Origin of the sequence: Leptospira limi, assembly GCF_026151395.1 — a bacterium.
Taxonomy (GTDB): domain Bacteria; phylum Spirochaetota; class Leptospiria; order Leptospirales; family Leptospiraceae; genus Leptospira_A; species Leptospira_A limi.
The window spans coordinates 2323871-2439213 of the sequence record NZ_JAMQPV010000001.1 but is presented as its reverse complement, the minus strand read 5'-3'; the positions used below and the strand labels follow the sequence as shown (position 1 = coordinate 2439213).

Here is a 115343-nt window from a genome sequence, read left to right as displayed (position 1 = left end):
AAAAGAGAAAATTAAGTTCGTTGATTTTGAAGAAATAGAAAATGCGTTTTTAAATTTAAACACCTAACGATAGAGGAAAGAGTATGTTCCAATGGATTTACGAAACATTTGGCAATGATTATGGTTTTTTAAGAGTTTTTAGTTATGTAACTCTGCGAGCAATGATGGCTGGGCTTACGTCTATGTTTATCACTTTTATCTTTGGAAAATCACTCATTTCTTTTTTATTGTCCTTAAAATTTCGTGAGTCCGTGAGAAATGATGGGCCGCAGTCCCATGCAACCAAATCAGGAACACCTACAATGGGTGGATTGATTATGATATTATCATTAACCATCTCAACATTGTTATGGGGAAATTTGTCCAATTTAAACGTTATTTTACTTTTAATCTCTGCCATACTATTTGCTGGACTTGGGTTTACAGATGATTATATGAAGTCTGTAAAAAAAATCAAAGGTGGGATGAGAGCAAGAACCAAATTTGTTGTGACTATCCTTTTTGCAGTTACAATCACTACTTTATACTTTTATTATACTGGTAAATCGAATACAAACCCACAAAGAGGAATCATTTTCACAATCACTGATATATTTTTACCTTTTGTTAAGGGTCCAGTATGGAATTTGGGTCTTTTAGCTGTTCCTTTCGCAATACTGGTGTTAATTGGTAGTTCTCATGCGGTAAATTTGACAGATGGTTTAGATGGATTGGCTTCTGGAACAGTTGTCATTTCAACTGCCACTTTTGCCTTGATTTCGTACGTATCAGGCACTCCTTCTGCTGCCAATTATTTGCACATACCTTATTTACCAGGTTCTCACGAATACTCTGTTTTCCTTGCTGGACTCTCAGGTGCTTTACTTGGTTTTTTATGGTTCAATTGCCATCCCGCACAGGTGTTTATGGGTGATACAGGATCTTTGTTTTTAGGTTCAACCCTCGGTCTTGTGGCCATTATGTTAAAGAAGGAAATTTTACTTGTGATCCTTGGCGGAATTTTTGTGGCTGAAGCGGTCAGTGTGATTCTACAAGTAGGATCATTTAAGTTAACTGGAAAACGAATTTTTAAAATGGCTCCTCTCCACCATCATTTTGAACTCTCCGGTTGGTCAGAAGAGAAAGTGGTCATCCGATTTTGGATCATTGGGATCATTCTTGCCATCATCACACTCTCAACTTTAAAAATTCAATAATGGAAATATTTCGTTCCATACGAAATTTATTGCGATTTGGTTCGTCTCGTTTTGATGGGCCAATGTTATTTTTCATGTTTTTACTATTTGGAATGGGAATCATTGTGATGTTCAGTGCTTCTGTGATTCCAGCCGAAAGAGAGTTTTCTGATTCCTATTATTACTTAAGAAAACAATTGTTATGGGGTGCAGTAGGATTATTCTTATTTCTAATTTTCTGCCAAATTCCATACCAGTTTTTAGTTAAGTGGTCTTTTGTTTTTTCTCTAATTAGTTTACTATTGCTGGTAGCCGTTTTCATACCTGGATTGGGTAAGTCTGTAGGAACCAGTTATGGACGTAGTTTTAACCGTTGGATACAAATCGCCGGATTCCAAATCCAACCTTCTGAATTTGCGAAGATTAGTATTTTACTGTTTGCATCTTATTTCTTTTACAATTTTGATTTTAAAAAAATCAAATGGGATCAAAAAAAGATCACTTCCTTGGTTGTTATCTTTTTAACTTTACTCCTAATAGTCATTGAACCTGCATTTGGTACGACAGTTGAGCTGTTACTTGTTCTTTTTTTCTTTGTATTGTTAGCTGGTTTCCCAATGAAACGTTTGTTTATTTTAGGTGCATCAGTGATTCCACTTTTAGTTGTACTTGTAACACAAGTGGGTTATCGTAAAAAACGACTCGAGATATGGCTCGATCCTTATAAATTTCGGTTTGATGAAGGGCACCAATTGGTCACCAGTTTTCGTGCATTTTTTGATGGTGGAACCAGCGGAAAAGCGATTGGTACAGGGTATGCTCATCGGTATTTAGCATACAGTCATACAGATTTTGTATTGTCTTCTTATGTGGAAGATTTTGGTTTTGTTGGATTTTGTTTTTTCCTATTCGTTGTTTTGTTTTTGACGGTTCGAGTTTTTTTACTCTTACAAAAGACCAAAGATAAATTGGGCTATTTCTTAGGTGCAGGCATTCTCATTTTATTTGGATTCCAAACCATTTTAAATTTATTTGTGATCACTGGAATTGTTCCTGTGACGGGAATTTCTCTTCCTTTCTTAAGTTATGGTGGTTCTTCCTTACTTACAATTTTTATCCTCTTCGGAATTCTTGCCAACATTACGTGTAAAGAGAATTTGGTCGTATGAATGGATCGATATTGATTGCAGCAGGTGGAACCGGTGGGCATATCTCACCTGGAGTAGCACTCGCGGAGATACTAAGTGAAAAAATAAATGTGATTGGTTTTGAATCTGTTTACATCCATTCACTTGTCCGAAACCAAAACAATCCAGACCTTCTAAATCCCCCTTGTGAAGTAATTTGGCATAATATCCCCCAATTGGGTGGAATCAAAACAATTGTTTATCCAATTTTATTCATTATACCCTTTATCAAAACCACCTTTGTATTCAGAAGGTTACAGATAAATGCAGTCATCGGTATGGGTGGGTATTCCAGTTTACCAGCGATTCTATATGCCATCCTTTTTAGAAAACCTTTGTATCTTTGTGAGCAAAATTGTGTTCCCGGAAAAATCACTCGTGTATTTGCAAAATTTGCCAAAAAAATTGCCTTTAGTTTTCCAATCGTAGAAGAATTTAATATCCCAGGGAAAATCATTGGAAATCCGATTCGAAAACGAGTTGTTCCAGAACATCTAAACATCCGTCAAAATGAAAACTTACATGAAGGCAAAAAAAACACAATCAATGTTCTCGTGTTAGGTGGATCACAAGGTGCTAGACAACTTAACCAAATGATCCTTAAGGCGATGGAAAATACTGAAATTGCTAGTAAGTATAAATTTCGTTTGTTAACTGGAACAAACCTTTATGACGAAACAAAGAAAAAAGCAAATGATGACACAGAGATTATTTCGTATGCCAATGACATGAAACCAAATTATGAGTGGGCAAATTTGGTTGTTGCAAGGTCAGGTGCCGGTGTTGTTGCCGAGTGTTTGGTTTTTGGTTTGCCTATGATTTTAATCCCATATCCTTTTGCGGCTGATAACCACCAAAAAGCAAATGCCAATTATCTTGAGAAAGAAGGTGCAGCAGTCACCATTCATTCAACGAGTGATGATCCAACACAATTGGTAAAATTTCTATTATCCTGGAAGGATCATTCAGAAGTGTTACGAGAAATGGGTCATGTCAGTTTGGCACTTTCCAACGTGAATGCGGCTTACCAAACTGTTTCGTATTTTTTTTCGGAAACTAAGTAGGCCTGGCAAATGATAAAAGGACCTATCTTATTTTTAGGAATTGGTGGTAGTGGAATGTCGAGTTTAGCTCATATGGCACTCGATTTAGAAATCCCAGTCATTGGATACGATCAAAAAAATTCTGATAGTACTGATTATTTAAAAGAACGCGGGGTGGTTTTGTACCATTCCATTGAAGAAATTCCATTGAATGGAATTCGGATGGTTGTCTATAGTTCTGCCATCAATGACAAACACAAAGAAGTATTCAATCGTATCAAAGAACAGAACATTCCTTTGAAACATCGATCTGAATTTATGCACTTACTTGTTTCCAATCAAAAATCCATTTCCGTCGCTGGTAGTCATGGTAAAACTTCTACAACAACGATGGTATCTCAAATTTTAACAGAAATGGGTCTAAATCCAACAATCATGATTGGTGGTGATACTAGTTTGCTACAAAAAAGAGGAGGTAAAATTGGAACAGGTAAATACGCAGTTTATGAATCAGATGAATCAGATGGTACATTCTTAAAACACAAAGCCAATTTTCGTCTGCTTACGAATATCGATAATGATCATTTGGATTACTATCACACCCGAGAAAAACTGGAACAAGCATTCCTAACATATATGGGATTTGATGTTCCAGGAGAAGTTGTTCTGTTTGCAAGTGACCCAGGTATCACATCCGTCTTAAAATCCAATTTTAAAAGGATTGTTTTTGATAAAGAATTTCACCTGAGTCTCCTTTTGACAAAAGAACAAACTTCCGAAGAATGGTTTCAATATTTTGTATCTAACTACCCATCGCAAATCACTGTGATTGAATATGAAATCTCTTCCGATTGTTTGTACTTTGGTTTCGAAAATGAAAAATATTCACTTACTTTACCTTATCCAGGTATCCATTATTTAACGAATGGACTTGTCGCTCTCACTTGTGCTTTAAAATTAGGAATTACTCCTTTAAAGTCGATTGAAATCCTTTCTCGATATATTGGAGTGAAACGAAGGCAAGAAATTCTAGGATTTTGGAATGGTGTCACTGTCATCGATGATTATGGGCATCATCCAACAGAAATCCGAATGGTGATCCAATCACTAAAAGAAAAAAATAAGGCAAACGGGAAACTTCATGTTGTATTCCAGCCACATCGTTACACTAGAACCAAATTATTGTTAAATGATCTAGCTGAATCATTAATGGGAGCAGATTTTTTGTATCTACTTCCCATTTATTCTGCTGGTGAAACTCCAATTGAAGGGATTTCTTCGATGAGTTTTTTACCGTTTTTAGACAAAACAAAAACAGTTCTTTTGCCTGGTTTCATAGGAGAAGATTTAATGGAAATCCAATCTAAATTGAATAAAGGTGATTTACTTCTCTGTTTGGGAGCAGGAAACGTTAGAGATTGGGGAATTCAGTTATTAAATGGACAAAAATAGGAATTTTTGATTATAACTCATGGAATAGGGGATTTACTTCTTCCAGTGTTCCCTTAAAATTCATATGACCCATTTTCCTTCCTGGTTTTGCTTCTTCTTTTCCATACAAGTGCAAACGGTATCGATCGTCTTTTAAGAGTTCCTTTGTGATTTCCAAACTTTCTTCATACTGGTTACCCAATATGTTTTTCATTAAAGTGGGTTTTGGTCTCACATCTGTTGGTGGAGTGTTTCCTGAAATTGCCTGCACATGCAAGTAAAATTGAGAAAAACTTTGGCAATCTTGTGTATAGTGACCAGTGTTATGTGGCCGAGGAGCAAATTCATTTAAATACAATAAATTGTCCTTTACAAAAAATTCAACACCCATCGTTCCTACATACTGTAATGATTCCGCAAGTTTTGAAGCAAGTTCGATCGATTCTAAATTGAGAGCAACGGGGATCCTTGCAGGAAAAATTGATAGATCTAAAATATGATGTTTGTGTTCATTTTCAACGGCACCATAACAAACAATGTCTCCATTTTGAAAACGAGTTAAGATGATGCTGATTTCCTTTTGAAACGGAATGACTTCTTCAATCAAGTATTCGGAATCTTCGTTTTGGAAGGCCTTCTCTAAAAAACCTTTGTAATCAGTTAGGTTTTGGATTTTCACTTGTCCTTTGCCATCATAACCAAAACGCAAAGTTTTGATGATCCATGGAAAAGGAAATGATACGTCAAATTTAGAACTGTCTTTCGTTAAATGAAAAAATTCAGCGGTATGAAATCCAAGTTTTCTGAAATGCGATTTTTCTAAAAAACGATCTTGTGCAATGATGAGAGCTTGGGCTGGCGGATAAACAGGAGTATCTTTTTGTTGTTTTAGAAATTCCAGAGTTGTTTTTGGAATATTTTCAAATTCAAAACTTAATACATCAATTGTTTTCAAAAATTTTTTTAAGTGATCAGATGATTCGTAAGAAGCAACAGTCTCCCGTGCACCAACTTTTTTCGAAGGAGAGTTTAGATCAGGTGAATAACAATAAAACTCATGACCCAAAGGAATTGTTTCCAAACACATCATTTGCCCTAACTGGCCCGAACCCAGCACACCAATTTTCATTTTTATTTCCTAAAGCAGTTGGTCATTTTTTGAAAGTGCAGAGATCCGATTTGTATTTGCATATTCTTCAAGTTTTTTAGAAAGTTTCGGATCGAGTAGAGAAAGGATACGGACAGCAAGTAAACCTGCATTTGCTGCACCACTGGTTCCAATGGCGAGTGTTCCCACTGGAACTCCTTTTGGCATTTGAACAATGGAAAGTAAACTATCCATTCCATTTAAGGCTTTTGATAAAATCGGCACACCTAATACAGGTAAGGTGGTGAGTGAAGCAGTCATTCCTGGAAGGTGAGCTGCACCTCCAGCTCCTGCAATGATGACTCCAAATCCATTTGCCTTTGCATTTTTCGCAAATTCAAACATTCTTTCTGGAGAACGGTGAGCAGAAACAATTTCCTTCTCAAATGGAATACCAAATTCAGTGAGGATTTCACAAGTTTCCTTCATGGTATCCCAATCAGAATAGGATCCCATTATCACTGCAACTTTTGGCACAAGGTTTGTCATACGTTGAATCTAAAAAAACCTATTTCGCAATCAACCCTTAAATGATTCAAGTTCTGCGGTAATTTCTTCCATTTTCATGGACCTAGATCCTTTGATTAAAATCACTGCACCTTTCGGAACCTCATTTTTGATAAAAGAAATGATCCCTTGTTTATCTTGAAAATATCTTCCACGAGAACATTGTTTTACCATTGGAATTGTATCTTCACCTAATGTCAGCAAGGTTCCTTTCCTGATTTTTTCCAATTCTTTACCAACTTTTTCATGGTAATATTTAGAGAACTTTCCAAGTTCCTTCATCGTCCCCAAAACCCAAACAATTTCCTTTCCTTGGGCATACTGCACACTTGCATCTATACTTGATAGAACAGACTCTGGATTTGCATTATAACTGTCATCGATGATGGTATAATACCCTTTTTTGATGTTCAGTCGTTTGTTGGGACTTTTATAAGTTTGGATCGCCCGTTTCATTTGAAAATCTGAGATTCCAAAATAAGAACCAACAGCGATCATCCCACGTACATTACTGAGAAGTTTGGAACCAGGAATTTTCCAATGGATGGATTCATTTTTCCATTGTAAATGGAATCCATTCTTTTCAATGGATTTGATTTTTAGTTCCGGATTTTTTGTGTGTTTCCAAACAATCAACTTTGCATTTAGTTTTTTTGACTTTTGTTTGATACGATCTAAAAAATCCAAATCATCTGGTACAAAGAGTACACCCGAATCCCGTAACCCTAAGATGATATCTGATTTTTCTTCTGCAATATTTTCTCTGGATTTTAAGTTTTCAATATGGGCTGAACCAATGTTGGTGATTAAAGCATGAGTCGGTTCCGCAATTTTTGATAATCGTTCAATTTCTCCTCGGTGGTTCATACCCATTTCACAGATAACAACTCTAGTCAGTTCTGTGATTCGAAAGAGTGTAAAGGGAACACCAATTTCATTATTGTAATTTTTTTCTGTAATCACAATCGATTTAGAATCCAAATAAGAGAAAAGTGCACCTAATAGATCTTTTGTGGTTGTTTTACCTGAGGAACCAGTGATGGCAAGGATGGTCGGATTAAATCGATTTCTATGGTAATTTGAAAGTTTTCCTAGTGCAACCAAGGTATCTTTGACTAGAATTGCTTTTTTTTGGTCTTCTTTGGATAGTGATTTGAGAATGGGATGATTTTTCTCACATAAGAATCCAGATGCTCCCGCTTTTAAAGCGTCTGCAATGAATTGATGGCCATCACGTTCGGCTCGAAGGGGGACAAAAAGTGAGTCCTTTTTGATTTCCCTAGATGAGGTAGAAATCCATCGAAATTTTGGATTCTTTGGATTCTCCCAATCTGGTTTCATCGAAAACAAACTAAGAATAGTTGACAGGGAATATTCAAATGGTGCGATCATAGCTTCTAAGCCAGATTCTCCAAGAAAGAAAGATTTTAAAGAAAAACTTACATGAAACCAACTAAAATCAAAACGATTCTCATTGGTCTTGGTCGAATCGCATCCAAGTTGGAAAAGGACCCATTTCGAAAAAAACCATGCACTCATATGGGTGTACTCATGTCTGATTGGGGGAAAAGCCAATTTGAATTTCTGTCTGGTTTTGATACGAGTCCTGATGTTTGTTTCGAATTCCAAAACCAATGGAAAACTAAGTCAGAAACAGAATTTCCAGGTTCCCTCAAGCAAAACAATTCTTTGTCCATTGATTTAGCCATCATTGCAACCCCGAGCCATACCCATGAATTGTATGCGAAGGAATGTTTACAACTGGGTATAAAAAACCTCCTGATAGAAAAACCAGTCGCCATGTCCAAAAACGGAGCAAAATCGATTGCAACTTTGGCAAAGTCAAAAAAAGCAAGGGTATGGATCAACCATGAAAGGAGATACCATCCAAGTTATCGTTTTGTAAGGGATGAATTAAAAAAAGGCAATTTTGGAATATTAAAATCGATTCGGGCCTCCGTTTTCACGTCAGCAAAAAATCCAGGAATCGCATTCTCAAAGTTTGGTGGTGGGCCATTACTCCACGATGGAACGCATGCGATGGACCTTATCCATTGGTTAGTTGGAAAACCAAAACTCATTTTTGCGAAAATGGAAAGACAAAAAAAAGGAATGGTCGAAACAAGGGCGTATGCATGTTTTGAGTCGAAACCAAATGTTGAAATTGTGTTAGATGTATCTGGAGGCAGAGATTATTTCCAATTTGAAATCGATATCCATACAAGTTCACATCGTATCATATGTTCAAATGATGGTTTTCAGTTTTTCCAATCAGCAACTTCTAAATTGTATAAAGGATTCCAAAGCCTCCAATCATACCAACCAAAACAGTTTCCAAAGCCAGAAACTTCAAATGCGTTTTTGGGAATATATAAAGAAATCCAATCCGTCATTCATGGTGAATCAAACCATATGGAAGGAACATTGTCAGAAAATATCCAAATTTTAGAAAGTATTGAATCTATATATAGGCACTAAATCATGAAACCAAACAAGAATCGATCAGTATCTATATATTCATTTGTTTTCAAAACATACCTTCAGTATCTTTATCTTACGAAATGGTTCAAAAAAATATCCTCAAAAGAGAAATATGAAACAATACGGATTTTGTTTTTAAAAAAGAAAGGGATCGAAACTAAAAACTTATTCTTCCAATTAGGTGGAGTGTACATTAAAATTGGTCAATTTGTCAGTAACTTGTTTCATATTTTGCCGGAAGAATTCCTTTGGGAATTACAAGACCTTCAAGATAAAATCCCTCCAAGAGACTTTATTGAAATCAATGAGCGTTGGGAGTTAGATTTTGGAAAATCAATGTCGGAGTTATTTGAAACATTGGACAAGGAATCTTATGCGAGTGCCTCCACAGCGCAAGTCCATATCGGAACTTACCAAAACAAAAAAGTAGCAATTAAAACATTATACCCAGGGATAGAAGAGACAGCCAAGTCGGACCTAAAAACGATTTCTAGAGTTGTATGGATCATTGATCGTTTTGTTATCAAAATATCAGGGAAAGAGGTAATCGACCAATTACAATCCATGATTCATGCTGAATTGGATCTTAGAACCGAATTAAAGAATTTAAAAATCCTCAAACAAATGTTTGCTTTAGAAAAAGATTTCTACATTCCAAATCCCATTGAGGAACTCTGTGGTCGGCATACATTAGTCACAGAATTTATAGAAGGAAAAAAGATTACTGAATTAGAAGGTGAACCTCTTTATTCCAAACGGAATCCAAATCTGGAAAAATTAATCAAAGCTTATATCTTAATGGTGTTTGAGTATCGTTTTTTTCATGCAGATCCTCATCCAGGAAACTTGATTTTTATGGAAACGGGAGAATTGTGCTTAATCGATTTTGGTGCCGTTCAGTCAATCTCCGAAGAAGAAACACAAATCCTCGAGCGAATCTTAGTGGGAGCAATGCGGAAAGATTACCATTTAGTCGCCGAGTCCATGTATGAATTAGGTGCCGTCACAGAATCCTTATCGAAAGAAGAACTCACCAAAATTGTTAAATATTCATTGGAAAAACTAAAACGAATTTTAGCTGATACAAACCATTTTAGAAATTTAAGTTTAGATACATTACGTCCAGGTGATGATCTCCGTTTTTTAAAAGAAATCCAAGTTAGCTTAAAACAATTGTTAGCCAGCTTAAAACTACCACCAAATTTCCTAAGTTTACATCGAGTTTTAGCATTACTGCTCGGAAATTTTTCCTATTTGGATCCAACACGTTCCATGATTGAATATGCGGAAAAACCATTTTCACAGATCGTACTCAAAGGAAGTAGTTTTAAGAAACTTTGGCGGGATGAAGGGGAAGAGTTTCTTACGAGTTTGTTTTCTTTACCAAAAGAACTAAACGATTTTTTCTACAAATGGAATCGAGGTGAATTTCAGCCTAAGGAAGATCATAAATGGGCTGAACTAAAACTTAGAGAAATTCTCACTTTTGGAATTTTAGGTACATTATTTTTCTATTTTGGAATGCATTATGCGGAAAAATTATGGAAAGAACCAAGCATAATATTTTATATACTATCAGGACTTAGTTTCTGGTCGCTTGCAAAATCCAGTCTAAGTTTCTGGAAACTAAAATAAACGTAAAAAAGAACGAACCTCAGTATGAAATTACCTAACACTCCATTTTTTTCTGTTTTTAAACCTGGTTATTTGGCATTTGTGGCCTTTGGACTTTTTTTAGATTTACTCACTAAATATATCATCATTACAAAGATGTATGCACATGAAAGTATTCCTGTGTTAGGTGATTTTTTTAGATTATCACTTACTTTTAATACAGGATTTGTGTTTGGATTATTCCAAGACAATGCTTTGCCTTCTTTATTCGCAACTGGATTTGCGATTGTTTTTTTAATCTTTTATCGGTGGCAAAATTCTGATCTTGGAAATGTTTGGGGTTGGAATTTTGTGATGGCAGGCGCCTTTGGCAATTTTTTAGATAAATTTTTTGTCAAAATTCCTGGAACGGGATTTCGATTTGGATTTAGCCCTGAAAAACCTGGAATCGAATTCATCGGTGTTGTCGACTTTTTGGACTTTGAATGGCCAGATTTTTTACTCTTTGATAGATGGCCTGCGTTTAATGTAGCCGATTCTTGTGTTTCCATCGGTATTGTGATTTTATTATTTACAATGGATTGGAAGGAATTGGATAAAAAATAATCCAATTCCTGTAAGGAACGTATGTAACTATCTAAGAAGGTTGTAAAACAATACTCCTTCTGAAATGGTTACAAATTATCGATTGGCTTTTTTTTCGAGAGAATATCACCGATTGGTAATTTACAATAAATAACTTCTCATCACATTGACAGATAAAGTTTTAAAAACATCTTTATCTTCTTCAATTTTTCCCACTTTCCAATTGATTCCTGAGGGAGATGCATACAAACTTCTTGCTGGTTTTCCATCAGTAGGTCCACAAACACGGATCAAATGGATGTTTCTCTCTTTTGCAAGGTTTTCGTAATGACTTAAATCTTCTTCATAAGTCCGATTGGGATTTGCGGAATCCAAATGGAAAATAATTTCAATATTTTCCTTTTTGAATTCATCCCAAATGGATTTGTTTTGCATATCTTCACCTAATAATAAACCAAAACGAAGACCACCCATAATGAAAATGGACTCCGTTACACCTTCTTTCACTTCAATGTCTACAGTTTGGTTTGGTGTTTTTTTCTCATAAAAATCAACTAATACAAGTGATTGGACGATTGGTAATGCAGCCACCAGTTTTCCATTTTCATTATTTCGGTAGTGGCTACCACCAAGGATCACACCTGAAAATTTCTCAGAGATTTCTAAGATATGATCTTGGTATTCTTTTTCGTGCTTTGTTCCATCTTTGGGAGAAACACTTTGAAATAGGTGTGGGTAACCTTCAGGGAGGATTAAAAAATGTGCCTTACTTTGTTGGATTTTTATAATTTCTTCATGGGTGAACCTTTTATGCAGATTCTTTTGATAAATTGCGATTTTTATGACTGCCATTAAAAAGGGTTTCCTTTTGGTAAAATGTCATCATCAGAAAGGTCATCAATACTGTCTTCATTTGTTTCTTCAAGGTCAGACTCAGTAGTTGTTGAGTCAATGCCTGTATTTTGAACTTCCACGTTTCCTGGTTCGGATTCATTCTCCAATTCACTTGCATCTGGGGAATTAGTTTCTTTCGCGGTTTCTAACTCCACTCCAAAAGAAGATTTCATTTGTTCAGGAGTCAGTTCGACTAGGCCTCCAAATAGATCCCCTGTGTCAATACGGTCATGCAAAGCAAGTAAGTAACAATAAGCTTCCATGATACATTGTTTGACCGGTTTTTTATTGAGTCGTTTTCGCGACTCCATCGAATCCAAAGTCAATATATCATTCATATTTGCTACAATTTCCTTTTTCCCCTTCATGTCTTTGATAAGGGTGAGAAGGGAATCTCTTGATTTTAAGCTAAAATCCTTAATGGCCATCCTAACGGTTCTGGATTGTCCGGTCCGTTTTTGTTCGATTCCAGTTAGTTTTTTAGATGCTTCGATGTAATTTGCACCCGGATTTGCTTTGTGTTTTTCTAATTCTCTTAGTATGTCATGGTAAATTCGAAATTGGTCGATGATGGTTCTTGTACTTTCATAAATATCCAACATCTTTTGACGATAATCCACCTTTACACCGTTTACCGATCCAGGTTTGATATCAATTTTTTTGGTAGTCATTACAAAGGAATATTCATCATCAAATTCGTAAAAGTAGAATAGGGCAAGAAGTGCTTTATCCGCATCTGGGATGTTTGCGTATTCATTTTTTGGATCAAATTTTTTACGCAACTTTGGTATTGAATACATTTGCATCAAACGTAATCCATAGGCTTCTTCTTTTGATAAAGGAACTTCTTCTTCCTTTTTATCCTCTTCCTTCTTTGCGTTTTCTGCTTCCTTATCTTCTTTTGTTTCTAATTGTTTTCCACCTGGAACATTTTCACCAGACTTTCTTTGACCTGGTTTGTCTTCAGGAGTAATCCCCAGAAGATTTTCCATATAACGAGAAATAAGCGGGATATTCTTGTTTTCAGCACGAAGGACAACTAGATACAAACGATCAAAAAATCCTTCAAATAAGGTGTCTATTTCTTGCAAAACTTTTCGTTTTTTGTTCGCATAGATTAAAGCAGGTTTCCCTTCTAACTTCTGTAATTCGTCATAAGCTTGCGAAAATGATTTTTTTAAAGTTTCTTGGTATGGATAAAGAATGTACATTCTTTTAAACAAAGAATAAATTTGGTTTCTGACTCGTTCAATGGCAACAGGCGATTCAGGAGCTGTCATGATCGGCTCAGTGATATCTGTCAGTTCTGGGCCATTGTATAATTTTTGGCCCATTGCTAAAAGTTCGATGAGTAATGGGTTTATTCGATCAAGGGCTTTACTGAGTTGAGGTGAGTATTGTTGGTTTGCGAGTAATTCATTTCCACTGTATTGGAGTTCAATCAGTGCTTGTTTACCACGGATCGAAAAATCATGCATGAATTTAGGTGTTAGGTCACTTGACCCAAAGGATGTGACTCTTGCTAACCAACATTTTAATTTGATCGAAAATCTTGCAGAAAAACTACTGATTTCTTTTTCAAATTGAGCTTTGGAATCAAGTTGTGATTTCGTATTCGTCGAGTCCTGTTTGGAAGGACTCCCTCCGCTGCCACCACCGCGGTTTCCTTGGCGACTGTCCTCATTGCCACGAGATACAGTGCTTTGTCTCAGTTTTGGTTCTGGACGAGTTTTTTTATTGTCATCATCTTTTGGAGGTGTTTTCTCTTTGATGACTTCTCCACCAGCGCTCTTAAACTTATTGAACATATCCTTTCGTTGAGAATCGTCCAGTTTTCCTACGCCAATGGCCCTCTTGGTATTATCGAAATCGCCCATATATTTATTATCGTTCCAGTTTCTCAATATGGGAACCCAATTTCTTTCAAAAAGCAATTTTTAGTAGATTCCCCCGTTTTTCGAAAAAGATTGGAGTCCAAAAGGAAAGACTATGGCAGATTATATCCTATCAGATGATTTAAAAGAAGCAGTACAAGTGGCAGAGATCACAAAACGTCCTCTCCTTTTGAAAGGGGAACCTGGAACAGGAAAAACCCTACTCGCAAGTTTCCTTGCCGAAACCAAGAATCTCCCTTTTTACCGATGGCATATCAAATCAACGAGCCTTGCCAAAGAAGGATTGTATTTTTACGATGCGGTTTCCAGGCTCAATGACTCTCGTTTCCCTGATGAAGAAGCAATGAACCGGGTAAGGGAAGTTAGAAACTACATTCGACTTGGTGCTCTTGGGGAAGCGTTCCTACATCCAAAAAAGTCTGTGGTCCTCATTGATGAAATCGATAAGGCGGACATTGAATTCCCAAATGATTTGTTACTCGAACTTGATAAAATGGAATTTTTTATCCCAGAAACCAAAGAACACATTGTAGCCAAGGAACGTCCGATTGTCATCATCACTTCCAATAATGAAAAAGAACTTCCAGATGCTTTTTTACGTCGTTGTATTTTCCATTATATAGAATTTCCCAAACGAGAGTCGATGAAGGAAATCATCAAAGCCCATTATCCTTCCATTGAAACAGAATTTATGGAAAAAGCACTCGCCATGTTTTATTCCATTCGTAAAATAGAAAGTCTCCGAAAAAAACCATCAACCAGTGAATTATTGGATTGGATCCAAGTTTTACTTATTTCCGGAGAAACATTGGAATCGAATAAAATCCCCTTTGCCGGAACTTTATTCAAATCGGAAGATGATTACAGGGTGTACTTAAACTAATATGTTCCTCGATTTTTTCTATAACTTGCGTAGAGAAACAGTCCCTTGTTCCACAGGAGAACTCATCGCATTTTTAGAAAGTATACGTAAACTCACTGACCCCACAGGTTATATTTCCATCGAGCAGTTGTACCGAGTGGGAAGGCTTAATTTTGCAAAAGATTTAAAACACTATGATTCCTATGATTTAGCTTTTGGAAAAACATTTGGAAGTTGGAAGGAACAAAGGATTCAGTTTCGTGATGTCCTTATGGAATGGTTAGAAGAAAATATTCCAAAAGATCTCTCGGAAGAACAAAAACAAAATGCACCTAACCTCAGTATGGAAGAGGTCATTGAAGAATTAAAAAAACGACTCGCCGAACAAAAAGAACGGCATGATGGCGGAAGTAAGTGGGTTGGAACTTCTGGGACAAGTCCTTTTGGAAATTCTGGATATAACCCCAATGGTCTATCGATAGGTGGCAATACAGAGGGAGAAGGGAACAGGTCTGGTGTTAGCCTTTGGAATGAACGAAAGTACAAAGCCTATCGGGAAGATGAAATTTTAGACACTCGTTCCATCCAATTAGCCCTAAAGGAACTTCGGTTTTTGAAAAAGGAAGGAAAACGAGAACTCCATGTTGACAAAACCATTGACAAAACTTGTGAAAATGGTGGAGAAATTGAACTTGTAGAAGAACGAGAAAGAAAAAATTCCCTTAGGCTTGTCCTCATTATGGACATTGGTGGGAGTATGACCCCACATTCTGACAGGGTAAGTAAATTATTCAGTGCCAGCAGAGGTTTGTATCACTTTAAAGAAGTACATAATTATTTTTTCCATAATATCTTTCACGAATTCCTATATGCCAATCACGAATTCCAATCACGGATTTCCTTAAAACATTTTGAAGAAAAGTATAGGAAAAATACAAAACTAATTTTTGTAGGGGATGCATACATGGCTCCTTACGAACTCATGGGAACACCTTACAATGTGTATGCGTATCATTCCCACTCAAAAGAAGAAAAGGAAAAAAAAGCAAAGAGTGGTTTGGAATGTTTGAAGGAACTGGTTGGTTATTTCCCCGATTCTGTTTGGCTAAACCCAGAACCTAAACGATTTTGGGGAGCACCTACCATTGAGGCCATCGAAGATGTTGTTCCGATGTTTCCACTCACGATTGAAGGTCTCAGAAAAGCTGTCAAACATTTGGTTTGAGGAAAAGAATCCGCCAGATTTGATTCATTTTCCTCTTTGTATTTGTCGTTAATTAGAGTAAATGTCCATTCATATCTCCATTCCAAGTCTGGTCATTTTTCTCATTAATCTTTGTACGCTTGCTTTTTATTATTCGTTTTATCGCTTCCATTTCTATCGTTTTACAGAAGGATTTTTACAGTACACAGCTCTAGCTTTTTCCTTATTTAGCGCGGGGATTGCCATTGGGTTACAAGCAATGTTTTTGCAGTTGTTACCGAATGGAGGACCCCTTTGGAATTCCTTTTTTCTATCTTCCTTCGTGGAAGAGTTTGCGAAGTTACTTGGCATTTATCTTTTCTTTAGCAAAAACCAAGATGAGTTCACTGTAACAGATGGAATCTTTTATGGATTGGTTTTGGGAGGAGGATTTGGGTTAGTTGAAAATATACTCTATTTTATCAACACTGGTCTTTGGTCCCAAGTATTACGATCCATCACGGCACTTCCCATTCATATGATGAATGGAGGACTCGTTGGTGCTTTTACGATGATGTTTCTCTTTCATAAAAATCCCGTTTTTAAGTGGGGGAATTTGTTCACTGGATTTTTTGTCTGCGTTTTTTTTCACGGGTTATACAATCTTTCCCTTTTCCAAGAAATTGATCTCCTTCTCATATTACCCATTTGTATATTGGCATTGTTTTTTTTATTGGAGATCACGATCGCAAAATCAAGGATTCTCGTTCCAGGCCATATTTTAAAATTGATGGATATGAGTATGGAAGAGTATGAAATCTTAAGTCGACACAATCGTCACGAAGGATGGATACAAAATGTCCAAAAACACATTTCCACATCAGGCATTCGTTTATTCCAGTACCCAAACTTACGGCATACTATTTTGACCATTTTCTTTTTAGTACCGGGGATCCTTTCAATTTATTTGTTATACGATGCACCTGAATGGATTGGTAGAAAATTTCCAGACTTAGCTGTACAAGATTATTTTGCTCTTTTTGTAATGTATCCAATTGTTCTTGCTTTGATGTTTTTCTTTGCAGGAATTTTAAATCCCTATTTTTTTAGGGATCGAATGCTTGCTGTACCATTGTTTAGTTCCGTTGATATGCATGTTGGGAACAAGGAAGAAAATTCAGCAATTTTTCATATCAAAGCCAATTTGTTTTATTTACCAACCTCACAAAACTATGAAAAGAATACAAAAGCTAGTTTTGATTTATGGTTAGGACTCAATTGTTTTTCGGGATTGGACGGAAAAGTCCTTTGGAGTCGGGAAAATGAAGAAGGGAATTGTGGAGTGATGTGCCAACTTGATTCCATTCCATTTGCATTTTTATTAAAATGGAACTACTTTCGCTTCAAACAAAACATAAAAAACTTATTTCTTAGAAAAGTTCAAGTATAAGAGATTTAGGACTCAAAATTTAGATTCAAAACTAAAACCATATTGTAAAAACTCATTTGGTTTTTGCGAATACACATTCATTTGGTTGTAAATTGAGCTTGGTTTGTAGTCAAACATTGGTTTTAAATACACCGCTTGTGAACTTTCTTTATTTGATTCTCTTTGTCCTAAATAAAAACTATCGATAAAACTATATGTCAATATGGATGCGAAGACCACTCCGTAAATAGTAAACCTTTGCCTGTGGAAATCATAACGATCATTACCAATAGTATTCGCAAATAAGAATACACGTCCGTCTCCAGTAGGTATGTATTCAATGTCTTGGTTGATTGCTTTCACGGACATATTGTACTCATACGCCATTCCAATACCGGAAAGAAAAGCGGTTCCAAATAAAATAGCAGCTTTACTATATTTTTTTTCAGAAATGGATGCATATCCAGGAATTACCTTTGGAGTTTCCTCTTTAATCACTTTGGCAATGACCGATTTGTTTTGGTATTCAAAGGATTCAAAATCGAGTGCATCGGCTGATTCTATTTTTTTTTCTTCTGTTTCAAAATTCATCCTCCCTCGGTCGATGGATTTGTAAGTACCGAAGATTTCTTTGTTGCCAAATACCCATTTTCCTTTAGCACCGAATTGGATGTAACGATCGACTGGAAGACCAGATTCTCTTTGGATTTTGAGTGTTGTGATTTTCCGAATGGGAATTATTTCCAATTCTAAGGGACTACTTTTTTTGGAAAAACTAGCATTTGTTTTTGTAAGCCTGGTGAGAATTAGATCACAATCTTCCACCCCAAATGTTTTGTAATCAGCACAAGCAGGGAGGCCATCATAACCAACATCAATTCCTAACACATCTTCGTTGGAGAACTTATAACGTTTTCCTTGGTCAATCCATTCCACATGGGTCGGGGTTACGTTTTGGACTTTTCCATTCAGTACTTCCCCCGATTTTAATCGGATTTTGTCAGCAAACAGATCCATTCCGAAAAGTACTGATCCAAGAAAAAAAAGGGCCAGTTTAATCTTACGAATCTTTGCTATGTGGATCATTAAAACCAATGGAAATTCTCAATTTTGTGATAGATTTCTATCACTTAATTATCGACAATACTAGTAATTGCCGTGAACAAAAGCAAAATCAAAACGACTAATTCCTTACGCTTTAAGATTGGACTCTTTTATTCTCTCTTAGCCTTCCTTAATATCATCTTTTTTACGGTGATGATCTTCGAAAACCAGTCAGATTTACTCCTAAAAAACTTCCAATTCCAATCGGAAAATTTAGCCAATACCATCCTCACCGACATCCAGACCATTGGACTTTCGAGTGAAAGAGATGAAAATTTTGAAGTTTTCCGGAAAACTCTCAAACTGTATGAAATTAACAATTTTTCGATCTTTGATGCCGATGGAAAAATCCTACAAGCTGAACCTGAGTCAAACTCTACAAATCTAACCATTCCTGATTCCGTTCTCAAAAAAACGAAGGAAGTTTCCGCGGATAAAGAAGGGAATTTATTCAAAGCAAGATACAGTTTGGACCTAAATGAGTCTGATTTTACTGTGGATTTTCTTTTACCAATTCGGCTCTCCGATGGAAGGGAAGTCTTTTTATACACACATTTTAATATTTCAAGCATCCAAGACAGATTGAAACAACTCTACATCCAAGTCGGTTATGCTGTCATTTGGGGAGTTCTGTTTCATATCATTTTTGCAATCCTTGTGTATCGAGCGATCTTCAAACGTGTTGGTGATTTGGAAATTGCATCTAAGGATATGGCAACTGGTAATTTGGAATCAAGGGTCAATTGGAAATTCAAAAGTGATGACGAACTTGATAGTTTAGGTAAGTCATTTAACCAAATGGCAGAAGAGATTCAAAATAAGGTAACAACGATTACTCGCTTAAACCAAGAAATTAACCAAGAACTCCAAATTGGAAAAGAAGTTCAGGAACTCTTTTTACCTTCAGTTAAGAAATTCAAAAAATTCAATATCGGAAAATTATACCGTCCTATGCGAGAGGTTTCTGGAGATTTGTACCAATACTTTCAAATTCCAGAACAAAACTTTTATGGATTTTTTTTGGCAGATGCATCGGGACATGGAGTTTCCGCAGCGCTAGTAACAGTTGTAATGGCCATGTCAATTCAATCCATTATGAAAGAAAATCCAGCTCCTATCCACGCAATTAACTCGTTAGGTGAAGTGATAGCAAATCGACTCCAAGCGTCCTTCTTTGCTACAGGAGTATTTGTGGTTTTTGATGAACCAGGTGTAGTTAAATTTGTAAACGCAGGTCATAATGCACCCTTTATCATACGACCATCTACAAAAGAAGTCCGATTTGTCGACAGTTCTGGTCCACCACTTGGTATGGGAGACGACATTCAGTATTCCCTTGAATCCTTTCCTGTAGAACCAGGTGATAAAATCATACTTTATACGGATGGGGTTGTGGAAACACCAATCAAAGAAGGTGGTTTGTTCGGTTTAGATCGTTTTACTGAAGTTGTTTTAGAAAATATTCATTTATCCAATGCGGAAATCGTAGAGAAGGCGATGGCACTTCTTGATGAAAAACATGAAGAGTATAAGGATGATGTTACCATGTTAGTCCTTGATGTACCAGAATGAAAAAGTTTTTCTTTTTTTCTTTATTTGGATTTTTATTCTTATTTTTTGCGATGGCATCAGAAGCCATTGTTAGTGTTAAATTACAAGAATTAAGATTTGGAATCTTAAGAGACCAATTGATGAATTATGAACTTTCATCGCAAACTCTGCGTGAACGTTTAAAACAAATGTTTTTATCAAAAGATGACTATATGACGGAAGTCAAAGTGAATATCCTTGAATCTGGGATCATGAACTCAGAAACGGAAGGATTAGATCTTAAGGTGAGCTGGAAAGATAAATTTGGATTGTATGTCATCAATTCAGTTCGTTTTCTCAATTTAAAATCCCCTCTCGAACTAGAAGAACAACAAAAAACTATCATACGATTGCAGTTTGCTTTTTATATGGAGAGAACGAGGAAATATCCAATTGCTTCTAAAAAATACCAAGAACTAGAAGAGTCTATTACCTCTACTTTATCAGATGAGATGGCTTTTGCATTATTACACCATGGTTATTGTTTAGTGATGATGGGAGACCGTGATAAAGCGTTTGTAAAACTCAATAAAGCAATTGATTTATTTCCTGGATCACATTACGCAGAAAACGCAGCACTTCTTATCAGTTTTCTAGAAGACGGACAAAAGAAAAAGGAAGAACTAAAATCTAAAAAGAAATCGCCAGAAGAATTGGCATATTCGCTTTTCCAAAGTGGAGATTATGAAGAAACACTTAGAACATTAGAAAGTTTACCTTCTCTCACCAATGACCAGTCTTACATTAAAGCACGTTCCATGGAAGAACTGGGAAAAACTTCCAATGCAGTAAAAGAATACATCCAATTGGTGAAACAAAAGGAAAATAAAGAAGTGGCTATTCGTGCCAATCGAAGGTTACTCCTGATTGGAAATTTTTACCAAGAGAACAAATCATTAGTTGCCTTTTCTAAAGAAGAAGCAACCAAATTGGGTGATACCAAAGCTGCCGAGAATATTGAAGAAGGAAAAAGTTTAGTTCTTAAACCAGTCATCATTGAAAAAATCCTAAAAACAGAAAATTCATCCAATTTGTCAAAAGAGGAAACAACTGAACTCAATCAAATCAAAGACGAAATCAAACTTTCGTTAGAGGATTCCAAACAAGAAACTAAAAGATTAGCATTAGTTGTTTCAGAGGAAAAACTACCACTCGTTCCAGAAACGAGTCCTACAACGGAAAAAAAAGCGGAAGATCCACCAAAGAATCTTTCTCAAAATAAAGACGCAAATGTCCCTCTCAAATTAAAAGTGAAGTTAAGAGATGGTAGGGAAGTTGTCTGTGATGAAGTCCTCATTGAAGGGAACTTAGCAAGTCTGAAATTAGGAAGTTTTGGTTTGAATTTGCCCTATGATTTGATTGTGTCTGTCCAATCAAGCCAACCCAAAAAAGGGAAAATCAAAATTGGAACTAACAATGGAATTGCAGGTGAGTCCTCAAAATGGATCCAGAATCAAAGTGGAGATTGGGTATTGTCTAAGGATGCTGAAAATCCTGTTACTAAAGCCGATGTTAGGTACTTTCGGCTCTAGAATGACCTGGTGGATTACGGTAGTTCCGCTTCCCCCCCTAAAATTGTAAAAAATTTGTCCAAACTGGATAATTTTAAAATCACCATCACATCTTGGCTCACATTGAGAAGGAAAAATTGCCCTTCTTCAGATTTGAGTTTCTTTTGTAAATTGGCAAGGAGAGCAATCCCAGAGGAATCTAATAATTTGATATTAATCATGTCAATTGCTACCGATTCTGCTCCATCATCAATGATCTTATGGAGCTCTTTTTTGAGCGCTGGTGCAGAATAAATGTCGAGGGAACCCTCTAGAGTAACAACTGTATGATTTTTAACTTGTTTTGTTGTGAAATTCATTGAACTTCCTACTGGCACGTATACTATCTGTTTTTACACAAATTTTGTAAAGAATTTTTGTAGAATTGGTTCCCGACAGAGATCGAGTTACAATCCTACTAGAAAAAACCCTAGTTTTGTAATTTTTTTAAGACCAAAGTGATCGCTTGGTTGAAACCATCATAACCACCTTTGTCATAGTCATTCAAATCTTTGTATTCCAAATCATTCATATCTAGCAGTAACTTACGTAACTCGTGTTCTAAATACTCCTTTCGGATGTAACTCGTTTCAAAAACCTTCGGATGCACTTGGCCATTTGACGAGAATTCGTTGAAATTTCGAATCTTTTTAGGTTGAGATTTTTAGAATTTTCCCTATCCTGAACGTGGAGATACGCCTCACCACAACCATAATGGGAAGTCCAATCAGTGTTTTAATTCTAGAAAACGATTCCAATAGCGTTTTTGATATTGTTCGTGAAATGAAATCGAATGGACTAAGTCCACTTTACAAAGTTGTCGAATCCTTTGGTTCCTTTGAAACAACTGTGATGGAAGAAGATTGGGATGCGATCATTTGTAGTACACGAAAACCTTTCTATTTAGAAATTTCGCTTTATCTAAAATTTTTAAACGAAAAAAAAATCGATATTCCTGTCATTCTTTTATCTGACCCAGAAGACTTCCAAAAAAACTTACAGTATATGAAGTCCGGTGTAAATGATATCGTTGATCGAAAAACATTGCTTAGGTTAGTTGAGGTTCTAGAAAGAGAAAGAAGAGAATTGGTTTATCGAAAGGAAAAAAATACAACTGAAAGTTTTTTATTCCAATCTCTAAAAGAAATTCAGCTACAAAAATTTGCCTTAGACCAAGCCAATATTGTTTCGATCACTGATGCAAATGGAATCATCACTTATGTGAATGATGCATTCTCTAAATGTAGCGGATATTTGGTTACCGAATTACTTGGTCAAAATCATCGAATCTTAAAAAGCCAAAATAAAACAAAAGATGAATGGGAAAAAATTTGGGAATCCATTCATAAAGGTAATGTTTGGCGTGGTGAGATCCTCAATACTAAAAAAGATGGAACCGGATTTTGGGTTGATACAACGATAGTCCCTTTCATAGGGACAGATGGTTCTGTATTTCAATACATTGCAATCCATCATGACATTACGGATAGGAAATTAGCAGAAGAACAACTAACTCATGATGCTTTTTATGATAATCTTACAGGATTGCCAAATCGAGCATTGTATCTTGCAAGGATTGAACAAAAGATATTTACATATAATCTTAAAAAAGACGGATATCCAATCTTATTTTGTATCAATATAGATAATTTCAAACGCATCAACCATTCCCTTGGAAATGAAGCTGGTGATAAAATTTTAATTATTTTTTCTCAAAGACTAAAACAATTTTCTGACAAAGAAGCAGTTATCACTAGATTAGGCGCTGATAATTTTTCGATTTTACTCAATCATTTGCTTTCGATTGAAGAAGCATTTGACTACGCATACCGTTTACTTGAATACATTGGGGACCCAATTCCAATCAGTGGATATGAAATTTATTTAACCGCTTCTTGTGGAATATCAGCATTTGGACTCGGTGGAAAAGAAGCAGATGTATTACTTCGAAACGCTGAAATCGCAATGTTTCATGCAAAATCGCAAAAAGTGGGTACGGTTGCAGTTTTTAACCAAGCAATGCAGGAAAAAATTCACTTCCAACTTGAAATCCAAAATGATTTAAAAAAAGCACTCACTCAAAATGAAATTTCTGTTTTTTACCAACCCATTTTAGATCTAAATACAAACAAAATTGGGCATTGGGAAGCACTCGTTAGGTGGCGTCATCCGCAAAGAGGAATGGTTTCGCCTGCCGAATTCATCCCACTTGCAGAAGATTCAGGTTTGATTGTACCCATTACACGGTTTGTTTTAGAACAAACTGCTAATGTGATTGAGGAAGTACAAACCAAAAAAGGGCATCCAATCTCAATAGCAGTAAACTTGAGCCCACAAGTGTTTTTTGATCAGAATATTTTTCATTGGATTGTTGATTTACACAAACAACGAAAGATTCCATACACATCACTCCAAGTCGAAATTACTGAAAGTTTGGCTATGAAAAATTTATCAGAAACTGTCCCAATTTTATCGAACCTAATTGATATTGGAGTCAAGGTAGCACTTGATGATTTTGGAACTGGTTTTTCTTCTTTGTCTTATTTAGAAAAACTCCCTTTATCAATTTTGAAAATTGATAAATCATTTTTAAATAATGTCCACGTAGGTTCCAAAGAGAGTTTTTTACTGATCTCCATCATCAATATGGCTCATGATTTAGGTTATTCAGTTGTGGCAGAAGGTGTGGAAGAGTTAGAACAATTGGAGTTGTTGAAGTCATATAAATGTGACGAAATCCAAGGTTATTGGTTATCCAAACCAATCCCATTCCCTGAAATCATTCCATTCTTAGATTCATTTTATAAAAAGGAAAAGTAATGAAACACTTACAATTTTTAAGTTTAATTTTTTTTGTATTACACTGTAGTACATCGCCAACAGGAAGAAAACAGATCATTTTGGTCAGTGATGGCGAAATGAACGAAATGGGAACACAAGCTTTTGATGATTTAAAATCAAAAACACCGATTGATACAAGAAATAATACCAATTCATATGTAAAATGTATCGTTGATTCTGAGTTAGGCGTTACGACAGATACTACAGGTGTAGATTCTTGGGAGGTGATTGTGTTTAAAGATAATACGCCCAATGCATTTGCCTTACCTGGTGGAAAAATTGGAGTGTTTACTGGAATGTTTTCTGTTGCAAAGAATAAAGAGCAACTAGCAGCGGTAATTGGACACGAAATAGGACATGTCATCGCAAGGCATGGAAATGAAAGAGTTTCCCAAAATCAATTGGCTTCCGGTTCTGTGAAGCTCCTCGAAACTCTTGGGAAACCGACAGTGGCAGGAGCACTGGGTATGGGTGCAAAATTTGGAGTTCTATTACCTTTTTCAAGACAACATGAATCGGAAGCAGATTTAATTGGTTTAGAAATTATGGCGAAAGCAGGTTTTGATCCAAGAGAAAGTGTAAACCTATGGAAAAATATGAGTGCACTAGGTGGAGGGAAACCTACTGAACTTTTATCAACGCATCCCTCGGATGAAACCAGGATGAAACAACTAAACCAAGCCATGCCGAAGGCAATGGCATTGTTTGAATCAGCGCTACAATCTGGAAAAAAACCAAATTGTGTTATGTGAAGGAGTTACTCACAGAGTAACTTCCTTCCTGTAATTTTACAATTTCTAGATTTACCATCATCGATTAAAACTCCGATACCTTCTTGGCCATCGGAGGAAAAATCTCCAGAAACAGATTTTCCATCTTTGAAACTATAAGTTCCTTTTCCATTGATTTGGCCATTTTGGAATTCACCAACATACTTATCACCATTTTTGAAATTGTACTCACCTGGGCCTTGTTTTTTATCTTCCACATAAGTCCCATTGAATTTTTCACCATCAGCATAGAGAAAATTTCCTGCACCATCTCTTAAATCATTTTTGAAGGAACCAGTATAAATGTCTCCATTATCATAAACATATTTACCAACTCCATTGACACAATTTCCTTCGATGCATCCAAATTTTTTACCACCTTTTTCTGGGTCTTCCATATTCACATTACGTGAGTTTGATTTTGTATCCTGGTTTTTGGAATCAGTTGTTTCTTTTGGATCATTGGATGCACATGATACAAATAATAATAAAAATGAAGTTATAAAAATGGTTTTCCAGTGATTCTTCATAAATCCCCCAATGCCTTAGATGATCCCGGATGGCAGAAGAAAAATCAATTCAAAAAGTAATTTTGGATATTTTCAAAGGAGTTACTTGGTGGGTTGTTTTCCTGGTCGATTTCGTTATTTTCAGATTTTGGTTTGTTTTTTGGTTCTAAAGATTCATATAATTTTGATTCTTTGTCCAAATCTGACAAAAATCGGCTAACGGAAGTAAAACGATTTTTGTCATTAAATGCTGGATTTGTTAGAAAAAGTAGGTCTTTTGCTCTGGTAATTGCTACATAAAACAATCGTCTTTCTTCTTCGAGTTCATCCGTTGTACGAATACGATGGTTCGGTAAATTACCCTCAACTACCTGCATCGTAAATACCACTTTCCATTCTAATCCTTTTGCAGAGTGGATAGTAGATAACGTCAAATATTCATCTTTTAACTCATCAGAGTTTCCAATTTCTTTGCCTTCTAAAGGATCCAGAATTAAATTGGAAAGATAATCCGATAACTTAGTTTCGTTTTTTGATAAAAGTAACAGAGAATCCAAATCTTGTTTTCTTTTTTCCGAATCATCATAGTTAGCTTCTAACAATGGTATGTAATGAGTTAAAATGGATTCTAAAACTTGGTTTGTGGATTGTTGGAATGGGGAAAGTGTGTCTAAACATTCCATAAGTTTTGAAAAAGATTGTTTTGTACTTTCTGGTAAACCAAGGAAAAAATTAGCATCGTTTTTCCATTGGAATTGGTTCGATTCCAATCGTTTATAAAGGATTTGGGAATATTTTTTACCAATTTGTTCTTCTAATAATAATATTCGATTCCATGAAAGAATGTCTCTTGGATTCTCAACAACCTTTAAATAAGCAATTACATCTTTTACATGTGCCAAATCCAAAAATCGTTTCCCACCAAACTTACGATAGGGGATTTTTTTCGCGTTTAATTGCACTTCTAATAAATGGGAGGAATATCCAGAACGAAATAAGACAGCCATTTGTGAAAAGGGGAACCCTTCTTCATAAAGTTCTAATAGTTTTTCTGCAATCCATTCCGCTTCTTCTTCAAAAGATTCCACTGTTATTAAATAAGGTGGAAATGAATGTTTCTGTGTGGATGCAATTAAATTCTTTTTATAATTTTCTGAACTTTTTTCTAGTACTGCATTCGCAAGGTTTAGAACAGGTTGGACACTTCGGTAGTTTTTTGTGAGTTGGATGATTTGCGTATTTGGAAAAATTTTCGGAAAATCCAACATGTTATGAACACTTGCTCCTCGAAAACCGTAAATACACTGTGCATCATCGCCTACAACTAAAATGTTTTGGTGGATACTTGCCAATAAACAGGCGATATGTGCTTGTATTTTATTGGTATCTTGGTATTCATCAACTAATATGTAATCATAAGTAGTGGACATTTTTTGCCGAATTCTTTCATCCGAGACAAGAATTTTGCGAGTGAATTCTAGTAAATCGTCAAAATCGAGTGAGTTGTGTTTGGCTTTGAGATCGGCAAATTTAGTTTTGATTTCTTGGATTTCTTTTGTGATACCAAGGAACATTGGATATTCCTTTTGTAGGTATTTTTCTAATGAAATTTGCAAATTGAAACAAGCAGAAAAAATTTCAGCGAGTGTTTCTTTTTTGGGAAACCGAACTTTTGTTCCAGTTGTAACAACTTGTTCCCTTGCCATACCGACAAATCCAATTGTGTCTTCTTCATCTAATATTGTAAAATTTGAATCTAAGGAGATAACACTTGCAAACTTACGTAGAAAATGATGGCAGAAGGAATGAAAGGTTCCCCCTCGAACAGACATCATACGGTTGTCCAAAATACCAGAAGCACGACCCAACATTTCTTTTGCAGCACGCCTTGTGAAGGTAAGCAAAAGGATAGATTCAGGATTTGTACCATTTTTTACCAAATGGGCCAATTTATGGACGAGGGTATTGGTTTTTCCAGTCCCCGCCCCAGCAACCACTAAAATTGGGCCTTTCTCAGCCAAAACCACTTGTCTTTGGGCATCATTTAGTTCCTGGTTCACAATACAGAGATTTGTTGTCTGGATTCTGTTGACAAACGGAAATTATTCTATTTGATAGTGGAGACTGGTTGTGTAAAACAATGACATCTATTGTGGAAAATCAAAAAGAAACTGATGTAAAAAAAATCCTTGTTGTCGAAGACGAAAGGATCATCGCGATCAATATTTGTTCAACCTTAAAACAATACGGTTACAACGCCACATATGTATCGGAAGCAAATGATGCAATTGAACAAATTGAATCCGAACACTTTGACCTAGTTCTCATGGACATTATGTTGAATGGTCCCATGGATGGAATAGAGATAGCAGGTAAAATCAAAAGAAGTAAAGAAATTCCAGTCATTTACCTCACTGCTTATTCTGATGAAGCCACAATCAATCGAGCCAAAACCACTGAACCATTTGGTTATTTGATCAAACCATTTAATAGCCGTGATTTATATATTTCTGTGGAAATGGCAATTTACAAATCACAAGTACAAAAACACATCCGAGTTGTGGAAAGTCGATTGGCAGAAAACCAAAAATGGGAAACGATAGCACTTGTTGCTTCCGGCATTTCACATGAAATTAACAACCCTCTCACATCCATTCTCAATTTAGCGGACCTTATCCTTTTAGAGGCAAAAAAAACATCCAATTCACCCTTAAAGGAAAAAGCAGAAAAAATTACCGAAGAGTCAGAACGAATTGCCAAGATTGTGAAGAACTTAGTTTCTTATTCGCAATCAACCAGTTCCCAATGGACGTATTCTAATTTAGTAAGCATTTTGAATGATACACGTTCCTTCCTGCACCAATACTTTTTAAAAGAAGGAATCCAATGTGAATTGGAAATGGGAGACGTACCTCATGTGTATTGCCAACCCCAAAAAATCAAACAGGTTCTCCTCAACTTAATCCAAGATGCAAGGTTACGCGTGAATACGAGAGAAGATTCCATTGGTAGGAAAATTTCTATTTCATTATCCGTTGTAGGTGATGATGGAAAAGAATTTGTCCAAATCCAAATCAAAGACAATGGTTCGGAAGATTTGATGATGGGAATTTCTCAAATGAATTCATTAGATGTCACTCGTAGCATCATTGCAGAACACAAAGGAAACTTAACAAGAGAGGAAGAGTCTTCCTCTTGGGTGTTTACTTTGCCCATTGTAAAACCTGTTTGAACGAAAGAGTTTAAGAAGGATTCCCTGATAGAATTGGTTTTTTGTCCAAACGGGGAGTTTCTAACAATTTAAAAAATAATTCAATACGATTGGAATGTAATAACCAATTGTCTTCTGACAAAAGACCCGCTAAGAAAAAATTGAAGTCTTTGTAAAAGGCAAAGGAAAGCTGAGGGTTTTTCGTAAAGTCAAGGAGCAGGGCAAGGGCCAATCGATTGGCACTTTCTTCTGGACCAAAACCGTCTGTGAGGATTTGGATCGTAGGTTCCGGAACTTGGACAATGTGTTCTTCTTGTCCGTCTCTAATTTTGAGGTTGTACCGTAAGGTACCTGGAATACGTTCTCCAGAGTAGGTTTTAGCCATTCAAAACTCACCTATGCCCAAGTCTCGAGCCATTCGATTATGTCCACTCCTCGGAAACTTACGCAACCTCTTTTTCACAGATTTTACAAGATTCGGGTGCGAATTTCTACCTGGTTTTCCATTGATTTTTTCGATAGGGGTAAAACTCTCGTTCTATACTTCCAAAGCCCGCTGTGCAAAAATCCATTCATTTTCTCATACTATTTTGTTGTTTTCTTCTCGGAATGGAAATTCTGGCACAGGATACAAATGGCTTAAAACTGCTATTCCCTGACCAATCTTTACCAACGAAAAACCAACAAGAAGAAGAAAGAAAACAGACAACAACACAAATCCAGCGAGGCATTGTTCGCAAATCAGTTGATGTGATGACCGACCGAGAAGTCGAAGACAACTTAAGAAATTTAGGTTTGAATCCAACAGGTACGATTTATACCAAACGGGAACGTTTACGGGAAGCACTTGTCCCACCAGAAGAAATTCCACTGACTCCTGAATCGTTACTTGCGTCTCAACCGAAAAAAGGCCCACCCATCCAAATCCAAAATGCTGCGGAAGGCCAACTCATGAACATCGACAAAACAAAAGGTGGAGTCCTTGTTTTAAGAGGAAAGGTGCGCGTTAAAATCAAAGCGGGAGAATTGATTGCTGATTCCGTTTCCATAGACGCGAATCGACAAGAAATTTATGCAGAAGGGGGAGTGGAATACAAAGACGGAAATGCTAAGGTGATTGGAGATCGAATGATTTACGATCTAAAATTAAACCAAGGTGTTGTATACAATTCTAAGTTAAGTATGTTCCCTTCCCACTTCATTGGTCAAAAGATCAAACGATTGGATGAAAAACGCTACCTATTAGAAATGGGATACTTTACTGCATGTAATGCGGAACTTCCACATGAATCATTCCAAGCAAAACGCATTGTCATCCATGATGATCGAACGGTAGTTGCGCAATGGGTTTCTTATAAAGTTGGTGGTACAACTCTTTTTATGTTACCGTTTTTGTACAATTCAGAATCCGGTAATGGTGTTACCACGCAGTTTGGTAAAAATAACACACAAGGTTGGTTTTGGCAAAACTCATACCAATGGTCAGATTCTTATCCAAATAGTTTATTCTTAGCAAACGGTTATAAATTTCGTTTTGATATGTATGAAAAAACGGGTCAAGCTGCCCAGTTAGAAATGTGGAAAGTTTCCCCCGTTCTCAATTATAATATCAACTTAGGTTATGCCAATTATAAAAACACAGCTATCACTCCTGTTTATGAAGATCGTTTTAAGAATGGTGGAATAGGAACAGTTGCGACAACTAATAACGTAGATCGAGGAGAATTATTTCCGAATACCAGTCTACCTTATCGTAATACAGGCGTTAATTATGATCCTTGGTGGAAAGCTGACTTACGATTAAATGCAAAATTTAATGATTTCTCGAAAGATTACACTAGAAACTTTCAATTACAATATGAAAATTATAGCAACAGATTGTTTGATTATGAATTTGGAAATCGATACCAACCTTCTAATTCATTACAATCATTATATACATATCGAGACGTACGTTTTGGACTGATCCGAAACCTTCTGAACTGGAACTTCAATTATACGGAAAATAGAGGGGATTTGAGTGTTGGTATCTCCATGAGTCGAACACTCATTTACCAAATCCAAGCAAATCAATTCTTTGCAGCACAAGATACATTACCAGCCGTCACCATTCGGAATTCCAGTAATATTGGATTAATCCCAGGGACGGCCAGTCCTGTTTATTGGGATTTATTGTTCCAAACAAACATCAATCGAATTTATGGTCCTCCGCAACAAAAGTTAAATCCTACAACCGGTGTCGTGGATCCGAGAAGCCAATACCAAGATTATGTATTAAGGTCCCAAACGAATGTGGTAGGAGAAACAGGATTTCGTTCTCCCATTGCGATGGGAGCGTACATGTCCTTTACTCCATCCGTTTATATGGGGGCAACAAAACAATCTGTTGAATTTCCAGGAACCGGCAGTGAGTTAAATGGACCAGACCGCGATGTAAACAAAGCATACGCAACTTTACTCAAACAACAATCGTATCAATATGTAAGACAATCTCATACAGTTCGAATGGGGATTCCAGAAATTTTTCTATCTACCACTTATCGCAGATTAGATGCAGATAAAGCGGAAGCAAAAGATCCAATTTTAGGAAATTTACGCCAACATGAAGCAGAATTTTCATTAGAAAGTTATGCCTTAAATGATTGGGATATTTCAGTTCGTACCATAAGAGACTTACGTCAATTTTCATCTTCGTATAACCCTGGACTTACCAATATGCAACGATGGTATTATACAGTTGTTAGGATAGGTGGTTTTCTTGATTTTGTGGATGGTTTTACGACGAGAAGACCAAGTTTATTAGAAAGAAAGCGAAACTTTTATTCTGGTATTTTTATCAATAATGATTATGTTCATCATACTCCTCAAAATCGATCACTATCTAATAACCTAACTGTTTCATACAAAATGGGTGGGTTTTCTTGGCCCATCATTCGAGCATTCCGTAGTTTGGAAATTGGTTCAACTTGGTATCATGTTTACAAAGATAGTTTTTTGGATAGTTACCGATTCTTTTTCAAAACAGATATGAAAGTAACTCGTTACACAGGTCTTGAATTGGAATTAGATTCAAGAGTAACTGAGCCTTGGCGCCTAACAGCACTTGCACAAGGACAGTTTTATGCATTAAATACAAGTCCTGAATTGTATACAGCTCAAACTGGAACCAATTATGACCAAACGACGATCTGGGAAGATTTGGCTTCGGGAACAGGGGCTAAAGGACAGACGGAAAGACAAAAAACTGTTTTTAATATCAACAGGTTTATGATGACTTTTAAAATGGACCTGCATAATTGGGAGTATCGATTGGGATATAGTATGAACCTTCGTGCTTTACCGGGAGGACTTGCTCTCAATAACCAATTAACTTTCTACGATCAATCCGTATATCTATCTGTAAATTTAACAAATTTCAGTTTTGGGGATTCATCATCTGCCCAAGCAACCAGGGTAAGATTGTATCGATTCAGAAAACGTCCATTAGATGGAACTTCGACAGATTTAACAGATTAAATATGGTAACCAAATGCTAAAAGAAAGAAGTCAATCATTCAAATTACTATTTTTAGTTACTGATTTTTTTATAGGCTTAGCTAGTTTCTTAACAGCGTATGTTGTCAGGTATTATTTATCTCCAGATTCTAGTTTCCAAATCCAAACAATTGATCCCGTCAATTATTTAATCCTCGGAATTGTGCTTGGATTTTCCCAAGTTGTTTCTTTTTTATCAATCGATTTATACCACCCGAGAAGAGGTTTATCTTTTTCAGATGAACTTTTTGCCATTATCTCTGGAGTGATCCTTAATCTCCTCGTTGTACTTTCCTTACTGTTTTTCTTTCGAGGGGAAAGTTTTTCTCGCTTGGTGATTGGATACTTTGCAATTTGTACGGTAATCCTCACTTCCTTTTCTCATTTTGTTCTGAGATCACTCATGCAATATCTAAGGAGTAAGGGTTATAATTTAAAGTCTGTTCTCATCATTGGAACCGGAAAATCAGCCATCAATTTTTCTAAAACATTACAAAAACATTCTATTTATGGATATACTGTCAAAGGATTTGTTGCTGGCAAAAAAAACCTTTCCCCAAAACAAATTCAAACTGTCACATCGACAAGCAAGTTAGAGAATTTTGTAGAACAAAACCAAATTGATTTAATTGTTTATGCACTATCACATGAAGAAGGGGATTCTTTAAAAGACGTGATAGACATTGCTGATTTCCATGGAATCGATTTAAAAGTAATTCCCAGTTACGAAGAGATAGTTACTGCCAAAGGTAGAGTGGAAGTGTTAGATGGGATTCCCATTATTTCCATTCGAAACATTCCACTACGATTAGGATATAATTTAGTATTAAAGAGAACGTTTGATATCTTGTTTTCGCTATTTTTTATCCTATTGTTTAGTCCTTTTTACATTTTAATAGCATTACTTGTAAAATTGACAAGTAAAGGTCCTATCTTTTATAAACAAGAGAGAGTTGGTCTTGATAATAAAGTTTTTGGAATGATTAAATTCCGCTCCATGGTTGTCCAAGCCAAAGAAAAATCAGATACTTTATGGACTGTTAAAGATGATCCAAGGGTAACACCCGTTGGATCTATCTTACGTAAATTATCTTTGGATGAAACACCACAATTTTTCAATGTGTTACTTGGTGATATGTCAGTTGTGGGGCCAAGACCAGAAAGACCTTTTTATGTGGAAAAATTCAGAAATGAACACCATCAATATATGCGGCGTCATGCGGCAAAAGCTGGGATCACTGGTTGGGCACAAGTCCAAGGATTTAGAGGGGATACCTCTATTGAAAAAAGAATCGAAGCCGATATTTTTTACATCGAAAACTGGTCCTTACTTTTGGATATAAAAATCATTTTACTCACACCTTTAAAAGCGATTATAGATAGGAATGCATACTGAGGAAACCTTATGGATGAAAAAGAATTAAAGAACATTGCTAATTTAGCAAAACTCAACATTGAAGATAGTGAAATTGCAGGTATGCTCAGTGATTTCTCAAGAATTGTACAGTATGTAGATGAAATCAAAAATCTAGATACATCAAAAGTTGGCGATGATGAGATTTATGAACAAATTTTCTATGAATTGCGAAAAGATCTAAGTGAAAACTCGCTAAAACGAGATGATTTATCAAAAATTGCTCCTTCATACGAAAATGGTTATGTGGTTGTACCTAAGGTGATTGAAACATGAAAGAGATTATTTTTCTTACTTATTCGGAAATCAAAAAAAAATTAAATGATGGAAGTTTAACCTCACAAGAGTTAGTTTCCGCATATTTAGAGAGAATTAAAGTTAGTGATTCAAAAGTAAAAGCATTTTTGAATCTAAATGCGGACAAAATTCTTACCCAGGCAAAAGAAAGTGACGAAAGGAGAAAAGTTGGTAAACCATTTTCTGAATTTGATGGAATCCCAATTGGAATTAAAGACAATATCTGTATCAGAGGGGAAATCACTTCTTGTTCCTCCAAGATTTTGGAAAATTTTGAATCTCCTTATGATGCAACTGTCATCACAAAATTAAAAGAAAAAGGTTTTGTTCTGTTTCCAAGACTCAATATGGACGAGTTTGCAATGGGTTCTTCTACAGAAAACAGTGCATTCCAAACTTCCAAAAACCCATTTGATACAGATCGGATTCCAGGTGGATCAAGTGGGGGTTCGGCGGCGGCAGTTGCAGCTTCCATGTTACCTATTTCACTCGGATCAGACACTGGTGGATCGATTCGCCAACCTGCAGCACTTTGTGGAATTTGGGGCTTAAAACCTACTTATGGAAGAGTATCACGTTATGGACTTATTGCTTATGCATCCAGTTTAGACCAAATTGGACCTTTCTCCAATGACATGGAAGGGATTAGTGACCTTTTAGAAATATTATCCGGACTTGATACAAAAGACCAAACAACCGCTAAAGTAGAACATTTTAATTCCAAATCCGTGAATACAATTGATTGGAAAGGTAAAAAAATTGGGATCATGAAAACGGAAGATTTTAATTTTTCACCAGATGTGAATGCACGGTATTTAGAAATTTTAAAATCTTTGGAAGAAAAAGGTGCTGAGTTAGTCGCTTTGGATTTTTCTCTTTTGAAATATGCAATTCCAGTATATTACTTAATCGCAACTGCCGAATGTTCTTCTAATTTAAGTCGTTTTGATGGAATTCGATATGGATTACGAAAGGAAACCTCTGGAAAATTGGATGATTTATATTCCGAATCAAGAAGTGCTGGATTTGGAAAAGAAGTTAAACGAAGGATATTACTCGGAACATTCTCATTGAGTTCTGGATACTATGACGCATATTATGGTAAGGCTCAAAAAGCAAGGGTTCTCATCCGAAAACAATATGCAGATTTTTTTAAGTCAGTAGATATCATTTTACAACCTACATCGCCAACAACAGCATTCAAAGTGGGTGAGAAAACAAAAGACCCCATTCAAATGTACCAAGCTGATATTCTAACAACTTCCGTGAATTTAGCAGGGGTTCCTGCAATCAGTTGTCCTGCAGGTGTGGATCAAAATGGTCTTCCAATTGGAATCCAACTAACATCGTCCCATTTTGATGAAGTTAAATTACTCAGTTATGCCAATTCAATCTCCAAATTAGATCTTTGTAAGATAACATTGCCTAAAGAGATCAAATAGAATGGATGAATTAACCAAAAGAGTGATTCCTTGTTTGGATATCAAAGGAGGAAGAGTGGTAAAAGGGGTCCAGTTTGTCAATTTGATTGATGCTGGAGATCCCGTTTCGTGTGCGATTGCATATGAAGAAAACAAAGCAGATGAATTGTGTTTTTTAGACATCACTGCTTCCTCTGACAAACGAGACATTCTTTTGCATTTAGTAGAAGAGGTTGCGAACAAATTATTTATCCCTTTCACAGTTGGTGGCGGAATTCGCACCATTGATGATGTCAAAGCAGTCCTTAATAAAGGAGCAGACAAAGTTTCGATCAATACAAGTGCCTTTCAAAACCCAAAACTTTTAAAAGATGCTAGTGAGATTTATGGATCACAATGTATCGTTTGTGCAATTGATGTGAAATTCCATCCAGAACGAAAACGATATGAAGTGTATCTCAATGGTGGGAGAGCAGAAACTGGTCGAGAAGCATTAGATTGGGGACGTGAAGCATATGAAATGGGTGCTGGGGAAATTTTACTCACTTCCATGGACAAAGATGGCACCAAAGATGGATTTGATATTACATTGATGAAAACATTCACAAATAATCTCTCCATCCCGATTATTGCTTCAGGTGGAGCAGGTAATCCTGAACACATGGCGGAAGTCATTTTACGTGGTGGTGCTGATGCTGTTCTTGCTGCTTCCATTTTTCATTTTGGAGAATTTTCCATCCAAGAAACAAAACAGACAATGAAAGAAATGGGCATCAAAGTAAGGTTATGAATTCATTTCATGTCTTAGATTATCTTTTTTTCTTTTTTCCTTTTCTCATTATATTTCTCATTCTCTATCGTTTCCGAGCTAAAAACAATTCCACAAAAGAATATTTCCAAGCAGAAGGAAGTTTAAATTGGTTTGTTGCAGGAACTGCGATGGTAGCAACAACGTTTGCTGCTGACACACCGCTCGCCGTAACAGAGATTATTCGAACACAAGGTATCTCTGGGAATTGGATTTGGTGGTATATGGCTGTTGGTGGGTTTGTTACTGTATTTTTCTTTTCCAAACTTTGGAAACGATCAGGAGCAAGCACTGACTTAGAACTCATTCAAATTCGTTATAGTGGTAAGGAAGCCGAATTTTTAAGAGGATTTAAAGCATTTGTCATTGGGTTACTTCTCAATTTGGTAATCCTTGGTTGGGTAAACCTGGCCATGTTAAAAATCTTACCTGTTTTTTTTCCAAGTATCAATTCCGCTCTTGTATTAATATTTCTATTGTTATTCGGTGTCATTTATACTGCCATCGCTGGATTACGCGGAATTTCTTACATTGATGTTTTTCAATTTTTTTTAGCGTGGATTGGATGTATCCTGTTTGCTTATTTTGCTCTCCAACTTCCTTCGATTGGTGGTTTAGAAAATTTAAAATCACATTTACCCAAGGACAAAATCCTATTTTTCCCCAATGGTGAAAATGGATCACTTCCTTGGGATCATTTCTTAATCCTTCTAACGGTTCTTTGGTGGTCAAGTTGGTATCCAGGCTCTGAACCTGGAGGTGGGGGATACATAGCACAGAGAATCCTTGCTACCAAAAATGAATCTGCAGCGCTTAAGGGTAGTCTATGGTTTGTGATTGCTCATTATTTTGTTAGACCTTGGCCTTGGATTTTAGTAGCACTTGTATCTCTCGTATTATACACAAGTTTATCTGAGATAGAAAGTGGTAAGGGATTTCTCATGGTATTACAAGAAGGAATGCCAAATGGAATGAAAGGATTAATGCTCAGTGCTTTTTTGGCTGCGTATTTATCCACCTTAGCTACGCATTTGAATTGGGGGGCATCTTATCTGGTCAATGATTTATGGAAACCTTTCACGACGGAAAAAAAATCAGATATTTATTTTGTAAAAGTTTCTTATCTCATACAACTCCTTACAGCAATACTTTCATTTTTCCTAGCAGTGTATGGAATGGATACCATCAAAGGGGCTTGGGTATTTTTACTAGAAGCATCTTCTGGTATTGGATTTGTATTAATTGTTAGATGGTATTTTTGGAGAATTTCAGCTTGGACTGAAATTTTAGCACTGATTCTTTCTCCCATTTTATATATTGTTTACTCACATTTACTACATTTTCCATTTCCTTATTCTATCCTATACACTTCCATAAGTTCAGCGATGATCTTATTACTTTCCACTTATTTACTTCCCAATACAAAAAAGGATATCTTATATTCTTTTTATGAAACTACAAAACCACCGCATTTTTTTTGGAGGGGTTTTTTCAGTGAAAATCCAGAATACAAACAAAGTGTTTATCCGAACCATATCGTTGTGTCCTTGATGGGTACAATTTTCGGATTGAGTTTTATATTTGGAGGACTCTACACGATTCAATGTCTATTTTGGAACGAAGGAGAAATTAGATTTGGAATTCTGTTTTTTCTAATTGGTCTTTTGGGACTCATTTTTTCCGTTCAAAAGATACAGTCTAAATCCAAACCGTAAAAAATTTCATTATGGGTGATTTCGAATCTCAGTGATTACCTGAGAGAATAAATTCCGGCTTTTTGTATCATCAATATTGATTGTCTGGAATGCCATCATGGAATGATCACAATCAGCTACATTGATTTGTTTGGTACTGAGGTTTCCAATCCTTGCGCTATTGACAGGAACGATTCCGTCTGATTGAGTAAATCCAGCATTGGATAGTAGGTTACATCCTGTGTTATAATAAAATGTTTCGCCAACACTACAGCTACTTAAGACCCCTGCAAAACTGATAAACTTATTATTAAAACCTGATTTAAGGTATGAATCATTCAAAGCATCTAATACAAGATTTGTGGCACCAGACAAGACTGGTTGTAAATTGCCTTGGTTGGTATACGCAAGTTCCTGCCCACCTTGAGTTTCTACTAAATAAGTACCTAGTTCATTTACAAAAGGATTTGAACCTAAAAAGTTATTTGTAGCAAAAGGTGATCCGTATTGCGGACTGGCAAGAGTGACAACCAAACGTACAAAGGGTAAATCTCCAGTTTCTTTCGCTAGAGCGACTCGAGTCACAAGCCCCCCCATGGAATGAGCTACAATATAAACGGAATCAGTATCAACAAAACTGGCACGTAAAGTGGCGTAAAACTGTTTACCATTCACTAAAATACTGTTTGAAGTTCGATAGGTATATACGTACAAATCAAATTCTGATTTTGCAGAATCCCTTCCTTCTTGGTAGTGAATGAGTCCATTAGAGAATGTATTTTTTATATTCTGAATTTTTTTCTCATCGTTTGTAATCGGATCAGAATCTCTTTCGGCAGGATTCCAACCATGAACTAAAATAATTTTTTTGGCATTGGCCTTTGGATACAAGTCAACGGATACAAATTGGGAATTTTCTAAAGTCCTTGAACTTCCTGGGATAAATCCAAATAATTTTTGATTGGGATTTGGCAGAAGTCCAAGTAAGGCAAGCAACAAAACATCTTCGTTTTTGTCTTTCTCAGAAACAAATTCTTTCCTATAGAAATCATATAAACAAGATTGAAATGTAATGATTGAGATAATGAAAAATAAAAAAAATCCGATGATTCGCTTATTGCGAAACATGATGTAGTCTATCCAAGGTAATTCCACAAGCAACTACCACATTGAGCGAAGTAACCGCGCCATATAAAGGGATTCTAGCTACATAATCTGCATCTTCAAGTAAAATTCTTTTGACTCCCTCTCCTTCATTCCCCATGATCACAGCCATTTGAGAAACATCAGGTAAATTTTCCCAAATCTCTTCTTCACCTTCTTCATCAGTGGCAAGAATCCAGTATTCATTTTTCTTTAGAAATTCAATTCCATGTTTTAAATTTGCAACTCTATAAATTTGGATATGGTGAATTGCACCAGCAGATACTTTTTCAACAACAGGAGTAATAGGGGACGTGTCCCTATCTGACATTAACACATGTTTTACTCCCATACATTCAGCCGTACGTAAAAGATTACCTAAATTGCCTGGGTCTTGGATACGATCTAAGATCAAAATGGGACCTTCGTTTGGTTGGATGTTTTGTTTAAATTGTTCAAAACCGAGTGATGTAAACGATTTTTGTTTTGTACGGATGATCACATACCCTTGGTGATTTTTATCTTGGGCTATTCGATCAAGTTCTCTGCTTGAGACAGTTGTGAATTTTACAGAATTGGGTAAATACGATTTGATCCTATGTTTTTCTTCATTTCCAATTCCATCTTTGACAATGACTTCCCGAATGGTTTTAATGCCTCGTTCGGGAGCCATTTGTTCCAGTGATTCTAAAAATTCAAAAAAATTTCGTTTCCCAAAAAGTATTTCTACGGGGCTTTTTTCCATGTTGTGATTCCTTCTTTTGTGTCAGCGAGAAGGATGCCTTTGTTTTCCAACTCTTTTCGTATATTGTCAGCAGTAACAAAATCTTTATTCTGTTTTGCTAATTTTCGATTTTCGATTTGTTCCAAAACCCACTCTTCAGAAATTCCTTCCAAATTCGCCTTTGGTTTTTCAAATGAAAATACCGCAAATAGTTCATTCATTTTCAAAAACAAACGAAGAGCTTCTTCATAAAAAAGATTTACATTCTCTATTTTAGTTTGGTCTAGTGTTTGGTTTACAATTCGTACAAGTTCATGAAGAATCGCAAGTGCCTTGGGGACATTGAGATCATCTGCTAAAGCATTTAAAAAATCATCATTGAGTTTGGTTATTTCAGGTAAGGAAAAAACTAAATTTTTACCATCATTTGGAATCAAATTCCATAATGAGCCACTGTCCAATAATCGATAGATTGTATTTTGAATTCTGTCTAAAGAAACTTTCGATTCTTCCAATTTCGCCAAAGAAAAATTTAACTTACTTCTATAATGAGCTGATATTAAATGAAAACGAATGACTTTTGGCTCGTATCCTTTTTCTAGAATATCGCGTAAGGTATAAAAATTTCCCTTACTCTTTGACATCTTTTCACCATCAACTAATAAGTGTTCGCAGTGAAGCCAAGTTCCTACAAACTCCTCATTTGGATACGCACCTGTTGTTTGTGCGAATTCGTTTTCATGGTGAGGGAAGAGTAAATCAATTCCACCAGTATGAATGTCAATCCCAGAACCATAAATTTTGCGAATCATGGCAGAACATTCTAGGTGCCAACCAGGCCTACCCGTACCTAATCGAGTATGCCAACATTTTTCGTCCTTTGTTTTCTGGTTTTTCCACAATACAAAATCTCTCACATCGTCTTTTTCGTATTCATCCGCATCATAACGAACGCCAGATTTCATTCCAGATACATCAATTTTTGACAACTCACCATATCGATTGAACTTCTGAATGGAAAAATAAACATTTCCTTCTCGTTCGTAGACTAAGCCATTCGATTGTAAAGTTTCGACTAGAGACACCATATCCTCAATGGATTCTGTCGCTTTGGGATAATGTTCCAGAGTTTGAACTTGTAACGTTGATAAATCTTTAAAAAACTCTTCCGTCCAAGGTTTTGTAAACTCTTCCACACTGATGTTACGTTTTATGGATTCATTAATGATTTTATCATCAATGTCAGTAATATTCATTGACTGATTTAACTTATAGCCACCTAACAAAAGGGAACGACGCAAGATATCTACGAATAAAAATGATCTTATATTCCCTATATGAGCAAAATTATAAACTGTTGGTCCACATGAATAGATGGACACTGAATTAGGATCCTTGGGAACAAAAGGTTCTTTTTTTCCAGATTTTGTATTTAAAAAGACAAAAGGAATCAAACTCATAAGGCAAAAATTTCTTTTACGAATTCTAAATTCGCTTGTGGTTGTTTTTCTTTTCCAGCTTCGTTTCCTTCTGTTGGATATAACTGCATTCGTTTATCACAGTTCATATGATTGAATAGTGCAAATGTTGATTTTGGATGGGAGATTTGGTCTTCCATTCCACAAGAAAATAGGGCAGGAATTTTTATTTTTTTTGCAAAATTCATCGCATCAAAATATGATAATTCTTTTTTATAATCTATTTTTTTGGTGGCTCGTTTCTCAAAAAATGGAGTGAGTTCTCGCACCCAAGGATTTCCTTTTAAGGACATTTGTTCCTTATCAATATAACAAAATGAAGGTGTTTCTAAAATAAGTCCTTTGATACGATCAGAATAAGCCGCACCAAACACAGCCAAAGCGGATCCCAGTGATTTACCATGGAGAATAATTTGATCACCATCGATTCCATCAGAAAGTCTTAGAAATTCTATCGTACGTATCACATCTAAATAGAGTTTTCTCATATAAAACTCTTCTTTTTGGTCAAGGCCATGGGCAAAATAATTGGGAGTCCATCCAATCGGCGATTTACCAGTTGTCGGATCTACCGGAATTTGGATCATTTCTTCGCCATGCCCACGTAATGTGATATGAAGTTGGGCAACACCCAAATCAGAATATCCTTTTTGGATTTCCTCTGGAACCGCAAGATAATCGTGAAAATAAACGACAACAGGACGATCCCCACGTTTTCTTGGGATTGCTAATTTTCCATGTAACACATGATTGTCGATACTTTGAAAACTGATATCATTCAAAGATTCCCAGATGAAAGAACCCTTTAAAACTGTTTTATAAGTAGCTTTGATCGGAACTTTTTTGAGTTCACCTATCCCTGATTTCCAAAAACTATCTAAATCACTTGGTGGATCTAGTTTTGGAATTGTTTGAAAACATTCGTCAAAACTAACGGTTTGTGGCATGAGAATCCAACTTAGGAGAAAATTGACCTAAAAAACTATACATAGTCTGTAAAAGAAGAACGGAAATGGTCATAGGACCTACACCACCAGGAACAGGAGTGTAGTAGGAAGATTTATCTTTTGCTTTTGAAACTTCGATATCCCCCACATTACCAACGTTATACCCAGCATCCAAAATCACTGCGCCATCTTTTATCCAATCTGCTTTGATAAATTCAGGTTTGCCCACAGCACCAACGATGATATCAGCTTGTTTGACTAGATCAGGTAAATTTTTAGTTTTGGAATGGCAAAGGGTGACAGTAGCGTTCAAATTGGTTAACATAATCGCCATAGGTTTCCCTAAAATTGGTGATCTTCCTACAACCACTGCATGTTTCCCTGTAACATCAATTCCATATTCTTGCAAAAGTAGAACCATACCGTACGGAGTGCACGGATAGTAAGCCTCACCATTCATAGATAAATTTCCAAAGGAAACCGTTGTCACACCATCTACATCTTTTTCTAATGCAATTGCATCAAAAGCCTTACGTTCATCAATTTGATGGGGAACTGGGTGTTGTAATAAAATCCCATTGATCGATGGATCAGAATTTAATTTACGAATTTCGTCTAAGAGCTCTTCGGTGGTAGTTTCTTCTTTCAAACGAATGTAACGCGAATTCATTCCTACTTTTTCACAGGCTTTCACCTTCATATTGACATAGGTTTCGGATGCAGGGTTATTCCCAACAAGGATGGTGGCAAGGGTAGGAATTCCCTTACCTTCTGCTTTCGCTTTTGCTAATGTTTCTTGGATTCGATTTCGGATTTTTTCGGAAATCGCTTTACCGTCTAATAGGATGCTAGATTTCATTCTGTAAGTTCAAAATTTCAGAGAAAATTGAACTGGCAAACAGAAAAAACCATCCATGATTCCAAGTTTAGATCCAAATTCATCCCATCCTACCATGTCTGACGAATCCCTTCCTTTACAAGGTTGGGTACAAGGCCTTCGAGGCAATAACCACGTACAATTTTTACAACTCAGGACCAATGGAAAAATCCTACAAGTGGTCTGTGAAAAGGAATCCCTGGGGGAGGATCTCTTCAAACAAATCAAAAGTTTACCCCAAGAAACTTCGCTTATCGTCCATGGGAACTGGCAGGAGAATGAAAAAGCACCTGGTGGTCGAGAGCTCACTCTTTCCTCTTTTACTGTTGTAGGTGCATCTTCCGATTATCCTATCACTCCGAAAGATCATGGACCCGATTTTTTACATAACCATAGGCATTTGTGGTTACGATCCAAACGGCAACTTGCCATCCAAAGGGTCAGGTCTGAATTGTCATTTGCGATCCGCGAATTTTTCCGTAACGATGGCTATACGCTCATTGACACACCCATTTTGACTGGATCCATCGGTGAATCTGCAGGAACCTTATTTTCCACCGAATATTTCGATTTAGGCCAAGCGTATTTAGCACAAACAGGCCAATTGTATTTGGAAACCGCAGCGTTTGCTCACTCGAAAGTGTATTGTTTTGGTCCCACATTCCGTGCTGAAAAAAGTAAAACCAAACGCCACTTAACCGAATTTTGGATGGTGGAAGCAGAAACTGCCTTCCTTGGGCATCATGGGAACCTGGACTTACAAGAGCGATTTGTAAAATCAGTATTAAAAACCACCATTGAACGCACAATAGAAGATTTAAAGACTCTCGAACGAGACCCTCTACCTCTCCTCCAAACCCTAGAGAAACCTTTCCCCCGAGTGGAATATGGAGATGCCATCCTAATCCTAAAAGAGGCAGGAGAAAATATCGAATGGGGGGAAGACATCAATGCCGAAAGGGAACAAATCTTAACCACTCATTTTGGTACAGCCATCTTCATCCAAAATTTCCCGAGAGCCATCAAAGCTTTTTATATGAAACAAAACCCTAGTGACCCAAGGACAGTTCTCTCTGCTGACTTAATTGCACCAGACGGAATTGGTGAAATCATAGGAGGGTCAGAAAGGGAAGAGTCTTACGACAAAATTGTGGAACGGCTCAAAGAAGAAGGCCTACCACCGGAAGATTATTCCTGGTATTTGGACCTAAGGAAGTATGGATCGGTCCCACACGCAGGTTTTGGGATGGGTCTAGAACGGGTGATTGCTTGGGTTTGTGGATTACCACATATCCGAGAGTGTATTCCTTTCCCTAGAATGATTTACCGATTAACACCATAATTTTTTTAACGGAAAAAATGCCATAAGACCGATCCTTTTATAGAAAGAGAGGTACCTTATGGCACAACAAGCAACCCAAGTTTTAACTACATCAGTCGAAAAAGAAGCTTGGGATTTATATGAGGTAGGTTCCAACGAAGATGTTGTGGTGCTTGCAAAACGCCATCCTGACAATTTTTATGTGCAACATCTAAGTTATTTAGCACTTTACGAGCTCACTGGACGGGCAATGGTTCAGGCACCCAAAGGGATTTCCAATTTAGCACCTCTCGTAGATGCCATTCAAAATTTTGAATTGGGGAAAAATGGGGAAGCTTGTAAAAACTTAAATTTATACTTCCAAACACAAACCAATCCTCTTTGTTTTTCTATCATTCAAACTGCGATTAAAATTTACTTCCGAGCAGAAGCGTATGAAGATGCAAAAAATATAATCGTTCGTTATAAAAAACAATGGAACGATCTTTCCTTTATCAAAGAAGAATTAATTTGTAGTTATTACTTAAAACGATATGATGAAGTGATCAAAGTGTTTCGTGACAATATGAAACTCTTAAATGATTCAGATATCCATAAACTGGTTGGAATGGCATTACTCTTTTTGGACCGACACAAAGAAGCCAATCTCATCTTTGAAAACATTCCTAACAAACTAAACCTACCTAGTTTTGAGGAAAAACGTAAGATGTATGATTCCGTTTATCGAAACATCACTGAATTAGAAAAAAAATCAGGTTCTCTGGCTCATAAAGACTTAGAGGATATGGGTTTTGCTTATTTGTTTAACGGTGAATATGGAAAAGCAGAAAAAATGTTTTTGTCTCTCACTGAGAAACTAAAATCAAAACTCTGCAACGTGTAATATTCTTGCGAGTTTCGGGGTGGCTAAGGAGTTTTGCCGCCTCGTCAGTTGGGATGATCAAATCAGTTTGGTTTTTCCCTGCTGTGGACAAAGCGAGTACAAAATAAGGATTTTTTCCCACCTTCATCTCATACGCCTTTCCATTTTGGTCTTCTCTATAAACGATATAGCCGGTTTCAATTGCGTACGCTTCTTTTACATACAAGGGTGAGTAAACATCAAGCCCTCGATCCGTTTGGATTTTTGGAAATAACGCTCGTTTGACTGTTAAATGCCTAGCATCCACAACAAGCCCAGAAAATTCTACAGGGATCATCTCTTCACTAAACTCAGGGACTTTTTCAGTTCCATATTCAATTGGAATGTGAGCGAGGATTCCATCTTTCCCTTTGATCGGGAGGCTTGCTTTTGCTTCCAAAACATTTTTGACAAATTGGAAATCATATTCTTCTTTTTCTGCACCAATGTAAGAATTGAGACGTAACCTGGCTTGTTGGTTCACTTGGGTGTATTCAAAAATTGTATAGTCAGCATTGAACAAAAGAGATTCTAAACGTTGGCTCAGTCGCACTTTTAGTTTTTCTTTAGCTTTTTTACGCGCCATGGAATGTGCTTTGCCTTGGCTCGTTGCTGTATTTTTGCCAGAAAATTCTGGATCATCCTCATCAAAAACAATTTTGGGAATGGTTTCTTTGACACTAGAAACGATGATCTGGTCAGTCCAATTGACAACTGAGGCATAAATATCCTTATCCACAATTGGTTTCGAAAGAAGAGTGGCAGAGACAATTAGAAGAGAAATGAAAATTGTTACAATTCGTTTCATACAAATCACTTCGGCAATAAATGGAATTTTCTTTCCAATTCGTTAAATTCCGTTATGAGAGGAACCCCTTTCGGTAAACTTTGCAAGACGTTTTTTCCATAGGATTTTGTATGAATCCTTGGATCGAGGATACTCACCATACCCGTGTCAGATTGGGATCGGATAAGCCTTCCAAACCCTTGGCGGAGTAACAAACATGTTTTTGGAACTTGCATTTCCCAGAAAGGGCTTTTCCCTTTTTTTTCCATATCTTCCATTTTTGCCTGTAAAACTGGTTCTGTGGGTACTTGGAAAGGAAGTTTTGTGACAATCACATTCCTGAGTTTATCTCCTTTGATATCCACACCTTGCCAAAAACTCGACACTCCAAATAAAACACTATTCTGATTCGCAAGAAACTCACGTTTGGCGGCAATTGGCCCCATTTCCGTTTGAGCAAAAATAGGATAGGGAACTAAGTTTCGAATTTCTTCGTAAAGTTCCGAAAGGAGTTTATTGGAAGTAAATAGAACAAAAGCATCTCCTTCGGAAAGTTTTAACAATCGAGTGATCCAATAGGATAAATCTGTTTTATTTCGTTTGGGATCTGAAACTGGATCTGCAATTTGTTTGGGAACAAATAAGAGGGAATGAGTATTATATTGAAATGGAGAACTTAGCGTTTTTGTTTTCACATCACTAGTTCCTACTTCTTTCAAAAAATACTGAAAATTACCAGCAGTTGGCGAAAGAGTTGCTGAGGTTAACACAACGGAATCCATATTAGGGAACAATGTATTTGCTAGTATCTCGTCAGTATTTTTAGGTTGGGAAAACAAATAGTAAAATGGATCTTTTGTCACTTGCGAAGGAGGTTCGATCCAAAACACTAAGTTTGGATTTGTTTTCAATCGGAAATCAGTGAGAAAGGAAGAGGCTTTTTTTAAGTTTCCTGAAACCATCTCAAGGCCTAGAGCAAGTTCCTTTTCTTCCATATCATCACTATCTTTTTTGTATTTAGATAACAGGGATTCTAAACTTGAGGAAAGATCCGCCAATGTATCTTCCAAAGCACCATTATCAAGTTTGATTCGCTCCGTATGGCGAGTGGCAAATTGATTAAACTGCAAAGGAATCGCAGACAGTAACATACGAAAAAAATCATTCGCATAACCGATACTTGCTTCAATTTGTTTTATGATTTTTTCATTCGATTTAATTTTTAAGACAAGGCCTGTTCTTTTTTCTGGATAATATAAATAATGGAGAAGATTTAGAATCAGCTCGTATCGAATTTCTGAACCAAATGCTTTGCCAACAATTTCAGGAAACACATGGGCTTCATCAATCACCAATTGAGAAAATGGTGGTAATAACTTAAAATCTCCAGCCAAATGACTTGCGAGTAAATGGTGGTTTACAATTAAGATATTTGCTTTTTTCCATTTTTCCTTTTCTAAAAAATAATAGGAGGAACTAAAATTGGGACAATTTCTCCCCAAACAATTGTCAGACTCTCTTGCTACCGATGACCAGAAGGAATTCGATAAAAACCCATCATATTCAGCACGAATACCACTTTCCGTTTGTTTCTCCCAATTGACGAAGTAAGAAATTGACGATTCCATTTCTGGTCCAAAATCCCCACGTTCCATCACTCGATTGTATTTACGTTTGCATAAATAATTACTGGCCCCTAAAGCAACCATTGCATTGATCGGAACACCAAGTGCTTCCGAAACTAGAGGAATGTCTTTGTACAATAATTGGTCCTGTAAGGATTTAGTTTCCGTTGAGACTACGACAGTACATTCATTTTCCAAGGAAAACAAAGCACTTGGGATGAGATACGCCAAAGATTTTCCAACACCCGTACCTGCTTCGATCACCCAATTGGATCCTTGGTTGAAGGCAGACTCAATGGCTTCGGACATTTCCATCTGTTCTTTTCGAACTTCATAATCCTTCCAAAGTTTTGGAAGTTGTTTTGTAAAAACCGAATTTACGTCCAAACGTTAATGCCTATTACGAAACAAAAGTACAACACAAACAATCGTTAAACTTGTCACAGAAATTAAAGATACTGCCATGATCATCATCCCTTGCCAATTGAGCTCAACTGCAGTGTTCATTTTGTAACCTTTTCATGTCTAGAATCGAGTGCTTTTGAAACCAATAAATAAATAAAACCATATATGAGTATCAGACCTATCACAACTGACCTTGCCACAATTGCTTTTGTTTTTGCATCATCTACATTTTGACCTTTGTTTTCTGCCAGGAGACCCATGACCTCAGGATTCATCTTATCCAAGTATTCAGGTAAGTTCATATAACAAAAGGATACAAAGATAAAAAGTAAAAACCATGGAGTGATGTATTTCAGAACAAATTTGATGAGTTTGGGAAATGGAATGAGACTTCCTTCATTGGCATCCGCCTCTCCTCTGTCCACACCAATCTTAAAGACAAAGATGAAGATTTGAATGGATGCCAAAATATATATCATAATGGTTCCAATATAAAAATCAGCAATATCCAATGCGGCAAAATCTTTATTGAAGTATACGATGGGTAAACACAAAACAAATGTAAAAAGGAAAAGGAGTAGGGATGACTTGCGCCTTCCAATACGGTATCCTTCTTCTAAAAATAAGATACCAGGTTGTAACATCGTAACCGAAGAAGTAATGGCGGCAAGGAAAAGGACTAAAAACCAAAGCCCTCCAAAAAAATTCCCTCCAGGCATCATCCCAAAAACAGATGGTAATGCAATAAATCCCATTCCAAAGGTACCAAAAGAAGTTGCCTGTATGCCTAAAAATAAAAATGCCACTGGAATTGTAATCATTCCACCAAACACAACTTCTGCGAACTCATTGAGCGAAGCAGAAGACAAACTGGATAAAACAACATCGTCTTTTTTCTTAAGAAAACTAGAGAATACAAGTGCAATCCCAAATCCTGTTGATAAGGAAAAGAAAATTTGCCCGGCAGCACTGATCCAAACTTTTGGTTCGGTAAGTTTAGACCAATCTGGATTCCACATAACGGCAAGTCCCTGTTCAATTCCAGGGATTGTGAGAACTCTGACTAAGATGATTGTGGCGCAGATTCCCATGAGTGGCATTGCAATTTTTGCAAACGCCTCTAGACCTTTTGAAAGGCCACGGTAAACGAGTAAAAAATTAAACAATACACAGATCAAAAAGAAAATGAGGATGGGTGATTGGAAACTAGAACCATTTTCGCCAGCACCAGTCAGATTCATAAAAAAGGAAGAGGCTTCTATTGTCATACCATCCCTTGTGGTTGCAGATAATGACATTTGGCCTGTTAAGAAATAATAAGCGTATGCTAAACACCAAGATTCGATGAATACATAGTACACATAAATCATGACTGGAATCATGACTCCAATGGTACCTGAAAGTTTGAGAGGGAATCCTTTCAAGTATTCGCGAAAGATGAAAGGCGTACTATGACCATGTTTTCCACCCATTCTTCCCATCGTCCATTCTGCCAAACAAACAGGGATCCCCAGTAACAGAAAACTGATGATGTAAGGGACCATGAAGGCGCCACCACCGTTTTGTGCTGCTTGTCCAGGGAAACGTAAAAAATTTCCAAGCCCTATGGCTCCACTGGCAACAGCTAAAATTAAACCGACTCGACTGGCCCAACCATCTTGGTGTTCCGCTTGTCTCTCTTTCATCAGGGACTATTGAATGGTTTAGGAATTATGTGACAAAATCTTTTTGTTTTGGTGGGAGAAAAAGCAAGGCTTTTGGAAGCCTTGCTTTGGTGATTTTCAATTTAGCCTAAAAAAAGCTCGTTTTTTTCCATTTTGAGAACTTTAGATACCAGGTTCTTAAAATCTTCTGGTGGTTCTAAAAGTCCAAGTTCCACTTTTGACAGGAACGGAGTCGAAACTTTTAATTTCTTTGCGAAATCATATTGTTTGATTCCTAACTCACGTCGAACTGCCCAAAGTTTGTTTTTCAATCCATTGGAAAACTCAGGGTAGATGTCTTCCACAGCGCTTTCGTTAAAGAGTTTATCAACGGACGTTTTGAGATACTTGGCACAAGATGACTTAAATTTTTCAGTCGGATCTTGGGCACCAGTCTCAATTTTGGAAAGATAACTCGGAGATACCCCCAGAGCCCTTGCCATATCGTACTGTTTGATGCCTCTCTTCTTTCGAAGCATGTAAATGTGATTGTTCATTTATCCCCCCTAACAGTCAAAATATGTCAAATATGGCAAAATTCAATAAAAAAATTTTGCCATATTCCAAAACTTGGTGGGATCTATAGTGTAACTTCTTTTAGTCGATCACTTGCGATCACTAAGTTATAAGTAGTTTTTAGGCCTGAAACTTTTTGTTCAATGAACGAATTTCGTTGTGAACCTTCCATTTCTGATTTAATTCGTTCTCTTACAGCTGCATACGGCTTTGGAATTCGATTTTGTGGATTTTTTGGATCTTGGTCAGAATAAGCATATAATTTTCCAGCTTCATAGGCATCACGCATTTGTGCTTCTGTTACCGTTACAGGGATGGCTTTGATCTCATCTTGAAGCGATTTTAATGCCAAACTCACTTTCATTTTATCCAATTGCATTAAGTAACCAATTTCACTATCTACCTTTTGCACTCTTTTGGAAGTTTCAGCAATTTTTCCTTGGAGGATCGTAGATTGGAAAAGGTTCAGCATATCCCAAGTTTTTGCTTTTTCCGTTTTGTATTCTTGTTTGAGTTGGGAAGGGATTGCATCAAAATCAGCAGTTAAATCTTTCCAAGTATAACTTTTCCCATCTTTACTTGAGTATAGGCTATATTCTGGAGTGAATACTTTTGGATCCACATCATCTGGACCAGTAAATCGAGGAAGGTTTGCTACAGTGATTCCACTTTCTTCTGTGATTTTTTTAAGTTCTTTTTGGTACAAACCTTGCTCATACTCTTTCATTGTATGAGATGCAAACTGGTTTGCTTTATCAGCAGATTCACCTTCTGTAAAGTATGCAATACTTGCTTTGGTTTCTGCGTCTTCATGGGTTTTACCATATTCGATTGCTTCTTCTTTGTATGCATCAAATACTGATGTAAAATACTTACGAAGTCTTTCCGGATGTACTTTTTCCGTTCCTAGAGAACGTACTACGTATGCAATTCTTCCTTCGCCTTGTTTTGCGTAGGCAATGAATTTACCTTGTTTTACACCTCTAACTTCACTTAAAATGTCTTCGAGTGGAGTCTCTGCACAATTGGTGCAGAAAGGTTCTAATTTTCCACCAATTGGTTTTCTAGTCATATCATCAGTAACTTTTGCGATTTCGATAGCAACTTCTTTGTCTGATAGAGTGTTCAAACGATTGGCAAGATCTTGGGCTTTTTTCAAATTCTCTGCCTCATCTTCACCACGGACTAAAGCAAGTTGTAAATTGATAAATTCTAATGGTTTTGATTTTAAACCATTTTTTACATATTCACGCATATAAACATTGAGCTTTAAGAAATCTCTTACTAACGATTCAATTTTAGTTACATCTGCTTCAGAGACTTTATTTGCTTTGATTGCATCTTTTAGTAAAATTTTTTCCAAGGCGATACTTTCTAATATTTTGGCTTGGATGTCGGCGCTAATGGGTTGTGGTTCCGTGTTGCCACGTTTTGAAGCTTCAATTACAAAATTCATCTCTCTTCGAGTTACAGTCCCACCATCGAACGTAGCTAGGATTTCAGAATCCTTTGCACAATTGATCAGGGGCAGGAGAATTAAACCGAGTAACATCACTCGATGTATTAGTTTGTTTCGAATCATTGGGGTTCCTTGTCTTTTACAGTCTTTAAATCAATTAATATTTGCGAACAGGTCGGTCAGGTTTTTTCGGTTCAGGAGGAAAGGTAACGTTGATTTCTTTTTTAGTGACTTCTGTACTGCGAGTGTCAGTTGTTTTTGCCTTTAAAGAATGGACCGATGTTCCTTGTTTTTCAATGTTTAGGCCTAAAATCTCTGCCTTTTGGTCTTCTAATTTCGACATTTCCGATAAAAATGTTTCTTTTAAGATAGGAGAATATTCTCTGTCAGTAGCAAGCCTGTCGGTGAGTTTTTTTAATTCCACAACATCACGGTCGAGTTCTTCCAGTTTTTTGTAGAGATGAGCAACAGTTACCTTCAAAACACACTTCCTTCCAAAACTTTTATTTACTTGCAATAGAGTGCAAGAATGAAATAAGAAAATTAGAAAAATTTATGAGTTTAGACGATTTAGTAGTGTCCACTGAAAAAATTGATACCGTTTACGTAACCAAATTACAAGGAAATCTAAACAACTTCACAGCGGAAAAGTGCATCAAATCGGTCACCAATTCCTTAAAACATGGGTCAGTGATTCTCGATTTAGAGGAACTGAACATGGTCACAACCCAAGGCATTGTTGCCTTCAAAACATTAAATGAAGAAGCATTTTTACAAAAACACAAAATCATTCTCATCAACCTTCCGTTAAGTGTAAGACAGGCATTTCTTATGGCAGGTGTTCGCAATTTATTCCCCATCGCAAATAATGAGGAAGCTGCATTCAAAATGGCTTCCAGACCCAGTAGGTAAAACACAATGAGTTCAGGATTTAATTTTTTTCGTAAAATTTGGCATGTATTGGGACTCATCATTCCAGTTACTTTATACTTAGAACCATTCCGAGATGCATTTGGACTTGTTTATGCCACACGAGCCATCCTTGTAACTTCGCTTGGCATTTTCCTTTTAGCACTTTTTCTATTGGAATTGTTTCGTTTGAGCCATAGCGGATTTGAAGCGTTTTTTTATCGGTATTTTGGTTTTCTTATGAAAGAATCTGAAAGGAAACGATTTAATGGGACAGTTCCTTATTTTCTTGCCAATCTAATCGTTGTTTGTTTTTTTCCAGCGGAAGTAGCAATCCTCGCAATTCTATTTTTAGTCATAGGAGATCCATTTGCTGCTTATGTGGGAAGTAAATATGGCAAACACCGTTTTTACAATGGAAAATCCATTGAAGGTGTATTTGGATTTTTGATTCCAGCTTTAATCTTTTCCGTTTTTGTTTTGTATCTCATCACAAAATCTCATCCTGAAAGTTTTATCTCTTTGTATGACCACCATGGATTTACTTGGACTCCCATCGTGATCGTTTTTGTGTCGGTTCTTCTCTCTTGTGTTACAGAGTTTTTTTCCAACACTACAGCCAAGGGTTTAGTAGATGACAATCTCCTGATTCCTGTCGTAGGAGCGATTTCCCTTTCCGTATTATCATTGTTATATTTGGATTATACACCTATGGATTTTTTCTTTGATCCAAATGGATTGTACATTCAGAAATAAAGGTAAGACGTTACGGTTTCCATCGGAGTTGGATCGTCCTTACTTTGGAAATCGGTTCTTTACCAGGTATTTCCACAATATAAGTCAAAACGATAGGGCCTAAGGCTTCGATTTGGAATGGATTTTTCGCAATCCCGATATGGCGAAATTCTTCTTTTAACAAGGCACCTAAATAATGAAAGGAAACCACAGTTTTTGGTTGGAAAGAATTCCCTTCCATTCTTTCTTTTGCATTGCCATACACTAAATAAGCATTGTATCCACTACGAAACTCTTCTGACGTTTTACCGTTCCATGGTGAATCTAAAACCAGTCGAAACCCTGGTGTTTCTCTGGCTGTAAAATAGAGAAAATTGCCAAAATCTTCATACGTTGGATTTTCTTTTTTGAATTTAGTTTGATCCAAAAAAACGATATCATTTTCCGTTTTTGGTTCTATACACTTCAGTTCATCATTAAAATTATCGCAAAACTGAAATCCCTTGTCCTCTGACAAAATGCATTGGGATAAAAACAAAAGAGCTAGAATCAGAGTAGAGGGAAAATGTGATTTGTTCCAAATCGAATTTGATTGGTTAAGATTTAAATTTGTTAAACTCATACGATTCCCTGAGAGTGTTAAAAAAATAAACTACCTCTTTTTCTTTGAAATAATTCTGAGTAGAAGGTAGGGGTTGTAGTATCCCTCTAGAAAAATGATACACTGTTTCCGCATAAACACCTTGGAATAAATACATGCGGTGGAAATCATCCTTTGACTTCGCAATCACAATGTTATGTGAAGTAACATACCCAGGAACCAACAAAGTACTTAAATCTTTTTTTTGGAGGAGGTTTTGGAATTCCAAACTGTCTTTCTTTTTCTCAACAATTTCTTCTCTATGGATCCGTTGTTTGAAAGACAATACCTTTGTAAAACGACCAGGATAAGCGAACTCTCGTTCTGATTCATCCGGAATCCATCTGGGCAATACTAATGACTCATAGAGTATTTTAGAAAAACGTTTTTCGCTTAAAATTTTTAATTCAAACAGTGTATCTTCATTCTCGTAAGATACGATGAGAAAAAATGAAGCACCGGCAGGTCTTTCTAAAATCTCTTGTGGCATGGTTAGTTTTCCATCACACCTGTAATCGTAAATCCATCGAGTAACATATAAGGAACAAATGACGATTCGCCAATGAGTTCTCCCTCTTTTGCAATCGCTTCAATTTGATTTAAAGCATCAAATGCATTTCCTACAATTTGAACTTCGCGTACTGGAATTTTTTCACCCCCTTCTAAGAGGTAACCACCTTTAACAACACCAGAAAAATCTCCCGATGCTCCATCTTTTGTGCCTGAGATTCGATTCACAAAAAGTGTTTTGCCTGGCAGTTTAAAAAACTCATCTTTGTTTGTATTTCCTGGAGCGATTTGTAATTGTTTTGGCCCACAACCTGGGAGGCTTTGGGCACCGCCAGTTGCGCATCCATTGGAAAAAGGAAGTTTCGCTTTTTTAGCTTCATATGTATTATAAAAATAAGATTCAAGAACTCCTTCCGTTAAGACTTTTTTGAAAGTAGTAGGCATTCCTTCTCTGTCAAATCCAGTCGATCCCATGAAACCTTTGTTCGTTGGATCATCCCAAATGGACAGTAACGAAGAGGCTACTTTTTCTCCTATTTTCCCAGCCATTTTTGATTTCCCTTTTCGTAAACTAGTTCCATTCAAGGAACCAATAAAAAGCCCAAGGAAAAAGGAATAAACGGCATCTGGTGGGAGTAAAACTTTACCTTGGAATCCAGTTGTTGGTTTTGCATACAAGGCTCCCATACATTTATCTCCAAAATTATGGAACGCTTTTTTCCAAAGTGTCTGGAATTGGTCTTTTGTGAAACCACTAGCAGAATCATAGTCAAAACTTCCAACGAGATCTCCATCCACACCCATCCCCATAACAGATGCTGAAAGTTCTGCCCCTAATTCATGGGCCATCACACCTTTAGAAGATACAATTAACTTATAACCTTTGCTAAGCGAAAAATCACCGGAGTCAATGTTGATTTTATCATACAAATCACTTCGCCAACCTAGTGCCTCTTTGGCAAAGGAAACGAGGTCTTCAATTCCCATCGTATCAAGGGAACTATCATAAGTATCAAATTGATTTGTGAGTTGTCTTACTTCTGGTAAAACTAAATCCAGATCAGGTGTGGACTGGCTTTTTGCCAATTGATATGCTTCTTCAATGGATGTATACAAACTAGGGATGTGATTGGAAATGAGAAACCCTTGGTTTCCTTCATGGATCACACGGATCCCAAACATATTTTCTTCGGTTGCAGTACAGTTATTAAGATCGTTTTTTTCTAAACTCACATCCTCTGAATAACCATAACTGGAATAAATCTCTACTTGTTCCATTCCATTGGACTTGGCTTTCGAAATCAAATTGGTAAGTAAATCTTTTTGGTCGTTTAATCGTTTTTCTATCGCACCACGATCCATTATTTACCACCTAATAAAACTTTCGTGCGAACATAAGGTCCACCGGCATCCACTTTTGCAGGTTGTCCTTTCCCGCAGTGGCCCGATCCCAAATCCCATTTAAATTCTTTGGAAACCATATCTACATTTTGTAAAACATCAAAAGCAAGACCCGAAACAGTTACACCTTTTAATAAATTCGTGATTTTTCCGTTTTGGATTCGATATGCTTTTTGAACGGCGAACATAAACTCACCAGTCGCATCTGCTTGGCCATTTTTAGCTCCATCTAGGTAATACCCATCTTTGGTGTTTGCAATCATCTCTTCTAAGCTAGAATCTCCAGGGAGTAAAAATGTATTCCGCATACGAATGAGAGGAACATCTCCATATTCCCAAGCTCTTGCCGAACCAGTTGGTGCCACACCAAAACGTTCTGCAGTTTCACGGTTATGAAGATAGGAGGAAAGAATTCCATTTTTGATTATGACAGTATTGGTTGGAATCACACCTTCATCATCCACAGGGATGGTTCCACCAGCTCCTTCATAAAATTCTGAGGAACCAGAATCACATAACGTCACTAAGTCGGATCCAACTCGGTGGCCAATTTTCCCTTGGGCAACAGAACCTGAGAGAACAAAATCAGCCTCCACGGTGTGTCCAATTGCTTCATGGACAAGTAGTCCCACAATGGAAGGACTGAGGATGACAGTGGATAACCCGCCTAGCGGGAGTTCACTGGAAAGTAAATCCACAGCGGTTTTACAGGCTTCCTCCGAAATTTGAGAAGGGGATTGGCTCCGGAACAAACAGTCCCAACCACCTGTGACACCGATTGAATGAGAACCTGATTCCAATTTTCCATCTTCTTTGGCAACTGCAGAAACTCGAAATTCTGGTCTTACCAAACTAAAAAAACTATCTGCCCCGTCTGTTGTGACAATGGCTTTTTCTTCATAAATTTCAGAATACCCACAACCAACTGACTGGAGTTTGGTGGATTGTTTAGCCGCTTCGTTTTGGATATCGAGGACCATTTTCAATTTTTCTTCCACAGAACGAGAACGGAAGTCTTCTATCCCTTTTCCAATAAAGTCACCAACGGCAAAATTAGCCTTTGGTAAATTCGGGATCTTATCTTTACGAAGGGCAGAGGAAAGCCTAGCTGCTTTTTTTGCGATTTGGATCGCATTTTGGATGGAAGCTTTTGTGACTTCACTTGTAGAAGCAAAACCCCAAGTTCCTGATTCTAATACCCGAACTCCAACCCCAGTACGTTTCCGTAAAGCAGTGGATTCCACACGCCCTCGTTCTGCAAAAAAGGAACGACTTTCTTTGTGGTGGTATCGTAATTCAACAAACCCAGATTCTTCCGATAAACATTCTTTTAAAAGGTCACGCATCACAAACCATCCTACGTTCTATTGTATTATTTAATGAGATTAGATTTTGGAATCAAAAAAATCGAGAAGTATCTTGGGTAACCAGCGACCTTCTGGATTATCGGGAGATGGATCGCTGATATAACCCACATGACCACCTTTTTCTGTTAGAACAGTTTGTAACATGGGAAATGACTTCCAACGAATTTCATGCCAAACTTCGGAAGGTACAACGGGATCATCATCCGCATGGACAATGAGTCCAGGGAGTTTGATCCCTGGTAAGTATTTTAAACTGGAACAAATATTGTAATATTCCAAAACATTCGTATAACCAGAGATTGGTGCCGTAAAAAAATCATCAAAATCAAAAAACGACTTACTACGAAGGACCTGTTCCTTCTGTTTTTCAGTCAAATCATAGATCCCTGCGGAAACCTTTTCTTTCATTGTTTCCAAAAAGTGATCTCTGTAAAAATTCCCAGCACGAGAATCAATAAAATCACAACTCCGTTTTAAGTCTAGGGGAGGAGAAGTTGCCGTAAAGGCTTTGGCGTAATGTTCTCTTTTTTCTCCAAAAAACTTTAAGACCATATTGGCGGATAAGGAAAACCCTGAAACCAAAATGGATCTCGAAAAATGTTTATAAATATATTTCAATACTGCTTCGATATCTTCCGACTGACCAGCATTATATGGCTTTCTTGCAAGGCCTAAACCTCTCCCACAATTCCGAAGGTTCATACGAATCACCCCATAACCTCGGTTAAGAGCTTCCTTTCCCACACTTACCATATAATGGGATTCGGAACTTCCTTCCATACCATGTACGAGCATGATGTAGGATCCATTCCAAGCAGAAGCGTGTTTTCGGATTTGGGAAAGAGGGGGGTTGTGTTCAAGCCAAAGTATATCCCCAGACCCATCGTTTGTGGGAATGAGGATACTTTCTGAATAATACTCATCCTCCAGTGCATTGTCCGGAGGAAACAGTACATTGTAGACAGTTTGAAGGTGACGACCTTCTAAAAATCTTCTAGGTTTAAACTCTTTGTTAGACGACGTCAATTGTGTTTACGATCTTATCAACGATGCCATAAGCAAGTGCTTGTTCTGCATCCATATAATAATCGCGATCAGTGTCTTCCACCAATTGTTCGTAGGATTTTCCACAAGCTTCCGCTAACATCTGATTGAGTTTTTCTTTGGTTTTGACTATGTCCTGTGCATGGATGAGTAAATCCGTTGCAGGAGCTTGGATTTGCCCACCAATCGATGGTTGGTGGATCATCACACGACCATTAGGCCATATGTAACGATTTCCTTTTTTGCCACCAATGAGGAGAATGGATCCCATTGAAGCTGCCATACCCATACAAACTGTGTGTACGGGAGAGGAAATCATTTGCATCGTGTCATACACGACAAGTCCTGAGGTGACAACACCACCAGGGCTATTGATATAAAATGTAATTGGTTTTCCAGGATCAACCATCTCTAAATACATGAGTTTGGCTGTTAGTTCCTTGGAGGATTCGTCAGTGACAGGACCCCAGAGAAAGATTTTCCGTTTTTCCAGGAACTTCTTTCCCATGTTTTTGTCGCTAATGAGGTCTTGGATGGTTTCGGTGATTTCTTTTTCTGGTGTTTCTTCTTCTGGCATATTAGTTCAGTCTTTTCTGGTTAGACGTATGAGGCAAGCGTTTCAGCTTGTAGTACACACCTAGAATCAGGAAAACACTAAAAGAAATAAAAAAGAATCGTAACAAAAAGAGAGGTGGTTCTTTCCACTCGCCACCTAAACCCGCTTCACGGATGGAAGTAGGAAGAGCCTTTGGTTTGGCACCAGTTTTCTCTGGAAATTCTTCAAATTTTAGCACATGTGCTGTTTCTGAAAGTAAGTAGTACTTTCGGGCTTCTTGTTCCAAGGCATAGGCATCATTTTTGAGTAACCTTTCCTTTTCTTCCAGCCCTTGGTTTTCAACCACAAGCCTCTCCACCTCTGCATTGAGATTCGTGAGTTCTTTTTCTAAACGCATACGTTCCGCAACCCCTGACTCGGACAAAAGTCCGAGGTAGAGACAAGCACAAACATAGGTTAAGAGAAGAGAGGCTTTGGTTGCTGTCATTTTATCTTAGGTTGTAAAACGTACCCACTCCGCTGTATGTTGCATTTTTCCCGAGTTCTTCTTCGATACGAAGGAGTTCGTTGTATTTTGCAATTCTGTCCGTTCTGCTTAAGGAACCCGTTTTGATCTGGCCTGAGTTGGTCGCCACGGCAATATGGGAAATCGTTGCATCTTCGGTTTCTCCTGATCTATGGGACACAACAGCAGTGTACTGTGCTTTTTTTGCCATTTCAATCGCACTGAGGGTCTCTGTGAGAGTTCCAATTTGGTTCACTTTGATGAGAATGGAGTTACCAATCCCTTTTTCGATCCCTTTTGAGAGTTTTGTGATATTGGTTACGAACAAATCATCCCCCACAAGTTGGATCTTTTTCCCCAGTTTCTCGGAAAGTTTTTTCCAGCCTGTCCAATCGTTTTCATCCAGACCGTCTTCCATGGTAATGATCGGATACTTGGACACTAAATTTGAGTAGTATTCTACGAGTTCTTCGGCAGTCTTCTCTGGTTTTTTTTCGGCTTTGAGAACATACTTTTTCTTTTTCTCATCATAAAACTCAGAAGCAGCACAATCGAGACCAATTTTGATATCGAGGTCTGGTTTGTACCCAGCTTTTTCAATCGCAGTGAGGATCACTTCGATGGCTTCGCTATTGCTTGTCAGGTTCGGAGCAAATCCACCTTCATCACCAACCGCAGTGTTGAGTCCTTTGCCCTTTAACACTGTTTTTAAGCTATGGAACACTTCCGCACCCATACGAAGTGCCTCACGAAAGTTAGGAGCAGACACTGGTAGGATCATAAATTCTTGGAAGTCGATGTTGTTATCAGCATGAGCTCCACCATTGATGATGTTCATCATCGGAACTGGAAGTTCACGAGCAAAAGTCCCTCCGATATAACGATAGAGAGGAAGGCCAGAATGTGCTGCCGCTGCTTTTGCAACTGCCATTGACACACCTAAAATTGCATTGGCACCTAACTTCGATTTATTGGAAGTTCCATCGAGAGAGATCATCGTTCCATCAACGAGGAGTTGGTTTGTCGCAGAGAGACCAAGAATGGATTTTGAAATTTTAGAATTAACGTTATCGACTGCTTTGAGTACTCCTTTTCCAGAGTATCTTTTTTTGTCACCGTCACGAAGTTCAACAGCTTCGTGTTCACCAGTGGATGCCCCAGAGGGAACCGCCGCACGACCAAACGAACCGTCTTCCAAAGTGACGTCCACTTCAACGGTTGGATTTCCTCTGGAATCCATAATTTCACGGGCTTTGACGGAACGAATGCTATCTTTTTGGGACATCGGGAATTGTTTCTCCTAAGGGATAATTTCCTTCCAGTCTTAGGAATTTTAAGCCTCTGACAATAAACTTTTTCGACAAAGAGCCTCGTTCCAGGAAAATGACTTAAAAAGAAGAGGGAACCGTGAACGAACGCCAAAAATTCACCCGCAATTTTTCCATCATCGCCCATGTCGACCATGGAAAGTCCACTCTGGCGGATCGTTTGCTTGAGATTGGTCTTGTTACGGACCAACGTACCAAAAAAGACCAAATCCTCGATTCCATGGACATCGAAAGGGAACGTGGGATCACGATCAAAGCAAACAATGCTTCTTTTGATTACCATGCCAAAGACGGAAACGTCTACCACCTAAATTTAATTGATACTCCGGGCCACGTCGACTTTACGTACGAAGTGTCACGTTCTCTTGCTGCTTGTGAAGGGGTTCTTCTCATTGTAGATGCAAGCCAAGGGGTCGAAGCACAAACACTTGCTAACTTATATCTCGCGATGGACCTAGACCTTCGCATCATCCCTGTCATCAATAAAATTGATCTTCCTTCTGCAGACATTGATAAATGTAAACTGATGATCGAAGAGTCACTTGGCCTGAATCCAGAAGAGGCAATTCCGATATCAGCAAAAACAGGACTAAATGTCCAGGAAGTACTCGAAGCCATTTGTTACCTACTTCCACCACCGGTTGGGGATGTGGATGCTCCACTCAAAGCTCTTATTTACGATTCCTTTTTTGATACCTACATGGGTGTTGTCGCCAAAGTTCGGTTATATGACGGAAAACTTCGTAAAGGAGAAATGATTCACATGATGAACATTGGTCGCCAGTTTACGGTGACGGAAGTGGGGATCAACAGACTCTCTATGGTGGCTTGCGAAGAACTCCAAGCAGGGGATGTAGGGTATGTCGTCGCCGGTATGAAAAAAATGGGAGATGCCAAAACGGGAGATACCATTACTCATGCCAATCGCCAAACCGCAGAAGACGTAAAAGGTTTTAAAGACGCAAAACCAATGGTATTTGCAGGACTATTTCCCATCAATGGGGAAGACTTTGATGCCCTGGTTGATGCTATCGAGAAACTAAAGTTAAATGACTCTGCTCTCACCTTTGAAAGGGAAAATTCTGCAGCGCTGGGATTTGGTTTCCGCGTTGGTTATCTTGGCCTCCTTCATATGGAGATCGTACAAGAACGTTTGGAAAGGGAATTTAACCTTGCCCTCATCACAACGGCTCCATCGGTAAAATTTCGCATAACCACAACCAAAGACGAAGTGATCGAAGTGGATAACCCGAGTAAATGGCCAGACCCCATTCTCATTGGAAAATCGGAAGAACCCTTTGTCAAAGCGACAATCATTGCTCCCGAATCCTATGTGGGAAATATCATGTCCCTCGTGATTGAAAAACGTGGGATCCACATGGATACAGTTTACTTATCCAAAGACAAACTGCAATTAACCTACGAACTTCCCTTAGCGGAATTGATCTTCGAATTTTATGACAAGTTAAAATCCTACACAAAAGGTTATGCCTCACTTGATTATGAAGAAGTGGGTTACCGTGATTCGAAACTTGTGCGAATGGACATCCTTGTGAATGGGGAACCAGTGGATGCACTATCTTCCATTGTGCATAAATCCAAGGCAGAGGAAAGGGGTAGGGTCATCATTGAAAAACTAAAAGACCTCATCCCTCGACACCAATTTATGATCCCTTTACAAGCTGCCATAGGGTCAAAAGTAGTGGCTCGTGAAAGTATCTCTGCCCTTCGCAAAAACGTAACCGCAAAATGTTACGGTGGTGATATTTCTCGTAAGAAAAAACTCCTCGAAAAACAAAAAGAAGGAAAAAAGAGAATGAAACAAATCGGAAACGTGGAAATCCCACAAGAAGCCTTTTTATCCATTCTCAAAACAGGAGATTAAACAATTCAATTGTGCCTATATCGTTTTAAGGCACAAAAAGAGTTTTTGTTTCCTTCCAAAGAAAAAACTCGTAAAACTTTTTTATCGCCTAACGAACCTTTTTTGATTTTTATATGGAAGTAGAGAACCTTTCAAAATCGATGTTTCCCAATGGTTATCTAGATCTTCCGATTCAATTGACCAAATTTGCAGATTTTACTATGGTCCGCGACGACCTACTTCCATTTGGATTTGGGACTAAATGGCGAAAGGTTTTTGGCATTATCTGTGATGCCAAAAAAAAAGGAACCAAACGGATTCTCCTTTGGGGTTCAATCCATGGAAACTACCTAGCAAGTTTTACTTCTATCTTGAGAATTTCTGGTTTTTTTGTCGAAACCATCGCTTACACAAAAAATCCGAATCTAAGAACATACAACGAACGTTTGGTGAGAAATCACTCCCACAGGTTTCAATGTTATGCGAATCGGTCCTTTGCCTTGGAGGCATTTACAGTAAGGAGTCAATCCTTCGATGGAATTTCTTTACCCGAATTTGGAGTCCACCCTGGCCAAATCCTTGGACTCTCCCAATTTTGGCAGGATCTGGAGAAAAAAATCCATATGGACCTTGGTGAGAGGAATAGAACGAACTCATCACAAACAACAAATGCCATCCTACAAATGGAAATAGGTTCTGGTGTGAGTTTTTTATCTGCTTACGATCATTTCCACGAATCTTCCATTTGTGTCCAAGCTGTGATGGTTGGTGAATCCAAAAAAACATGGTTAGACAAAACAAAAAAATTACAAACAAATCTTGGATTAAAACAAATCCCCATCAGTAAGGAGAATCTGATTGAAATCGCAGGTAATGATCCTTCGATACCTGAAACCACCGATGGATTAAACGAAAACTCGAAACGGCAAATGAAAAAGGCAATTCGGTTTGGGAAACAAAATCCTTTTTTAGAAAATTGGATCGAGGAATATTACAAAAAAAACCAAGTCCTATTGGAACCCATTTATAGTGCCAAAACTGTCCACCACATCTTGACAAAGGAAAAACCATCCAAAGAAAAAACTCTAGAACCTCCTTTGTATTACCTCCACCAAGGAGGACAAATCCAACACTTAGATTTAATACTCTCGCGGCAGAGACCATCATGAGCACAAAAACTCCACTCATATCAATCGTATTACCGACGCATAACAGACAACATCTGGTAGAACGTGCCATCCAATCTGTTTTAGCACAAACATATCCCCATTGGGAACTCCATATCATCGATGATGGCTCAACGGATAATACCTGGTCTTTTCTTTTGGCGAATCTTCCCAGTTGGAAACGACAAATCCAATCCTTTGGTCGCTACAGTAAGTCGATCCAGATCCACCAAACAGAACATAGGGGAGTAAGCCATGCACGTAATTTTGGGATTGGGAAATCGGCGGGAGAGTGGATCACTTTGTTGGATTCAGATGACAAGTGGTATCCAGAAAAACTAACCAAACAAATCCAATTCCATAACGACCATCCAGAAATTCTGTTTTCTCAAACCAAGGAAGTTTGGAATAAAAAAGGAAATCTCCTCGAACCAAAAGGAAAGTATCAAAAACTTTCGGGACATTTTTTAAAAGAATCCTTAGAAATTTGTATGGTCACTTGTTCTAGTTTTATGGCTCATCAAAAAACCTGGGAGATGGTGGGAAACTTTCGGGAGGAGATGAAAACTTGTGAGGACTATGATTTATGGAATCGAATTCTCCTAAAACAATATCCAATTGGCCTATTGGAAGAAAACCTACTCGTTCGGTATGGAGGCCATGAAGACCAACTTTCCAATCAATTCCAAGCCATCGAACGATTTCGGCTGTATTCTTTGTTATCAATCAGAAACGAACAAATCTCTACTCTGGAATCCATTCATGACGAAAAACATCTTTCTGATGAGGATCAGAGTTTTCAGAGAATTTCACGAAGTTTACTGAGAGAGGCAATCTTGGAACGAATGGAAACCTTAGTCCAAGGAAGGAAAAAACGTGGGAAAGAGGTGCAATTTTTAACACATTTCCAATCACTCTTTTTGAATGACGAACCCATTCCAAAAAAGGATTTGTTGACTTTGTTAGATGACTCCTTATTCTAATCGATACGAATTGAGGCCTCCATGAAACAACATCTTGTATTACTGGTTATTTTTTTATCCTTAACTTTGTCTCTTCCGATCTTTTCCGAAACAAATCCTCCTTATGACATTCGGTTTCGGGTTTCTGTTAATAATGTTCCTTTTCCAACAGAAACTAATCCTTATTACCTAAGTCATATTTTGGAAATGAGAATTTTCCGACATTTGAAGTTGGATTTTTCACCCAGTGAAATTGAATCCATGGTGGATTTTATGATCACTCATGCGTCCAAAGAACACCCGAATCAAATTTATTTACCTGGGTTTGAGAAGGATGCAGAGCTTATCATTGGATTTCGTTACGTCGAAAAAGAGGGAGGAGATTTACTCTTCCTAGTTGTCACCAATTTTAACGTAGAGACTAACAAAATTGATACGAGTGATTTCCAAAAACAATTGGCGACCATTTGCCAAGTAAAATCCAATCGATTTGTTTATTTTGAGGATTTATATTCGGTTAAAAAGGAAACTGAATACAAGGAAGAGGGTAAACTACTTAGTTTAGCAAATTTGTATTTAATGGACGAGGATCCAAATAACGACCAACTAGTGGAGCCCTTACTCGAAAAAATCCTGAAAGATGAAACAAAACATCCATTAGAAAAATTTTATGCGTTCTTAACAAAAGGACAACAAGCATTGATCCAACGTAATTTTGTGGTAGCTGAAGACATCAAAACAAAGTCATCAACATATCTCACTTCTCTCCAAGGAGAAGACAAAGAACGTGCAGAATATATCCTTAAATTGTTTTCGAAAGAATTGGAAACGATGAAAGTATTCCAAAAAACAAATAACAAACTCTTCAAAGTTTAAATTTTGGCATAAAAAAACCCGGAGATTCATTTCCGGGTTTTTTCCTTCAAGAATACAATCCCAACTGTTTAGCTGGAAATGTATTCCTTGTTAAGACGAGTGATAAAATTGACCGAAATCTCTTTCGGACATGCAGCCTCACACTCGTATTGGTTTGTACAATTTCCAAATCCTTCTTTGTCCATTGCATTTACCATTTTACGAACTCTTTCTTTTTTCTCCACAACACCTTGTGGTAAAAGAGCTAGGTGAGAAACCTTCGCCGAAACAAATAACATTGCCGATGCATTTTTACAAGCAGCAACACATGCCCCGCAACCAATACAAGTTGCAGCATCCATCGCAAGGTCCGCATCCACTTTCGGAATCGGAAGTGCGTTTCCATCAGGAGCTCCACCAGTGTTTACATTTACGTAACCTCCCGCTTGGATGATACGATCAAAAGCAGATCTGTCCACAACTAGGTCTTTTGTCACTGGGAATGCTTTTGCTCTCCATGGTTCAATGACAACAGTATCACCATCTTTGAACTTACGCATGTGCAATTGGCAAGTAGTGGTTCCTTTTTCTGGACCATGAGGAACACCGTTGATCACCATAGAACAAGAACCACAAATTCCTTCACGACAGTCATGGTCGAAAGCAATTGGGTCTTCTCCTTTTTTGATGAGGCCGTCGTTCACAACATCAAGCATTTCCAAAAAGGACATATGTTCATTTACGTTGTTTGCCTCGTAACTGACCATACGACCTTTATCGTTTTTATCTTTTTGTCTCCAAACTTTAAGGTGTAACTTCATATTATCCATTATTTGTAGCTCCTTACGGCTAAGTGGATGTTTTCGTATTCGAGTTTTTCTCGGTGTTCTACTGGAGTTTTTCCTTCTCCTTGGTATTCCCAAGCGGATACGTGGCAGAATTTATCATCGTTACGTTTTGCTTCGCCATCTTCTGTTTGGTGTTCTTCGCGGAAGTGACCACCACAAGATTCTTCTCTTGTGAGTGCATCAAGGCACATGAGTTCCCCAAATTCTAAGAAGTCGGCAACACGACCTGCTTTTTCTAGTTCTTGGTTGAGTTCCGAACCAGAACCGGCTACTTTTACATTTTTCCAGAATTCCTCACGGAGTTCAGGGATTTTTTTCAAAGCATCTTTTAGGCCTTTTTCGTTTCTTGCCATACCACATTGGTCCCACATGATTTTTCCAAGTGCTCTATGGAAATCATCTGGTGTTTTAGTCCCGTTGATGGAAAGGAATTTGTTAGTCATCTCACGAACACGAGCTTCGGCTTCTTTGAATTCAGGGCGGTCTGTGGAAATGTTTTTAGCACCTTCTTTGGCAAAATAATCACCAATGGTGTAAGGAATCACAAAGTATCCATCAGCAAGACCTTGCATGAGAGCCGATGCCCCTAAACGGTTGGCACCATGGTCAGAGAAGTTTGCTTCCCCAAGGACATGAAGACCAGGGATATTGGACATGAGGTTATAATCTACCCAAAGACCACCCATAGTATAGTGAACCGCAGGGTAAATTCGCATTGGCACTTTGTATGGGTTCTCCCCAGTGATGCGCTCATACATTTGGAAGAGGTTGTCGTAACGGTCAGCAACGACATTTTCTCCCAATCGTTTGATGGAATCAGAAAAATCCAAATACACACCAAGGCGTTTGTCCCCAACTTTTGGGCCTACACCAAGACCGTTGTCACAAGCTTCTTTTGCAGAACGCGATGAAATATCACGTGGGGCAAGGTTACCGTAGGACGGATATTTTCTTTCTAGGTAATAATCTCTTTCTTCCTCTGGGATTTCGTGAGGAGGGCGAAGGTCATCTTTTTTCTTAGGTACCCAAACTCGTCCATCATTTCGAAGTGATTCCGACATGAGAGTGAGTTTTGATTGGTAGTCTCCCGATTGTGGGATACAAGTTGGGTGGATTTGTGTGTAACAAGGGTTTGCAAACGCTGCCCCTTTTTTGTAAGCACGGTAAGTTGCTGTTACGTTGGATCCTTTTGCATTGGTAGAAAGGTAAAATACGTTTCCGTAACCACCGGAAGCCAAAATCACGGCATCGCCTGCATGAGAAGAAATCTCACCTGTTACTAAGTCACGAACAACGATTCCTTTTGCATGACCATCAACTAACACGAGTTCTAACATCTCTGTTCTTGGATACATTTTCACTGCACCACGAGAGATTTGTTTTTCTAGAGCAGAGTAGGCACCAAGGAGTAACTGTTGGCCAGTTTGGCCTTTTGCATAAAACGTACGAGAAACTTGAGCTCCACCAAACGAACGGTTGGCGAGTGTTCCACCGTATTCACGAGCAAACGGAACACCTTGAGCCACACATTGGTCAATGATGTTTGTTGATACTTGTGCCAAACGATAGACGTTAGCTTCTCTAGCACGGAAGTCCCCACCTTTTACAGTGTCATAAAACAATCTGTAAACAGAGTCACCGTCGTTTTGGTAGTTTTTCGCAGCATTGATTCCACCTTGCGCCGCGATGGAGTGTGCACGTCTCGGGCTATCTTGGAAACAAAATACAGATACTTGGTAACCAAGTTCGGAAAGCGTTGCAGCAGCTGATGCACCAGCAAGACCAGTTCCTACGATGATCACCTTGTATTTACGTTTGTTAGCTGGATTGACTAATTTGATGTCTTGTTTGTGTTTGTCCCATTTTTGTTCTAATGGGCCTGATGGTATCTTTGAATCTAATTTCATATTCTCTCCTGAATCCCCTTAGCGAACATACCCGAGTAAAATCGAGAGTGGCATGGAACAATTTCCAACAAAAACAAGGAGTCCAAGTCCTGTGGAAATTTTTTGAATTGCGGGATTGTGTTTTGGGGCAAGAATCCCAAGTGTTTGTAACATGGAACCCAATGCATGGGAAAAATGTAACGCAAGGAAAACCATAAACACAATATAACTGATTGCTATTGTTGGGTCTTGGAATCCAAGGATGACCATAGCATACACATCATGCACTACATCACCATTCTTTAGAATGTATTCGTGAGTGTAGTGCTCAGGGTTGGTATAACCCAAAGTAAAGTGAGCTAAATGGTAAATGAGAAAGGTTAAAAGTAATAATCCACTGTAAGCCATTGTGCGAGATGCAAACGATGCTTGGATGGTTGTATTCTTTGCGTAAGAGACGGGTCTAGCAGAGCTGTTTTCAAGCTTTAGGAGGATGGCAGTGCATACGTGTCCAAAAAAAGCCACGATGAGTCCAATCCGCGCTACCCAAAGAAGGGGTCCTAAATCTTTAAGAAACTTTGCATAGGTGTTTAATTTTTCTGGTCCTTGGAAAACTTGAAGGTTTCCGACCATGTGAAGGATCACGAATCCAAACCAGATAAATCCGGTAATGGCCATTATGATCTTCTTTCCAATTGAGGATCGAAAGAAGTCTAGACTCAACGTCATTGAAGAGCTCCTGTTAGAGTATAGGTGTAAATTTTTCTATTACGTCCAGAATTAGACAGATTCCACTTTCCGTAAATTCATAAATCTTGGTAGGGTCAAAATGAGATATTGAGTTTGTTTCTCAATAAAGAAGAGAAAGGGAATGTAGTACGAAAAGGGATTGAGTTCCTTCTTCGGCAAAATAGGATAAACAAAGATTGTTTAACCTCCCAGGAAAAAAAACCATTCCCTCAATTTTCACTCGAAACCGCTTGTATTTGCCCTTTTTTGTGACATGCCTTGTATTCGTTACATGTGGTCCCACTCGTGTTAAAACCAACGTAGATACAAGGAAAGAGTATCTAAAGGGAGTCGGTTTGCCCATCCTTGTATCGATCCAACCTAGGCATAATAGGGATAAAAAAGAACTTCAGCTTTTTATCAAAACAGAAAACCTAACAAAGATTAAGATCAACAAATTTCAAATTCTATTTTTTGCGAGTGACCAAAACCGTCAATTTTTGATCCCTGATGAGCAGAAAACTCCTGAGTTAATTTGTTTGATTCCCAAAACCATTATGCCTGATACAATTTATAAATGCCATGTTGGTCCCTTTGTTTATAGCCAGTTATGGGATTCGATTGTTATCCATTCGATCTCTTTCACAACAGAAGACAAAGTACGCCATGTGATCAGTGAAGACGACATAGATGATGTCGTAATTTGGCTTTAAACAATTTAAATCGACTCAAAATCAGCGAACAAGTTGTTACTTAAGAATTGACCGGTTTCATCCATTCGTCTTGACAATGGATACAAGTGAAAATACCGTTTCTAGACCATTATGTTTTCCCATTTAAAACAAGACATTCCCTCTGGACTCGTTGTATTTTTAGTTGCTCTTCCTCTTTGTTTAGGCGTCGCACTTGCTTGTGGTGCACCATTATTATCGGGAGTGATCTCTGGTATCATTGGTGGGTTTGTAGTTGGTTACCTTAGCCATTCTCGAACAAGTGTGAGTGGTCCTGCTGCTGGCCTTGTTACGTTAGTCCTTGCCGCAACAACCGCATTAGGTGACTACCAAACCTTTTTATTATCCGTATTTTTGGCTGGTTTCATCCAAATAGGACTTGGTGTTTTAAGACTTGGTTTTATCGCAAACTACGTTCCTTCCAATGTAATCCAAGGATTACTTGCATCCATAGGGATCATATTGATATTAAAACAAATCCCACACTCAGTCGGATTTGATATCAATCCAGAAGAAGATTTTATTTTTTTCCAAAGGGATGGGGAAAATACATTTTCAGAACTTTTCAAAATTCACAAATATTTTTCTTGGGGAGCAGTTATCATTTAAACCATCTCTATGTCACTGATGATTGTGTATGATAAATTAAAATGGAAGGTACTTAGATACATTCCATCTCCCATTTTAGTGATTCTCATCGGAATTTTATGGAACCAAATTTTTAAAAACTTTATACCAAAGTTTTATCTGACAGAGAAACACTTGGTAACAATTCCCAATGTGAGCAACTGGGAAAGTATTTTTGTGTTTCCCAATTTCTCGATGATTGGCCAAGCTGAAGTTTGGCATTTTGCATTTACCATTGCGACATTCGCCACATTGGAAACATTACTGAATTTAGACGCTGTCGAACGCATTGACCCACACAAAAGGCTTTCATCACCTAACCGAGAATTATTGGCACAAGGAGTAGGGAATAGTTTATCTGGGCTCATGGGCGGACTTCCTATCACTTCTGTCATTGTCAGAAGTTCTGTGAACATTTATGCAGGAGCAGAATCAAAATTATCCACAATGGTTCATGGGGTTTTGCTTGCGATGAGCATTCTTTTTTTAAGTTCCTCTTTGAATATGATTCCGCTTTGTTCTTTAGCAGTTGTACTCATTGTCACCGGTTTCAAACTCACAAACTTTTCAGTGTATAAGTCATTATATAAAAAGGGACTTTATCAATTTTTACCCTTTATTACAACTATTCTTGCTATTATTTTTACCGATTTATTAACAGGTGTGTTAATTGGACTTTGTATTAGTTTTATTTTTATCTTAAAGAATAATTACAAAAATCCATTTTCTGTTGAAACAGAAAACTTAAATATCGGAGAAACAATCCGCATCGAATTACCCAATCAAGTTTCTTTTTTAAACAAAGCCTCCATCAAAGACACTCTTTGGTCATTACCAGAGAATGCAAAACTCATTGTCGATGCCTCCAATTGTAATTTTATTGATCACGATATTTTAGAAGTATTGGAAGAATTTAAGTCCGTAGTTGCTTTAGAAAAAAACATCCAACTGAATTTAGTTGGTGTGAAAGACCACTATGAATTAAGTGACCAAGTGCAATTTGTAAACATCTTGGACAGAGAAGCACAACAAAAGTTAACACCTGATGAAATTCTCGAATTCTTAAAACGAGGAAACGAACGATTTGTAAAAGGCAAATGGTCTGAAAAGTATTTTAAACACCAAGTGAACGCAACTGCCTTTGGCCAAAATCCAATTGCAGTTGTCCTTTCCTGCATTGACTCAAGAACAAGCCCGGAAATTATTTTTGATTCAGGACTTGGTGATATCATTTCTATTCGGATTGCAGGAAATATCGTAAACCAAGAAATCCTCGGAAGTTTAGAGTTGTCTTGTGCCAAAATTGGAACCAAACTCATCGTCGTACTTGGTCATTCCAATTGTGGTGCAGTTTCCAGTGCAATTTATGCTTTAAAAGATGGCAACATAGCAAGTATCACAAACAAAATTGAAAAAGCCATAGGAACGTCAGATCCAAGCTCAAAACAATCAAATTTAGGAAACGAACATATTTTTAATCACGTGGTAAAAACCAATGTGCTTAATTCAATAGATGAAATTTTAGATTCTAGTGAATTTTTAAAACGGAAGGTAGATGCAGGTGAATACAAAATTGTCCCAGCATTTTATGATACATCTTCTGGCGAAGTTCAGTTTTTCCAATCTGTCCAAACTTCACCGAAAAGTGAATCAATCTTTTAAAGATTAAACTTTATGAACTGGAACAAACAATGGTTTGTAAGCGGAACGATTATAATACGCTAAAAATGCATTAGCAATGACAACAAATATCCCGACTGGCAATCCATCTTGAGCAATCATCAAATGAACCAAAAAAATATTGATCACCACTGGTGCGATCACAACAGAAGCTAATGGAACAAACCTTCCAGATAAAAAAGCAAGAGCACATACAAGTTCTGTCACTTTAATCAAGGTTAACAAATAACCAGTAGCTTTCATTCCATCATTGAATATCTTGATGTTTCCAGTTACTTCAGGTTGTTGTACTAAATTGAATAATACTACAACAGATGAAAACAAAAACAAAGCGCCTAACAAAAGACGAACGATTGTATACAAAACTTTCATAAGTTACTCCTATTATACTTCCAAAAGTGGAAAAGACATTCACTTACAGAAAAAGACTCCCCATTGGAAAATATCTACCTAATGTAAGGGGATAGGGTTCTCATTTCCAGTCACAATTTTTGGATTTATTCTAATTTTACCTATTTTTTTGGAAAACTAGGCAATATAATTCCATCTTTTGGGCATTGATACCTTAGGAATTCTCAATGAAAATCCGAAATTTGCCTGTTTATCTTCTGGTCTTTTCCTTAAATGTTTGCCAAACGAACCAAACAAATGCACCAGAACATTTCAACTCCAAACAATCGAAATTCTCTTTTACTCTCCAATACGAAATGGATTTACCGACAAAAGTTTTGAAAGTGGGACCAAATTTAGAAATCTCAATTGGTAAATTTGCATTACAATCCTTCAATCACTTGGCTTCCCAAATATTCAATGTTAGTTCTTATACAGCGAGAAAAGAGAATGATCCACTGGAACCAGGAACCATCATTCTTCGAAAAGTCCAAGTGAATCGATCCATCGTATTTGAAGAAGGAACGACAAGATTCCACCATGCAACATTTGCATCCATTGTTGAATTTTTATTTATAAAAGAATCTGGTGAAACCTACCGAATTCTCGGAGAATCCGACCCGATCCAAACACACACCATTCCATTTTCAGCAAATGATAAAGATTCTGAGGAAAAAATTGCAAGTACCATCCAATCTGCCATTGCAATTGGTCTGAAAAAAATCATCCAACCTAGAGAAGATTGGAAATGGAATGGTCGCCAAATGATGTTCCAACAAAGAAATGGAAATTAAGAAACACAGAAACCCAATGCCATCCTCATTACCGTCTGAACCAGGGTTTCTGTGATCCTTTTTGTAAAGCGTATATTGAGACAAATCTGTAAAGGATGTACGAGTATACTCAAACCATTGCTTGAATCTAATGCGACATAATACTAATTATGGGAAGTAACTCACTGCATCACGTAATAATCTACTCGAAACACTAGTCGTTGCATCATCTTAAAATCTACTCCAAATTAGATAAGGAAACGATTCACTCATGTGTTTAGGATCATACATTCAACCAAAAATTTCCATGATTCTGATTTCCCAACTGACTTAATTTTTTGGAAACAGCATTGAACTCAAACAGCCTTTGAGATGGTATCCAAATACTTCGAAAGATTTCCAACATGTTGTTTTCCACCTTCAATTGCACCATATTTTTGGTTCACACGCTCTAATTCTTGTTTTGTGGAAAATACTTGTACCATAGTAAGGTTTGTGCTTTTTCCCTGATTCGTAGTTTCAAATGAAATTTCAGACCGAAAATTGACATCTTCGTCTCCCTCTCCATCACCAATGTGTTGGTATGAGATCAAACGCGGTTTTTCAATTTTTAAGAATTGGATTTTGTTTTTATAATCGCGACCATCTGGTCCATGCATCACAAATTCAAAAAATCCTCCATTCCTAAAATCAAAGGAGATAACGGTCAGAGTAAAACCATCTGGTCCCCACCATTCTTTTAAGTGGATTGGATCTGACCAAACCTCAAATAATAATTCGATTGGAACATCAAAAACCTTTCGATAAATCACCTGGTTTTCTTTGATTTCTGTTATCAATTCGGTTGAGCTCATAATTTATTTCCTTTTTTTAGTTTTAATGCATAACGTTCTAGCCTGTTTAAACGTTTACTCCAATCTTCTCTCACTTTTAAAATCAATTCTTCCATTTCAGAGAAACCATCCAAATTGACAGAATAGATTCTTTTTTGGGCTTCCTTTTTTACATTCAATAATTGTAATTCTTTTAACAACTGTAAGTGTTGCGAAATGGCAGGAGCACTGATGGAGAAATGATTCGAAATGGCGGTGGAAGTCATCTCACCATTTTTTGCAACAAGTTGTATGATCTCACGTCTGGTATCATCTCCCAGAGCTAAAAAACTATTCATACTGAAACATAATAAACCAATGACTTAATTAAGTCAACACTTAATTAAGTAGAAAATTCATAAAAGATAGATCTGATTTCAAATTGAATTCTCCCTCTATCTCTTCCTTCAATATTTCCAAAATCAAATTATCTTTGAACAGGTATCATCCATGTTCCTTTATAGTACTCTGATTTTAAAATGACTCTGATTAGGATCCTTGAAACCAAATTACCTTTTTCATCTTCTTTATGTTTTTTTGATTGCAAATGTAAGTAGAATTGATTGAATTTTCTTCCAAAGATTAAAAACGGAACATTGTTCAACCCAATGAATTCAGTGTTTTAGGTATGAGGAAATCAAATGGCCAATCAATCAATCAGGGATCCAAAAGTTGTCATCATAGGCGCTGGAATGACAGGAATCCTACTCGCAATTGAATTCAATCGGATCGGTGTGAAAGACATTACTATTTTAGAGAAAAAACATGATTTAGGAGGTACTTGGAGGGAAAACACATACCCAGGTGTGGCTTGTGATATTCCTGCACATATGTATACTTATAGTTTTGCACCCAATCCTGAATGGAGCCATCGATTTGCACATGGACATGAAATCCATGCTTATTTCAAACGTGTGAGTGATGAATACAAAATCACACCCCAGATTCATTTTAAAGAAGCAGTAACAGAAGCATCCTACCAAAATGGAAAGTGGACAACAAAAACTTCCAAAGGAAATACATATGTTTCTGATTTCCTCATCTCAGCCACCGGTATTTTACACCACCCGGCAAAACCAAACATCCCGGGACTCGAGAGTTTTAACGGAAAATGTTTTCACACGGCAGAATGGGATCATTCGGTAAATTTAGAAGGAAAACGAATTGGGATCATTGGAACTGGCTCCACTGCAGCACAAGTCATTCCTGAGATGATCAAAGTTGGAAAAAAAGTTTCGGTTTTCCAGAGGACACCGCAGTGGATTGTCAAAGTACCTGATACAACTTATACAGAAGAAGACAAAAGAAAATGGAGAAAGGAACCTAACATCCTCAAACGATTCCACAAATGGTATACATTTGCCGTAGAACAAACTTTCTCAAAAGCTGTGATAGGTAAAAAAATCCCTCACTTACTGATGAGTTTTTTGTGCAAAAGGAATTTACGAACTTCCATTAAAGATCCTGTACTTAGACAAAAACTAACTCCAAATTACCGTGTTGGTTGCAAACGTGTGATTGTGAATTCCACATTCTATGATGCCATCCAAAAACCAAATGCTGATTTGGTGACAGAGGGAATTGAAAAAATCACAGAAAAAGGTGTCATTACAAAGGATGGTAAATTACACGAATTGGATGTATTGATATTGGCAACGGGATTCCATCCATTTAATTTTATGCGCCCGATGAACTTAACGGGAGAAAATGGAGTCTCAATCGAGTCTGTTTGGAAAAAGAAAGTTCAAGCATACCGTTCCCTCTTTATCCCTCACTTCCCTAATTTTGTTTTGATGTTAGGACCAAACACACCGATTGGAAACTTTTCAGTCATTGCCATGAGTGAAGTCCAAACCAAATACATCATCAAAATCATTGAAGATTGGAGAAAAGGAAAATTCAATGCGATCGATGCCAAGGAAGAAGCCTTACAACGTTTTGCAGCTTATCTCAAAAAAGGAATGGTCGGCACTGTTTGGTTAGGTGGTTGCCAAAGTTGGTATTTGGATCCAGATGGAGATCCTGCAATGTGGCCTTATACTTGGAGTCGTTGGGAAAAAGAAATGAAATCCCCCGATTACCAAGATTTTAACCTAACCCAAACGTAATTTGATAATAACCTAAACAACATTTTTGCCGGTATGAAATTATAATACCGGCTTTTTTTGGTCATTAATTTTGGTTCGTTTGTAAATTTCCTTCTAAATGGCGTAATGCCTTTTCCATCACCATTAAGTTCGTGGTTTCGATCATTTTTTCCACGTTTGCAGTACGAAAAAATCCATAGATTTCAATCGTTGTCTCCGCCTCTTCCGTTACCGTATTACTTGCTATGAGTTTTGATCCTTTATAAAGGCTATACTCCAAGTGTACTTTATAATTATGATCCCGAATTTGCACTGGCCAATAAAAGGTTAAAGGGTAAATCGCAGGCCAAGTCCACCAATAGTTATAGGTATTGGAATACAGAGGGGTGATGGTCACGTCAATTGCGTAATCCTCGGATGTCATTTTTGAATTAACATCGGGCATGGATACTTTTTGAAACATCCTAGCTGATCTGAGATACTCGATGAAAACAGTTCTCCAACTATTTACAAATCCCAATCGATCATGCGTAATGATATCGAATTTACCGATATATACTTGGTTCGGGTATTTGGCAATGGATAGTGTTGAATCTTGTTTGGAAGGAGGAATTTGTCTAATGTCTACTTGGCATGAAATTAAGAAGACTAAAATTAATAAACTAACGAAGTAATTACGCATATTGGATGTTATTCCCAAGAAACTAACAATTGTCAAGTTTAAGTGATACCATTAAGTGGATTTTATTTGCAAAAGTATCTAAATCTGAGTTTTCCCTCTCAGTTTTCATCTAAAAGAGAGATGATTAGAAATGGGCTTTTATATCCATCCAGAGTTTCAACAATTTTGTCTAATCCCTCCCGGTTGATCCCAACACAACCAGAGGTAGGTTTGGCTTCCATCCAAGGATGAAGAAATATCATACTACCTTGCCCAGGTAAACTCGGATTTGTATTGTGTTCGATGACAACAAAGAGATCGTAAATTTCAGATTCCCATAAAGGAATTGCTCCTTTCTCTTTTTTTGTGAGTAATTGATTATAATGTTTTGATTTTGGATCATCGGACCAAAAGTGATACCTTCGAATTTGAGTGTATTCTAAATTTCGAATGGATTTTTTACCTTTTCCAAGTATCCTTTTGATAGGAAAATAACCTTGGGGAGTAAATCCATCCCCTTCTTTTTTGAGATTGGATAAAGTTAGTCCACTTCGCCCGAGCCAAACGGGCACATCTGCTAAATCTGTTTGCCAATCACCATCGACAAGGGTATAAAGATACAATTTACCTTGTGTTTCCCCATGTTTTGCCAGCACCAGAAGCACTTGTTCGGACTCGAAAAACGTATGTTGCCCTGATTGGTCCAAAAAGTTTTCTCTTGGAGATGCCTCTAAATTTGGTAAAAAAAGGAAGAAACACAGAAATATTAGGGAAATTTTAAAGATTTGGCATGAAAATTTAAGGGAAAACGAGAAAAAACTTAGGAAAAAAAGGAATAATTGAGTAAAATGGAAGAATTCCAAGGAGTGAATCAAAAGATCCGCTCCCCCTGCTGGGCTCGAACCAGCGACCCAATGATTAACAGTCATTTGCTCTACCGACTGAGCTAAAGGGGAATCTCGAATCTGTGACCATGCTACGGAGAAAGCCTGCTAGGTCAATGAAAAAATTATGTCATAGCGACGAGAAATTTTGAAAAAATTCTAAAAAATCCGATCGTTAGCTCTGAAAAAATGGATGTTTCCAACTTAAGATTCCTTCATTGTGACATAATCCTCTCCGTTCCTGGTAGAGGAAAAAAATAGAAATTTTATATGTTGTTTGAGATGGGGTTCTTGCATGAAGATTGAGAGGCATTTTACCAAAGGGAACAAGGGTTTATACCCGAATTTGACATGGGTTCGTAAGGACTCTAAAATTACGAATACAGACGGGTCGGTTGTATTTGAAGCAAACGGCGTCGAAGTTCCCGATTTTTGGTCGCAAGTGGCTACCGATATTCTCGCACAGAAGTACTTCCGCCGCAAAGGTGTTCCGAAGTACCTGAAAAAAGTCGCAGAAAAAGGGATCCCAGAATGGTTACAACGTTCTGTCCCTGATGATGAGAAACTAGTCGCTCTAAACCCCGAAGACCGTTACGTAGGAGAATCTGACTCCAAACAAGTATTCCACCGTTTGGCGGGATGTTGGACGTATTGGGGTTATAAATACGGGTATTTTACGGATGAAGATAGTGCCCGTGTTTTCTATGAAGAAGTTATCTTTATGCTCGCAAGCCAAATGGCTGCTCCTAACTCTCCACAATGGTTCAACACTGGTCTTCACTGGGCGTATGGAATTGATGGTAAGTCTCAAGGTCATTATTATGTAGATCCAAAATCGGGAAAATTAGTAAGATCTGCCTCTTCTTACGAACACCCACAACCACATGCATGTTTCATCCAATCTGTGGATGATGATTTAGTGAATGAAGGTGGAATCATGGATCTTTGGGTTCGTGAGGCTCGCCTCTTTAAATACGGTTCGGGAACTGGAACAAACTTCTCCAACCTGCGAGCAGCCAATGAATCTCTCTCTGGTGGTGGTAAAAGTTCTGGTCTGATGTCCTTCTTAAAAATTGGGGACCGTGCTGCAGGTGCCATTAAGTCTGGCGGAACCACTCGACGTGCGGCGAAGATGGTATGCCTTGATATGGACCACCCTGATATCGAAGAATTTATCGATTGGAAAGTCCAAGAAGAGAAAAAAGTGGCATCCCTTGTCACAGGTTCCATTTTAAACAACCGACTCTTAAATGAAATTATGACAGCCTGTGCTTCCGCCAAACAAACACTTGGTGAAGAAAAAGCATATGACCCAACTGCAAACGTAGAACTTAAGAAAGCCATCCAAAAAGCAAGAAAAGCCTTTGTTCCTGACAACTACATCAAACGAGTGATTGATTTGTCGAGACAAGGATACAAAGACCTACTCTTTGAAGAACTCACAACCGATTGGCAATCTGAAGCATACAATACAGTTTCTGGACAAAACTCCAATAACTCTGTGCGAATCACAAATGAGTTCATGGAAGCGGTAGAAAAAGACCTCCCATTCCACCTCGTGAACCGTACAGAAAAGGAAAAAGCTCGCAAAGAAGGTCGTGAACCGAAAGCAGCAAAAACCTTACGAGCTCGTGACCTTTGGGAAAGAATTGCAAACGCAGCTTGGAACTCGGCAGACCCAGGAACACAGTATCATAGCACGATCAACGAATGGCATACTTGTCCAGAAGATGGAGCGATCAACGCATCCAATCCATGTTCTGAATACATGTTCCTAGACAACACAGCATGTAACTTAGCTTCTGCGAACCTTGTGAAATTCTTAAAAGAAGATGGATCCTTTGATGTAGAAGGATATCGTTATCTTAATAAAGTCTGGACCATCATCCTAGAAATTTCTGTTCTCATGGCACAGTTCCCATCCAAAGAAATTGCGGAATTGTCTTACAAATTTAGAACATTAGGTCTCGGGTATGCAAACCTTGGTTCCCTTCTCATGATCATGGGAATTCCTTATGATTCTCAAGAAGCGATGGCTGTGACAGGTGCAATATCCTCCATCATGCATATGACAGCATATGCAACATCAGCAGAGATGGCAAAGGAACTTGGACCATTTGCTGGTTACGAAAAAAACAAAGACCATATGTTACGAGTCATTCGTAACCACAGACGTGCTGCATACAATGCACCAAAAGAAGAATACGAAGGATTAACCATCACACCAGTGGGAATTAACCCTTCTTTCTTACCGTCTTATTTACTCGAAGCAGCAAAAGAAGATTCCGACAGAGCCTTGGCACTCGGAGAACAATTCGGATACCGCAATGCACAAGTTACTGTGATTGCTCCAACAGGAACGATCGGTCTTGTCATGGATTGTGATACAACTGGAATCGAACCTGACTTTGCACTTGTGAAATACAAAAAATTGGCAGGTGGTGGTTATTTCAAAATCATCAACCAATCAGTTCCTGCTGCTCTAAAAAAATTGGGTTATAGCCAAGCAGAACAAGATGCGATTGTAAACTACTGCAAAGGCCATGCTACATTCAATGGTGCGCCGGGTGTTAACACAGCTCGTTTGAAAGAAAAAGGTTTCACTGAAGATGTGTTAGAGAAGTTGGAAAAACAACTTCCGTTTGTATTTGATATCCAATTTGCTTTCAACAAATTCACATTAGGTGAAGATTTCTTAGCAAAAACATTGGGCATTGACCCTTCCCTTTACAATTCTATGGGGTTCAATTTACTCGAAACATTGGGATTTACAGCGGATGAGATAGCACAAGCAAACGATTATGTTTGCGGAACGATGACCATCGAAAACGCACCATTCATCAAAGAAAAGGATCTCCCTGTTTTTGATTGTGCGAACAAATGTGGTAAATACGGAAAACGCTTTTTGTCTTATCAATCACACATCCGAATTATGGCAGCGGCTCAGCCATTCATTTCGGGTGCGATTTCCAAAACAATCAACCTTCCAGAAGAGGCAACCATCGAGGATGTGAAAAATGCATACCTCATGTCCTGGAAAGTGATGATCAAAGCAAACGCTCTCTACCGAGACGGATCAAAACTTTCACAACCACTTAACTCCGTATTCCAACTGTTAAGTGCTGTGGGAGAAGAGGAAGAAGAACTAAACACAACTTCCGCTCCGAAAACGGTAACAGAAGTGGCAGAAAAATTGGTGTATAAATACATCTCGGAAAGAAGGAAACTTCCACACCGACGTGCAGGATACACTCAAAAAGCGATGGTGGGTGGTCACAAAGTTTATCTCCGAACAGGAGAATACGAAGATGGCCAACTTGGGGAGATCTTTATCGATATGCATAAAGAAGGAGCGGCTTTCCGATCCCTTATGAATGCGTTTGCGATTGCGGTTTCTCTTGGATTACAACATGGCGTTCCTTTGGAAGAATTTGTGGAAGCATTTACCTTCTTTAAATTTGAACCAAACGGTATGGTTTCTGGTAACCCTCATATCAAAATGTCTACTTCTGTGATCGATTATATCTTTAGAGAACTTGCGATCACCTATCTTGGTCGATACGACTTGGCACAAGTATCGCCAGAAGACTTAAGAACTGACGAAGTAGGAAGAAAAGCAGAACCAGCTCGAGATACGGTGGGAAAGCAGGAAAGTAGCGGTCCACGTACTCCGCTACAAGTAAATGCAATTTCTATGAAATCAGTTCTCGAAGACAAAGCGGAAGTTGTAGCTGTGGCAGGTCAAACGCCACAACAACCAACCCAAGCACAGTCCGCTGCGGCAACACTGAAGATCATTGCGGAAGCAAGAACCAAGGGTTATACAGGAGATTCCTGTACTGAATGCGGATCCTTCCAAATGGTACGAAACGGAGCTTGTCTCAAGTGTATCTCTTGTGGATCCACAACGGGTTGTTCGTAAAATAAAATCCGATCACCATCTAAGTTTGCAAAAGACTAGATGGTGACTCCAATGGAGACCTCAATCAAGGGTTCCCATTGTGAATGAGGAAACGATAAAAAAGGATCGAATATTCGGTCTTTTTTTTTTGCTTTCAGATGTTTTCTTTTGAAAGGAAAATTTGATTCGTGTGTGAATGTTTGATTCAGGGGACCAAGCAGACTTTAGATGGAGTTTAAGGAGTGGGAGCCGGTTCAATGGAACCATCTTCTGGTTTAGGAGGTGTTCCACCTAATTGGTTTAAGTTGGGAAGGTCCACTTTAGGCGAGGACAAGGTACCACGAACAGGGATACAAGTTTTCCCACCTTCTTGTGGCAATAAGGCAACCATCCCTACCAAATCCTGCCTTTCTTGGGCAAATTTCTCGGTTAAAGAAAAACAAACTTTTAAATCCAATTGAGAAAAGGAAATGGTATCAGACAAACGAACCACACCCTGGAATTGGAATTTCGCCATATTGGAATCAAGGCTACCTCTTTCGATGAGAAGTTTCCCTGATCGAATTTTAAAGAGTAAATTTGCTCTTTTGATATCAGTTCCTTTTAAAGTTCCTAAAAAAGGAATCTCCATCGATTCTTTGATTTTTCCACCAGAAAGAGTAATTTCCCCTTCCCCATTCCATTTGGTTATCTTATCATCTAAAGGTGACAATCGAATTGGCAAATCTAAGGTTTGAATCCCAATTGAAAGATCACTTCCTTCATAAGTAAAATAGCCTATATTGATATCCCCTTCCAAACGCGACTGTAAAATTCCAAATACAGAAACACCAAGACTTACTTCTTCTGCTTTTAAAGAGGTTCCAGAGGGAAAACTAACAACAAAACTATCAAAAGATTTCCTTCCAATCATAGGGAAATGGATTTCTTTTGCATCCATTAAAATCCCCGTTTCTTTGCCAGTTTTAATGAGGACGGACCTAACAATTTCATTGAGAGGAAAAATAAAAATGGTAAACAAAAGAAAAGAAACAAATGAAATCGCAATGAGTGTCAGAATTTGTTTTTGATTGATTTTTGTGTGTTCTTCATCAGAATCTTCATCAAAAAGTTCACTATCCTCTTCCAATAATGATTCTTGAACAGCAACATCATCATCTAAATCATAGTCTTCTTCAAATTCGTTTTCTTTTGCCATTTTATTTCCCTTTCGACAAACGACTATAAGATGATACTTTCAAATTGACATCATATATCTCTTTTTCTGCAAACGGTTTACGAAAACTAAGAAGGTCTACTTTTGCTTGGATTTGTTTGTTTTTTTCGATGTCATAAACCAATTTAATGATATCTTGTAATAAAACAGAACGAAAGGATACATCGATTGTAATTTTGTTATAGTCCTTTTGGATCACATTACTTGTATCCTTCATGGTTTGGACTTTATCTTTTAAATTATAACGCACCAAAATTTGATCCAATTTGGAATACATGACACTTACGTCTTCTTCACTACCACCAGATTGTAATCCACGTAAATAATTGTATTCGCGGATCACTCGGTCTAGTTCACCAGCTTGTGATCTTGTTTCGAAAATCTCATCTGATAATCGATTTCTTAAATCGGACAATAAGGTCACAATCGTATAAACACCAAGTAGTGACACAAAACTAATGAGTCCTATCACTAGGACTCGTTCTCTATCATTCAAACGGTCAAACATTAGGGTTCATCCTTTGGTGTCACAACATCCATTTTGATTTTAAAACTAACTTTGAATTTATTCACACCCGTGATGAGACGTTTGTTTTGGATTTGGATATTCGTGAATTTTTCGGATTTTTCAAGTGCAGATTGGATGGTTCCAATTTCACCAAATTCGTTTACCCTACCGTAAATTTGGATCTCCTTTTCTTCAAAGTTAAACTGATCCAAAATAAAAGGTAGAACCTCTGGCGAAGGGAATTGTTCTGTTGCCTCATTTAATACATCAAGAACACTTTCTTGGGACAAAAACAATCTGTAAATTTCAGTTTTTTTACGTTCTGCCTTTAGTTTTTTATTAGCGGCATCAAGAGGATCTTCCTCTTCACCTAACTCTCCACCAATTCCATTTTTATATTTTTCGATTAATATTTGTTTGTTGGCAGCAATTTTTCGTTTATCCAAAATGATTCCAATCAAAAACACACCAAAGAGTAAAATTAGAGAAATACTTACCAAAATAATATGAGGTTTGAATGCTGCGAGTTTGAAGCGATTGGTATGAATTTTTTTAGCAAAACCAGTTTCTAAAAAATTCACCCGATTGCGTGATTCAAAGTGAACACCAGTGGCAACTGATGTTACAAAACTTGGATCATTGATCCCTAAGAATTCATACCGACCTGTCTTAATTCCTAATTTTTCTTCCAAATAACCAGTAAGATTCGGATAGAGACTTGCCCCACCAGATAATAAAATAAGGGTTGGTCTCTCTTGTTCTGGAAGAGAAAAAATACTATTCTCAACTTCATGGACTACTTGGTCAAGTTTCGCTAAAATGAATTTACGTAATGACTTAAGTTGGATGGCAGTGATGTGAAACTGATTTAAAAATTTTGTTTCTTCAACCTTATCCATAGAATCAAATAAAAATCCAATCGGAAGTGATTCTTTGATGAGTCTTGCTTCTTCTAAGTCAACTTTTAGAATACTAGCAAACTCTGCGGTAATTTCTTCCCCACCAATATAAATTTGTCGAGTGTGTCTTAATTTTCCTTCATGGAGAACATTTAAAATACAATAACGACCACCTAAATCTAGTTGTAAAATTGATTTTTCGGCAACTAACAAAGGATAGTTTTTAGTGATGAGAGCAGAAAGAACAAAGGAATCTAACGATAAACAACTTAATGTCAAATCTCCTTTCGCAAAAGGTTTTAGGGCACGGAATAATTCTGAATGATGAACATTAAAAGTGATTACATCAGAATTTTCTTTTCCTGTTCTCCAAGTTTTCCCAATAACTTCCAGTTCTTCCATAGGGTAAGGAACTAAATTTTCCACTTCAAATGGTAAAACTTCTTGGACGGCTTTTTCGGAAACCAATGGAACTGTAATGTCCCTTACAAATAAATTATGAATCCCTAAATTGAGTAAAAAACGATTTTCCTCTGGGAAAAAACTTTGGATAAATCGGATGATATTGTATTCGAATGGATCCCCTTCATTTTCATCTAGTTCCACAACAGGTAAACTTTCAGTCCTGAGGATAACCACTTTTCCTAAAACTTTTTTGAATAAAACACCCTTCAGGAAGGTAGATCCGTAATCGATTGCAAGGTATTGGTCAAATGATAACATAATTAATCTTCAGTATAGTATAACATCTGGTTGTTGGTAAGATCAAATAATCCAGTTACCTTACGAACCACTTTATCCTTTATAATCCCGACCCCTGTAATTTTGTAAACTTCACCTTTGGTTTTGATCCGGCCACCCGATACGTCGGTTCCTTCCCCTGCCAGTTCTTTATACAAAGTAAGGTCACCAGTGGTTTTTACTTGGAACTCAGGTTCTGTCTCCAGATCTTTCAATTCTTTAATATAGCCTCCTTTCTGCAACTTGAGTTTCAAAATTTTCATGGCGGCCTGTTTGGTCATAAAATCAGAAAGGGAAATGAGTACAAAATAGGGTGCCGTATTGATATTGATCCTGTCATCATACGAATCTCCCGCAGGCAAATAAGCAGTGATATTATTGGAGAGCACATAGTCTTTATCGGAACGAAGTGCCCTTTCCTCTTCAGTCATAAAGTCTTTTGAATTATTTTTGTCGTAATCCTTCGGTTTTAAACTTTCGTACACTACGGAACGATCATAGCCCTTCACATTTAAAAGTTCAGAAAGGGAATAAAAAGGAGCATTTTTGATCTTTCTTGGAGGGCTTAGACGATTGTAATAATACTGTTCCGCACCACCCCCTGTTTCCTGGTGGTTTTCATCAATCCAATCCAGAATCGGAAAAATCATCTCTCGTTTGAGTCCAAACTGGTAGAACAACCGAGTGACCATTTCAATTGTCCTTTGGTTAGGTTGGTCATCATAAATTTTGACAAGAGAGTTGATGTTGATTTTGCCATCTTCGGGGCTCATCGTGTAATAAATCACACCTCCACCAAGGGGAATGGGAGGTGGATCCATGGCAAGACCTGACTGGTACAAAACCTCTTCTGGGATTTTTTTTAAAGCCCCAACAGCTCCCATAAACCCAGCCTTTGCCAACATATGAGCACGAAACCCATCTGCTTGTGCCCTTGCCACTCGGTATTCTGTGGCAGCATCTTCAAAAAATTTTGAAGCTGTAAAAAGGGATGCAGTTCCGATGGCCATCACAAGGAGATAGACCATAAACCCTTTTTTCGCGTTTTTATTTGTAGAGAATAACCGGATGCGCAAGTGATTCATATTTTACAAAGGCACTCCCCACTAATGATATAATTTCAAATCGAATGAGCCTTGGAATTTTTTTAGTTGTACGTGAATTCCAATCATCTACCCATTTGTCTCCACGTTCCGAAAATTTCATTTGGAAACTTTTGACATTTTCAAGTAACACATGTTCCACTCCGCCTTGGGTTGGAAAGGTATCTACCATTTCGTCTTCCCGCCGAATGAGATAGGACAAACCTTCCATTTTCGGATTGGGCATCTTTCGTAAATAAAAGGAAACTTCCCTGACAGATGCTTGGCCCTCTTCTTCCGAATTAGGATTGGAAGTCGCAAAAACAATCCGATCGTTCCTTGCTCCAGTCACTCCTTCTTGTTTTCCCACAAATAAAATTCGTTTTTGGTTATCGATAAAATAGGTACGAGCTAAAGTTCCTCGGATATTTTCCATAGCATACAAAATATCCTTTCGATTGGCTCCTTTATTTGAAGCTCCTTTTTTGGAGATTTTATTGGCAGTATAAAAAACGGAAAAGATCCCAGTAAAAATAACAGCCATGATCATCACAACAATGGAAATTTCAACGAGTGTGAACCCTCTACGATTCTTTTTGCATTGATTCAAAGAAAGCTTTTTCCATAAAACATTCATTAGTATTTTGCACTCCTGAACGTTTCAACGCTATAAGTTTCTTTTTTATTTCCATCCATGTAAAATATGGAAACTTTCACTCGGAAAACTTTTAAAACTCCACCCGTTTCAAAACTTTTTTTCTGGCCTCTTTTTTTCATGAGGTCACTAAGTCCCACATCTTTATCACCTAACATATCTTTGGGTGCTTTTTTCCGAAGTTCCTCGGCATTGGGACCACCTGCAAGTTTGAGTAAGTCCATTTCTTCTTCTTTGATTTCTGTTTCAAATGTATAACCAGGGAATGCATCAATGGAACCACGGGAAGTATCCGTTTGCATGGTGGTGGATGAATCCACTTGTGCCATTTTTATTTTTGCCAAATGAACTGCATTGGCAAGTAAGACAGCTTTTTTTTGATACGAAATTCCTTCCGCAATCATTGAATAAGTATAGGTCATCACCATGGCTGCCATCGCCATTGCGATTGTGACTTCAAATAGGGTAAATGCATTACGGGATTGTTTAACGAGGTTGTGTTTTTGCATTGGAATCTACTTGTTCGTCTCGTTCATCCAAACCATAAGACACTTTTTGGATGGAATTTGTATCAGGTTCTGGGAAAAATTCCATTTTATGGATTTTGATTTTTCCACCATATCGATAAATTTGGATTGTACGTTTGATTTCTGTATCAGAACCAATATATAAAAACAAATCCGTTGTGGTTCCTTGAGGAGTGAATACAATCCGAATTTTGCCTTCGTTTCTAGGCTTACCACCTAAGTCGCGTACGCTGACAATTTTAGAATAAAAAGGGAGAGTTGTTTTTTTTAAAATGGGTTCTTCTTCTAAGCCACTTTCTTCTCGTTTGAGTAAAAAGAATTGGTATTCCCGTTTTTCAAAATCATATTCAAAAAGCACTGCTTGGTTAGTGAGTTGCGCTTTGTTATAACCAAATTTAAAGGATTCTTGTAATTTGACTGAAATGTCCTCAGTCGAAGGGATGATGAGGTTTCGTAAGGAACCTCCCACGATCACCATCAGAAGCCCTAATATAGAAATGACAACGACGATCTCAATGAGTGTGAGACCGTCGCGGATTTGTCTTTTCCATTTCGGAAAATGATTTTTATCGGAATGCGGCTGGATAATCATCAGGAGATAGGATATTAAAATCTTTATTTTTTCCATCTCCACCTTCTTTTTTATCTTCGCCTAATGTATAAATTTGTGGAACTGCTCCTTCAAATTTTAATACATACGGAGTTTTCCAAGGGTCTTTTAAAACTGCTTTTTCCCGAATGATTGGTTCATAATCGTCACCAATTTTGTCATCGTCTGGTTTTTCGATTAACGCTTGTAAACCTTGTTCTTCCGAAGGGTATTTATCATAAACTTCCAAATAACGTTCCAATGCAGTTTTTAAAACAGCACTGTCATTTTTCAGTTTTAGTTTTTTTTCACCTTCACCGCGGTTACCGATACTTGAGTAAAGAATCGCCATCAGGGAACCTAAAATCAGCATCACCACTGTGATTTCGATTAGAGTGAGTCCCTCACGGATCTTTCTGTTTTTTCCTTTCATTTTCATAAACTCTACATCCCCTGGATTTCTTGAGTTAGTTTGTACATTGGCGTCATAATCGCCGCCATAATGGTAAAAATAATTCCACCCATTACAATGATCATCATGGGTTCTAAGGATTGGGTCAAAGATTTTATTGCTGTATCAACCTCAGATTCGTAGATTTCTGAGAGTTTGTTCATCATTTCCGGAACCTTATCCGAAGCTTCCCCAGCACTGAGCATCCCGAGAACCATTTGCGGAAGCACTTGTGAACCTTGTAAGGAATCGGATAATTTTCCACCTTCTTTGATTTTGATGATCGCTGCATCAATTTCTTCTTTAAAAACAGTATGCCCGACCACATCTGATACAATGTTCAGCGAAACGATTAAGGGAACTCGATTCAGGAGTAAGATGGATAGGTTTCGTGCAAAATTGGAAACTAAGATTTTGCGGAGTAAAGTTCCGATGACTGGTAGCCCCAGTAAAAACTTATCCCAAACTTTTTTTCCCTCTGGGGAACTTTTCCATTTCAAAAATCCAAGAAAACTAAACGAGATCAGACCCAAGATAAAATACCAATAATTGGTTAAGACATAGGATAAAAAAATCACAGCTCGTGTGAGAAGAGGAAGTTTTGCATCAAAGGATGCAAATAATTGTTCAATTTGGGGAATCACAACAACTAGTAAAAAGATAGATACACCAAGTGAAAGAAGTCCCATAATCATAGGATAAATCATTGCCACTTGCACTTTCGATTTTAATTCAGAAGACTTTTCTTCTAGTTCCGCTAATCGGTGTAAGGTGTTTTCATAATTACCAGTTGACTCACCTACAGAAATCAAACTTGGATACTGGTCAGGAAACACAGTTTTGTGTTTTTTCATCGACTCGGAAAGGCTTGATCCTTCCGTGATATCCGCCCGCATCTCAATCAAAACTTTTTTGAAATAGATATTTTCGACTTGGTCAATGATGGATAACAAACACTTATCAAGAGGAATTCCTGCTCCAATGAGTGTTCCCAGTTGTTTACAAAAAAGTCCCACTTCCTTTCTAGGAATCCGATAAAGCAGTTTGGATAAAAAAGGGAATAGTTCTCGTTCTTCCTTTTCGCGGTCTTCCTGAATTGAACGAACGTAAAGGCCTTTTGCCTTTAGTTTATTACGTGCTGCTTGTAAATTGACAGCATCAATGATGTTCTTTTCTTCTTTTCCTTTTTTATTAAAGGCAACGTATGTATAGAGAGGCATAAAATTTAGGATACCCTAAGAACTTCTTCCGGAGTGGTAACTCCCTCTATGACCTTATACTTTCCATACTCTTGTAAGGTGGAAAGACCATTTTTCACAGCAAGTTCTTTGATCCGATTGGAATCTGCACCCTGTAAAATCGCACGTTTGATTTCATCATTCATGGTGAGTAGTTCATAAAGTCCAGTTCGCCCTTTGTATCCTGAATTTAGACAAGAACTACAACCCTTTCCGCGATACAATACACCATTTTTCAGTTCTTTTCTTTGGATTCCAAGGCCCGCCAAATCTTTGTCAGTAGGTTTGTAAGAAGTTTTACAATCTTTGCAGATCACACGAACTAACCTTTGTGCCATAAAGCCAAGTACGGAACTTGTGATGAGGTAAGGTTCAATTCCCATATCGACAAGCCTTGTAACTGCAGACGATGCATCATTGGTATGGAGTGTGGAAAAAACCAAGTGACCTGTAAGCGATGCCTGGATGGCAATCCTAGCTGTTTCTTCATCACGGATCTCCCCCACCATCACAACATCAGGGTCTTGTCGTAAAATCGACCGGAGTCCCGCCGCAAATGTGAGTCCGATTTTATCATTCATTTGCATTTGGGAAATCCCATCCATTTGGTATTCCACTGGGTCTTCACATGTGATGATGTTTCGTTCTTCGGTATTGATCTCCGATAAGGCAGAGTACAGTGTGGTTGATTTTCCCGATCCTGTTGGACCAGTTACTAAAATAATTCCATACGGTTTATAAATGAGTTCTTTAAATTCTTTTAGGATTTGTGGATTAAATCCCATGGTTTCAATGGAATACTTTTGGTCCGTTTTATTCAATATCCTCATTACAATTCGTTCTCCGAATTGGCATGGAATGATAGATACCCGCACATCCACATCTTTTCCAGCTAACCTAAGTTTGATCCTACCATCTTGAGGGAGCCTGTTTTCCGCAATGTTTAAGTTCGACATAATTTTGATACGAGTAGAAATCCCCGCCAAATATGACTTAGGTGGATTTAAGACCTTTTGTAAAACACCATCTACACGGTATCTGACCACAACAGACTTTTCAAATGGTTCAACGTGGATGTCTGAAGCCCTTTCCGAAACAGCTTGTGATAAAATCACATTCACCATTTTGATGATAGGTGCTTCATTGGATAAATCTAATGCATCAGATTCAAAGGCATCGGAAAGATCTCCAAAACTTCCATCCATCTCATCCATCATCTCTTTTGCTTCTGCAGTTGTTTTATCAAACTGAGAATGGACGATGCGCATGATTTCGTTTTCTGTGGCGAGAACGAATTGGATTTCGTATCCTTTTAAGAAGGAACGCATATCATCCATGGGATGAAGGTCAGTTGGATCACTTGTCGCAACAAATACCTTTTTTCCCTTTACTAAGAAGGGAACAATTTTGGAACGTTGTACGAGTTTGAGAGGAATTTTGCTAAAAATTTCATCACTGGCAACAAACTCTAGTTTGTCGTAGAACTCCATTTTATGGAGTTTTGCGAGTGCCTTTAGAATATCGGTCTCAGAAGCGAGACCTTTTTTTTGGATAATGTGAGTGATGGGAAGATTTGTTTTTTCCTGTTGTTTGGAAATGTCTTCTAAATCCTTAATCGTAAGGATTCCATCTTCTAAAAGAATCTGACCTAAACTTTTTCTCATCTCAGTTTCTTTTCTCGTTCATCCACCATCCTTTCTTGTTCATTTTTCTTTTGGATGGTCATACGATCCGATTTGTCTCGATCATCTAGAATATGCGGAGTTAAAAATACCATCAAATTGGTTTTTCGATTTTGATTGGTAGTACGGCGAAACAAAGTTCCAAGGAGTGGAATCTCCCCTAAAATTGGGATCTTTTGTACTTTCTTTTGTTTGTCATTGGAAAGTAATCCCCCAATCACGATGGTTTGTATGTTGTCCACAACGATGGTTGTTTTGATATCACGTTTATTGAAGGTTGGGTTTCCACCAGTTGCTTCCGAAGAAATCCCTGCTACGTTTTTGATCTCTTGGTATAAATCAAGTGTGATCCGATTGTTTTTATTAATATGCGGAGTGAATTTGAGTTTAATCCCTGTTGGGCGGTATTCAAAGTTTGCTACTGTAACCGCGTTGTCTCCACCAAGACCCGCATTTCTATTTTGGGTACGAACTGGTACGTCCTGACCCACATTGATCTCAGCTTCTTGGTTGTCCAAGGTCAAGATTTGGGGAGCAGACAATACATTGAAGTTTTCATTCGTTGAGTTTGCGTTTAAGATACCAATGATTTGTTGTCCACCACGTCGTATAAACCCAAGTGAAAATCCAGAAAGAGTGTTTACGTTTGTCGGTCTACCATTTTTATCAATTACACCACCTTGAGCCGCAAGACCAGTGTTAAACTGTCCATAGGCAAGTTCTTGGTAACGCCAATCGATACCAAAATCATTTAAGTCAGTCGAACTAAGCTCTACAATGAGCACCTCAAGTAACACCTGTTTTCTTGGGGTATCTAATATTTTTATAATCTTTTTGATTTCTTCCCATTCTTGTGGGGTTGCGGTTACAATGAGAGAGTTTGATTCTTTATGGGCAACCGCTTTGATTTTATCTTGTTTTCCTGGAACTTTAGGAGCTTGCGGGGTAGGTTGAGGTTGTGCCGGTTTCCCGTCAGGACCCGCTTCCCCAGGTGGCCCTTGTATCGGTGCCACAGGTGCATCTGGCATATCCAATTTGACAAGAATGGCTGCTAGTTTTTCTGCTTCATTGTATTCCAATGTATAAATATGGATGTCACCCGCAGAAGAAATCGAACCAGGCCCATCAGCGCGTACATCCAAATTATCAACTAACTTCAGTAACTTGTTAATATCAGCAGTTGATCCAGAAAAGATAAGAGTGTTTTGGTTTTTAGGAATGATGATATCAGTATCCGGGCTTGTCACTCGTTTGAGAATGGGTTCGAGTTCGATCGCATTCGAAAACTCTAAGGGAACAATTTGAGTAATCGTTTTGTTTAAGGCAACTTCTGATTCAGAAACAGGTTCTTTTCCAATCCTAACAATTTGTGATTTCGCAAGAGCGTCTTTGATTTTAACCACTTTGATCAGGTCATTTTCTTCAATGAGACCAAAACCTTGTGTTTCTAAAACTGACTTCATGAACCCAAAGGCATCTTCGATTCGGACTCGTTTTTGAGAGATGATTGTGATTTTTTTCCCTTTGACAGCATCATCAATTAGGATATTCTTTTTGATGATGGCACTCATTCCCATAAGGAAGTCTTTGAGTTCCGTGTCTCGCCAATCTGCTGTGAAACTTGCTGGTTCTTGAGAAGTTTTTGCTTTGGGTTTCCCTTTCTCTTGTGAGAAATTGGGAGTCACAATTAAATAAAGGCAAATGCATAGTATAACGAATGGGAGACGATTTCTCATTTTAATTCCGAATGATAAATTCATATGTGATAATTTTGCCTTGTCGTTCTAAATCCACTGTAATTTTCGGAGCCTGTTTGATTGAACCCCAAATTTCCAACATTTTCTCTGTTTCGTTGAGTGGCATTCCATTAACTCGTTTGATGATATCACCACCACGCGCGCCAAGTGAATAAAAGACATGGTCTTTTGCCACCTGATAGATTTTGTAACCCTCGATCTTTCCGTCTACCAAATGAGGGCCAAACCTTGCATTTTTGTAAATAGTGTTTGGGTCCTTTAACTTACGATTGACATCTTCTCTGGATAGAACTTTTTGAATGGTTTGGCTCGAAGGTCCCAAATTGGTGACGGCCGCTGCATCTTTTGGTCGGATTCTCTCTTTGGCTTGCGCTGGTGTTTCCCCAATATTGACACGAAGGCTGAGCCCCCCTTTTTTTAGCACCACATAGTGTTGTTCAATGGTTTGGACTTTGTAACCTCCAACCATTTCGCCTACACCATATTCTTCCGAATCGTTGTTTTGTTTTTCCCGAATGGTGACCCGTGCAAAGGACCAGTGGCCAGACAAAGTGCCTGTGACAAGCATCTGGTCATCATCGCCATTGTCTTGGGCGATTTCAGGATCAAGAGGACTTCCGTCCGCACCCCGTTTTGTGGCATCGTTCGGATCGAATACTTGTCCACGGATGAGATTCCCAGTGACTATATCTTCATAAGTACTAACAGCAAGGATGACTTCTTGTCTAGTTTGTTTGGGGCGGACTTGGCTTCCCACATTCATTCCAGTTTCTGTGGAAAATAAAAGAAGAAGGACGAGTTTTAATAAATACGCAAGGGAAAACGAAAATAACAAAACCACCGGAATCAATGTTAAAAACTGACTCGATTGGATTCTTTGAAGGATTAAATTCATGCTCCCCACAAATCGGAGAAAAACTCCGATTACATTCCGGCTACTTCAGATTTGGGAAGTTTTGTAACATGTTTTTCGGTCATGCCAAGAGCTGATTCAGGATTCATAATTTTCCCGTTTCGGAACACTTCAAAATGCAAATGTGCACCAGTTGCAGTTCCTGTCCTTCCGACAAGTGCTACCACTCGGCCCATCTTCACCGTTTCCCCAACCTCAACTAAAATCTGAGAACAATGGGCGTAAACTGTTTTATACCCATTTTTGTGTTGGATGGTAACGGAATTTCCATACCCACCGTTTCGGCCCGTAAATACAACTTCACCATCGGCAGCAGAAAGGACAGGTGCCCCCACTTTCGCAGCTAGGTCAAGACCTGAGTGGTACACACGGTTGTATTTGTTAAACGGATCCACACGACGCCCAAAACGAGATGTAACTCGGCTTTGCGGCACAGGTAAAATGAAAATCTTTTTTAAAACAACTCTGGAAGAAGAAGCATTTTTGACTTGGACAGGCACTTCTAGTACTTGCCCTACTTTTAGTTGGTCACTAGTAAGGGAATTTGCTTTTTTCAGCTTCGCGACATCGATGGAAAAGGAACGCGCAATTTTTGAGAGATTGTCCTTTTTTTGGACTGTGTATTTTTTCACAACAATCCCAGATTCATGAACCACCGTGTTACTGACAACAGGGGAAACATCAATGTATTTCGGAAGGTCAAGAGAAGCTAGTTCCACTTCTTCTTCTTCCGATGTTTGGTTCACACCGACTGTGAATAATTTGTGAACTTCGGATTCTTGGGATTGGTTACTAAAAAGTCGAAATACCGTTCCATCCCCAGACGGGAGGCTTTCATTGATTTCTTGGTGGATTTTTTGGAATGGATTGGCAGAAAGACCAGTCCCCACTACCAAAAACAAAACGAATGATGCCAACCGAAGAAACTTCACAGTTATCCTATCGGGAACTAAACCGAAGATTCTTGAACAAGAAAGAAAGAAAGCTGGAAAATCAAAATAATCGAACAATGAGAGCATCCCAAACCTTTATTTCTTTGTTTTTTTGGCGTTTTGTTCTACGAGTGTGAATTTTTGGTTCACCCACTCTTCCACGTCCGCCAAGTCATACTCTCTTTTTTTTACATCATCATTGATGATATAATCTGCTAGTTTTCCCACCGAAGACTCACGTGACTCTTGGATTGGGTAGACCTTCAGTTTTAAAAGAGAGGGAGTTGATTCGATGTAGATCTTAACGAGGGTTCCTTTTTTCCAAACTTCTGTTTGGGAAAATTTGATCTCATCACGCAGTGCGTATGTTTTTCCATCATAGAATTCATTGATCTCCCTTAACTTTTCTTTTTTGATTAGTCGTTGTGAACACTGGCTGAACACAAGGACAAGAACGAGGGGAAATACACGAATGATACTACAAACCAAAGCAAACTCTCAGGAAAAGTCACCATGATGCCTTATTTATGAAAAGTCTTTTTTATTTTTTGGACCAAAAGCGATTCATTCTACCTCATTTTCATGTGGGCCCCAAACGAGCAGAAGTTGGAAGTTTGTTATACGAATGGAATGGAACAAGAGAGATCCAAGTAGAAGTTGGGATTAGGAGGGGTTTCCCCCATTTTCAAATCTTGGGCAATGTCACACAAGAGACAAAGGAGGCCAGAGACCGCATCCGTTTGGCTATAGAAGCCTCTTCCTTTGAATTTCCTATCGAAACTATCATCATCAATGTGAAACCCACTCACATCCAAAAGAAGAAGATCTCCCTAGATTTGGCAGTGGCGGTTGGAATCTTACAAGCAACAGGGCAAATCCCGATTGCAAATCCAGATATCCTCTATTTGGGAAACTTGGGCCTCGATGGTAGCCTTGTGGGTGGGAAAGAACTCCTACCTTTTCTTTGGCAAAGGGAAAAAGAAGAGAATAAAATCCTCTGTGTTCCGACGAACTTACGACTATTTCCTTTACCTGAAGGTGAGTATTATTTCCTTTCCCATTTACAGGAATTAAGATCAATAGGGCAACAAACACCCGAAAAACGAAACCAATCTTTGGAAACAAATGAAACTCTACTTTGGGAGGAAGTTCACTTAAATCCTTATCAGATGAAAGTGTTCCAGGGATTGTTATATGGCATACTAGGTAACCACCATAGCGTTTTACTCGGAAGTCCTGGTATTGGCAAAACCATGTTACACAGGTTACTCGAACCTCTTCTGCCTCCACGTTTACCATCTCTTTCCAAGAACACAGGAAGTTGGACAACAAAAGGTGACTTTGAGATCCCCACTAACAAACCTCCCTTTCGTTCGCCCCATCATTCTGCCACTGAAGTGGGTTTGATTGGTGGTGGCCTTCCTTACCATCCTGGCGAAATTACAAAAGCAGAAGGAGGGATTTTGTTTCTAGATGAAGCACTCGAATTTAAGGATCGAATCTTAGAAAGTTTACGGATGCCATTGGAAGATTCATATTTAGAAATTACTAGGATGAATGAAGTGACAAAAATCAAAACAGATTTCACTCTCCTACTCTCTTCGAATCCATGTCCTTGTGGAAATTACCAAAGCCAAAACCACTGCCATTGTTCCTTACAAAAAATTCGTTTGTACCTTCAAAAAATTAGTGGAGCATTTATCGATCGTATCACCATATTCCAAACACTCTTTGAAACATCAGATGAACGTAATATACGATTGGAAGAAATTCGATTAAAACAAATCGTAAAAGAAAGACTTATTTTTCGAAGGGAAAAAACAATTCCTTCCGAAGAACCTCTCTCTATATTGAAATTATTGGAATTGGGTAAAGATACAAAACATTTATCCTTACGAAAGAAAAAACAAATTGTTTCTCTCGCAAGGACGATTGCAGATTGGAACCTCTCCCCTAGAACAAAGGAAGTACATATTCAAGAGGCTTTGGATTATACTTTGGGATACCAGTGGATTTATAGCCTAGGTTGATTATTTGGAAATAAAATGTGATATTTCCATAGCAATCTTATTGATTGCATAATCCATATAGGCAGGATCATCGATTTTTTTCTTATAGGTATCAAATTTTTTTTGGATGGTAGATGCCATTCCCCTTTTGCGAAGGAGTACTGGATCTGGTCCAAATTCATCGGATTCTGCTAAATTCCCAAATACACTAAATTGACTCATGTGGTTACTTCCTTGTAACAATCAAACTCTCATCCTTGAGAGCGTTTCCCTTGTGGGATACAAAACCAATCGGTTCGGTACAAAATTCCCTTGATGAAGTATTTAGAAGATTGACGAATAAAAACGCACTTCCTTTTTTTCGGTGATATGGAGCAAATTAAAGCTAGGTGTTAGGTGGCAAAAGGCAGGAATTTCCTGTAATAAATGGAAATATACCTTCCGCATTCGATCACGTTTTGTCACATGGAGGCATTCTTTAGGATGAAAGCCATTTTTTTCATTCCAAGTTTTGACTTCCGAACAGTGAAGGATTTCGTTCTTTAGACTAATTATGTCAATTTCACCAATCCGTTTTCGGTAATTTTGGAATAAAATTGTATGGCCAATAGACTGTAAATAAGCCGCTGCAAACACTTCTCCCTGTTTGCCAATGGAAACTTTTTGCAAAGAAAAAACCGTATCTCCAATCTCTAATAAATTTGGGAGAATGGAATGGCTTGTTGGATGTACAAATTTAAATCTTTCATTAAATCTACAAATTCCAGATGTTTTAATCGTTTCCCATCTGCATCTTTTGTAACACGGATAACAGGCCTTAGTGGTTTGTCTTTATTGGATTCAATCACCATACCCATTCTGAGGTCAGAAAGTACAACTCCGGACCCCACTGGGAACATAGAAAGTTTATTTAAAAAGAGCCTTACCATTTTTAAATCAAAACGGTTCACGTTTTCACTGATCATGATTTTCATCGCTTCGTACGGAAGGATGGCAGCTCTGTAGGGCCTTGGGTGGATCATAGCCGAAAACTGATCGGCAATCATAAATACTTTTGTAAGTTCTTCAATTTGGTTGGCAAGGATTCGTTGTGGGTATCCTGATCCATCGACTGCTTCATGGTGTTGCAGAGCAACAATCGCAAGTGAGTTTTTTAATTTTAACCTTTGGGTAAGGATTTGATAACCAGTCACCGGGTGGCGTTTGATGGTCTTTAAATCCAGTTCCGTAAGATTGCCTTTTTTTTCAGAAACTTCTTCAGGGACAGTGACCATTCCGATGTCAGCAAAAAGAGAAGCAAGGGCCAAATCAATGAGTTTGGGTCTTGAGAACTCTAAGAAGTTTCCTAACATCACAGAAAAAAATGTCGCATAACAAATATGAGTGTAAAGGTAATACCCTGAGTGGGAATGGGACAAAAGTAAAATGGGAATCTGTGCGTTAGTTTTTGTATGATCAGCAATTCGTTCCGCGATTTCTCTGAACTCTCTGATTTCCGTATAACGACCCTCAGATGCTGATTTATATGTTTTTTGAACTAAGTCAAAACAATCTTTGAATACTGCATTAAATTCAACTTTGGATGAATTGGCCTTTTCCAAAAGGTATTTATACCGAGTGGAGTTTTCATCATCTTGGTAAAACGGAAGGTTGGTATCAAAATAACCAGGCCCACTGGTAGCAGAGGATTTGTCATTTTGATCCGTGGTGACTTTTTCTCCATCAGTCAGGATAAACGTGATTCCAAATTGCACGAGGCGGTCTAAGTCTTGTTGTGTGATGGGTTGGTCAGCTCCAACAAATACAGTGTCCTTATCCAGGTAAAGAGACTTGGTAAACTTAGAACCAGCTTCTAAGTCACGTATGGAGATTTTCCGCATAATTGCGTAAATCTTAGTAGGAAGCGTAGAAACATCAATTGTTTTTCTTTTCTCTTTCTAAAACCAGGATTCGAAAGACCGCTGCTACCACTTCATACAATTCTCTTGGAATTTCTTTCCCATTGGGGAGATGTTCGAGTGTACTCACCATCACTTCATCCCTCACAATGAAGACACCTGCCTCTTCTGCAATCCGAACTAAGTGATTTGCCAAATTCCCTTCTGCTTTTGCGACAACTTTTGGTGCCATCTGTTCTTTGGGGTTGTAGGCAAGTGCTACCATTCTCTTTTTCATCTATAATCCCCGTTATAGGAAGATTGGTTCCATTCCTCAAAATTGATACTTCCAATTTGAGGGAAGTCCCGTATTAAATCCTGTAACGTCTGTTTGAGGTCTCGTGAAACCGACTGAGTTTCATCCTTTTCCATTCCATGACTCACAAACTCGATGTTCACGGGATTTTGGTTTTCTTGTTCATAGTAAAAAAGAATCCCCAATGGACCAAACCCCTCTGCCTTCCAAAACACATAGAGTGTGCATCCTTTTTCATTTGGTTCCACGACCATCTCTAGGTTCTCTTTTTTTTCACGTTTATGAACGGATAGAAAATCTGTTCCCTTCGATTCTCCGAGGAAAAAATTCCAAATGCCTTTTAAGGAAGTGGGTTCACTGGTCCGAGAGTCATTTCCACTATATTTCGTAAAAGATTCCCAACGAGATAATTCCTTGGCCTTGCCATTTGTATAATGATGGGAAACAGTAAGTTTCTCTTTTGGTAAGGGTTTTTCATTTCCAAGAATCTTCCCAAGGGCATGATTCCTTGTCTGATTTTGGATTTGGTTGTTTGGTTTTTTGGCCAAACTTCGGTTTGTCTCTAATTCTTGTGAGACCTGTTTTCCTACCGAACGTAGGAGTTGGGTAAGGGCATTTCTAGAAACATCAAGTGGGGAAAAGAGAGGGCTCACTCCCTTCCCTTCGGAGAAAATCACAAAAACTCAACCGATGGATGGGAGAAATTCCAAGTTTCCGAAGTGCGTCCCTGTGTTCTTCCGTACCATACCCTTTGTGTTTGGCAAAGCCATACCCAGGGTATTTCCGATCCATCTGTTCCATGTACTCATCTCGGAAGGTTTTCGCAAGGATTGATGCCGCAGAAATCGATGGAACCAAATCATCTCCCTTAGGAATTGATAAATACCCTGCGATGGGGTTCGAGATTTTGAGTTTGTAGTTTCCATCCAAAAAAAGGAATGGTTTCTTTTCGTCAGTCGAAACTGAATCGAAACCTTCCTTTTGTGAATTAGGAATTAGATTCCCAATTTGTTTGGTTCGTCCCATCGCGGTCGAACCTTTTGGCAATGCACGGTTTATCCCGTAAAAGATGGCTTGGTTGATATTGAACTTGTCGATGTATTTTGCGCTAACAAAGGATACATGCCAAAACTGGACATGTTTTAAAATTTCCTTCCGCAGTTCGAGGCGTTTGGGTTCGGGTATTTTTTTGGAATCTCTTAGGCCTTTTAAAATTTCGCCGGATTGGATTCTTTGCAAGGAAAGTGAATCAAAGGAAACACAACCAATGGAAACAGGTCCAGCAAGTGTGCCACGTCCCGCTTCATCAAAGGAAAAGCTGCTACAATCAGGGATTTGGAATTCAGGAAAAAACGGCCGTTTGATGGCCGTTAGATCGAAAGAAATTATGCGCTAGGTGCTTCCGCTGTGGCTGCTTTCGCTGCCTTAGAAGCTTCGTCCTGTCTCTTTTTGTCTTTGGCAACAATTGCTTGTCCGCCTTTTCTTTCTTTGATACGTCCTGCTTTTCCTTTTTTATCACGGAGATAAAAGAGTTTTGCACGACGAACAGATCCTTTCCGAACGAGTTCAATTTTTGCAATTCTTGGGCTATGGAGTGGGAAAATTCGTTCCACTCCGATATCGTAAGAAACACGTCTTACAGTGAAAGTTTTGCTTTGCGATTTGTTCGCAATGGAGATCACAACACCTTCGTAAACCTGAACACGTTCTTTTCCAGATTCAACGATTTTGTAGTGAACTTTTACAGTATCACCAATTTCGAAATTAAGTTCGTTCTTTGCTTCGCCTGCGAGTGCTGTTTCTAGAATCTGATTCATGGCTTCCTCTAAGAATGATTTCTTGTTTTGCGGTTTTTTTGCCGCCATTTCCGGATCTCTTCATGATGTCCACCGAGGAGCACGTCAGGAACAGTCCAACCCATAAAATCATAGGGTTTTGTATACTGGGGGTATTCTAATTCTTCCGTTTCGTTGTGTGATTCTTCGAGAAGGCTTTCTTCCTTCCCCAAAAACCCCGGTACAAACCGAGACAGGCAATCTGCCACAACGAGAGCAGCTAAATCCCCCGATGAAATAACATAGTTTCCAATGGCCACTTCCCTGTCAATTAAATGCTCCGTGACACGATGGTCGACACCTTCATAATACCCCGAAATCAAGGTAAAGGTATCAGAAGAATCAAATATTTCACGAGCCAGGGTTTGGTTAAAAAGTTCCCCTGATGGGCTTAGCAAAATGACCTTCCCTTTTTTCTCACCCAAAGATTCGAGGGCACGGTAAATGGGCCCCACCTGTAATAACATGCCTGGCCCACCACCGTAAATAGTATCATCTACCTTCTGGTGTTTGTTGTCGGCAAAGTCTCGCAAGTGAACGGTATTGATTTCCACAACCCCTTGTTTGACTGCTTTACCAGGGATTCCTGTATCAAAATAAGATGTGATCTTTTCAGGGAAAAGGGTGATGAAATTAAAGCGCAATCCACTGCTCCCATTCGATCATCTCAAGTGTTTTTGTTTCTAAATTCCAATCACCCACAAATCGATTGAGAAAGGGAACTAGAATGGTTTCCCCTTCGCCTGAGATGGGTTTACATTCTAAAATTGGATGAGCTGGGTTATCAATGACGTCAGTGACTTTGTAACCAAGTGGTGTTTTGGTTTCTTTGGAAATGGTTTCTAGACCAATTAAGTCCTCTGTATAAATTTCCCCATCGTTTGGTTTCGGAAGGTCTTCCTTTTTCCAAAGCAAGGAAAATCCACGATACTTCACAACTGTCTCGGGTGTGTCATAGCCTTTGATCTTTACGAGATAATGATTTCCATTTGGTTTGATCGATTCAATTTCAATCGTTGTGGTTTTGCCAAGTGGATCTTGGACAGTGCAGGTGGTAGGAGCTTTCAGGGAACTCAGTGTTTCCCCTTCTGTGAAAACTTTGATGGACCCTTTGATTCCATGTGAGGATCCAAAGACCCCCACTTTCACTAAACTTGGTTTAGTCGACAATTTCTAAAGTATAGTTTTTGCCTTGTTTGGTTCCCGCGGCTTGTAACACCGTACGAAGAGATTTTGCAATCCTTCCGTTTTTTCCGATCACCTTCCCGAGGTCTTTTGGAGCCACCCGAAGTTCGATCACAGTTTCTTCCTCTCCGGGTACTTGGTTGACCGCTACCTGGTCTGGTTGGTCAACGAGAGATGTAACGATATAACGAACTAAGGAATCCATGTACAGACTAACCTTTGAATTTTGACCAAACGTCGTCTTTTTTCAAAAGAGCGAGTACAGTCTCAGTTGGTTGTGCGCCTTTTTTTAACCAAGAAAGAGTTTTTTCTTCGTTGAAAGTAGCCTTTTTAACAGCAGAAGCAGTTGGGTGAAAGTGTCCGATCGCTTCGATGAATTTTCCATCTCGTGGAGCGCGAATGTCTGCTGCAACAATGCGATAGTGCGGGTCTGCTTTTGTTCCCGTTCTTTGTAATCTTAATTTAACCAAGGAAAAATACCCCTTTTCTAGCGAGTTTTTTAAATAGGGACGTTCTGTCAAGAGCGAGTTCTGGCACTTGCAGCAAGTTCCTTTAATTTTTTACCTTGAGCGTTAGGATCACCCGTTTTGTAGAGCCCAGAGCCCACGACAGTGATGTCCACACCCAGTTTTGCGAGTTCTTCCATATTGGATTCGTTCACTCCCCCATCCACTTCCAATTCGATATTGTATGGTTTTGTGAGTTTGCGAACAGCGGCGATTTTTTCAAAACCCGATTTCACGAAAGATTGCCCATAAAAACCAGGGTCCACTGTCATGAGTAACACAAGGTCTAGATAGGGCAAAATTTGTGAGATGGATTCAGGAGGGGTTTGTGGGTTTAAAGAAACACCTACCTTGATCCCTGCTTTTCGGATCTCTTCCGCAAGTCTTACCGAGAAATTTGTCGTTTCAATATGGAATGTAATACAATAAGGTTTGAGTTCAAAGTATTTTGGAACATGGAGTTCTGGGTTACTCACCATGAGGTGAACGTCCAGTGGGATGTCTGTGTGTGATTTGACTTCTTTTGTGAAAGCTTCCCCAAAGGAAATTTGTGGTACAAAATTCCCATCCATCACATCAATATGGATAAGATCAATATTCTCCTGTTGGTATGTAGGAAGTTCCTGCGACAGACCAGTGAGTTTTGCAGCAAGAATGGATGCAGATATTTTCATCTTAGTATTTTCCTTTTAATTTCCAAACTTTGGCAACACCCGTTTCTTTTCCCAAAAGAGTGACTTTGGTATTGGCGAAACGATGGACAACCAAACGTACAATTTCATCTTCTTTTAGGCTTTGGCTTGTTAGAATTTCTTTTTCGATTTCTACGTCTTCACCAGGTTTCGTGTAACTTACCTTAGCGGAATAAATATCATCATCATCAATTTCGTATTCTAAAAATTCGTAATCTTGTACTAGCGAGGTAGAAGGTTTTAGATAAAATGCTCCAATTTCGGCACCTGTTGGTTTTAAATCTAAGGAAGAAACAAGTCCATGCCCTTCACGAAACTCAGGTTTTGTGGCCTCTTTGATGCGGTAGGGAATTTTTTTCCTTTGTAAATAATCCACGGCAAAAGGCACAGGAATGCCAACTAACTTGGATTCATCGGAACCATCTTTTAAAGTTTGGTTGGTTTTTTTATCTGGATTCGCTTCCGTCACAAGGAGGTAAATTTTTTCGCCGGAATGGGTTTCTTTTCCTGGTGCAGGGATTTGGTCGATGATAGTATCAGCTGGTTCATCTCCCACGGCAGGAACATAAGTGATCCCACCAATTTGTAAGGGAACGTAAACTTCACCAGATAATACTTTTTCCAATATAGCCTTGGCACGTTTGAGGTCTTGTCCTTTGACATCAGGGATTGTCACTCGGTCAAACCCAATGTTGACAGTAAGGTACAATTTGGACCCAGCCTCCACTTCTTTTCCCGCATCAATGGATTGGCTTAAAATGATCCCATCTGTTTTTTCAGGGATCCGTTCTGATTCCAATCTCACTTTGAGTTGCAAACGTTGGAGTTCGTTATGTACTTCGATGTAGTTTTTCCCTATCACATAAGGCATCATGACCTTTTGTTCTTCTTTGGTACGAACTACAACAACAAGGAAGGCAGCGACAAAAAATACTAAAAGTCCTAAGGAAACAAATAGAACATAACCACTGTAAGGTAAAATTTTAAGAAACTTTTCTTTCACGTAAATGATTCTCCGGCTAAAACCCGTGCCCCATTAAAAAATTCAAAACCTTTCATGGGTTTTTTCCCTTCGGGTTGTAAGGTATCTATACCAAGCAGGTTTCCGTCTCCACAGAGACAGAAAAGCCTTTTTTTCTGGTAGAGAAAAAAGGAACCCGGTTTCGCACCTTCTGGGATCGGGATCTCTTCTGCATTTTTGTCTACCAAGTCAGAGGAGACAAGGATGAGCTTTTTCTCCCGGAATTCAGTGGTTGCGAGTGGGTCCGGGTAAAGTGCTCGGATTTGGTTGTGGATTTCATTTGCCGATTTTGACCAGAGAACTGGCCTATGGTTTGCCGTGATCTTTTGGCAATGTGTGGCTTCCTCTTCCCTTTGTGGGGTTCCAATCAAACGTTCTCCAGTCGATTCTACAGTTTTTAAGAGTTGGATGATCTCTTCCCCCCCTGCTTTTGTGATGGTTTGCAAGAGAGATCCTGTTGTTTCTTCCTTTGAGATCATCCATGACTTTTGGGAAATGATATCCCCTGAATCAACTTCTTTTGCCAGGTATTGGATGGTAAAGCCAGTGACTTCTTCTCCATATAGAAGAGCACTTTGAACGGGAGAGGCACCTCTGTATTTGGGAAGGAGACTTCCATGTAAATTGATACTGCCCCATTTGGGATCCTGAAACACTATGTCAGGAACGATCGAACCATAGGCATAGACCACATGCACGGGAGACTTGTAAGATAGGATTTTTTTTTGCGCTTCCTCATCAGTGCGAAGGCGTACCGATTGGATGACGGGAATCCCACGTTCCTCGGCGAGAGTTTTTACTGGAGTGGGTGTGATGATTTGTTTTCGTCCCACGGGTTTATCCACATTAGTCACTACATAATCGACTTGAATCCCGGCATCAAGGATCATACGTAATAATTCTTTAGAATGTTCCGGAGAACCAAAATACCCAATTGAAAGTTTCATAACGTTTCCTTATACAAGTTCCAAAGGATCTAAGTCATATTCGATATAACATTTAGAATCCACTTTGAAGTTTTGTTTTGTTTCTTTTAATAAAGTACTAAGTGCTAAAATCGATTTACTTTTTAGCAAAATATGATAACGGAAGTTATTATCAATTTTATAAAAAGGACATTGGCTTGGTCCTAACATGATTATGGAATCATCTTTTATCTCTTTGATCAATTCACTATAAAGCACTGATTGTTTGTTTGCTACCTCTTCGTATTTAGAACGAAAAACTAGTCTTGCAAGTCTTGCAAATGGTGGATAAAACAAATCTTTTCTAAATTGTAATTCCCATTCAAAAAAAGCAGGGTAATTTTGTTCCTTTGCCATTTTGAGTACAGGGTGTTCGGGATCGTTCGATTGGATGATGACTTCTCCTGGTTTTTCCCCACGTCCAGCACGACCAGCAACTTGGGAGACAAGAGCATAAGTTCTTTCGCTACTGCGAAAATCAGGGACACCTAACCCATGATTGGCGTTAAGAATCCCAACCAAGGTCACATTCGCATAATCTAAACCTTTTGCAATCATTTGGGTTCCTGTCAAAATATCGAGTTCCCCTTCCCCTAATTTTTCTAATACGGAACGGGTCACATCTTTGTTTTTGGAACTGTCCTGATCGAGACGTTCAATCCTTGCTTGTGGGAATAAAGAAAGTAAATACTCTTCTAATTTCTGTGTCCCAGCACCAAAAAGTTCCAAATCTTCACCCATCATTTGTTTTAAATTGCGAAAACTAGATTTATACCCACATAAATGGCAACGTACTGTTTGGTCGGAATGGTAACATAAGGTTGCTGTACACTTGGGACAATGGACAAATTCTTTTGTGTTAGGTGAAAATATAAACGGATTATAACCACGCCGATTCAGAAGTAAAATGATTTGTTCCTTTTTTTTAAGGCGGTCAGCGATTTTAAATTGTAAATCACCTACGATTAGATTTTTGTCCTCATGTTTTTCCGCCATTTCTACCTGAGGAAGTTTTGCCAATGGATTGGCCCTTTTCTCTAATTTCGAAAAACCAATTTGCCCTGACTTAGCAAGGTAATACAATTCAACACTTGGAGTTGCCGATCCGAGTAAAAGTTTTCCACCAGATTTTTGGATTCGTTGCAATGCAACTTGGCGGGCATGGTAACGAGGGGATCCGTTTTCTTTATAGGAACCATCATGTTCCTCATCCATGATGACAAGCCTTAGGTCAGAAACAGGGGCAAAGATGGCTGATCTTGTACCAATACAAATTCGTTTTTTCCCTTCCTTTAAATCCAAGTAGTTTTGGAATTTTTCGGAGATCCGTAAGTGAGAATGTAAAACAGCCACTTGGCCTGGAAAAATAGTTTCGATCCTAGTTATGGTGGGATAGGTGAGTGAAATTTCAGGCACTAGGAAAATGACTGTCCCTTTTGGTTCTTTTAAAATCTCCAACATCAAATGAAGGTATACTTCTGTTTTTCCACTCCCCGTAATTCCATATAACAAATGTGTGTTGAAAGAATTGTTTTCTTTGATCTCTTGGAATGCTATTGTTTGTGCTTCATTTAATGGATGTAAAAGATCAGATTGGATGATAAATTCTTTTCCTTTTTCAATTTTCCTTTTTTTGCCCTTCGGTACCATTAAAAACAATGCTTCCCCAAGAGAAGAAAGATAATGGTCTGCCATCCAAGTGGCTAATTCTATTTGTTCACTAGTGAGAACAGGTTCTGTGTCAATTTGTTTGAGAATGGTTAAGGTTTCGTAATTTGGTTCATTCTTGTGGAGTTCAATGACAACTCCATCCCATTCTTTTCCATTGAGTGGGACAAGGACTCTCATCCCTGGTTTAAGACCAGTCATCCCAATTGGGACTACATAAGTTAAAGTTTTACTTTCCCAAGATAAATTAAGTGCAATTTCCGCATATTGGATCATTTTATAAATAAGGTTTTAAAATGGATAAGTGGGAGATAAAACTATCTTCCAAGTCTTGTTTTTCTTTACCATACTGAAAAAGATTGGTTTCGGAATCTGCTTTTTTTGCCTTTTCTCCAAGGAAAACAAGAGCTTCTGGAGACCTGGTTGTCAGCAATGGAATTTTCGTTCCACCTAACTCCCATTCTATTACTTTCCCCAATTGTTCCTTTGCTTTGTCCGCACCAAAGAGTAACCTAGCAGAAGATCCTAAGATCACGATTGCTTTGATTCCATATTCCTCCACAGTTTCTTTTACATGAAACTTGCAGTTTTCCAACCGAGTGTTCCAATCAGAATCCTTTGAATCCGTATGAGAAAATGTACAAGCCGGATACTCTTCATAATAAAACTCTTCATACGTAAATCCAAATACTTTTTTAACAATCCCATCCCAACTGATTTCCGTTAGTTTGTCTTTAAAAATCTGATTGGGTCTTGTTTTTGTGAATGGTTTTTCTTTTGCTGTGGTAGCACCAGAATAATGTAACACCAAAATTGGTTTACGTCCTTTGTGTAAAAACTGCCTAACTCCACTTAGTTTTCCTTGGCATAATGTACATGAAAAGTTGATAAGTTCTCTATTTTTCCTTTGGTTTTCCTTCTGTTGTTTTTTCTGAATTTCCAAAGATTCTGGAACCTTTGATTTCCAGGGAAATACAAAATCATTAGGATCTTTTTCATTTTGAAAACGAAACACGGAAACAGATTGGTTTTGAATCAGGAATTTTGTTTCTTTTAAGATATCGGAGAATGTTTCTAAGATCGATTTTTGGTTCATATTATCCCTCTATCAATTGTTCCACAGAAATATTGAGAGATCGTAATTTTCTGTATAAATGTGTTCGTTCGATCCCAAGTGCTTTTGACGTTCGGGTCACATTCCCTTCACAAATTTGTAAGGTTTTGATGATGTATTGGCGCTCAAATTCTTCTTTTGCATGTTTTAAGTCTCCCCTTGCCACCATTTCATTTGCTTTTTTGAATCCGTGTAGTGCTTCTTTTACATCTTTTGCACGGATTGTATCACCTGGAACAAGGATACTCAATCGTTCAATGATGTTGGCAAGTTCCCTGACATTCCCTGGCCAGAAATGGGAGGAAAGAGCGTCGAGACCTTCTCGATCAATGGTTTTAGCGGATAAATTGTTTTTTGAGATCGATTTTCTCAAATAAAATTCCGCGAGCAGAGGAATATCTTGGTTTCTTTCACGTAACGGAGGTAATTCGATTGGAATTACATTGAGTGCATAATACAAATCTTCTCTAAATTTTCCTTCTCGGATTGCTTCCTCTACATTTGAATTAGTAGCAGCAATGATCCGGACATCAACAGGGATGGTTTCCTTACCACCCACTCTTTCCAATTTTTGGTCGAGAATGACTTTTAATACCTTCGATTGTAAAGATAAACTCAAATCACAAACTTCATCCAAAAAGAGCGTGCCATGTTGGGCAAGTTCCCATTTCCCAATTTTTATTTCGTTTTGATCCCCTTGCAAATTCTCTGATCCGAATAACTCCTGTTCAATTGTATCTTCCGGTAAGGAGGCACAATTAAATTCAATGTAAGGTTCATTTTTCCGTTTTGAATTTTGATGGATTGACCTGGCAGTTAATTCCTTTCCCGTACCATTTTCCCCAAAGATAAAAACGCGGGCATTGGTTTCTGCTGCTTGGAAAACAGAAAACTTAACACGAGTGATGGACGGTGAATCACCTAAAATTTGATCTACCTCAAGTTGAAAATCTGGCAGTTCAGAATCCTTTGTTTTTTCAAGTGATGTTTCGATCGTTTGGATCACCTTTTCAATCGACAATGGTTTCTCTAAAAAATCAATTGCACCTTTTTTTGTAGCATTTACGGCAAGTTCAATCGTTCCATGACCGGAAATCATCACTACAGGAAGACTAGGATAAAGTTTTTTACATTCATCTAAAATGACCAAACCGTCTTCCTTTCCAACCCAAACATCCAATAATAACAAGGAAGGTCTCTCTTTTGACAAAGCTTTCATTAATGTTTTGCCATTTGAAAAATCTTCCACAAGATAGTCTTCGTCTTCTAAAATGACTCGTAATGATTTACGAATTTCTTTTTCATCATCTAATATATAAATCAATTTCTGCATTAGGAAAGTTCCAAGGGAAGTTCGATTCGAAACTTACATCCACCTAATTTTGAATTTTCAACTGAAATGTGACCATGGTGGTCAATGATTGTTTTTTGGACAATGGTCAGACCAATTCCAGATCCATGTTTTTCCTTTGTTGAAAAATAAGGTTCAAAAATTTTTTCCCTCCATTCTTCCTTAAGACCAGGACCAGAATCATCAATTTCAACGATGACACTTTTTCTCAGTGCTTTTTTTTGCAGTTTTGACATGACTCGAATTTTTTTACGTTTCGTTTCCAAAATGTCCATCTCTTCTTTTGCATTGTCATGAGACAAAATTGCTTCCACTGCATTTTTAATAAGATTATTGATTACACCAAGAAACAATCGTTTATCGAGGAATAATTCTGGTAAATTTTGTGCTAATTTTAGTTCAAATTCAATATCAGAGGTATCTCGAAAAAGTGCTACTGCTTCTTCTAAGATTGGATTGATGTGTTGGTTGATGAGGACAGGAACAGGCATCCTTGCAAATTCGCTAAACTCCTTCACCAAATGTTCCAGAACACGTACCTGGCCGATGATGGTTTCCGTTGCATCAAAAATCACTGATTCTAAATTTTCTTTTTTTGGATTTTGGAATTTTCGTTGGATCCTTTGTGCCGAAAGTTGGATGGGTGTAAGTGGGTTTTTGATTTCGTGTGCCATCCGTTGTGCTACTTCTTTCCAAGCGGCAATCCTTTGTGTGTGCATGAGCTCATCGGATTTTGCTTTTAAATCACTTACCATTTGATTGAAACTATCAATCAAAATGCCCATTTCTCCTTCTTCTGTTTTTTCTAATCGAACATCAGATTCGCCAAGAGAAACTTTCTTTGTAGCATTTGCCAAATCGATAATGGGTTTGGAAATGCGCCTTGCAAATAAAAAGGAAAATGATATCGCAATTAGAAACATGGAGAATGAAAAACTAGCAATCGTCATGCGAACACTAAACGGAATTTTTTCCTTCCACAAACTCACCTTTTCATAAGTTGAAGTTGCATTAATGATATTTAATACATCTGACTCCATTCCTTTATGGATTCGTTCTGCAATAATGACAGTTCGGTCATTCTCTAAATTAAATTTTGCAACTAAATAGGATTTCTCTGGATCATAATAGCGACTTAAGAAGATTCCAATTTTGTTGGATTCTACAAACTCCAAAGCTGAAAATTGACGAAATAAATTTTTGGATTCAAATTGAATTTTATTTTTTTCACGGTAACCTAAGTAGTATTCATTTTTTTCAATCAGTCCATCTTTGATACCGTTCTGAAAAATCATAAATCCATCCGATTTTTCACGGAGTAAACCCGAACGAAACTTAGAGACTAGTTCCAAAAAGGAATTTTGATTTTCTCTCTCTACCTGGTGGACAAGTAAATTTGCGGAACGTAACGCATTCGATATATCAACTCGATAAAAACCTTCAATGAGCCTTCCGGTTAGGTTAGATGACAGAATAAAAATAGGTAAAGAAGGAACAAGTGCAACAAATAGAAACGCAAGTGTGAGTCGATAGCGGATGGAACTTCGAATTTTACCAGTTTCACGATTTCTGCGATTCCTATAGATATAACTCAATATCAAAGAGAGAATAAAAAACGGAATGAGAATGAAGACGTAAGTATCTAATTTGGAATAAAAAGATATATCTTCTTCTTCCCTGAAGAAAACAAGTTCCGAAAAACCAACGGAGATGGCTAACGTCAAAAAAAAGATAAAAATATCGCGTAAATAATAACGATTTTCGTCAGAAAGAGATGGCAAGAAACGAGAGAATTTACTTGGCATTTGTTTCAAAATTATGAGTTACAAGAGTTTCTAAAGCTTGTAATGCCTCCTCCTCCTTGTTTCCATCTGCTTTTACGGAAAACACAGTTCCTGGTCCTAAAGCAAGCATCATAAGACCCATAATCGATTTCCCATTCACTTCGATGTCATCCTTCATGACAAAAATTTCACAGGGAAAACTGGCAGCTACCTTTACAAATAAAGATGCTGGTCTTGCATGGAGTCCTGTACTATCTTCTCTAATCTTTAATTGGATTTGTTTCAATGGTGCTCTGCTGGATATAGGTATTGAGTTTATTGGAAAATTCTTTTGCGCTATTTTTTCCCATCTTACGTAACCTTTGGTTCATGGCTGCCGTTTCTACGATGATAGGAATATTTCGACCTGGTTTGACTGGGATTTCGATATAAGGAACTGATACGCCAAGTATTTCTTCCATACTCTGTTCAATACCTGTTCTTTCGTAATCTCCAGAAGTTTGTTCTTCCCATTCTTTTAGATTGATAATGAGTTCTATGAGTTTATGATCCCTAACAGATCCAACACCAAACAGATCTTTGATATTAAGAATCCCTAATCCTCTAATTTCCATATGGTGGCGGAGTAAATCAGAACACGATCCAATCAAATAACTTTCACTGAGACGCCTGATCTCAACCATATCATCAGCGACTAAACGGTGGCCTCTTTCAATGAGTTCTAGAGCAGTTTCACTTTTACCTACACCCGAACGACCAGTGAGTAAGGTTCCAATCCCAAACACTTCAATGAGTACACCATGGCGCATAGTTCTTGGTGCGAGGGCACGGTCCAAAATCTGTGAAATCAAAGTAATGAAACGATGAGTGGCAATTTCCGTTTTGAATAAGGGAATTCCTTTTTCTTTGGCTCTTTCCACAAAAGGAATTTGTGGTTCATTCCCATGTGTGTAGATGATACAATTGAGATGAAATTCAAAAAACTTATCAGTGATTTCGTTTAGTTTCTCTTGTGACAAAGAATTGAGATACGCCCATTCTCCTTTGCCTAAAATTTGGATTCTGTCATTGGCAAAAAAATCAAAAAATCCTGTAAGGGAAAGACCAGGTCGATTGATTTCAGCACTATTAATTCGATTCGAAAGTCCAACTTCACCAGTAATCAATACAAGTTGTAAGTCTTCATGGTCTCGAAGAATGGTTTCCACTGTAATTCCTGGAACTGGCATCGTTTACCCCTTGAGTGAACTGATTCGCTTTCTTTCGTTGGATGGAAGGATGCGTAAGACCTTACGGTATTTTGCCACAGTCCTACGCGCAATTTCAATACCTTTTTTCTCCATCAGTTCCACGATGTCTTGGTCGGAAAGAGGATTGTTTTCATCTTCTTCTTTGACCAAATTTCGAATGATTTCATGTATTTTTTTAGAACTTTCTTTTCCACCTTCTGCGGATTTTACACCAGAGGAAAAAAACCACTTCAATTCAAAAATTCCCCAAGTGGTTTGGATGTATTTATTGGTGGTGATACGAGAGATTGTTGACTCATGTAAGTTCAGTTTTTCAGCAACTTCTTTGAGTGTGAGAGGTTTGATAAATCCAATCCCTCCTCTAAAAAAATCAACTTGGAAATCGATGATACAACTAACAACTCTTTGTAAGGTTTGCCTTCTCTGTTGGATGGACCTAATGAGCCACTGCGCGGAACTATACTTTGTCTGAAAGTATTCCTTCTCTTTGGGAGGGAGTTTATGATTTAATAATTCTTTGTATTCTTCTTGGATTGTGAGTTTTGGTAACCATTCATCATTGATAAAAATATTAAATTCGTTTCCCACTTGTTTCACAACAACATCGGCAACAACATAATCAATTTTTCTACCTTGGTAGGTTGTTGCAGGGTATGGTTCTAATTTTTTTATCAACCTAGCTAAACTGAGAATATCTTCTTCTGTGATTTTTAAATTTTTTGCGATTTTTTTATAATCAACTTTTTCTAAATCAGAAAGGAATTCTCCTATCAGTTGGTGCAAAACGATGTTGTCAGGAAACAAAATCCTTCCTTGGATGAGAAGGGTTTCCTGCATATCTTTTGCCCCAATTCCAATTGGGTCCAATTCATTGATCACTTGCAAAACCCTACGAACTTTAGCCTCAGGATAACCCATTTCTTTCGATACAAGTGACAAATCATCAGTGATGAAACCTTTTTCATCGATCATACTGATTAACACTTCACCAATTTCAAATTCCAATTTTGTGAGTTTGATGAGACGCAGTTGGTTCAGTAAGTGTTCTTCTAAAGTTTCCCCTCGTGTCGAAGATTCGATGTATTTTTGATTTCGATCACTCGCTTCGGTATCATAGGTTCGTGGGCCTTCTAAAGAATAACTATCTTGCCAATTAACATCTGTACTTTTTTCGTGATTGAGTTTTTCCAATCGTTTTACTTCATCAATGGAAAAAAGCTCTGGCATTTTAGATTTTTCATCTACTCCCACTTCATCAAGGAGTGGGTTTTCCAATAATTCGTTTTGTATTTTGTCTGATAATTCTAAAGTTGATAAAGATAATAGTTCAATGGACTGACGTAAGTCCTGGGTCATCACCAGTTTTTGCGTTTGGCGTTGTGAAAGTGAAGCCCCGAGTTTCATCTAAAGTTTAAAATCCTCACCTAAATAAATTCTACGCGTTTCTGGATCGTTGATGAGATCATCCGCAGTTCCGGATATTAAGATCCTACCACTATACATGATGTAAGCCCGGTCTGTAATCTTCAATGTTTCCCTAACGTTATGGTCTGTAATTAAAATCCCAAGACCTCTTTCTTTTAAGGATTGGATTACATTTTGTATATCTTTTACAGCGATCGGGTCAACACCCGCAAACGGTTCATCTAACAGAATAAAGTCGGGGTTAGTGACAAGTGCTCTTGCAATTTCACATCTCCGTCTTTCTCCACCAGAAAGAGTATATCCTTTTTGGTTTGCCACTCGCATGATTTGTAATTCCATGAGAAGTTCATCCCGACGACGGATAATTTCATCTCCAGGTAAATTCATCGTTTCCAAAATTGCTTCCAAATTTTCGGCAACTGTCAGTTTACGAAAGATACTTGCCTCTTGGGCAAGATAACCAACTCCCATCCGAGCACGGATGTGCATTGGAGCTTTCGTTAGGTCTTCGTTATCGATAAATACATGGCCTTCATCGGGAGTCACAAAGCCAACACTCATATAAAAACTTGTCGTTTTTCCGGCACCATTGGGCCCAAGAAGACCTACAATTTCACCTTTTCGGATATAAAAGCTGACACCATCTACAACCTTACGTTTGTTATAGATTTTAACCAGATTTTCCATCCTAAACGTTTTTACATTTGGATCGAGTTCTTTCTTTTTATCCGCTACTTTACTTTTTTTCACCATTCGGGATTACCTTTAGCCCATCAGTTAACAAGGCTTTGTCCGATTTTGGAAACAAGATGATTTTCCCAGCTGACACTTTTGTGGAGTCTCTTACAAGGGTTGGATTTCCTTCCAATACAAGTTCATCTTTTTTTTCAAAATATGTGGCAAACTCTCCAGTGGCTTTTGCGGATTGTGTTTCTACCTGCACATCACCTCTGGCAACTGTTTCATTTTTATCATCAAATCTTTCAATAAAGACAGATGTTAATTGTCCACGTTCTACTAAATCTTTTTTATTTAAAAAAACAATTTTGGGAGTTTCTGTTAAATAAGAATAACCCTTTTCTTTATCATAAAAAAGGATCCCTCCCTCCATTCGATAACCATTTTCTTTATCCAAATAACTTACGTTACCCGTAGCTTTAATTTCTTTATTACTTTTCCTAC

111 protein-coding genes, 1 tRNA gene and 1 pseudogene (2 of these 113 running past the window's edge) are annotated in these 115343 nt (G+C 38.0%); 37 read left to right on the top strand and 76 right to left on the bottom strand.

Annotated features, from left to right (window positions below; genetic code table 11):
• The 5 genes in view from ND812_RS11280 to murC are tightly spaced (at most 16 nt apart) and all read left to right on the top strand, a layout consistent with a single transcriptional unit that may run on beyond the window.
• Positions 1-67, top strand: the 3' end of a protein-coding gene (locus ND812_RS11280) for a UDP-N-acetylmuramoyl-L-alanyl-D-glutamate--2,6-diaminopimelate ligase (protein WP_265375529.1). The gene continues 1454 nt to the left of window position 1, outside the view; 67 of the gene's 1521 nt are visible here — the last part of the coding sequence; its start codon lies off the left edge, out of view; its stop codon occupies positions 65-67.
• A 16-nt stretch (positions 68-83) separates the two neighbouring features.
• Positions 84-1196, top strand: a complete 1113-nt coding sequence (gene mraY, locus ND812_RS11275; protein ID WP_265375528.1) for a phospho-N-acetylmuramoyl-pentapeptide-transferase — start codon at positions 84-86, stop codon at positions 1194-1196.
• On the top strand, positions 1196-2344 hold the full coding sequence (locus tag ND812_RS11270; RefSeq protein ID WP_265375527.1) for an FtsW/RodA/SpoVE family cell cycle protein: 1149 nt from the start codon (positions 1196-1198) through the stop codon (positions 2342-2344). Before mraY ends, ND812_RS11270 begins: the two co-directional genes overlap by 1 nt.
• Positions 2341-3426 (top strand): UDP-N-acetylglucosamine--N-acetylmuramyl-(pentapeptide) pyrophosphoryl-undecaprenol N-acetylglucosamine transferase, encoded by a 1086-nt coding sequence (locus ND812_RS11265; RefSeq protein ID WP_265375526.1) that lies wholly within the window; start codon positions 2341-2343, stop codon positions 3424-3426. The genes ND812_RS11270 and ND812_RS11265 overlap by 4 nt, the downstream gene beginning before the upstream one ends.
• Positions 3427-3435: 9 nt before the next feature.
• On the top strand, positions 3436-4857 hold the full coding sequence (murC, locus tag ND812_RS11260) for a UDP-N-acetylmuramate--L-alanine ligase (protein ID WP_265375525.1): 1422 nt from the start codon (positions 3436-3438) through the stop codon (positions 4855-4857).
• A gap of 10 nt (positions 4858-4867) precedes the next feature.
• On the opposite strand, the gene ND812_RS11255 is transcribed toward murC, so the two are convergent.
• Genes ND812_RS11255 through ND812_RS11245 form a run of 3 tightly spaced genes read right to left on the bottom strand, consistent with a single transcriptional unit; the run spans position 4868 to position 7882 of the window.
• Positions 4868-5965 (bottom strand): 5-(carboxyamino)imidazole ribonucleotide synthase, encoded by a 1098-nt coding sequence (locus tag ND812_RS11255; protein ID WP_265375524.1) that lies wholly within the window; start codon positions 5963-5965, stop codon positions 4868-4870.
• 9 nt (positions 5966-5974) lie between these two features.
• Positions 5975-6472 carry a 5-(carboxyamino)imidazole ribonucleotide mutase gene (gene purE / locus ND812_RS11250; RefSeq protein WP_265375523.1) on the bottom strand — a complete coding sequence of 166 codons (498 nt, stop codon included), beginning with the start codon at positions 6470-6472 and terminating at the stop codon, positions 5975-5977.
• Between the two features lie 30 nt (positions 6473-6502).
• On the bottom strand, positions 6503-7882 hold the full coding sequence (locus tag ND812_RS11245; protein WP_265375522.1) for a UDP-N-acetylmuramoyl-tripeptide--D-alanyl-D-alanine ligase: 1380 nt from the start codon (positions 7880-7882) through the stop codon (positions 6503-6505).
• Between the two features lie 51 nt (positions 7883-7933).
• Between ND812_RS11245 and ND812_RS11240 the strand changes: the two genes are divergently transcribed.
• Genes ND812_RS11240 through ND812_RS11230 form a run of 3 tightly spaced genes read left to right on the top strand, consistent with a single transcriptional unit; the run spans position 7934 to position 11191 of the window.
• Complete coding sequence (locus tag ND812_RS11240) at positions 7934-8968, top strand: Gfo/Idh/MocA family protein (protein WP_265375521.1); 1035 nt, start codon at positions 7934-7936, stop codon at positions 8966-8968.
• A 3-nt stretch (positions 8969-8971) separates the two neighbouring features.
• Positions 8972-10606 (top strand): ABC1 kinase family protein, encoded by a 1635-nt coding sequence (locus tag ND812_RS11235; RefSeq protein ID WP_265375520.1) that lies wholly within the window; start codon positions 8972-8974, stop codon positions 10604-10606.
• A 24-nt stretch (positions 10607-10630) separates the two neighbouring features.
• Positions 10631-11191 (top strand): lipoprotein signal peptidase, encoded by a 561-nt coding sequence (locus ND812_RS11230; RefSeq protein ID WP_108959137.1) that lies wholly within the window; start codon positions 10631-10633, stop codon positions 11189-11191.
• Positions 11192-11311: 120 nt separating this feature from the next.
• Here the strand turns inward: ND812_RS11230 and ND812_RS11225 are convergent, their stop codons facing one another.
• Both ND812_RS11225 and ND812_RS11220 read right to left on the bottom strand, forming a co-directional pair.
• A complete protein-coding gene (locus tag ND812_RS11225; protein WP_265375519.1) occupies positions 11312-12022 on the bottom strand; it encodes an amidohydrolase in 711 nt (236 codons plus the stop codon).
• Positions 12022-13941, bottom strand: coding sequence for a hypothetical protein (locus ND812_RS11220; protein ID WP_322113664.1), 1920 nt, complete (start codon positions 13939-13941; stop codon positions 12022-12024). The genes ND812_RS11225 and ND812_RS11220 overlap by 1 nt, the downstream gene beginning before the upstream one ends.
• A gap of 112 nt (positions 13942-14053) precedes the next feature.
• On the opposite strand from ND812_RS11220, the gene ND812_RS11215 reads away from it, so the two are divergent.
• From ND812_RS11215 to ND812_RS11205, 3 genes are all read left to right on the top strand, one after another.
• Positions 14054-14842, top strand: a complete 789-nt coding sequence (locus tag ND812_RS11215) for an AAA family ATPase (RefSeq protein WP_265375517.1) — start codon at positions 14054-14056, stop codon at positions 14840-14842.
• A gap of 1 nt (position 14843) precedes the next feature.
• Positions 14844-16046, top strand: coding sequence for a vWA domain-containing protein (locus ND812_RS11210; protein ID WP_265375516.1), 1203 nt, complete (start codon positions 14844-14846; stop codon positions 16044-16046).
• A 61-nt stretch (positions 16047-16107) separates the two neighbouring features.
• Positions 16108-17454 carry a PrsW family glutamic-type intramembrane protease gene (locus ND812_RS11205; RefSeq protein WP_265375515.1) on the top strand — a complete coding sequence of 449 codons (1347 nt, stop codon included), beginning with the start codon at positions 16108-16110 and terminating at the stop codon, positions 17452-17454.
• 12 nt (positions 17455-17466) lie between these two features.
• Here ND812_RS11205 and ND812_RS11200 read toward each other — a convergent pair whose 3' ends face one another.
• On the bottom strand, positions 17467-18519 hold the full coding sequence (locus ND812_RS11200) for an LB_137 family protein (RefSeq protein WP_265375514.1): 1053 nt from the start codon (positions 18517-18519) through the stop codon (positions 17467-17469).
• Between the two features lie 72 nt (positions 18520-18591).
• Between ND812_RS11200 and ND812_RS11195 the strand changes: the two genes are divergently transcribed.
• Positions 18592-20109 carry a PP2C family protein-serine/threonine phosphatase gene (locus ND812_RS11195; RefSeq protein ID WP_265375513.1) on the top strand — a complete coding sequence of 506 codons (1518 nt, stop codon included), beginning with the start codon at positions 18592-18594 and terminating at the stop codon, positions 20107-20109.
• Positions 20106-21659 carry a tetratricopeptide repeat protein gene (locus tag ND812_RS11190; RefSeq protein WP_265375512.1) on the top strand — a complete coding sequence of 518 codons (1554 nt, stop codon included), beginning with the start codon at positions 20106-20108 and terminating at the stop codon, positions 21657-21659. Before ND812_RS11195 ends, ND812_RS11190 begins: the two co-directional genes overlap by 4 nt.
• Before the next feature lie 14 nt (positions 21660-21673).
• Here ND812_RS11190 and ND812_RS11185 read toward each other — a convergent pair whose 3' ends face one another.
• Positions 21674-21997 (bottom strand): STAS domain-containing protein, encoded by a 324-nt coding sequence (locus ND812_RS11185; protein WP_100726824.1) that lies wholly within the window; start codon positions 21995-21997, stop codon positions 21674-21676.
• 110 nt (positions 21998-22107) lie between these two features.
• Positions 22108-22287 carry a hypothetical protein gene (locus ND812_RS11180; protein WP_108959128.1) on the bottom strand — a complete coding sequence of 60 codons (180 nt, stop codon included), beginning with the start codon at positions 22285-22287 and terminating at the stop codon, positions 22108-22110.
• Positions 22288-22391: 104 nt separating this feature from the next.
• On the opposite strand from ND812_RS11180, the gene ND812_RS11175 reads away from it, so the two are divergent.
• A complete protein-coding gene (locus ND812_RS11175; protein ID WP_265375511.1) occupies positions 22392-24497 on the top strand; it encodes a GGDEF domain-containing phosphodiesterase in 2106 nt (701 codons plus the stop codon).
• Positions 24497-25270 carry a M48 family metallopeptidase gene (locus tag ND812_RS11170; protein ID WP_265375510.1) on the top strand — a complete coding sequence of 258 codons (774 nt, stop codon included), beginning with the start codon at positions 24497-24499 and terminating at the stop codon, positions 25268-25270. The genes ND812_RS11175 and ND812_RS11170 overlap by 1 nt, the downstream gene beginning before the upstream one ends.
• A gap of 5 nt (positions 25271-25275) precedes the next feature.
• Here the strand turns inward: ND812_RS11170 and ND812_RS11165 are convergent, their stop codons facing one another.
• Positions 25276-25818 carry an MORN repeat-containing protein gene (locus tag ND812_RS11165; protein WP_265375509.1) on the bottom strand — a complete coding sequence of 181 codons (543 nt, stop codon included), beginning with the start codon at positions 25816-25818 and terminating at the stop codon, positions 25276-25278.
• 44 nt (positions 25819-25862) lie between these two features.
• Positions 25863-27857 (bottom strand): ATP-dependent helicase, encoded by a 1995-nt coding sequence (locus tag ND812_RS11160; RefSeq protein ID WP_265375508.1) that lies wholly within the window; start codon positions 27855-27857, stop codon positions 25863-25865.
• 80 nt (positions 27858-27937) lie between these two features.
• Between ND812_RS11160 and ND812_RS11155 the strand changes: the two genes are divergently transcribed.
• On the top strand, positions 27938-29029 hold the full coding sequence (locus ND812_RS11155) for a response regulator (RefSeq protein ID WP_265375507.1): 1092 nt from the start codon (positions 27938-27940) through the stop codon (positions 29027-29029).
• Positions 29030-29039: 10 nt separating this feature from the next.
• Here the strand turns inward: ND812_RS11155 and ND812_RS11150 are convergent, their stop codons facing one another.
• On the bottom strand, positions 29040-29393 hold the full coding sequence (locus ND812_RS11150) for a hypothetical protein (protein WP_265375506.1): 354 nt from the start codon (positions 29391-29393) through the stop codon (positions 29040-29042).
• 224 nt (positions 29394-29617) lie between these two features.
• On the opposite strand from ND812_RS11150, the gene ND812_RS11145 reads away from it, so the two are divergent.
• The 6 genes from ND812_RS11145 to ND812_RS11120 are packed head-to-tail and all read left to right on the top strand — an operon-like array spanning position 29618 to position 38197.
• Positions 29618-32524, top strand: coding sequence for an LPS-assembly protein LptD (locus tag ND812_RS11145; RefSeq protein WP_265375505.1), 2907 nt, complete (start codon positions 29618-29620; stop codon positions 32522-32524).
• 13 nt (positions 32525-32537) lie between these two features.
• Entirely contained in the window at positions 32538-33938 is a 1401-nt protein-coding gene (locus tag ND812_RS11140; protein WP_265375504.1) for an undecaprenyl-phosphate glucose phosphotransferase, read from the top strand.
• Between the two features lie 9 nt (positions 33939-33947).
• Positions 33948-34232, top strand: a complete 285-nt coding sequence (gene gatC, locus ND812_RS11135; protein ID WP_100726816.1) for an Asp-tRNA(Asn)/Glu-tRNA(Gln) amidotransferase subunit GatC — start codon at positions 33948-33950, stop codon at positions 34230-34232.
• Positions 34229-35695: an Asp-tRNA(Asn)/Glu-tRNA(Gln) amidotransferase subunit GatA gene (gatA, locus tag ND812_RS11130; protein ID WP_265375503.1), complete on the top strand. Its 1467-nt coding sequence runs from the start codon at positions 34229-34231 to the stop codon at positions 35693-35695. The genes gatC and gatA overlap by 4 nt, the downstream gene beginning before the upstream one ends.
• Before the next feature lies 1 nt (position 35696).
• A complete protein-coding gene (gene hisF / locus ND812_RS11125; RefSeq protein WP_265375502.1) occupies positions 35697-36464 on the top strand; it encodes an imidazole glycerol phosphate synthase subunit HisF in 768 nt (255 codons plus the stop codon).
• Complete coding sequence (locus tag ND812_RS11120; protein WP_265375501.1) at positions 36461-38197, top strand: sodium:solute symporter family protein; 1737 nt, start codon at positions 36461-36463, stop codon at positions 38195-38197. Before hisF ends, ND812_RS11120 begins: the two co-directional genes overlap by 4 nt.
• Before the next feature lie 9 nt (positions 38198-38206).
• Here ND812_RS11120 and ND812_RS11115 read toward each other — a convergent pair whose 3' ends face one another.
• Genes ND812_RS11115 through folD form a run of 5 tightly spaced genes read right to left on the bottom strand, consistent with a single transcriptional unit; the run spans position 38207 to position 43327 of the window.
• Positions 38207-39304, bottom strand: coding sequence for an esterase/lipase family protein (locus ND812_RS11115; protein ID WP_265375500.1), 1098 nt, complete (start codon positions 39302-39304; stop codon positions 38207-38209).
• The gene (gene rlmB, locus ND812_RS11110) at positions 39291-40064 is read right to left on the bottom strand and encodes a 23S rRNA (guanosine(2251)-2'-O)-methyltransferase RlmB (protein WP_108959117.1); all 774 of its coding nucleotides are present in this window, start codon (positions 40062-40064) and stop codon (positions 39291-39293) included. Before rlmB ends, ND812_RS11115 begins: the two co-directional genes overlap by 14 nt.
• Positions 40046-41497 (bottom strand): cysteine--tRNA ligase, encoded by a 1452-nt coding sequence (gene cysS, locus ND812_RS11105; protein WP_265375949.1) that lies wholly within the window; start codon positions 41495-41497, stop codon positions 40046-40048. The genes rlmB and cysS overlap by 19 nt, the downstream gene beginning before the upstream one ends.
• A 2-nt stretch (positions 41498-41499) precedes the next feature.
• Positions 41500-42468: an acetylxylan esterase gene (locus tag ND812_RS11100; protein WP_265375499.1), complete on the bottom strand. Its 969-nt coding sequence runs from the start codon at positions 42466-42468 to the stop codon at positions 41500-41502.
• A complete protein-coding gene (folD, locus tag ND812_RS11095) occupies positions 42452-43327 on the bottom strand; it encodes a bifunctional methylenetetrahydrofolate dehydrogenase/methenyltetrahydrofolate cyclohydrolase FolD (protein ID WP_265375498.1) in 876 nt (291 codons plus the stop codon). Before folD ends, ND812_RS11100 begins: the two co-directional genes overlap by 17 nt.
• 55 nt (positions 43328-43382) lie before the next feature.
• Here folD and asnS point away from each other — a divergent pair, with 55 nt between their 5' ends.
• Together asnS and ND812_RS11085 are read left to right on the top strand one after the other, a co-directional pair.
• Positions 43383-44687 (top strand): asparagine--tRNA ligase, encoded by a 1305-nt coding sequence (gene asnS / locus ND812_RS11090; protein ID WP_265375497.1) that lies wholly within the window; start codon positions 43383-43385, stop codon positions 44685-44687.
• A gap of 58 nt (positions 44688-44745) precedes the next feature.
• Positions 44746-45549, top strand: coding sequence for a hypothetical protein (locus ND812_RS11085; protein WP_265375496.1), 804 nt, complete (start codon positions 44746-44748; stop codon positions 45547-45549).
• On the opposite strand, the gene ND812_RS11080 is transcribed toward ND812_RS11085, so the two are convergent.
• From ND812_RS11080 to ND812_RS11055, 6 genes are all read right to left on the bottom strand, one after another.
• Positions 45512-46375: a hypothetical protein gene (locus tag ND812_RS11080; protein WP_265375495.1), complete on the bottom strand. Its 864-nt coding sequence runs from the start codon at positions 46373-46375 to the stop codon at positions 45512-45514. The two genes, ND812_RS11085 and ND812_RS11080, sit on opposite strands and share 38 nt — an antisense overlap.
• A 5-nt stretch (positions 46376-46380) precedes the next feature.
• Entirely contained in the window at positions 46381-48366 is a 1986-nt protein-coding gene (locus ND812_RS11075) for an ATP-dependent DNA helicase (protein ID WP_265375494.1), read from the bottom strand.
• Positions 48367-48482: 116 nt separating this feature from the next.
• Entirely contained in the window at positions 48483-50069 is a 1587-nt protein-coding gene (locus tag ND812_RS11070) for a sodium:neurotransmitter symporter family protein (protein ID WP_265375493.1), read from the bottom strand.
• Between the two features lie 101 nt (positions 50070-50170).
• On the bottom strand, positions 50171-50566 hold the full coding sequence (locus tag ND812_RS11065) for a helix-turn-helix domain-containing protein (RefSeq protein ID WP_015678327.1): 396 nt from the start codon (positions 50564-50566) through the stop codon (positions 50171-50173).
• A gap of 101 nt (positions 50567-50667) precedes the next feature.
• Complete coding sequence (locus ND812_RS11060; protein ID WP_265375492.1) at positions 50668-52185, bottom strand: LIC12015 family putative lipoprotein; 1518 nt, start codon at positions 52183-52185, stop codon at positions 50668-50670.
• A 34-nt stretch (positions 52186-52219) separates the two neighbouring features.
• Positions 52220-52543: a hypothetical protein gene (locus tag ND812_RS11055; RefSeq protein ID WP_265375491.1), complete on the bottom strand. Its 324-nt coding sequence runs from the start codon at positions 52541-52543 to the stop codon at positions 52220-52222.
• Positions 52544-52617: 74 nt separating this feature from the next.
• Here ND812_RS11055 and ND812_RS11050 point away from each other — a divergent pair, with 74 nt between their 5' ends.
• Both ND812_RS11050 and ND812_RS11045 read left to right on the top strand, forming a co-directional pair.
• Complete coding sequence (locus ND812_RS11050; RefSeq protein ID WP_015678196.1) at positions 52618-52974, top strand: STAS domain-containing protein; 357 nt, start codon at positions 52618-52620, stop codon at positions 52972-52974.
• A gap of 6 nt (positions 52975-52980) precedes the next feature.
• Positions 52981-53727, top strand: coding sequence for a diacylglycerol/polyprenol kinase family protein (locus ND812_RS11045; RefSeq protein WP_265375490.1), 747 nt, complete (start codon positions 52981-52983; stop codon positions 53725-53727).
• 10 nt (positions 53728-53737) lie between these two features.
• Here ND812_RS11045 and ND812_RS11040 read toward each other — a convergent pair whose 3' ends face one another.
• The 8 genes from ND812_RS11040 to eno are packed head-to-tail and all read right to left on the bottom strand — an operon-like array spanning position 53738 to position 61014.
• Positions 53738-54328: a hypothetical protein gene (locus ND812_RS11040; RefSeq protein ID WP_265375489.1), complete on the bottom strand. Its 591-nt coding sequence runs from the start codon at positions 54326-54328 to the stop codon at positions 53738-53740.
• Positions 54303-54836 carry a DUF4416 family protein gene (locus tag ND812_RS11035; RefSeq protein WP_265375488.1) on the bottom strand — a complete coding sequence of 178 codons (534 nt, stop codon included), beginning with the start codon at positions 54834-54836 and terminating at the stop codon, positions 54303-54305. Before ND812_RS11035 ends, ND812_RS11040 begins: the two co-directional genes overlap by 26 nt.
• A 2-nt stretch (positions 54837-54838) precedes the next feature.
• Entirely contained in the window at positions 54839-56218 is a 1380-nt protein-coding gene (locus ND812_RS11030) for a TldD/PmbA family protein (protein WP_265375487.1), read from the bottom strand.
• Complete coding sequence (locus tag ND812_RS11025; RefSeq protein ID WP_265375486.1) at positions 56218-57603, bottom strand: TldD/PmbA family protein; 1386 nt, start codon at positions 57601-57603, stop codon at positions 56218-56220. Before ND812_RS11025 ends, ND812_RS11030 begins: the two co-directional genes overlap by 1 nt.
• A 39-nt stretch (positions 57604-57642) precedes the next feature.
• Positions 57643-58650 carry a YheT family hydrolase gene (locus ND812_RS11020; protein WP_265375485.1) on the bottom strand — a complete coding sequence of 336 codons (1008 nt, stop codon included), beginning with the start codon at positions 58648-58650 and terminating at the stop codon, positions 57643-57645.
• Positions 58637-59245, bottom strand: coding sequence for a ClpP family protease (locus ND812_RS11015; RefSeq protein WP_100717015.1), 609 nt, complete (start codon positions 59243-59245; stop codon positions 58637-58639). Before ND812_RS11015 ends, ND812_RS11020 begins: the two co-directional genes overlap by 14 nt.
• 1 nt (position 59246) lies before the next feature.
• Positions 59247-59711, bottom strand: coding sequence for an FtsB family cell division protein (locus ND812_RS11010; RefSeq protein WP_265357939.1), 465 nt, complete (start codon positions 59709-59711; stop codon positions 59247-59249).
• A 1-nt stretch (position 59712) separates the two neighbouring features.
• Positions 59713-61014: a phosphopyruvate hydratase gene (gene eno / locus ND812_RS11005; RefSeq protein WP_108959100.1), complete on the bottom strand. Its 1302-nt coding sequence runs from the start codon at positions 61012-61014 to the stop codon at positions 59713-59715.
• A 122-nt stretch (positions 61015-61136) separates the two neighbouring features.
• Between eno and lepA the strand changes: the two genes are divergently transcribed.
• The 4 genes from lepA (at position 61137) to ND812_RS10985 (ending at position 65925) form a co-directional block, all read left to right on the top strand.
• Positions 61137-62942, top strand: coding sequence for a translation elongation factor 4 (lepA, locus tag ND812_RS11000; RefSeq protein ID WP_265375484.1), 1806 nt, complete (start codon positions 61137-61139; stop codon positions 62940-62942).
• A 113-nt stretch (positions 62943-63055) separates the two neighbouring features.
• Positions 63056-64090, top strand: coding sequence for a hypothetical protein (locus tag ND812_RS10995; RefSeq protein ID WP_265375483.1), 1035 nt, complete (start codon positions 63056-63058; stop codon positions 64088-64090).
• On the top strand, positions 64087-65070 hold the full coding sequence (locus tag ND812_RS10990; RefSeq protein WP_265375482.1) for a glycosyltransferase family 2 protein: 984 nt from the start codon (positions 64087-64089) through the stop codon (positions 65068-65070). The genes ND812_RS10995 and ND812_RS10990 overlap by 4 nt, the downstream gene beginning before the upstream one ends.
• Before the next feature lie 21 nt (positions 65071-65091).
• A complete protein-coding gene (locus tag ND812_RS10985) occupies positions 65092-65925 on the top strand; it encodes a hypothetical protein (RefSeq protein ID WP_265375481.1) in 834 nt (277 codons plus the stop codon).
• Positions 65926-65993: 68 nt separating this feature from the next.
• On the opposite strand, the gene ND812_RS10980 is transcribed toward ND812_RS10985, so the two are convergent.
• The 3 genes from ND812_RS10980 to ND812_RS10970 are packed head-to-tail and all read right to left on the bottom strand — an operon-like array spanning position 65994 to position 69367.
• Positions 65994-66725, bottom strand: a complete 732-nt coding sequence (locus ND812_RS10980) for a succinate dehydrogenase/fumarate reductase iron-sulfur subunit (RefSeq protein WP_265375480.1) — start codon at positions 66723-66725, stop codon at positions 65994-65996.
• A gap of 8 nt (positions 66726-66733) precedes the next feature.
• Positions 66734-68659: a fumarate reductase/succinate dehydrogenase flavoprotein subunit gene (locus tag ND812_RS10975; RefSeq protein WP_265375479.1), complete on the bottom strand. Its 1926-nt coding sequence runs from the start codon at positions 68657-68659 to the stop codon at positions 66734-66736.
• Positions 68660-68677: 18 nt separating this feature from the next.
• Positions 68678-69367 (bottom strand): succinate dehydrogenase cytochrome b subunit, encoded by a 690-nt coding sequence (locus ND812_RS10970; protein WP_265375478.1) that lies wholly within the window; start codon positions 69365-69367, stop codon positions 68678-68680.
• A 197-nt stretch (positions 69368-69564) separates the two neighbouring features.
• Here ND812_RS10970 and ND812_RS10965 point away from each other — a divergent pair, with 197 nt between their 5' ends.
• The 3 genes and pseudogenes from ND812_RS10965 to ND812_RS10955 all read left to right on the top strand — a co-directional run bounded on the left by ND812_RS10965 (position 69565) and on the right by ND812_RS10955 (position 72387).
• Positions 69565-70080: a hypothetical protein gene (locus tag ND812_RS10965; RefSeq protein WP_265375477.1), complete on the top strand. Its 516-nt coding sequence runs from the start codon at positions 69565-69567 to the stop codon at positions 70078-70080.
• A gap of 111 nt (positions 70081-70191) precedes the next feature.
• Positions 70192-71325 (top strand): annotated as a pseudogene (locus ND812_RS10960) (SulP family inorganic anion transporter); the annotation flags it as partial.
• Positions 71326-71388: 63 nt separating this feature from the next.
• Positions 71389-72387 carry a carbonic anhydrase gene (locus ND812_RS10955; protein WP_407658541.1) on the top strand — a complete coding sequence of 333 codons (999 nt, stop codon included), beginning with the start codon at positions 71389-71391 and terminating at the stop codon, positions 72385-72387.
• A gap of 3 nt (positions 72388-72390) precedes the next feature.
• Here ND812_RS10955 and ND812_RS10950 read toward each other — a convergent pair whose 3' ends face one another.
• Entirely contained in the window at positions 72391-72777 is a 387-nt protein-coding gene (locus ND812_RS10950; RefSeq protein ID WP_100717025.1) for a DoxX family membrane protein, read from the bottom strand.
• Positions 72778-72983: 206 nt separating this feature from the next.
• Here ND812_RS10950 and ND812_RS10945 point away from each other — a divergent pair, with 206 nt between their 5' ends.
• Positions 72984-73589: a hypothetical protein gene (locus tag ND812_RS10945; RefSeq protein ID WP_265375476.1), complete on the top strand. Its 606-nt coding sequence runs from the start codon at positions 72984-72986 to the stop codon at positions 73587-73589.
• A gap of 335 nt (positions 73590-73924) precedes the next feature.
• Here the strand turns inward: ND812_RS10945 and ND812_RS10940 are convergent, their stop codons facing one another.
• Entirely contained in the window at positions 73925-74422 is a 498-nt protein-coding gene (locus ND812_RS10940; RefSeq protein ID WP_265375475.1) for an SRPBCC domain-containing protein, read from the bottom strand.
• The gene (locus tag ND812_RS10935) at positions 74419-74739 is read right to left on the bottom strand and encodes an ArsR/SmtB family transcription factor (RefSeq protein ID WP_265375474.1); all 321 of its coding nucleotides are present in this window, start codon (positions 74737-74739) and stop codon (positions 74419-74421) included. Before ND812_RS10935 ends, ND812_RS10940 begins: the two co-directional genes overlap by 4 nt.
• A gap of 342 nt (positions 74740-75081) precedes the next feature.
• Here ND812_RS10935 and ND812_RS10930 point away from each other — a divergent pair, with 342 nt between their 5' ends.
• Positions 75082-76548: a flavin-containing monooxygenase gene (locus tag ND812_RS10930; RefSeq protein WP_265375473.1), complete on the top strand. Its 1467-nt coding sequence runs from the start codon at positions 75082-75084 to the stop codon at positions 76546-76548.
• A gap of 64 nt (positions 76549-76612) precedes the next feature.
• Here ND812_RS10930 and ND812_RS10925 read toward each other — a convergent pair whose 3' ends face one another.
• The 3 genes from ND812_RS10925 to ND812_RS10915 form a co-directional block, all read right to left on the bottom strand.
• A complete protein-coding gene (locus tag ND812_RS10925) occupies positions 76613-77209 on the bottom strand; it encodes an LBF_2127 family putative lipoprotein (RefSeq protein ID WP_265375472.1) in 597 nt (198 codons plus the stop codon).
• Positions 77210-77307: 98 nt separating this feature from the next.
• The gene (locus tag ND812_RS10920; protein WP_265375471.1) at positions 77308-77895 is read right to left on the bottom strand and encodes a L,D-transpeptidase family protein; all 588 of its coding nucleotides are present in this window, start codon (positions 77893-77895) and stop codon (positions 77308-77310) included.
• 176 nt (positions 77896-78071) lie between these two features.
• Positions 78072-78144, bottom strand: a tRNA-Asn gene (locus ND812_RS10915).
• A 223-nt stretch (positions 78145-78367) separates the two neighbouring features.
• Between ND812_RS10915 and ND812_RS10910 the strand changes: the two genes are divergently transcribed.
• Complete coding sequence (locus ND812_RS10910) at positions 78368-81994, top strand: vitamin B12-dependent ribonucleotide reductase (protein ID WP_265375470.1); 3627 nt, start codon at positions 78368-78370, stop codon at positions 81992-81994.
• A gap of 214 nt (positions 81995-82208) precedes the next feature.
• Here the strand turns inward: ND812_RS10910 and gspN are convergent, their stop codons facing one another.
• From gspN to ND812_RS10840, 14 genes are all read right to left on the bottom strand, one after another.
• Positions 82209-83171, bottom strand: a complete 963-nt coding sequence (gene gspN, locus ND812_RS10905) for a type II secretion system protein GspN (protein WP_265375469.1) — start codon at positions 83169-83171, stop codon at positions 82209-82211.
• 1 nt (position 83172) lies between these two features.
• Positions 83173-83697 (bottom strand): hypothetical protein, encoded by a 525-nt coding sequence (locus ND812_RS10900; RefSeq protein ID WP_100717035.1) that lies wholly within the window; start codon positions 83695-83697, stop codon positions 83173-83175.
• Entirely contained in the window at positions 83697-85319 is a 1623-nt protein-coding gene (gene pilM, locus ND812_RS10895) for a cell division protein FtsA (RefSeq protein WP_265375468.1), read from the bottom strand. The genes ND812_RS10900 and pilM overlap by 1 nt, the downstream gene beginning before the upstream one ends.
• Before the next feature lie 2 nt (positions 85320-85321).
• Positions 85322-86422 carry a type II secretion system minor pseudopilin gene (locus tag ND812_RS10890; protein ID WP_265375467.1) on the bottom strand — a complete coding sequence of 367 codons (1101 nt, stop codon included), beginning with the start codon at positions 86420-86422 and terminating at the stop codon, positions 85322-85324.
• A complete protein-coding gene (locus ND812_RS10885; RefSeq protein ID WP_407658507.1) occupies positions 86385-87056 on the bottom strand; it encodes a type II secretion system protein GspJ in 672 nt (223 codons plus the stop codon). The genes ND812_RS10890 and ND812_RS10885 overlap by 38 nt, the downstream gene beginning before the upstream one ends.
• Positions 87056-87583: a prepilin-type N-terminal cleavage/methylation domain-containing protein gene (locus ND812_RS10880; protein ID WP_265357959.1), complete on the bottom strand. Its 528-nt coding sequence runs from the start codon at positions 87581-87583 to the stop codon at positions 87056-87058. Before ND812_RS10880 ends, ND812_RS10885 begins: the two co-directional genes overlap by 1 nt.
• Positions 87561-88193, bottom strand: coding sequence for a prepilin-type N-terminal cleavage/methylation domain-containing protein (locus ND812_RS10875; protein ID WP_322113692.1), 633 nt, complete (start codon positions 88191-88193; stop codon positions 87561-87563). The genes ND812_RS10880 and ND812_RS10875 overlap by 23 nt, the downstream gene beginning before the upstream one ends.
• Entirely contained in the window at positions 88168-88629 is a 462-nt protein-coding gene (locus ND812_RS10870; protein WP_135618313.1) for a type II secretion system protein GspG, read from the bottom strand. Before ND812_RS10870 ends, ND812_RS10875 begins: the two co-directional genes overlap by 26 nt.
• 5 nt (positions 88630-88634) lie before the next feature.
• Positions 88635-89861 (bottom strand): type II secretion system F family protein, encoded by a 1227-nt coding sequence (locus tag ND812_RS10865; protein WP_265357961.1) that lies wholly within the window; start codon positions 89859-89861, stop codon positions 88635-88637.
• Between the two features lie 5 nt (positions 89862-89866).
• Entirely contained in the window at positions 89867-91543 is a 1677-nt protein-coding gene (gspE, locus tag ND812_RS10860; protein WP_265375464.1) for a type II secretion system ATPase GspE, read from the bottom strand.
• Positions 91540-93297 carry a type II secretion system secretin GspD gene (gene gspD, locus ND812_RS10855; protein ID WP_265375463.1) on the bottom strand — a complete coding sequence of 586 codons (1758 nt, stop codon included), beginning with the start codon at positions 93295-93297 and terminating at the stop codon, positions 91540-91542. The genes gspE and gspD overlap by 4 nt, the downstream gene beginning before the upstream one ends.
• Before the next feature lies 1 nt (position 93298).
• Positions 93299-94213: a general secretion pathway protein GspC gene (locus tag ND812_RS10850; protein WP_265375462.1), complete on the bottom strand. Its 915-nt coding sequence runs from the start codon at positions 94211-94213 to the stop codon at positions 93299-93301.
• Positions 94214-94242: 29 nt separating this feature from the next.
• Entirely contained in the window at positions 94243-95163 is a 921-nt protein-coding gene (locus ND812_RS10845; RefSeq protein ID WP_265375461.1) for a LysM peptidoglycan-binding domain-containing M23 family metallopeptidase, read from the bottom strand.
• Positions 95164-95259: 96 nt separating this feature from the next.
• The gene (locus ND812_RS10840; RefSeq protein ID WP_265375460.1) at positions 95260-95652 is read right to left on the bottom strand and encodes a type II secretion system-associated lipoprotein; all 393 of its coding nucleotides are present in this window, start codon (positions 95650-95652) and stop codon (positions 95260-95262) included.
• 38 nt (positions 95653-95690) lie between these two features.
• Between ND812_RS10840 and ND812_RS10835 the strand changes: the two genes are divergently transcribed.
• Positions 95691-97193: an ATP-binding protein gene (locus ND812_RS10835; protein ID WP_265375459.1), complete on the top strand. Its 1503-nt coding sequence runs from the start codon at positions 95691-95693 to the stop codon at positions 97191-97193.
• Here ND812_RS10835 and ND812_RS10830 read toward each other — a convergent pair whose 3' ends face one another.
• The 23 genes from ND812_RS10830 to ND812_RS10720 form a co-directional block, all read right to left on the bottom strand.
• Positions 97194-97394 carry a hypothetical protein gene (locus ND812_RS10830; RefSeq protein ID WP_265375458.1) on the bottom strand — a complete coding sequence of 67 codons (201 nt, stop codon included), beginning with the start codon at positions 97392-97394 and terminating at the stop codon, positions 97194-97196. It lies immediately after the preceding gene.
• 102 nt (positions 97395-97496) lie between these two features.
• Entirely contained in the window at positions 97497-97841 is a 345-nt protein-coding gene (locus tag ND812_RS10825; protein ID WP_265375457.1) for a YraN family protein, read from the bottom strand.
• Positions 97842-97864: 23 nt separating this feature from the next.
• Positions 97865-99052 carry an HD-GYP domain-containing protein gene (locus tag ND812_RS10820; protein WP_265375456.1) on the bottom strand — a complete coding sequence of 396 codons (1188 nt, stop codon included), beginning with the start codon at positions 99050-99052 and terminating at the stop codon, positions 97865-97867.
• A gap of 34 nt (positions 99053-99086) precedes the next feature.
• Complete coding sequence (locus ND812_RS10815; protein WP_265375455.1) at positions 99087-99347, bottom strand: EscU/YscU/HrcU family type III secretion system export apparatus switch protein; 261 nt, start codon at positions 99345-99347, stop codon at positions 99087-99089.
• The gene (locus ND812_RS10810; protein WP_265375454.1) at positions 99344-100018 is read right to left on the bottom strand and encodes a hypothetical protein; all 675 of its coding nucleotides are present in this window, start codon (positions 100016-100018) and stop codon (positions 99344-99346) included. Before ND812_RS10810 ends, ND812_RS10815 begins: the two co-directional genes overlap by 4 nt.
• Complete coding sequence (locus ND812_RS10805) at positions 99993-100634, bottom strand: ribonuclease HII (RefSeq protein WP_407658540.1); 642 nt, start codon at positions 100632-100634, stop codon at positions 99993-99995. Before ND812_RS10805 ends, ND812_RS10810 begins: the two co-directional genes overlap by 26 nt.
• Positions 100635-100750: 116 nt before the next feature.
• Positions 100751-101182 (bottom strand): 50S ribosomal protein L19, encoded by a 432-nt coding sequence (gene rplS / locus ND812_RS10800; protein WP_100728732.1) that lies wholly within the window; start codon positions 101180-101182, stop codon positions 100751-100753.
• A gap of 8 nt (positions 101183-101190) precedes the next feature.
• Positions 101191-101844: a tRNA (guanosine(37)-N1)-methyltransferase TrmD gene (gene trmD, locus ND812_RS10795; RefSeq protein ID WP_265375453.1), complete on the bottom strand. Its 654-nt coding sequence runs from the start codon at positions 101842-101844 to the stop codon at positions 101191-101193.
• Positions 101834-102370 carry a ribosome maturation factor RimM gene (rimM, locus tag ND812_RS10790; RefSeq protein WP_265375452.1) on the bottom strand — a complete coding sequence of 179 codons (537 nt, stop codon included), beginning with the start codon at positions 102368-102370 and terminating at the stop codon, positions 101834-101836. Before rimM ends, trmD begins: the two co-directional genes overlap by 11 nt.
• Positions 102360-102590, bottom strand: a complete 231-nt coding sequence (locus tag ND812_RS10785) for a KH domain-containing protein (RefSeq protein WP_012388646.1) — start codon at positions 102588-102590, stop codon at positions 102360-102362. The genes rimM and ND812_RS10785 overlap by 11 nt, the downstream gene beginning before the upstream one ends.
• 7 nt (positions 102591-102597) lie before the next feature.
• The gene (gene rpsP / locus ND812_RS10780; protein ID WP_100717122.1) at positions 102598-102855 is read right to left on the bottom strand and encodes a 30S ribosomal protein S16; all 258 of its coding nucleotides are present in this window, start codon (positions 102853-102855) and stop codon (positions 102598-102600) included.
• Positions 102856-102902: 47 nt separating this feature from the next.
• Entirely contained in the window at positions 102903-103565 is a 663-nt protein-coding gene (gene rpe, locus ND812_RS10775; protein ID WP_265375451.1) for a ribulose-phosphate 3-epimerase, read from the bottom strand.
• 1 nt (position 103566) lies between these two features.
• Complete coding sequence (locus ND812_RS10770; protein ID WP_265357973.1) at positions 103567-104586, bottom strand: PASTA domain-containing protein; 1020 nt, start codon at positions 104584-104586, stop codon at positions 103567-103569.
• Positions 104583-105551 (bottom strand): methionyl-tRNA formyltransferase, encoded by a 969-nt coding sequence (gene fmt, locus ND812_RS10765; protein WP_265375450.1) that lies wholly within the window; start codon positions 105549-105551, stop codon positions 104583-104585. The genes ND812_RS10770 and fmt overlap by 4 nt, the downstream gene beginning before the upstream one ends.
• A gap of 9 nt (positions 105552-105560) precedes the next feature.
• Positions 105561-107513 (bottom strand): replication restart helicase PriA, encoded by a 1953-nt coding sequence (gene priA / locus ND812_RS10760; RefSeq protein WP_265375449.1) that lies wholly within the window; start codon positions 107511-107513, stop codon positions 105561-105563.
• A 1-nt stretch (position 107514) separates the two neighbouring features.
• Positions 107515-108333 carry a hypothetical protein gene (locus tag ND812_RS10755; protein ID WP_265375448.1) on the bottom strand — a complete coding sequence of 273 codons (819 nt, stop codon included), beginning with the start codon at positions 108331-108333 and terminating at the stop codon, positions 107515-107517.
• Position 108334: 1 nt separating this feature from the next.
• On the bottom strand, positions 108335-109684 hold the full coding sequence (locus ND812_RS10750) for a sigma-54-dependent transcriptional regulator (RefSeq protein WP_265375447.1): 1350 nt from the start codon (positions 109682-109684) through the stop codon (positions 108335-108337).
• Positions 109684-111507 carry an LIC_11548 family sensor histidine kinase gene (locus ND812_RS10745; protein WP_265375446.1) on the bottom strand — a complete coding sequence of 608 codons (1824 nt, stop codon included), beginning with the start codon at positions 111505-111507 and terminating at the stop codon, positions 109684-109686. The genes ND812_RS10750 and ND812_RS10745 overlap by 1 nt, the downstream gene beginning before the upstream one ends.
• Complete coding sequence (locus ND812_RS10740; RefSeq protein WP_265375445.1) at positions 111497-111772, bottom strand: HPr family phosphocarrier protein; 276 nt, start codon at positions 111770-111772, stop codon at positions 111497-111499. The genes ND812_RS10745 and ND812_RS10740 overlap by 11 nt, the downstream gene beginning before the upstream one ends.
• On the bottom strand, positions 111747-112715 hold the full coding sequence (hprK, locus tag ND812_RS10735; RefSeq protein ID WP_108959059.1) for an HPr(Ser) kinase/phosphatase: 969 nt from the start codon (positions 112713-112715) through the stop codon (positions 111747-111749). Before hprK ends, ND812_RS10740 begins: the two co-directional genes overlap by 26 nt.
• Before the next feature lie 3 nt (positions 112716-112718).
• Positions 112719-114140: an RNA polymerase factor sigma-54 gene (rpoN, locus tag ND812_RS10730; protein ID WP_265375444.1), complete on the bottom strand. Its 1422-nt coding sequence runs from the start codon at positions 114138-114140 to the stop codon at positions 112719-112721.
• Positions 114141-114848 carry an LPS export ABC transporter ATP-binding protein gene (gene lptB, locus ND812_RS10725; RefSeq protein WP_135592366.1) on the bottom strand — a complete coding sequence of 236 codons (708 nt, stop codon included), beginning with the start codon at positions 114846-114848 and terminating at the stop codon, positions 114141-114143.
• 49 nt (positions 114849-114897) lie between these two features.
• Positions 114898-115343 carry the 3' end of an LptA/OstA family protein gene (locus ND812_RS10720; protein WP_265375443.1) on the bottom strand. Its footprint extends 892 nt past the window's final position, so the window shows 446 of its 1338 coding nt (coding positions 893-1338); its start codon lies beyond the right edge, outside the window; the stop codon is at positions 114898-114900.

Bases quoted from the DNA above. Each gene is read 5' to 3' on its own strand.
- ND812_RS10755 (WP_265375448.1), bottom strand. From the start codon at position 108,333: ATGAACCAAAAATCGATCTTAGAAACATTCTCCGATATCTTAAAAGAA.
- ND812_RS11150 (WP_265375506.1), bottom strand. From the start codon at position 29,393: ATGGCTAAAACCTACTCTGGAGAACGTATTCCAGGTACCTTACGGTAC.
- rplS (WP_100728732.1), bottom strand. From the start codon at position 101,182: ATGAATCAGATTCTAGAAACAGCACTCGCAGGCGAAGCAAAGAACGAA.
- ND812_RS10975 (WP_265375479.1), bottom strand. From the start codon at position 68,659: ATGAAATTAGATTCAAAGATACCATCAGGCCCATTAGAACAAAAATGG.
- ND812_RS11035 (WP_265375488.1), bottom strand. From the start codon at position 54,836: ATGCCACAAGAGATTTTAGAAAGACCTGCCGGTGCTTCATTTTTTCTC.
- ND812_RS11065 (WP_015678327.1), bottom strand. From the start codon at position 50,566: ATGCTTCGAAAGAAGAGAGGCATCAAACAGTACGATATGGCAAGGGCT.
- ND812_RS11155 (WP_265375507.1), top strand. From the start codon at position 27,938: ATGACATCTATTGTGGAAAATCAAAAAGAAACTGATGTAAAAAAAATC.
- gspN (WP_265375469.1), bottom strand. From the start codon at position 83,171: ATGGCAAAAGAAAACGAATTTGAAGAAGACTATGATTTAGATGATGAT.
- ND812_RS10750 (WP_265375447.1), bottom strand. From the start codon at position 109,684: ATGCAGAAATTGATTTATATATTAGATGATGAAAAAGAAATTCGTAAA.
- priA (WP_265375449.1), bottom strand. From the start codon at position 107,513: ATGATCCAATATGCGGAAATTGCACTTAATTTATCTTGGGAAAGTAAA.
- ND812_RS10925 (WP_265375472.1), bottom strand. From the start codon at position 77,209: ATGCGTAATTACTTCGTTAGTTTATTAATTTTAGTCTTCTTAATTTCA.
- purE (WP_265375523.1), bottom strand. From the start codon at position 6,472: ATGACAAACCTTGTGCCAAAAGTTGCAGTGATAATGGGATCCTATTCT.
- ND812_RS10850 (WP_265375462.1), bottom strand. From the start codon at position 94,213: ATGAATTTAATCCTTCAAAGAATCCAATCGAGTCAGTTTTTAACATTG.
- ND812_RS11245 (WP_265375522.1), bottom strand. From the start codon at position 7,882: ATGATCGCACCATTTGAATATTCCCTGTCAACTATTCTTAGTTTGTTT.
- ND812_RS11265 (WP_265375526.1), top strand. From the start codon at position 2,341: ATGAATGGATCGATATTGATTGCAGCAGGTGGAACCGGTGGGCATATC.
- ND812_RS11215 (WP_265375517.1), top strand. From the start codon at position 14,054: ATGGCAGATTATATCCTATCAGATGATTTAAAAGAAGCAGTACAAGTG.
- ND812_RS11270 (WP_265375527.1), top strand. From the start codon at position 1,196: ATGGAAATATTTCGTTCCATACGAAATTTATTGCGATTTGGTTCGTCT.
- ND812_RS10875 (WP_322113692.1), bottom strand. From the start codon at position 88,193: ATGATTATCCAGCCGCATTCCGATAAAAATCATTTTCCGAAATGGAAA.
- ND812_RS11190 (WP_265375512.1), top strand. From the start codon at position 20,106: ATGAAAAAGTTTTTCTTTTTTTCTTTATTTGGATTTTTATTCTTATTT.
- hprK (WP_108959059.1), bottom strand. From the start codon at position 112,715: ATGCCAGTTCCAGGAATTACAGTGGAAACCATTCTTCGAGACCATGAA.
- ND812_RS10835 (WP_265375459.1), top strand. From the start codon at position 95,691: ATGAAAAGTCTTTTTTATTTTTTGGACCAAAAGCGATTCATTCTACCT.
- ND812_RS11140 (WP_265375504.1), top strand. From the start codon at position 32,538: ATGCTAAAAGAAAGAAGTCAATCATTCAAATTACTATTTTTAGTTACT.
- ND812_RS11100 (WP_265375499.1), bottom strand. From the start codon at position 42,468: ATGCCACAAACCGTTAGTTTTGACGAATGTTTTCAAACAATTCCAAAA.
- lptB (WP_135592366.1), bottom strand. From the start codon at position 114,848: ATGGAAAATCTGGTTAAAATCTATAACAAACGTAAGGTTGTAGATGGT.
- ND812_RS11235 (WP_265375520.1), top strand. From the start codon at position 8,972: ATGAAACCAAACAAGAATCGATCAGTATCTATATATTCATTTGTTTTC.
- ND812_RS11040 (WP_265375489.1), bottom strand. From the start codon at position 54,328: ATGAGTTTAACAAATTTAAATCTTAACCAATCAAATTCGATTTGGAAC.
- ND812_RS10990 (WP_265375482.1), top strand. From the start codon at position 64,087: ATGAGCACAAAAACTCCACTCATATCAATCGTATTACCGACGCATAAC.
- murC (WP_265375525.1), top strand. From the start codon at position 3,436: ATGATAAAAGGACCTATCTTATTTTTAGGAATTGGTGGTAGTGGAATG.
- ND812_RS11015 (WP_100717015.1), bottom strand. From the start codon at position 59,245: ATGCCAGAAGAAGAAACACCAGAAAAAGAAATCACCGAAACCATCCAA.
- gspD (WP_265375463.1), bottom strand. From the start codon at position 93,297: ATGAGAAATCGTCTCCCATTCGTTATACTATGCATTTGCCTTTATTTA.
- ND812_RS11175 (WP_265375511.1), top strand. From the start codon at position 22,392: ATGGGAAGTCCAATCAGTGTTTTAATTCTAGAAAACGATTCCAATAGC.
- ND812_RS11080 (WP_265375495.1), bottom strand. From the start codon at position 46,375: ATGAAACGAATTGTAACAATTTTCATTTCTCTTCTAATTGTCTCTGCC.
- rpoN (WP_265375444.1), bottom strand. From the start codon at position 114,140: ATGAAACTCGGGGCTTCACTTTCACAACGCCAAACGCAAAAACTGGTG.
- asnS (WP_265375497.1), top strand. From the start codon at position 43,383: ATGATTCCAAGTTTAGATCCAAATTCATCCCATCCTACCATGTCTGAC.
- ND812_RS10935 (WP_265375474.1), bottom strand. From the start codon at position 74,739: ATGAATAGTTTTTTAGCTCTGGGAGATGATACCAGACGTGAGATCATA.
- ND812_RS11030 (WP_265375487.1), bottom strand. From the start codon at position 56,218: ATGGATCGTGGTGCGATAGAAAAACGATTAAACGACCAAAAAGATTTA.
- ND812_RS11200 (WP_265375514.1), bottom strand. From the start codon at position 18,519: ATGATCCACATAGCAAAGATTCGTAAGATTAAACTGGCCCTTTTTTTT.
- ND812_RS11185 (WP_100726824.1), bottom strand. From the start codon at position 21,997: ATGAATTTCACAACAAAACAAGTTAAAAATCATACAGTTGTTACTCTA.
- ND812_RS10930 (WP_265375473.1), top strand. From the start codon at position 75,082: ATGGCCAATCAATCAATCAGGGATCCAAAAGTTGTCATCATAGGCGCT.
- ND812_RS10885 (WP_407658507.1), bottom strand. From the start codon at position 87,056: ATGAATGTTTTATGGAAAAAGCTTTCTTTGAATCAATGCAAAAAGAAT.
- ND812_RS10785 (WP_012388646.1), bottom strand. From the start codon at position 102,590: ATGGATTCCTTAGTTCGTTATATCGTTACATCTCTCGTTGACCAACCA.
- ND812_RS10890 (WP_265375467.1), bottom strand. From the start codon at position 86,422: ATGAATCACTTGCGCATCCGGTTATTCTCTACAAATAAAAACGCGAAA.
- rpe (WP_265375451.1), bottom strand. From the start codon at position 103,565: ATGAAAATATCTGCATCCATTCTTGCTGCAAAACTCACTGGTCTGTCG.
- ND812_RS10870 (WP_135618313.1), bottom strand. From the start codon at position 88,629: ATGAAAATGAAAGGAAAAAACAGAAAGATCCGTGAGGGACTCACTCTA.
- ND812_RS10970 (WP_265375478.1), bottom strand. From the start codon at position 69,367: ATGACGTTGAGTCTAGACTTCTTTCGATCCTCAATTGGAAAGAAGATC.
- ND812_RS10980 (WP_265375480.1), bottom strand. From the start codon at position 66,725: ATGAAGTTACACCTTAAAGTTTGGAGACAAAAAGATAAAAACGATAAA.
- ND812_RS10995 (WP_265375483.1), top strand. From the start codon at position 63,056: ATGGAAGTAGAGAACCTTTCAAAATCGATGTTTCCCAATGGTTATCTA.
- rlmB (WP_108959117.1), bottom strand. From the start codon at position 40,064: ATGGAAAAAAGCCCCGTAGAAATACTTTTTGGGAAACGAAATTTTTTT.
- ND812_RS10830 (WP_265375458.1), bottom strand. From the start codon at position 97,394: ATGAGTCAATTTAGTGTATTTGGGAATTTAGCAGAATCCGATGAATTT.
- fmt (WP_265375450.1), bottom strand. From the start codon at position 105,551: ATGAAACTTTCAATTGGGTATTTTGGTTCTCCGGAACATTCTAAAGAA.
- ND812_RS11165 (WP_265375509.1), bottom strand. From the start codon at position 25,818: ATGAAGAATCACTGGAAAACCATTTTTATAACTTCATTTTTATTATTA.
- hisF (WP_265375502.1), top strand. From the start codon at position 35,697: ATGGATGAATTAACCAAAAGAGTGATTCCTTGTTTGGATATCAAAGGA.
- ND812_RS11210 (WP_265375516.1), top strand. From the start codon at position 14,844: ATGTTCCTCGATTTTTTCTATAACTTGCGTAGAGAAACAGTCCCTTGT.
- pilM (WP_265375468.1), bottom strand. From the start codon at position 85,319: ATGTTATCATTTGACCAATACCTTGCAATCGATTACGGATCTACCTTC.
- ND812_RS10820 (WP_265375456.1), bottom strand. From the start codon at position 99,052: ATGCGGAAAATCTCCATACGTGACTTAGAAGCTGGTTCTAAGTTTACC.
- ND812_RS10950 (WP_100717025.1), bottom strand. From the start codon at position 72,777: ATGAAAGTTTTGTATACAATCGTTCGTCTTTTGTTAGGCGCTTTGTTT.
- ND812_RS11085 (WP_265375496.1), top strand. From the start codon at position 44,746: ATGGCACAACAAGCAACCCAAGTTTTAACTACATCAGTCGAAAAAGAA.
- ND812_RS11115 (WP_265375500.1), bottom strand. From the start codon at position 39,304: ATGTTTCGCAATAAGCGAATCATCGGATTTTTTTTATTTTTCATTATC.
- eno (WP_108959100.1), bottom strand. From the start codon at position 61,014: ATGTCCCAAAAAGATAGCATTCGTTCCGTCAAAGCCCGTGAAATTATG.
- ND812_RS11170 (WP_265375510.1), top strand. From the start codon at position 24,497: ATGAAACACTTACAATTTTTAAGTTTAATTTTTTTTGTATTACACTGT.
- ND812_RS10945 (WP_265375476.1), top strand. From the start codon at position 72,984: ATGAAAATCCGAAATTTGCCTGTTTATCTTCTGGTCTTTTCCTTAAAT.
- ND812_RS10880 (WP_265357959.1), bottom strand. From the start codon at position 87,583: ATGCAAAAACACAACCTCGTTAAACAATCCCGTAATGCATTTACCCTA.
- gatA (WP_265375503.1), top strand. From the start codon at position 34,229: ATGAAAGAGATTATTTTTCTTACTTATTCGGAAATCAAAAAAAAATTA.
- ND812_RS11120 (WP_265375501.1), top strand. From the start codon at position 36,461: ATGAATTCATTTCATGTCTTAGATTATCTTTTTTTCTTTTTTCCTTTT.
- ND812_RS11225 (WP_265375519.1), bottom strand. From the start codon at position 12,022: ATGGCAGTCATAAAAATCGCAATTTATCAAAAGAATCTGCATAAAAGG.
- ND812_RS11060 (WP_265375492.1), bottom strand. From the start codon at position 52,185: ATGATTCGAAACAAACTAATACATCGAGTGATGTTACTCGGTTTAATT.
- ND812_RS10900 (WP_100717035.1), bottom strand. From the start codon at position 83,697: ATGTTTGACCGTTTGAATGATAGAGAACGAGTCCTAGTGATAGGACTC.
- ND812_RS10910 (WP_265375470.1), top strand. From the start codon at position 78,368: ATGAAGATTGAGAGGCATTTTACCAAAGGGAACAAGGGTTTATACCCG.
- ND812_RS11220 (WP_322113664.1), bottom strand. From the start codon at position 13,941: ATGGGCGATTTCGATAATACCAAGAGGGCCATTGGCGTAGGAAAACTG.
- ND812_RS10865 (WP_265357961.1), bottom strand. From the start codon at position 89,861: ATGCCTCTCTATACATACGTTGCCTTTAATAAAAAAGGAAAAGAAGAA.
- ND812_RS11205 (WP_265375515.1), top strand. From the start codon at position 16,108: ATGTCCATTCATATCTCCATTCCAAGTCTGGTCATTTTTCTCATTAAT.
- ND812_RS11070 (WP_265375493.1), bottom strand. From the start codon at position 50,069: ATGAAAGAGAGACAAGCGGAACACCAAGATGGTTGGGCCAGTCGAGTC.
- mraY (WP_265375528.1), top strand. From the start codon at position 84: ATGTTCCAATGGATTTACGAAACATTTGGCAATGATTATGGTTTTTTA.
- ND812_RS10815 (WP_265375455.1), bottom strand. From the start codon at position 99,347: ATGAAAAAGAGAATGGTAGCACTTGCCTACAACCCCAAAGAACAGATG.
- ND812_RS10940 (WP_265375475.1), bottom strand. From the start codon at position 74,422: ATGAGCTCAACCGAATTGATAACAGAAATCAAAGAAAACCAGGTGATT.
- ND812_RS11145 (WP_265375505.1), top strand. From the start codon at position 29,618: ATGGAAATTCTGGCACAGGATACAAATGGCTTAAAACTGCTATTCCCT.
- ND812_RS11025 (WP_265375486.1), bottom strand. From the start codon at position 57,603: ATGCGTGACCTTTTAAAAGAATGTTTATCGGAAGAATCTGGGTTTGTT.
- ND812_RS11050 (WP_015678196.1), top strand. From the start codon at position 52,618: ATGAGTTTAGACGATTTAGTAGTGTCCACTGAAAAAATTGATACCGTT.
- ND812_RS11045 (WP_265375490.1), top strand. From the start codon at position 52,981: ATGAGTTCAGGATTTAATTTTTTTCGTAAAATTTGGCATGTATTGGGA.
- ND812_RS11230 (WP_108959137.1), top strand. From the start codon at position 10,631: ATGAAATTACCTAACACTCCATTTTTTTCTGTTTTTAAACCTGGTTAT.
- gatC (WP_100726816.1), top strand. From the start codon at position 33,948: ATGGATGAAAAAGAATTAAAGAACATTGCTAATTTAGCAAAACTCAAC.
- ND812_RS11010 (WP_265357939.1), bottom strand. From the start codon at position 59,711: ATGACAGCAACCAAAGCCTCTCTTCTCTTAACCTATGTTTGTGCTTGT.
- ND812_RS11255 (WP_265375524.1), bottom strand. From the start codon at position 5,965: ATGAAAATTGGTGTGCTGGGTTCGGGCCAGTTAGGGCAAATGATGTGT.
- ND812_RS10985 (WP_265375481.1), top strand. From the start codon at position 65,092: ATGAAACAACATCTTGTATTACTGGTTATTTTTTTATCCTTAACTTTG.
- ND812_RS11240 (WP_265375521.1), top strand. From the start codon at position 7,934: ATGAAACCAACTAAAATCAAAACGATTCTCATTGGTCTTGGTCGAATC.
- ND812_RS10745 (WP_265375446.1), bottom strand. From the start codon at position 111,507: ATGCCAAGTAAATTCTCTCGTTTCTTGCCATCTCTTTCTGACGAAAAT.
- gspE (WP_265375464.1), bottom strand. From the start codon at position 91,543: ATGAGAAAAAGTTTAGGTCAGATTCTTTTAGAAGATGGAATCCTTACG.
- folD (WP_265375498.1), bottom strand. From the start codon at position 43,327: ATGAAATCTAGCATCCTATTAGACGGTAAAGCGATTTCCGAAAAAATC.